Origin of the sequence: Tenacibaculum singaporense, from assembly GCF_003867015.1 — a bacterium.
In the GTDB taxonomy this organism is placed as follows: domain Bacteria; phylum Bacteroidota; class Bacteroidia; order Flavobacteriales; family Flavobacteriaceae; genus Polaribacter; species Polaribacter singaporensis.
The window spans coordinates 2,549,798-2,665,140 of record NZ_CP032548.1 but is presented as its reverse complement, the minus strand read 5'-3'; the positions used below and the strand labels follow the sequence as shown (position 1 = coordinate 2,665,140).

The following is a 115,343-nucleotide window of genomic DNA, read 5'->3' as shown; positions in this document are numbered from 1 at the left end:
TAAATATGTTAAATACTAAGTACTTTATTATTAGCGATGAACAATTTCAAGAGAATCCAGAAGCTAATGGGAATGCATGGTTTGTAAACTCATTAAAAAAAGTATCTTCAGCTAATGAAGAAATTATAGCATTAGATAGTTTGAATACTAAATCAGAAGCGGTTATAAACTCAAACGAGTTTAATCTAAAAGCCGATGTGTTTCAAAAAGATTCAATTGCTACAATTAATCTAGTAAAGAAAGATCTTACTGAATTGATATACGAAGCAAGCACAACTTCAGAACAATTTGCTGTATTTTCTGAAATCTATTACAAAGATGGATGGAACGCATATATTGATGGAGAAAGTGTGCCATATTATAGAGTAAACTATGTTTTAAGAGGATTAGAAGTTCCTGTAGGAAAACATAAAATAACTTTTAAATATGAGCCTGCAGTAATTAAAACAGGAAGTTCATTGTCTTTACTTTGTTATGCTTTTCTATTCATAATACCTATTGGTTGGTTTGTTATAAAAAAGAAGAAGAACTAGTTTTCAATATCTTTTAAGAAGGCAGAAGGGGTTATACCAATATGTTTTTTAAACGCTCTTGTAAAAGCAGATGCGTTGGTGTAACCTATTTCTTCAGCTATGGCTTGTATAGAATATTTTCTAAAGTTTTTATCTGTCTTTAGTTTTTCTACTACATAATTAATTTTAAGCTTAGTACAATACTGTTTAAAAGACTCTTCATGATGTTTGTTAAAAACAAATGAAATATAAGTAGTGTTGGTTTCTAATTTATCAGCAATATAGTTGATTGAAAACTCAGGTTTTAGAAAATCTGAGTTTTTAGTTACGTTTTTAAATTCGTCAAGAATTTTAGTTTCTAAAGCTTCATCAATATTATATTCTTTTTTTTCTATTTCAGCAGGCTTGTTTTTATTCATTATCAAAATAAGTTCTTTTTTCTTTTCTTTCTCTTTTCTTATGAGGTAAAAAGTAATAATGAAAAAAGTTAGTAGTAAGATGATAAAAGATATAATAAGATTACGTTGTTTTGTAGCTTCTCTTTCTTCTATTGTTTTATTGAGCTGTTGAGCTTGCTCAAAGTTGTTATTATAAAATAAATTAAATGTTTTATCCTTAGAGCTTTTTGCTAAATTATACTGGTCTAAAGTAAGTTTAGAGTATTTGTAAGCACTGTCTAATTTGTTTAAGTTGTTATATTCCTTAGAAAGTATGTCGTAAATAGTAATTAGTTTGCTTGTTTCACATTTCTCTTGATTTTTTAAAAACTTGTTTGAGTAGTAAATAGTAGAATCAGATTTTTTCAAGTTGTGAAAACAAATAGCTTTCTGAAAATATTCTCTATGAAAATAAGGGTAACCATTACTTATGTTTTTATAATTATTAATTAAATCAACTGCTTTAGAAAATTCTTTTCTGGCAATTAATACTTCAGTTTTTCTTAAATTATAAATAATCTCAGAATCTTCATGAGGAGGATTAAAAAGCTTAGTTATTTCAAAGGCCTTGTCATAATAATAAGAAGCTGAATCAAGATAAGATTTATTATGATTTTTATTTTGAATGTCAGTTCTATTAATTGATAAGTATGCATTTCCTAGAGAATTGAGAAGGTCAGCTTTTTGTTGTAAAAAACGATTATCTTTAAGGTTACTAAAAGCTTCAGAATTACTATCGCTGTATGCGCTTAATAAAATCTGCTTAGCTTCAAAATTCATGTTTAAAGCTTGATTTATAATTGCTTTTAATGTTTTGATAATTATTTTATATCTTAAGTATTTTACATCCTTTTTATTAGGATGTTGTTCATTAGAACTTTGCATTTGAATTAAATACTCATATGCTTTAGTATAATCTTCTTGATTTTTTTTAATCCAAAAGAGCCTGTTTAAACCAGATACTTTAGCTTCAAGAAAGGCTTGTTTTTCGTTTGTGGAATTGTTCAAGAAATAGTTGGTTTTTTCTACTAGTCTTAGCGCTGTTTCTTCGGCCTCTTTGTATTTCTTCAGCCTATGGTATGCATAGGCTTCTGCAGAAATACCTATTACTTTTGACAGTTTATTATTAGATTGCTGTAACTTTTTAGAGTAATAGAATAAACTATCATTATTTAAGTTTTTAAAATAATAAACTTTATTTCTATGAATAGAATCTAAATACTTTGTTTGTGAAACGATTTTCTTTGAAAAAGAAAGAGTAACAAATATGATAAGTAAATATCTGGTCATTTTATACAAAAGTCAAAAAAGGGAACATATGCTTTTTACAAAAAGCAATTTTCAGTAATCAAATATAACATTTTTGTTCGTGCTTTTTATAAAATACGACATATAATACTTTTTTAATGGGGAGAACAATGGTATGTTTGCTGTACGTAAAATGTACTAGTAATTGAGTACGAGTTGCTATGGAAAATTAGAAAGTTGAAAGCGAGGAAATAATTTCTTCGCTTTTTTTGTTTTAAAAAAAGGTCTATAAAAATGTATTTTTTTATTCCTGTTACTTCAAATAATAAAATAATAATACATTTGTTGAAAACAAGATTTTACTAATCTGCTGGAGTTATGATTTGACTTAAAATATTTTATACTTTTTGATTTATAATGTAGGAGGATTGTATTATAAATTTGAAAACACAGATTTAGTATTTATCAATAAATAATAAAAATTGCAATTAATTTTAGTAGTAGTTTTCAATTTATATAAAGTATAAGTTGAAAATGATTAAAAAACAAATAAGTAATAATAAAATTACTAATCAGAAGAAATTATGGAGATGATGATAGACGAAAAGAGTAAACAATTAATAATTGAATATATGTTGAGAAAACATAAATTGAAGTATTATATTAATTATACAAAAAAGAGAGGGAGATGAGGATAGGAATGATTTTAGATAAAAGATTCCCTCCAGATCCAAGAGTAGAAAATGAGGCAGTAGAATTAATAAAGTCAGGCCACGAGGTGTTTTTGTTTTGTTTAAGTTATGGTAATGAAAATCTTCAAGAAGTAATTAATGGAATAAAAATAAGAAGATATAAGTCTAACAGATTAGAGTATAAACTATCTGCATTAACTTATACAGTTCCTTTTTATTCTTTGTTAATGAGAAAAAAAATTAAGGATTTTGTATTCAAAAATTCTATTGAAGCTTTTCATATTCATGATATAAGAGTTGCAGAAGCAGTTTTCCTTGTGAATAAAAAATTTCGATTACCAGTTATTTTAGATTTACATGATAACATGCCCGAGGTAATGAAGTTTTACCCACATTTACAAAAAATTCCAGGAAAATATCTAATCTCCCCAAAAAAGTGGAAAAAAAAAGAAGAAGAGTTTATAGAAAAAGCTGATAAAATTATAACTGTATCACAAGAGTTTGTTGATGAAATAATTTTTAGAACTAAAGTAGCCAAAGATAAAGTTGTTCTGGTACCTAATACAATTAGAAAGTCGTTTTATAACTCAGAGGTTGTAAATAAGCAGATAATAGAAAAATATAAAAACAATTTTGTGTTGTTATATTTAGGAGATACACATATTAGAAGAGGTTTATTAACTGCAATTGAAGCTGTAAAACATTTAAAAAAACAAATTTCATCTATAAAACTTGTAATAGTAGGTACCAACACTACAGATACTACATTAAAAGAAAAGGTTAATAAATTAGGTATTCAAGAGTATGTTGATTTTGAAGGTTGGCAAAATGTTTCTTTATTTCCTTCTTATATTAATGCGAGCAGTATTTGCATTTCTCCTTTATACAGAAACATACAACATGATGTTGCTTATGCAAATAAACTCTTTCAGTATATGAGTTTAGGTAAACCTTTGTTAGTAAGTAATGCAACTGCTCAAAAAAAACTAATCACTAATATAAACTCAGGGTTGGTACATGAAGAAAAAAATGTAGAAGATTTTGCAAGAAAAGTAATAAGATTGTATCAAAATGATTCATTAAGGAATGAGTTAGGAGAACATGGAAAAGAATTTGTGCGAAACAAGTTTACATGGGATAAAACATCAAAAGAGTTGATAAACTTGTACAATAACTTATAATATAATTTGAAAGTATTAATAATTACATATTATTGGGTTCCAGCAGGTGGATCAGGAGTACAACGATGGTTAAAGTTTGTTAAATATTTAAGAGACTTTAAAATAGAGCCTGTAATTTTTACGGTAGATGAGGCAAAATACCCAATTACAGATGTATCATTAAAAAAAGATATTCCAAGCGGAATAGAGGTGATTAAAAATCCAATATGGGAGCCTAATAACTTATTGTCTGCTTTTAAGAAGAAAGAAACTAAAACAAGTGCTGGTTTTTTAGACCCGAATCCAAGCGTTATTGGTAGATTGATGCAGTATGTTCGAGCAAATTATTTTATTCCTGATGCACGTAAATTTTGGGTAACACCTTCTGTGAAAAAACTCAAAAAATATTTAAAAGAAAATGCTATTGATGCAATTATAACGACTGGACCGCCACACAGTATACATTTAATAGGATTACAACTAAAAAAAGAATTAGGGGTAAAATGGATAGCTGATTTCCGAGATCCATGGACAGATATAGATTACTTTCATCAATTACCACTCACGCAAAAATCAAAAGCAACACATCACCAATTGGAGCAGGAAGTGTTAAAATATGCAGATGCGACATTAGTGGTAGGTAAAACAATGAAAAGGAACTATGAAAAATTTTCTAATAATATTCACGTTATTACTAATGGTTTTGACACGGAAGGGAATAGAGAAACAAATGTAATGCTTGATAAAAAGTTTTCAATCACTCACATTGGTTTAATGAATGCTGATAGAAACCCAAAAATACTTTGGGAGGCTTTACTTGAGTTAAGTTTAGAAAACAAAGAGTTTGCTAAAGATTTAGAAATAAAACTTATCGGAAAAATAGCTGATGAAGTAACAAGAAGTTTAGCTAAATGTCAGTTTAAAAATATAACTAAGATTGAGTATGTTCCACATAACGAGGCACAACAATATCAAAGAGCATCGCAAGTTTTGTTGCTAGCAGTTAATAAAGTGCTAAGTGCTAAAGGAATTATAACAGGTAAAATTTTTGAATATTTACAAGCAAAACGCCCTATCTTAGCAGTGGGACCTGTTGATGGTGATTTAGCAGAAATACTAGCTAAAACTAACTCAGGAACAATTATTGACTTTGATGATAAAGCTAAAATGAAACAGACAATAAAACAATTGTATTATCAGTATAAAAAAGATGATTTACAAATAGCTTCTGATAATATAGCACAATATCATCGAAAACAATTGACAGAGAAATTATCTATGATACTTAAACAGGTTGTAAATTCTTGAAAAAAATAGTAACTATATTAGGAGCACGTCCTCAATTTGTAAAAGGAGCTGTGCTAAGCAGAGTAATTCAAAAACATACTGAAATAGAAGAAGTAATAGTACACACAGGGCAACATTTTGATGCGAACATGAGTGCTGTTTTTTTTGATGAAATGCAAATACCTAAACCCAAATACAATTTAAATATAAATGGTTTAAGTCATGGTGCTATGACTGGGCAGATGTTAGAAAAAATCGAAGAGATTTTACTAATTGAAAAACCAAATGCAGTAGTTGTTTATGGAGATACAAACTCAACATTAGCAGGAGCTTTAGCAGCTAAAAAACTACATATAAAAGTGGTACATATTGAAGCAGGCTTACGTTCATTTAATATGCAGATGCCTGAAGAGGTCAACCGTATTTTGACTGATAGAATAGGAAACCTTTTAAGTTGTCCGACAGAAATAGCAGTGTCAAATTTGAAGAATGAAGGATTTGATAATTTTGATATTTTTATAGAAAAGCATGGTGATATTATGAAAGATGCTGTAGAATTTTATAGTAAGTCATCAGAAGATAAATCAACTATTATTAAAGACTTAGGTTTAGAGAAAAATAAGTTTGTACTAGCTACAATACATCGTCAAGAAAATACTGATGATAAAGAGAAGTTAACTGGTATTTTTTCTGCTCTTGAAAAAATTAATGCATCTAAAAAAGTAGTACTGCCATTACATCCAAGAACAAAAAAAATGCTTGATCAGTATAAGTTAAAGCCTAATATTACTTTTATTAATCCAGTAGGTTACTTTTCAATGTTAGAACTGTTGAAAAACTGTAGCTTGGTTATTACTGATAGTGGCGGACTACAAAAAGAGGCTTTCTTTAATAAAAAGTTTTGCATCATAGCAAGAGAAGAAACTGAATGGAAAGAATTGGTAGATAATGGTTATGCAGCTATAACTGGAGCTAGTACAGAAAAAATAGAAAGTTATTTTCAACAGTTTTTAAGGACAACAAAAGATTTTAAAGAGCCGTTATATGGAGAGAATGTGGGAGAAAAAATATATCAATCAATACTAAAATTAATAAAAGAATAAATTGGGAATTGTATTTAAACAATCATTTAGAAATACCTTAATAATTTATTTAGGATTTTTAATAGGCGGTATTAATACCTTAGTATTATATACACGATTTTTAGGTGATGAGTATTACGGGTTAGCAACCTATGTGTTTTCTGCTTCAAATTTAATCATGCCCATAACAGCTTTCGGAGTTCATTTTACCATTATCAAGTTTTTTTCAGGGTATACTTCAAAGGTGGAAAAAGATAAGTTCTTAAGCTCTATAATTTTTTTACCATTATTCATAGCAATTCCAATAGGATATTTTTGGAATTTCTTTCATGATTGGATTATGAGCTATGTAGTAGAAAGTGGAGCGAATGAAAATTTAATAATTGAAGACTATACAATTTATATTTACATAATAGCTGTTGCATGTGCTTACTTTGAAGTGTTTTACTCTTGGGCAAGAGTACAAATGCAGTCAGTGTTTGGAAACCTTTTAAAAGAACTATACAATAGATTAGCAGTAATGGTTTTGCTTTTTGCTGTATACTTTAATTTTATAACCAAAGAAGAGTTTTTAATATACATGTCTGCGGCATATATATTTAGAGTGTTGTTAATGATGACTTATGCTTTTCGTTTATACACTCCAAAGTTTACATTCAGTTTACCAAACAACTTTAAAGAAGTTTTACGATATACTTTTTATATAATTTTAGCTGGTAGTGCAGGAGCTATTATATTAGATATAGATAAAGTAATGATACCAGGTAAAGAAGGTCTTGCTACAGCTGCATATTATACGGTAGCTGTGTTTATAGGGTCGTTCATAGAAGCACCAAGCAGAGCTATGGGACAAATTTTACAGCCTTTAACCTCTAAGGCACTTAATGAAAATAATCCTAAAGAAACAGAGAATTTATACAAAAAAAGTTCTATTAATTTATTGTTGATTGGCGGACTGTTTTTTGTCTTAGTAAATTGTAATGTGGAGGAGTTATTCAGGCTGATGCCGAATAAAAACTATGGAAAAGAAGGAGTACTAGTAGTATTATTGATTTCGTCTGCAAAGTTATTTTTAATGTCATTAGGTAGTAATGGTGCTATTATAAGTAATTCTAAATTTTATCGTATTACGTTACCTGTAGGTTTAGGAATGGCCTTTTCTGTATATTTTTTAAATATTTACTTTTTTAATGATTTAGAGATGGGAACAAAAGGATTGGCACTAGCAACACTTATTACAGTTTTAGTGTTTAATACTTTTAAACTATGGTTTGTAAAAGAAAAGTTTAATATGACTCCTTTTACTAATAAAACATTTTTAATGATTCTTATTGTCTTAATTATGTTTTTAGGCTTTAATTTTTGGAATTTCTCTATACCCGAGTTTTATCTTTTTGAGTTCCCAATTCACCCGATAATAAACATTATTTTAAAAAGTATATTAATTATTGTAGTTTATGTTTTTGTGGTAGTAAAATTATCTATTTCTGAACAAATAAATAATTTAGCAAAAAGGTATATAAAATAAAAAGACCTGCACACAAAGGGAACAAGTCTTTTCTTAATAATAAGGGGGAATGAAACATTAAAAGGGGGAAATGCTTCGGCGACAAATATATATAAAATAAACAAACAGCCTCTTAATTTGTGTTAAAAAATTATTGATTATTTAGTTTTTTTTTAATTCTGCTAAGTTGAACAGGAGAAATGTTTAGGTATGAAGCAATATGACGTTGTGTAATTAATTTGTCAATACCAGGTATTCTTTTTTTTAAAGCTATATATCTTTCTGTTGAAGTGAGTGTAGAAATATCCAAGAGTAATTCTTCTGCCTTTAAATAAGCGTTTTCAAGAGCTTTTATATAAAATAAACTAAACTCTTTATACTTTAATGTCAATTCAATAAGTTTATTAAAATCACCTTTGTAGCCTGTTACTTTAGTTAGCGCTTGATAGTTTACTTCGGAAGATTTTTTTTGCATCATCGCTGAGTTTGCTCCAGAAATATCACCAGAGATAAAAAAAGCTCTAGTTGTTTCTGTTCCTTTTTCATTTAATAAATAGGATCTCATGATACCCGTTTTAACTATGAAAAAATCATTGGAGTATTCGCCTTCTTTAGTAAATATTTCATTGGGTTTCAATTCTACATATGTAACTATACCTTCAAAGAGAGAAACTAAATAATCTGGTAAGTCAAAAAATAGATGAACAAATTTTTTTATATCATCATTCATAATTAACAAGTTATATGATAATAGTGAGGGTAAAAGACTAAGTTAACAAAAAACTTTTACTTATTTAAAATAAAAGTCAGACCTAACTTTAAGGGGAAATTAGGTCTGAAATATGTTAAGGGGTATGTAACTTGTTAATTACAGAGACAAATGTAAATTAGTTTTATAGTATAACCATTAACATATGTTAATAATTATAATTATTTCTAATTCTACTAAGTTGAACAGGAGTGATGTTAAGGTATGAAGCTATGTGATATTGATTAATAAGGTTGTCAATATTTGGATAGTTTTCCTGTAGTTTTTTATATCTCTGAGTAGCATCTAACATTTGTAGTTCTAAAATTTTTGATTCTTCTCTAATGTAAATATTTTGTAGTATTTTATAGTGAAAAATAGAAATCTCATGATGTTGTAAAGAAAGTTTGTAAAAATCGTGATAATCACATTCTATAACTTCACAGTCAGTTAAGCACTCGTAAATTAACTCAGAAGGCTCATTTTTAATCAAAGCACCTAGGTTACCAGATGTAATTACTGGTGTGTAAATAGTTTTGGTGTGTTCTTTTCCTTTGATATCAATATTATATGACCTTATAATACCTTCTTTTAAGATATATACGTTCGTGGGTTTCTGACCTAAAGAAACCAATTTATAATTTTTAGGAAACTTTTTAATAGACAGAATATTAAAAATCTTATTTAAAGCATCTTCAGATAAAGGGTAGAAATTCTGGGAAAATTCTCTAAAAAACTCCATAAGTAAATAATGAAAGGATGAAATAATCAGAGGGGACTATTTCAAATTTACATTAATTTTTTCTAAAAAGCTAATAGTGTTAGCTCCTTCCATAAACAAAAGATCCAAGATAGATAAATTAGGTATAAATCCGTATTTATCATCAAACATTTGAATATAAGTGTCCATTTCTATTTCAATTCCTTTTTTAGCAATAGCTAGAGCTCTAAAATCTGTGCTTTCAGGGTTCAGTTCGTACCTAGTAGTTTTGTTAAATTGCTGTTTAATTTGTAGAGCATCTGTCACAAATAAATGAGTGTCGATATTTAGATCTTGTAAAAAGGTATATTTTTTATTGAAAATAGCTAGTAAGTCATCTTCAAAAAACTCAAAAAAAGGAGAGGAGCGATAGGCGGATTGTAACGATTTAAAGTGTTGTTGTTGCCATGGGAAGTCGTTTTCTACTAAGGTATCTTTGGTCTTTTTTCTACCTTCTTTTGTTTTATGTTTAACAGGAATATTGAGAGCTAATTTACCATTTGCTCCATAAATATAACAACGATTTCGATAGGTTTGTTTTTGGTAATTATCTTCTACTTCAAAAGTAATAGTATCCGATTGATAGATTGCTGCATATTGTGAAATAGGAGCAAAGTATGTAGGGACAAAAAGTGACATTATGCTTTCTTCTTTTTACTTTTTCTAAAACTATACACAGTATAACCTCCAATTAATAATAAAACTAACCAAAGATAAGAAACTGGTTTACCACTACCACCAACAGTTGTAAACATTCTATCCCAACGAATAGAGTTTAATTTAGCAATAAAATTAGGTGCATTAGCATCCCAACTTAACCAAATCATAACAGGTTTACCAACTACGTGGTCAAAAGGCACATATCCCCAATTTCTAGCGTCTAATGAGCGTTGACGATTGTCTCCCATCATCCAGTAGTAATCTTGCTTAAAAGTATATTCTTTTGCTTTCTTACCATTGATATAAATGTCGTCTCCAAAAATGGTTAAATTATTATTCTCATATCTTCGGATAATTTGTTCATAAAAAGAAATTGTTTTAGAATTTAATTTAACAGTAACTCCCTTTTTAGGAATATATATTGGTCCAAAATTATCAGCAGACCAAGCATATTTTGGATCGTGAGGGAAAACAGATTTGTCATAGAACCCTTTAGGTGCTAAAAATTTTTCAACTTTTTTAACAAGAGAGTTTTTGGTAAGTGAAGCGGCTTCTTCATCAGTAAGGTTTAAGAGATACTTTCCATCTGTAGTCATTTTACCTTCTCTGTTTTTGTTATATTTTTGGATAACAGTTTGTGGTAGTTCTTTACCTTCAGTATCAACAAAGAAGTACCATTGTGGCTTTGCTCTATCAGGTAATACCGTTTTCTCTCCATTAATAAATACATAACCATCACGAACTTCTAAGCTATCACCAGGAATACCTACAGCACGTTTTACATAGTTAGTACGTTTATCAATAGGTTTATAGGTGAATTTCCCAGAATTATCTCCCCACATTGTTGCTAAGGAATCTGAAGGCCAGCTAAAAACAACTATATCGTTACGTTTAATTTTCTGAAAACCAGGAATACGCATATAAGGTAATGACAGCTTATTTAACAAACCATCTTTGTTTTTATCATCAGATAAAAATGATTTTATACCCAATCCAGGAATAGTATCGTGTGCCATTGGTGCAGCAACGGTAGTCATTGGTACACGAGCACCGTAATGAAACTTACTCACAAATAAGTAATCACCAACTAATAAGGTTTTTTCTAATGATGATGTAGGAATGGTATATGGCTGCATAAAGTAAGTATGCACTAAAGTAGCAGCTATAATAGCAAAAGCAATTGAGCTAACCCATTCACCTAAAGGAGATCTTGGTTTTAAACTTCTGTTTTCAATGTATTTTGCATCTGTAAAATAATTGATGTAATAGATATATAACCCTAAAGTTAGAATAGCTAAAATAGTGTCAGGTCTTTTGTTAAAACCAAAACTTCTACAAGTTTCAACCCAAATTATAGGAAACATTAATAAGTTTACAATAGGAATGAATAATAAAATTACCCACCATTTTGGACGGTTTATTATTTGCATCAATACGATGGCATTATAAACAGGTACAGCAGCTTCCCAAGCTTTTTTTCCAGCTTTAGTGTATAGTTTCCAAGTACCTAAAAAATGAACAACTTGTATGAATAAAAAGAATAAAAACCATTCAGTAAATGTCATAATCTATATATTTTGTAGTTCCTTGTAAGGAATAAAATTCAATTTTATTTGTGTGTTTTTTGAGTTGTTTGTTACGTTATTAACCTAAGTTTAACACATCTCGCATAGTAAAAACACCTGTTTTATTATTTAACCACTCAGCAGCAATTACAGCACCTAAAGCAAAACCTTGACGATTATGAGCTGTGTGTTTAATATCAATAGTATCTACCTCAGAATTGTAAGTCACGGTGTGAGTACCCGGAACATCCGGAGTTCTGATAGCTGTAATAGGAATATTTTCTTCTGATGTTTTTTCGTCTAATTCCCAAGCTTTTTGATTAGTATTTTCAATAATACCTTCTGCCAATGTAATTGCAGTACCGCTTGGAGCATCTAACTTTTTAGTATGATGAATTTCTTCAATAGAAACATTATATTGTTCTAAAGTACTCATCATTTTAGCAAGCTGTTTGTTTAGTTCAAAGAAAACATTAACCCCTAAACTAAAGTTAGAAGCATAAATAAATGCACCTTTTTTGTCATTACATAAATCAACAATATCGTTGTATTTATCTAACCAACCAGTAGTTCCAGAAATAACAGGTATATTATTGTTAATACAATTGCTGATATTGTCGTATGCTGAAGAAGGAATACTAAAGTCTATTGCTACATCAGCTTTTGTAATATCATACACTTCTTTTCCAGAAGTTTTTATAACAATTTTATGTCCTCTTTGTAAAGCAATTTTTTCAATTTCTTTACCCATTCTACCATAACCAAGTAAGGCTATTTTCATCTTAAAAAGAATATTTTAGTGTTAAACCAACTTTAGGAGCTTCGATAAATAAAGGATCTGGAGTGATTACTGGTTTTACAGATAAGCTATCATCTGTGTCAAATTGTAATAAGTGTGCATTAACACTGGCTTCAACAATTTGTAAAACATATAAAAGCACACCAGTTAATAATGATAAATCTCTATTTTTTCGTAAAGTTTTCTGTGCACTTTCTAAACCAGCAGTAGAAATAAGAACAGTTCCATCCTCTCTAGTAAATTCGTCTTTTAATCCTTGTTTACGAAGTTTAAAAGCTGTTCGGTATCGATCATACTGATCGCTATTATCAATATAAAAATAAGCACTAGCGCCTATTGCTGCCCATACTATTGGGGCTTTCCAATACTTTCCATTATAAATTTGTCCACCTCCAGGAAAAATAGCTGAGTAAAAGGCAGCTTTTGAAGGTGACAAAGGATTGTATTTGTCACTTGTTAACTGAAGTTGTTTTGCCCTAACGGCAATAGAATCTTTTTGAGCAAAGGTATTTTGAAACAAAAAAAGACTAAAAAAAGCGAATATGATTATACGTACGTTCAATTACTTTAGTAAGTTTTTAATACGGTTAAAATCTTCTTCAGAATGAAAAGGGATAGAAATTTTACCTTTTCCACGATTGTTCACTGTAACGTCAATTTTATGTCCAAAATAGTCGCTAATATCCTTAACGCTTTCAGAAATATAATTAGGTAAAGCTTTCTTTTTGGTTGTTTTAGCAACCTTACCAGCTTTTAAGTTTTTTACAAGTTCTTCAGTTTGACGCACTGATAGTTTATCACGAACAATTTTCTCATAAATGTTTAATTGATCAGAGTTACTATCAACATTAATCAATGCACGACCGTGTCCCATTGAAATAAAACCATCACGCATTCCTGTTTGAATAATAGGATCTAGCTTAAGTAAACGTAAATAGTTAGTAACTGTAGAACGTTTTTTTCCAACACGAGTACTTAGTTCTTCTTGAGTAAGTTGAATTTCATCAATTAAACGCTGGTAAGAAAGGGCAACTTCAATTGGATCTAAGTTTTTACGTTGAATATTTTCTACCAACGCCATTTCTAACATTTCCTGATCGTTGGCTAAACGAATGTAAGCAGGAACGGTTTTGTTTCCAATAAGTTTAGAGGCTCTAAAACGACGTTCCCCAGAAACTAATTGAAACTTATCGCTTGATAGTTTACGTACAGTAATAGGCTGAATAACTCCTAATTCTTTAATAGAACTAGCTAATTCACGCAACGCTTCTTCATCAAAATAAGTCCTAGGTTGGTAAGGGTTTACATCTATTGAGTTTATATCAATTTCAATAATATTTCCAACCAACTTATCTGCATTTTTGTCTTCTGCTGAATTTACTTCTGCAGTTTCCTTTAATAATGCTGATAAACCTCTACCTAAAGCTTGTTTTTTTGTTGCTTTTGCCATTTACAGTGATTATGCGTTTTTAGTTAAAATTTCGTTCGCCAAATTTAAGTAATTTACGGCACCTTTACTCGTTGCATCGTATGAAATTATACTTTCTCCATAACTTGGTGCTTCACTTAAACGAATATTTCTGTGTACTATTGTTTCAAAAACCATAGAACTGAAGTGTTTGCGTACTTCATCTACCACTTGGTTTGATAATCGTAAACGAGAATCGAACATAGTTAATAACAAACCTTCAATTTCTAATTCTTGATTATGTATTTTTTGAACACTCTTAATTGTGTTTAATAATTTTCCTAAACCTTCTAAAGCAAAGTATTCACATTGAATTGGAATAACAACAGAGTCAGCAGCTACTAGAGAGTTTAAAGTTATTAAACCTAAAGATGGAGCACAATCAATTAAAATAAAATCGTAATCATCTTTAATATCTTCTAACGCTTTTTTTAACATATACTCGCGTTGTTGCTTGTCTACCAATTCAATTTCAATAGCAACTAAATCAATATGAGCAGGGATTAAGTCAACGTTAGGAGAGTCTGTTTTTAAAACAGTATCCTTTGCAGGAATTGTATGTTCTAAAACCTGATATGTTCCAATTTCTACACTTTCAACGTCTAAACCTAAACCAGAAGTAGCATTTGCTTGGGGATCAGCATCAATTAACAATACTTTTTTTTCTAAAACACCTAAAGCCGCAGCTAAGTTTACAGATGTAGTAGTTTTACCTACACCACCTTTTTGATTTGCAATTGCAATAATTCTACCCATTATAATTTATAAAGTTTGAAAGAGGTAAATTTACAATTATTTATCATTTTTAAAAGAGAAAGACATTAAATAAAATTACAAAAGCCACAGAGTTTTGATTCTGTGGCTTTTGTAATTTTATGTGTAGAGGATTTTATTATCCGTTTAACATCACAGGCATAACAAGCATAGTTACTAATTCACCTTCTTCAGTTCCATCAATAGGAGTTAAAATTCCAGCTCTGTTTGGTAAACTCATTTCAATTAAAACGTCGTTAGAGTTTAAGTTATTTAACATTTCACTTAAAAAGCGAGAGTTAAATCCAATTTGCATATCGTCTCCTTGGTAATCACAGTTTAATCGTTCGTCGGCTTTATTAGAATAGTCTAAATCTTCTGCAGAAATATTTAACTCAGTACCCGCCATTTTCAAACGAATTTGATGTGTTGTTTTACTAGAAAAAATAGAAACACGACGTACAGAGTTTAAGAAAGAAGCTCTGTCAACAGTTAATTTATTTGGATTTTCTTTAGGTATAACAGCTTCGTAATTAGGGTATTTCCCGTCAATTAATCGACAGATTAATACTACATTATCAAAAGTAAATTTAGCATTGGTATCATTATACTCAATAGTAACGTTGTTTTCTGATCCCCCTAAAATTCCTTTTAATAAGTTTAAAGGTTTTTTAGGCATGATAAATTCAGCTGATTTATCAGCAGTAATATCGGTACGTGTATATTTTACTAATTTATGAGCGTCGGTAGCTACAAAAGTTAATTCTTTCGAATTGAACTGAAAAAATACACCACTCATTACTGGGCGTAAATCATCATTACCAGCAGCGAAAATAGTTTTTGAAATAGCTGTAGCTAAAATATGAGATGGAATTTCAGTGCTACTAGGAGAAGGTAATTCTACAGCTTTAGGGAACTCATCTCCGCTAAAGTAAGCCATGTCATACTTCCCTTGCTCAGAAATAATTTCAATGGTATTATCTCCTTCAACCTTAAAAGTAAGAGGTTGTTCAGGAAATGTCTTTAAAGTATCTAATAATAAACGAGCATTTATAGCAATCGCTCCAGTATCAGTACTTTCAACTTCAATAACTGATGACATGGTTGTCTCAAGGTCGGAAGCTGATATTTTTAATTCGTTTTCAGATAGTTCAAATAAAAAGTTATCTAAAATTGGTAACGTGTTATTGCTATTTATAACCCCACCTAAAACTTGTAGTTGTTTTAATAATTGTGAGCTAGATACGATAAATTTCATTTAGTAATTTTTCTATTTATTAGACTTACAAATATATCTTAATTTGATGATTTTAAAAATTATTTTTTTATAAGTGTACAATACCCCTAATTAAACTGATAATTTAATTGTATTGTACCATAAAAATTACCTTTTGGAACACGTGAGCTTTTGAGCTTTTTAGTGTGGTAATTTATGGTATACCCAAAATTAAAACGATTACTTGTAAAACGAATTCCAAACTCTGTAGTGAATTTAAAAGGTTCTACTTCAAATGTTACAGGATTTTTGTCGGTTAAAAAGCTTCCTTCAATAGTTGCGTCATAGGCAACATAATGGAGCATTGGTTTTAGGTATAAAAAAACTTCCGCCTTATTTTCGAAATTAGTATTTTGGTTATTTAAGTTTCCATGAAAAGCAATAGAGTTAATAATACTTTCTAAAGGTTTGAAACCAATACGAGTATATAAACCGGTTGATAAATCAGTATAAACAGTACCTAATCTAGCAGAATTTATCCAGTTAAGGTCAAAAACATTGTCTTTGCTTATTTTTTTTATATAATCAGCTTTTAAATTTAGGGCAAATGCATCTTTTATTTGATAATCCCATCCGGTAGCTTTTCTAAAGCCATACATTTTATGAATAATACCTTGAAGTTCTTCACTTAAAGAAGATGAGCCAATAACACCTAATTGTAAAGATGTTTTTAAAATAGACTCATTTGTATAAAATTTATTTATACCAAAGCTAGCAAACAAATAACCAGCAAAGGGACGATCGTGTTCTTCAATGGTTTCTACGATAGCTTTATATGGGGTATACATATGGTGCCCTAATTGAATTTCATATATTTTTTTAGCTATGTTTTTAACTTTATTCTTGCTTAAGAAGCGATACGTTAAAAAAGCTCCGTTAGTATAATATCGGTCTTGGTAAGTTGAAGTATATAAATCATTATCATTTATAAAACTAAACTCTTTGGCGTATTTACGTTGTGAGAATGTAGGAAGAGAAAGTAAGATAAATAAAAGTAGTATATTTTTTTTCATAGCTGTAAATATCGTATTATTTTAGCATATCCTTGGTTAAATTATTAACAAGAAAAATTAATAAACTTATGAAAGAAGAACCTGTATTAACAATTGAAGATTTTGAAAATGTTTCAACAAATAAAGAGTTGTTAACAATTATTAAAGAAAAGGGGGTTTCTATTACTAAGGTTCAGGTAAAATTAGATTATGAAGAAGAGCTAAGGAAGTTACAAATAGAGTTGGTGAAGCTTCAACAATGGATTGCTAAAAATAAAAAACGAGTAGCTGTAATTTTTGAAGGAAGAGACGCAGCAGGAAAGGGAGGAAGTATTCGACGTTTTATGGAGCATATGAATCCGCGTTCTACACGTTTGGTAGCTTTAAATAAACCAACAGAGGTAGAAAAAGGACAATGGTATTTTCAGCGATATATTAAAGAATTGCCAAACCCTGGAGAAATTGTTTTTTTTGATCGTAGTTGGTATAATAGAGCAGTAGTTGAGCCTGTAATGGGATTTTGTAATGACGATCAGTATCAGAATTTTTTGGTTCAAGTACCAGAGTTTGAACATATGTTATATGAAGATGGAGTAGTAGTTATAAAGTTTTGGCTTTCAATTTCAAAAGACGAACAGTTACGACGTTTCAATTCTAGAAATAACAATCCATTAAAACGTTGGAAGTTTAGCCCTGTAGATAAAAGAGGACAAGAGTTATGGGACAGATATAGTCACTATAAAAACGAAATGTTTAGTAAAACACATACAGCATATAGCCCTTGGATAGTAGTAAAAACGAATAATAAAAAAGAAGCAAGAGTTGAGTGTATGCGTCATGTACTATCTCAGTTTGATTACGACGGAAAGGAAGAAGCTCAAACGATTTTAACACCAGATCCAAATATTGTAATGCGTTATTATCGTTCAGTAAAACATTTAGATTAAAATGGGAAAGTTAACTCAAAGAGACGTAAATAAATTAAATACAACAAGAGGTTTAAAAGCTTTATTGTCGAAATCTTTTAATTTAGAAAGAGCAATTCGATATGTTGATTATGAAAGAAAATTAAAAAAATTACAAGTTGAAATAATTCGTTTACAAGCTTGGGCAATAAAAGAAAATGAACGAATAATTGTAATTTTTGAAGGAAGAGATGCTGCGGGTAAAGGTGGGGCAATACGTAGAATTACAGAACGTATCAATCCTCGTCATATGCGAATTGTAGCACTTCCAAAACCTAATGAAGATCAAAAAACTCAATGGTATTTTCAGCGATATGTAGAGCAGTTTCCTAAAGCAGGAGAAATTGTTTTTTTTGATAGAAGCTGGTATAATCGTGCAGTAGTTGAACCTGTAAATGGTTTTTGTACACAAGAAGAATATGAAATTTTTATGAATCAGGTAAATGATTTTGAACGTATGATTTTAGAATCAGGAATTCGTTTGGTGAAAATTTACATGTCTATTAATAAGAAAGAACAAGCTAAGCGATTTAATGATATAAAGAATAATCCATTAAAACAATGGAAGATGACACCTGTTGATGAAAAAGCCCAAGAGCTTTGGGATGATTATACAGAGTACAAAAGAGCTATGTTTTCAAAAACAAACACAGAAATATCTCCATGGAAAGTTATTCGAGCTAACAGGAAAACTGTGGCAAGAATAAATGTAATTAATTACATTTTAGAAAGAATACCTTATGATAAAAATATAGAGGTGTAACTAAGATAGTTTTTGATGAATTTCTTCAAAAATAAAAAAAAGCTCACCAGCAATTTGTTTACTAGTGTTTAGGTATGTTTCTTCAGTTAAGTCTGTATTGTCTGATGTTTTAGGGTCGTTATATGGTAAGTGAAAACGTTCGATAGCATCAGGAATGTATGGACAGTTTTGATCAGCATTGTCACAAGTAGTTATAGCTACAAAAGGATAGCTATTTTGAGGATGATCGTATAATTTTGAAAAACCTAAGATAGATTTTTTAGTTCCGTTAAAAGAAACTAAATATCTTGGGTTTTGATGAGAAAAATCAACAACACTAAAAATAAACCCAGTTTTTTGTAAGCATTTAACCGTGTTTCTATGAAAAGAAGTAGTTTCTGTTCCACCAGAATAGGTAAACATATTTTTTAAGTTGAAATACTCAATAGCAAAGAAGCTCCACACTTGTGCAAACTGACTTCTACTAGAATTATGAGTACAAATGAAATTTAAATTTATTTTCTCTCTGTCAAGATACTCTTCAAGAATAGTATCAGCTATTTCAAGTAATAAATCTTTTCGCTCTTCAGTAAGGATTAACTCTTTTCTTGCTTCCTCAAAGAAAACTTTTGTATTAATATTCTTAGTGTTTATCATTTATTTGCAGTTCTTTTGCAGAGTGTAATTATTTGCAAAAATACAAGCTAATACCCTTTTAGCTAATTAAATAAAGGTTAAGGATGTGTTTAGAAATCGGTAATAAAGTGGCAGTAATTGATGCTGATATTAGAGGATTTGTAACAAAAATTAATAATGAAGAGGTTTTTGTTAAAGATGAGGATGGAATGGAGTATTGTTTTCTTAGGAAAGAATTAGTAAAAGTTGAAGTGGATCAAAATGAGTTAAGTAAATATTCTGATATTAATAATCCAATGCTTAAAGCCAAGACTCAAAATAAAGAGAAAAAGAAAAAAACATCTTTTGTAAAAGATAAAAGAGAAGTAGTTATGGAGGTAGATTTACATGCTGAAAAGTTGGTAAAGTCTACAAGAGGAATGGATAATTACGATATTTTATCATTACAAATTAATACAGCAAAACATAAGTTAGAATACTGCATATCTAAAAGAATATCAAAACTAGTTTTAATACATGGAGTAGGGGATGGAGTTTTAAAAACGGAATTACAATATTTATTAAATAATTACCCTGTAAAGTATTATGACGCTTCTTATCAAAAGTATGGTCGAGGAGCTACAGAGGTGTATATTTTTCAGAATCAATAATTTTTTTGAAAACATAACTATCGTTAAGAAAACCTTATTTTTGCGCTATGAAATCTGTTTATTTAGACAATGCAGCAACAACACCTATGTTGCCCGAAGTTATTGAAGCTGTTCAACAATCAATGCAAACCAATTTTGGAAATCCTTCTTCTACACATCAATATGGTAGAAAGGCTAAAGCAGCGGTAGAAACAGCTAGGAAAAATATAGCGAAACACTTCAATATTTCTTCAAGCGAAATCATTTTTACTGCAGGAGGAACCGAAGCCGATAATCTAATTTTATTTAACGCTGTTTTAAATTTAGGAGTAGAAAGAATTATAACCTCCAAAATAGAACATCATGCTGTTTTAAATACTGTACAGTTTTTAGAAGAAAAACATAAAATAATAGTAGATTATGTTAGGGCAAATGAAGAAGGAGCTGTTTCAATGGAGAGTCTGGGGGGCTTATTAAATAAATCAAAGAAAAAAACTTTGGTGAGTTTAATGTATGTGAATAATGAAATAGGTAATTTACTACCAATAGAAGAGGTTGTAGTATTATGTAAAGAGCATGAAGCGTATTTTCATTCAGATACAGTACAAGCCATAGGGCATTATGATATAGACTTACAGAAAACACAAATAGATTTTATCACTGCAAGTGCACATAAGTTTCATGGACCTAAAGGAGTAGGTTTTGCTTATTTTAAAAAGGGAATAGGAATATTACCGATGTTACATGGAGGTGAACAGGAAAAAGGTGCAAGATCTAGTACTGAAAATGTACACTCAATAGTTGGAATGGAAAAAGCATTAACAATTGCTTGTGAAAATTTACATAAAGATGAGGAGTATATTATAGGGTTAAAAAAATATTTTGTAGAAAAAACAAAAGAATTATTCCCTAATATTAAGGTTAATGGAGAATCGATAGAAAAAACAAGCTATACAATAGTGAACTTAAGGTTTCCTATTGAAGATAAAATGTTGTTATTTAATTTAGATTTATCTGGAGTAGCTGTTTCTGGAGGTAGTGCTTGTCAAAGTGGAAGTAGTAAGGGATCTCACGTGTTACAGGAATTTTTAGATGAAAAAGAAGAAAAGAAAACATCAGTAAGATTTTCTTTTAGTAAATTAAATACATTCGATGAAATCGATTATGTCATAAGTCAGTTAAAAAAAGTACTAAAAAAATAATAAAGTCTTTTTTATTTGTTTTTAAGAAGTTTTTTTATTCCTTTGTTGTATATCCTACTCTGATTAGAAATTAAATCTTTTAAAGATGATTTAATAGGGTTGTTTTTTATAGGTTTTTCTTATAGATAGTTGATTTTATGTTTTTTTTATCTATAATGTGACCTAAATTGTTAATTTTACGTCTAATGTTTTAGTGAAAGTAAAAATAGTTTACTTTTGCAAACTAAAAATAATTAGAGGCCCCCCACAAAGAATAAGTTGTAAAAGAGCAACTTAGCATTTTTTTGTGTGGGGTTTTTTATATCCCACCGTATTGTTTATTAAAAATAAATAGCCTTGAAAAACTTGAGGCATAACATTGTATATAATAAAATGTATTAATATGGGGGAAAACTACGTTTCTAAAATCAGTACATATAAGAAGGTCTTCTTTTTAGTGTTAACGGTTTTTTTGTCAGCTAAATCTTTTGCGCAAGATACTTTTGCTGATAATTTCAACACACAATCTTACTCTATAAATAATGGGAGCCAAAACTGGTCTAGTAATTGGATAGAAACAGATCCTGATGGTAACGCTGGGCCTAATGGTAATTATGTAGGAATTACTGGAGGGAGGTTGTTTTTTCATTGGGCTTATCAAAATAATGAATCCATAAGAAGAAGCGCAAATCTATCAGCCTATTCTTCAGCAATACTATCCTTTGATTGGGAAACAGTTGGTTTGGATAATAATGAATCTTTACGTGTCCAAATTTCAAATAATGGAGGAGCTTCATATACTCAAATAGGTTCGTTAGAAGGAAATACTGCTGGGACTTTTAGTTTAGATATATCAGGATATATTTCATCTAATATTACTATTAGATTTATTAATACTCAGCAAAATTGGGAAAATGGCGAGTATGTTTATATAGACAATTTTTTAATAACAGCAACTTCATATTCTTTTGAATGTGATAAAGTGTATGCAACCTCTTCAACAACAGGAAGAACATCAATATACGAATTAGTAGGGGCTACTATGACACCCGTGTATACGGCTCCTCAAAGAATAGGTGGTTTGGCAATTAGTGCCGATGGTAATGCGTATTACGATGATGCTTCAGCATCATTTCCTTTGTATAGTTCAGATGGCTCAACTCAGGTGTCTGAAGGGGCTACGTTGCCAAATCAATTAGTTGGTCAAGGAGCGAATGCTGATGGAGATGTATACTATATTGATACTTCATATCATTTACGAGTAATAGAGAAAGGGTCGGGTACTGCTACCGATTTAGGAGCTCTAAACTTTGATACAGATACTATTGGAGCCACATTAGCAGCAGGAGATTTAGCTTTTGATGGTAATGGTCGCTTACATTGGTATGCTTCAGTAGGAGGTAGTGGAGCTTCTTATTTATTTATAATAAACACGAATACATTAGTAGCACAAAATCTAGGTAATGTAGGACCAAATGGAGCAACTGGGGTGGCTTTTGATAGTAGTGGAAACATGATTACTAGTACATCTAATGGAGATGGTACTAGTGAAATTTATTCTATAGACTTTTCGTCACCAACATTATCAGGAACTCTTATAGGTACAGCATCGCCAGGTGTATATGATATGGGGTCTTGCTCAACTCCAACCTATAACCCTATTTTATCAGCTACCAAATCTGTAAAAAACATAACAAAATCAGCAGATCCTGCTGTTATAGCTTTAAGCGGAGATGTGTTAGAATATACTATAGTGGTAAATAATACCGGTAATTTATCAGCATCTAATACTACGTTTACAGACGCAATACCAGCTTCAACGACTTATGTAGCAAATTCAACTCAGTTAAATGGGGTTTCGATATCCGATGTAGGTGGTAATATGCCGTACACTACAGCTACAGAAATACACTCGAGTACTCAGCCAGACGGAGTGGTTACTATTGGTGGTCCTGTTACTATCACGTTTAGAGTAACAGTAGATAATGGAGCGTTACCAGCTACTATTAATAATACAGGAACAGTAGAGTATCCTATTGTTACTGGTGGTGTTACAACTAATCAATCTGTTGATTCAAATACTGTAAGTACTCCTACAGGAGACATATGTACACTTGGTATAAATGATTCAGATGGTGATGGAATTGATGATATTTGTGATTTAGATGATGATAATGATGGTATTTTAGATACCGAAGAAGGAAGCTGTACTACTAATGATTTTACTATTTTCGGAGGTAATGGTGGAAGTACAACAAGCTTTTCTCAATCAGGAGTTTCTTCAGCTGTATTTAATTTTTATTATGTTGATAATTCTGTAGCAATAGAAATAAATGGGGGAGGTTTAAATGCAAATAATGTATTACAATTAGAGAATTTTATTAATTCTGGAGAGGTTATTATGGAATTTGTTTCAGACAATTCTTTAATGAGTACACCTTGGGTAGCAAATAATAATGGTTTACCAAGATTAAAGGTTGAAATTGATTTTTTAGGAAATGTTACAGTATACGGTTCTCGTTCAACAAGTTCTACATCTTTAGAGTTAATGCAACCCAGAGATGGTTCTTCTTTTAATACTATTTCTTTTTTAGCAGGAATCAATAACTTTAATGTTATAAATCAAGATGGTTCTGGTCCAGATGAAATAGGTGGAGTAGCTAGAATATATTCATCTTGTGTTGATACAGATAGTGACAATATCCCAGATTATTTAGATACTGATTCAGACGGAGATGGATGTTTTGATGCTATAGAGGGAGATGAGAATGTTTTTAGTTCTCACTTAAATCCTGACGGTAGTATCAACATCGCTGTTAATGGTGGAGTTGATACAAATGGTGTTCCTATTTTAGTAAATTCAGGAAGTGCAGATATAGGAGGAGATCAAGGACAAGGAGTAGGAACAAGTGCTACAGCAAATACAGATGCTGTACCTACCTTAATAATAACTAACCCAGAGGCGGTATGTAGTCCATCAACTGTAGATTTAACGGCTAGTACAGTAACAGACGGTGTCAATGGAAGTAGTTCTGCGGGCACATTAACCTATTGGACAGATTCAGCTGCGACTAATACCTTAGCGTCTCCTAACTCAATAGCTACTAGTGGAACTTATTATATAAAATTAACTTCAGTTAGTGGTTGTTATGAGATAGAACCAGTAACCATCATAGTAAACCCATTACCAACAGTAACAGCGAATGCAAGTGCAACGACGGTATGTGCAGGCGAAAGTGTAACCTTAACAGGAGGAGGAGCTGATAGTTATGTATGGGACAATGGAGTAAGCGATGGAGTATCTTTTGTACCAACTGCGACAACTACTTATACCGTAACGGGAACAGATGCGAACGGATGTGAGAATACCGCTCAGGTAACCATCACAGTAAACCCATTACCAACAGTAACAGCGAATGCAAGTGCAACGACGGTATGTGCAGGCGAAAGTGTAACCTTAACAGGAGGAGGAGCTGATAGTTATGTATGGGACAATGGAGTAAGCGATGGAGTATCTTTTGTACCAACTGCGACAACTACTTATACCGTAACGGGAACAGATGCGAACGGATGTGAGAATACCGCTCAGGTAACCATCACAGTAAACCCATTACCAACAGTAACAGCGAATGCAAGTGCAACGACGGTATGTGCAGGCGAAAGTGTAACCTTAACAGGAGGAGGAGCTGATAGTTATGTATGGGACAATGGAGTAAGCGATGGAGTATCTTTTGTACCAACTGCGACAACTACTTATACCGTAACGGGAACAGATGCGAACGGATGTGAGAATACCGCTCAGGTAACCATCACAGTAAACCCATTACCAACAGTAACAGCGAATGCAAGTGCAACGACGGTATGTGCAGGCGAAAGTGTAACCTTAACAGGAGGAGGAGCTGATAGTTATGTATGGGACAATGGAGTAAGCGATGGAGTATCTTTTGTACCAACTGCGACAACTACTTATACCGTAACGGGAACAGATGCGAACGGATGTGAGAATACCGCTCAGGTAACCATCACAGTAAACCCATTACCAACAGTAACAGCGAATGCAAGTGCAACGACGGTATGTGCAGGCGAAAGTGTAACCTTAACAGGAGGAGGAGCTGATAGTTATGTATGGGACAATGGAGTAAGCGATGGAGTATCTTTTGTACCAACTGCGACAACTACTTATACCGTAACGGGAACAGATGCGAACGGATGTGAGAATACCGCTCAGGTAACCATCACAGTAAACCCATTACCAACAGTAACAGCGAATGCAAGTGCAACGACGGTATGTGCAGGCGAAAGTGTAACCTTAACAGGAGGAGGAGCTGATAGTTATGTATGGGACAATGGAGTAAGCGATGGAGTATCTTTTGTACCAACTGCGACAACTACTTATACCGTAACGGGAACAGATGCGAACGGATGTGAGAATACCGCTCAGGTAACCATCACAGTAAACCCATTACCAACAGTAACAGCGAATGCAAGTGCAACGACGGTATGTGCAGGCGAAAGTGTAACCTTAACAGGAGGAGGAGCTGATAGTTATGTATGGGACAATGGAGTAAGCGATGGAGTATCTTTTGTACCAACTGCGACAACTACTTATACCGTAACGGGAACAGATGCGAACGGATGTGAGAATACCGCTCAGGTAACCATCACAGTAAACCCATTACCAACAGTAACAGCGAATGCAAGTGCAACGACGGTATGTGCAGGCGAAAGTGTAACCTTAACAGGAGGAGGAGCTGATAGTTATGTATGGGACAATGGAGTAAGCGATGGAGTATCTTTTGTACCAACTGCGACAACTACTTATACCGTAACGGGAACAGATGCGAACGGATGTGAGAATACCGCTCAGGTAACCATCACAGTAAACCCATTACCAACAGTAACAGCGAATGCAAGTGCAACGACGGTATGTGCAGGCGAAAGTGTAACCTTAACAGGAGGAGGAGCTGATAGTTATGTATGGGACAATGGAGTAAGCGATGGAGTATCTTTTGTACCAACTGCGACAACTACTTATACCGTAACGGGAACAGATGCGAACGGATGTGAGAATACCGCTCAGGTAACCATCACAGTAAACCCATTACCAACAGTAACAGCGAATGCAAGTGCAACGACGGTATGTGCAGGCGAAAGTGTAACCTTAACAGGAGGAGGAGCTGATAGTTATGTATGGGACAATGGAGTAAGCGATGGAGTATCTTTTGTACCAACTGCGACAACTACTTATACCGTAACGGGAACAGATGCGAACGGATGTGAGAATACCGCTCAGGTAACCATCACAGTAAACCCATTACCAACAGTAACAGCGAATGCAAGTGCAACGACGGTATGTGCAGGCGAAAGTGTAACCTTAACAGGAGGAGGAGCTGATAGTTATGTATGGGACAATGGAGTAAGCGATGGAGTATCTTTTGTACCAACTGCGACAACTACTTATACCGTAACGGGAACAGATGCGAACGGATGTGAGAATACCGCTCAGGTAACCATCACAGTAAACCCATTACCAACAGTAACAGCGAATGCAAGTGCAACGACGGTATGTGCAGGCGAAAGTGTAACCTTAACAGGAGGAGGAGCTGATAGTTATGTATGGGACAATGGAGTAAGCGATGGAGTATCTTTTGTACCAACTGCGACAACTACTTATACCGTAACGGGAACAGATGCGAACGGATGTGAGAATACCGCTCAGGTAACCATCACAGTAAACCCATTACCAACAGTAACAGCGAATGCAAGTGCAACGACGGTATGTGCAGGCGAAAGTGTAACCTTAACAGGAGGAGGAGCTGATAGTTATGTATGGGACAATGGAGTAAGCGATGGAGTATCTTTTGTACCAACTGCGACAACTACTTATACCGTAACGGGAACAGATGCGAACGGATGTGAGAATACCGCTCAGGTAACCATCACAGTAAACCCATTACCAACAGTAACAGCGAATGCAAGTGCAACGACGGTATGTGCAGGCGAAAGTGTAACCTTAACAGGAGGAGGAGCTGATAGTTATGTATGGGACAATGGAGTAAGCGATGGAGTATCTTTTGTACCAACTGCGACAACTACTTATACCGTAACGGGAACAGATGCGAACGGATGTGAGAATACCGCTCAGGTAACCATCACAGTAAACCCATTACCAACAGTAACAGCGAATGCAAGTGCAACGACGGTATGTGCAGGCGAAAGTGTAACCTTAACAGGAGGAGGAGCTGATAGTTATGTATGGGACAATGGAGTAAGCGATGGAGTATCTTTTGTACCAACTGCGACAACTACTTATACCGTAACGGGAACAGATGCGAACGGATGTGAGAATACCGCTCAGGTAACCATCACAGTAAACCCATTACCAACAGTAACAGCGAATGCAAGTGCAACGACGGTATGTGCAGGCGAAAGTGTAACCTTAACAGGAGGAGGAGCTGATAGTTATGTATGGGACAATGGAGTAAGCGATGGAGTATCTTTTGTACCAACTGCGACAACTACTTATACCGTAACGGGAACAGATGCGAACGGATGTGAGAATACCGCTCAGGTAACCATCACAGTAAACCCATTACCAACAGTAACAGCGAATGCAAGTGCAACGACGGTATGTGCAGGCGAAAGTGTAACCTTAACAGGAGGAGGAGCTGATAGTTATGTATGGGACAATGGAGTAAGCGATGGAGTATCTTTTGTACCAACTGCGACAACTACTTATACCGTAACGGGAACAGATGCGAACGGATGTGAGAATACCGCTCAGGTAACCATCACAGTAAACCCATTACCAACAGTAACAGCGAATGCAAGTGCAACGACGGTATGTGCAGGCGAAAGTGTAACCTTAACAGGAGGAGGAGCTGATAGTTATGTATGGGACAATGGAGTAAGCGATGGAGTATCTTTTGTACCAACTGCGACAACTACTTATACCGTAACGGGAACAGATGCGAACGGATGTGAGAATACCGCTCAGGTAACCATCACAGTAAACCCATTACCAACAGTAACAGCGAATGCAAGTGCAACGACGGTATGTGCAGGCGAAAGTGTAACCTTAACAGGAGGAGGAGCTGATAGTTATGTATGGGACAATGGAGTAAGCGATGGAGTATCTTTTGTACCAACTGCGACAACTACTTATACCGTAACGGGAACAGATGCGAACGGATGTGAGAATACCGCTCAGGTAACCATCACAGTAAACCCATTACCAACAGTAACAGCGAATGCAAGTGCAACGACGGTATGTGCAGGCGAAAGTGTAACCTTAACAGGAGGAGGAGCTGATAGTTATGTATGGGACAATGGAGTAAGCGATGGAGTATCTTTTGTACCAACTGCGACAACTACTTATACCGTAACGGGAACAGATGCGAACGGATGTGAGAATACCGCTCAGGTAACCATCACAGTAAACCCATTACCAACAGTAACAGCGAATGCAAGTGCAACGACGGTATGTGCAGGCGAAAGTGTAACCTTAACAGGAGGAGGAGCTGATAGTTATGTATGGGACAATGGAGTAAGCGATGGAGTATCTTTTGTACCAACTGCGACAACTACTTATACCGTAACGGGAACAGATGCGAACGGATGTGAGAATACCGCTCAGGTAACCATCACAGTAAACCCATTACCAACAGTAACAGCGAATGCAAGTGCAACGACGGTATGTGCAGGCGAAAGTGTAACCTTAACAGGAGGAGGAGCTGATAGTTATGTATGGGACAATGGAGTAAGCGATGGAGTATCTTTTGTACCAACTGCGACAACTACTTATACCGTAACGGGAACAGATGCGAACGGATGTGAGAATACCGCTCAGGTAACCATCACAGTAAACCCATTACCAACAGTAACAGCGAATGCAAGTGCAACGACGGTATGTGCAGGCGAAAGTGTAACCTTAACAGGAGGAGGAGCTGATAGTTATGTATGGGACAATGGAGTAAGCGATGGAGTATCTTTTGTACCAACTGCGACAACTACTTATACCGTAACGGGAACAGATGCGAACGGATGTGAGAATACCGCTCAGGTAACCATCACAGTAAACCCATTACCAACAGTAACAGCGAATGCAAGTGCAACGACGGTATGTGCAGGCGAAAGTGTAACCTTAACAGGAGGAGGAGCTGATAGTTATGTATGGGACAATGGAGTAAGCGATGGAGTATCTTTTGTACCAACTGCGACAACTACTTATACCGTAACGGGAACAGATGCGAACGGATGTGAGAATACCGCTCAGGTAACCATCACAGTAAACCCATTACCAACAGTAACAGCGAATGCAAGTGCAACGACGGTATGTGCAGGCGAAAGTGTAACCTTAACAGGAGGAGGAGCTGATAGTTATGTATGGGACAATGGAGTAAGCGATGGAGTATCTTTTGTACCAACTGCGACAACTACTTATACCGTAACGGGAACAGATGCGAACGGATGTGAGAATACCGCTCAGGTAACCATCACAGTAAACCCATTACCAACAGTAACAGCGAATGCAAGTGCAACGACGGTATGTGCAGGCGAAAGTGTAACCTTAACAGGAGGAGGAGCTGATAGTTATGTATGGGACAATGGAGTAAGCGATGGAGTATCTTTTGTACCAACTGCGACAACTACTTATACCGTAACGGGAACAGATGCGAACGGATGTGAGAATACCGCTCAGGTAACCATCACAGTAAACCCATTACCAACAGTAACAGCGAATGCAAGTGCAACGACGGTATGTGCAGGCGAAAGTGTAACCTTAACAGGAGGAGGAGCTGATAGTTATGTATGGGACAATGGAGTAAGCGATGGAGTATCTTTTGTACCAACTGCGACAACTACTTATACCGTAACGGGAACAGATGCGAACGGATGTGAGAATACCGCTCAGGTAACCATCACAGTAAACCCATTACCAACAGTAACAGCGAATGCAAGTGCAACGACGGTATGTGCAGGCGAAAGTGTAACCTTAACAGGAGGAGGAGCTGATAGTTATGTATGGGACAATGGAGTAAGCGATGGAGTATCTTTTGTACCAACTGCGACAACTACTTATACCGTAACGGGAACAGATGCGAACGGATGTGAGAATACCGCTCAGGTAACCATCACAGTAAACCCATTACCAACAGTAACAGCGAATGCAAGTGCAACGACGGTATGTGCAGGCGAAAGTGTAACCTTAACAGGAGGAGGAGCTGATAGTTATGTATGGGACAATGGAGTAAGCGATGGAGTATCTTTTGTACCAACTGCGACAACTACTTATACCGTAACGGGAACAGATGCGAACGGATGTGAGAATACCGCTCAGGTAACCATCACAGTAAACCCATTACCAACAGTAACAGCGAATGCAAGTGCAACGACGGTATGTGCAGGCGAAAGTGTAACCTTAACAGGAGGAGGAGCTGATAGTTATGTATGGGACAATGGAGTAAGCGATGGAGTATCTTTTGTACCAACTGCGACAACTACTTATACCGTAACGGGAACAGATGCGAACGGATGTGAGAATACCGCTCAGGTAACCATCACAGTAAACCCATTACCAACAGTAACAGCGAATGCAAGTGCAACGACGGTATGTGCAGGCGAAAGTGTAACCTTAACAGGAGGAGGAGCTGATAGTTATGTATGGGACAATGGAGTAAGCGATGGAGTATCTTTTGTACCAACTGCGACAACTACTTATACCGTAACGGGAACAGATGCGAACGGATGTGAGAATACCGCTCAGGTAACCATCACAGTAAACCCATTACCAACAGTAACAGCGAATGCAAGTGCAACGACGGTATGTGCAGGCGAAAGTGTAACCTTAACAGGAGGAGGAGCTGATAGTTATGTATGGGACAATGGAGTAAGCGATGGAGTATCTTTTGTACCAACTGCGACAACTACTTATACCGTAACGGGAACAGATGCGAACGGATGTGAGAATACCGCTCAGGTAACCATCACAGTAAACCCATTACCAACAGTAACAGCGAATGCAAGTGCAACGACGGTATGTGCAGGCGAAAGTGTAACCTTAACAGGAGGAGGAGCTGATAGTTATGTATGGGACAATGGAGTAAGCGATGGAGTATCTTTTGTACCAACTGCGACAACTACTTATACCGTAACGGGAACAGATGCGAACGGATGTGAGAATACCGCTCAGGTAACCATCACAGTAAACCCATTACCAACAGTAACAGCGAATGCAAGTGCAACGACGGTATGTGCAGGCGAAAGTGTAACCTTAACAGGAGGAGGAGCTGATAGTTATGTATGGGACAATGGAGTAAGCGATGGAGTATCTTTTGTACCAACTGCGACAACTACTTATACCGTAACGGGAACAGATGCGAACGGATGTGAGAATACCGCTCAGGTAACCATCACAGTAAACCCATTACCAACAGTAACAGCGAATGCAAGTGCAACGACGGTATGTGCAGGCGAAAGTGTAACCTTAACAGGAGGAGGAGCTGATAGTTATGTATGGGACAATGGAGTAAGCGATGGAGTATCTTTTGTACCAACTGCGACAACTACTTATACCGTAACGGGAACAGATGCGAACGGATGTGAGAATACCGCTCAGGTAACCATCACAGTAAACCCATTACCAACAGTAACAGCGAATGCAAGTGCAACGACGGTATGTGCAGGCGAAAGTGTAACCTTAACAGGAGGAGGAGCTGATAGTTATGTATGGGACAATGGAGTAAGCGATGGAGTATCTTTTGTACCAACTGCGACAACTACTTATACCGTAACGGGAACAGATGCGAACGGATGTGAGAATACCGCTCAGGTAACCATCACAGTAAACCCATTACCAACAGTAACAGCGAATGCAAGTGCAACGACGGTATGTGCAGGCGAAAGTGTAACCTTAACAGGAGGAGGAGCTGATAGTTATGTATGGGACAATGGAGTAAGCGATGGAGTATCTTTTGTACCAACTGCGACAACTACTTATACCGTAACGGGAACAGATGCGAACGGATGTGAGAATACCGCTCAGGTAACCATCACAGTAAACCCATTACCAACAGTAACAGCGAATGCAAGTGCAACGACGGTATGTGCAGGCGAAAGTGTAACCTTAACAGGAGGAGGAGCTGATAGTTATGTATGGGACAATGGAGTAAGCGATGGAGTATCTTTTGTACCAACTGCGACAACTACTTATACCGTAACGGGAACAGATGCGAACGGATGTGAGAATACCGCTCAGGTAACCATCACAGTAAACCCATTACCAACAGTAACAGCGAATGCAAGTGCAACGACGGTATGTGCAGGCGAAAGTGTAACCTTAACAGGAGGAGGAGCTGATAGTTATGTATGGGACAATGGAGTAAGCGATGGAGTATCTTTTGTACCAACTGCGACAACTACTTATACCGTAACGGGAACAGATGCGAACGGATGTGAGAATACCGCTCAGGTAACCATCACAGTAAACCCATTACCAACAGTAACAGCGAATGCAAGTGCAACGACGGTATGTGCAGGCGAAAGTGTAACCTTAACAGGAGGAGGAGCTGATAGTTATGTATGGGACAATGGAGTAAGCGATGGAGTATCTTTTGTACCAACTGCGACAACTACTTATACCGTAACGGGAACAGATGCGAACGGATGTGAGAATACCGCTCAGGTAACCATCACAGTAAACCCATTACCAACAGTAACAGCGAATGCAAGTGCAACGACGGTATGTGCAGGCGAAAGTGTAACCTTAACAGGAGGAGGAGCTGATAGTTATGTATGGGACAATGGAGTAAGCGATGGAGTATCTTTTGTACCAACTGCGACAACTACTTATACCGTAACGGGAACAGATGCGAACGGATGTGAGAATACCGCTCAGGTAACCATCACAGTAAACCCATTACCAACAGTAACAGCGAATGCAAGTGCAACGACGGTATGTGCAGGCGAAAGTGTAACCTTAACAGGAGGAGGAGCTGATAGTTATGTATGGGACAATGGAGTAAGCGATGGAGTATCTTTTGTACCAACTGCGACAACTACTTATACCGTAACGGGAACAGATGCGAACGGATGTGAGAATACCGCTCAGGTAACCATCACAGTAAACCCATTACCAACAGTAACAGCGAATGCAAGTGCAACGACGGTATGTGCAGGCGAAAGTGTAACCTTAACAGGAGGAGGAGCTGATAGTTATGTATGGGACAATGGAGTAAGCGATGGAGTATCTTTTGTACCAACTGCGACAACTACTTATACCGTAACGGGAACAGATGCGAACGGATGTGAGAATACCGCTCAGGTAACCATCACAGTAAACCCATTACCAACAGTAACAGCGAATGCAAGTGCAACGACGGTATGTGCAGGCGAAAGTGTAACCTTAACAGGAGGAGGAGCTGATAGTTATGTATGGGACAATGGAGTAAGCGATGGAGTATCTTTTGTACCAACTGCGACAACTACTTATACCGTAACGGGAACAGATGCGAACGGATGTGAGAATACCGCTCAGGTAACCATCACAGTAAACCCATTACCAACAGTAACAGCGAATGCAAGTGCAACGACGGTATGTGCAGGCGAAAGTGTAACCTTAACAGGAGGAGGAGCTGATAGTTATGTATGGGACAATGGAGTAAGCGATGGAGTATCTTTTGTACCAACTGCGACAACTACTTATACCGTAACGGGAACAGATGCGAACGGATGTGAGAATACCGCTCAGGTAACCATCACAGTAAACCCATTACCAACAGTAACAGCGAATGCAAGTGCAACGACGGTATGTGCAGGCGAAAGTGTAACCTTAACAGGAGGAGGAGCTGATAGTTATGTATGGGACAATGGAGTAAGCGATGGAGTATCTTTTGTACCAACTGCGACAACTACTTATACCGTAACGGGAACAGATGCGAACGGATGTGAGAATACCGCTCAGGTAACCATCACAGTAAACCCATTACCAACAGTAACAGCGAATGCAAGTGCAACGACGGTATGTGCAGGCGAAAGTGTAACCTTAACAGGAGGAGGAGCTGATAGTTATGTATGGGACAATGGAGTAAGCGATGGAGTATCTTTTGTACCAACTGCGACAACTACTTATACCGTAACGGGAACAGATGCGAACGGATGTGAGAATACCGCTCAGGTAACCATCACAGTAAACCCATTACCAACAGTAACAGCGAATGCAAGTGCAACGACGGTATGTGCAGGCGAAAGTGTAACCTTAACAGGAGGAGGAGCTGATAGTTATGTATGGGACAATGGAGTAAGCGATGGAGTATCTTTTGTACCAACTGCGACAACTACTTATACCGTAACGGGAACAGATGCGAACGGATGTGAGAATACCGCTCAGGTAACCATCACAGTAAACCCATTACCAACAGTAACAGCGAATGCAAGTGCAACGACGGTATGTGCAGGCGAAAGTGTAACCTTAACAGGAGGAGGAGCTGATAGTTATGTATGGGACAATGGAGTAAGCGATGGAGTATCTTTTGTACCAACTGCGACAACTACTTATACCGTAACGGGAACAGATGCGAACGGATGTGAGAATACCGCTCAGGTAACCATCACAGTAAACCCATTACCAACAGTAACAGCGAATGCAAGTGCAACGACGGTATGTGCAGGCGAAAGTGTAACCTTAACAGGAGGAGGAGCTGATAGTTATGTATGGGACAATGGAGTAAGCGATGGAGTATCTTTTGTACCAACTGCGACAACTACTTATACCGTAACGGGAACAGATGCGAACGGATGTGAGAATACCGCTCAGGTAACCATCACAGTAAACCCATTACCAACAGTAACAGCGAATGCAAGTGCAACGACGGTATGTGCAGGCGAAAGTGTAACCTTAACAGGAGGAGGAGCTGATAGTTATGTATGGGACAATGGAGTAAGCGATGGAGTATCTTTTGTACCAACTGCGACAACTACTTATACCGTAACGGGAACAGATGCGAACGGATGTGAGAATACCGCTCAGGTAACCATCACAGTAAACCCATTACCAACAGTAACAGCGAATGCAAGTGCAACGACGGTATGTGCAGGCGAAAGTGTAACCTTAACAGGAGGAGGAGCTGATAGTTATGTATGGGACAATGGAGTAAGCGATGGAGTATCTTTTGTACCAACTGCGACAACTACTTATACCGTAACGGGAACAGATGCGAACGGATGTGAGAATACCGCTCAGGTAACCATCACAGTAAACCCATTACCAACAGTAACAGCGAATGCAAGTGCAACGACGGTATGTGCAGGCGAAAGTGTAACCTTAACAGGAGGAGGAGCTGATAGTTATGTATGGGACAATGGAGTAAGCGATGGAGTATCTTTTGTACCAACTGCGACAACTACTTATACCGTAACGGGAACAGATGCGAACGGATGTGAGAATACCGCTCAGGTAACCATCACAGTAAACCCATTACCAACAGTAACAGCGAATGCAAGTGCAACGACGGTATGTGCAGGCGAAAGTGTAACCTTAACAGGAGGAGGAGCTGATAGTTATGTATGGGACAATGGAGTAAGCGATGGAGTATCTTTTGTACCAACTGCGACAACTACTTATACCGTAACGGGAACAGATGCGAACGGATGTGAGAATACCGCTCAGGTAACCATCACAGTAAACCCATTACCAACAGTAACAGCGAATGCAAGTGCAACGACGGTATGTGCAGGCGAAAGTGTAACCTTAACAGGAGGAGGAGCTGATAGTTATGTATGGGACAATGGAGTAAGCGATGGAGTATCTTTTGTACCAACTGCGACAACTACTTATACCGTAACGGGAACAGATGCGAACGGATGTGAGAATACCGCTCAGGTAACCATCACAGTAAACCCATTACCAACAGTAACAGCGAATGCAAGTGCAACGACGGTATGTGCAGGCGAAAGTGTAACCTTAACAGGAGGAGGAGCTGATAGTTATGTATGGGACAATGGAGTAAGCGATGGAGTATCTTTTGTACCAACTGCGACAACTACTTATACCGTAACGGGAACAGATGCGAACGGATGTGAGAATACCGCTCAGGTAACCATCACAGTAAACCCATTACCAACAGTAACAGCGAATGCAAGTGCAACGACGGTATGTGCAGGCGAAAGTGTAACCTTAACAGGAGGAGGAGCTGATAGTTATGTATGGGACAATGGAGTAAGCGATGGAGTATCTTTTGTACCAACTGCGACAACTACTTATACCGTAACGGGAACAGATGCGAACGGATGTGAGAATACCGCTCAGGTAACCATCACAGTAAACCCATTACCAACAGTAACAGCGAATGCAAGTGCAACGACGGTATGTGCAGGCGAAAGTGTAACCTTAACAGGAGGAGGAGCTGATAGTTATGTATGGGACAATGGAGTAAGCGATGGAGTATCTTTTGTACCAACTGCGACAACTACTTATACCGTAACGGGAACAGATGCGAACGGATGTGAGAATACCGCTCAGGTAACCATCACAGTAAACCCATTACCAACAGTAACAGCGAATGCAAGTGCAACGACGGTATGTGCAGGCGAAAGTGTAACCTTAACAGGAGGAGGAGCTGATAGTTATGTATGGGACAATGGAGTAAGCGATGGAGTATCTTTTGTACCAACTGCGACAACTACTTATACCGTAACGGGAACAGATGCGAACGGATGTGAGAATACCGCTCAGGTAACCATCACAGTAAACCCATTACCAAATGCAGGAACCAACGGAACGTTAACAATTTGTGAAGGAACAACAGTAACAGAGACACAGTTATTTGAAGCATTAGGGGGAACACCAGACACAGGAGGAAGCTGGTCACCAGTTTTAGCTGGAGGAGGAACTTATACCTATAGGGTACCAGCAACAGGCCAATGTACAACAGATGCAATATCAGAGGTAGTGGTAACAGAAGAGGCAACTCCTTCAGCACCAATTATATCAGTTGAAAGAGCTACATGTTCAACACCAGGTAGAGCTGTAATTAGTAATTATGATTCAAGTTTGACCTATATTTTCAACGACTCTACGTTAGATGTTGATGCAAACGGTGTTATTAGCGGATATGTTTTTGGAATTACTTATACAGTAAGTGCAAGTAGTAGTTGTGCAAGGGGGGCTTCTGAAGATTTTGTAGTGAATGGTAGATTGTCAGGAGAAAATTGTATAGATACAGATAATGATGGTATCCCAGATGCTGTAGACGTGGATGATGATAATGATGGTATCCCAGATGTAGAGGAAGGAGATGGTTCGGTAGATACAGATAATGATGGGGTTCCAGACTCTTTAGATTTAGATTCAGATAACGATGGTATTAATGATGTGATAGAAGGAGGAGATGGAGATTTAGATACCAACGGAGATGGTGTTATTGATTCTAATGATTCAGGGTATACAGATGCTAACGGAGATGGACAGGCTGATGATTCTGTAGATGATGATGAAGAGCCAGATACGGATGGTGATGGTACTCCAGATTATCAAGATTTGGATAGTGACAATGATGGTATTAATGATGTTATTGAGGGAGGAAATGAAAGTTCTGATACTAATGGAGATGGAGTTATAGACTCTAATGATACAGGAGGTTCAGATTCTGATGGTGATGGAATTTCTGATAGTGTTGATGGAGATGCGGGTAATTTTGGTGAAGGAGATAATGGAGATAATACCCCAGTAGACACAGACGAGGATGGTATTCCTGATTATCAAGATTTAGATAGTGATGATGATGGAATTAATGATGTAGTAGAAGGAGGAAATTCTGATGAAGATGGAGACGGTCAAGTAGATAATCCTTCTGAAGATACGGATGGAGATGGTATAGCTGATAGTGTGGATGGGTTAGATGGTCATGGAGATGCAAACTCTCCAGATAATGATACAGATCCAACTGACCCTAATAGTGGAGGAAATGGCGTAGTAGGTGATAGCGGAATAGATTCTGATGGAGATGGTATTGCAGATAGTGTAGATGGATTAGACGGCTTTGGTGATGCTATTGAAGAAGACACTTGTGTAAAGGTTAATAACCTTATGAGTCCAAATGGAGATTCAGCAAACAGTTATTTACATATCGATTGTATTGAGAATTTCCCAAGTAATACTATTGAAATTTTTAATAGATGGGGTAACACGGTATATAGAGCAAAAGGGTATAATAATAGTAGTATTGTTTTCAGAGGAATTTCTGAAGGAAGAGCAAATATAAATGTAGGTGATAAATTGCCAGTTGGAACATACTTCTATATTTTAGACCTTGGAAACGGAAGTAAAGTTAAAAAAGGCTGGATTTATATAAATAGATAATCTGGATTTATAAAAAAGACTGATGAATAAAAGTTTTAATCAAATGAAATTATATTTAAGTTTAATCTTAATATGTGCAATGAGTATCTGTATAACCACAAATATTCATGCACAACAAGATCCTCAGTATACTCAGTATATGTATAATACCATGAATGTGAATCCAGCTTATGCAGGATCAAGAGGGCATACAGTAATTACAGCTCTAGGTAGAATGCAATGGGTAGGTTTTGAAGGAGCTCCAAATACTCAAAATTTATCATATGATACTCCTTTAGGATACTCTGGGTTAGGATTAGGAGTTAACTTAATGAATGACCAAGTAGGACCATCTAGTGAAATATATTTAGATGCTAATGTTTCTTATAATATCCAAACCGGAGAAGAAGGAAATTTAGCTTTTGGTTTACGTTTAGGAGGTAGACTTTTAAATATAGACTGGTCAAAAGGAACGTATAAAGATGATGAAGTGGTTTTTCAAGATAATATCAATAAGTTCTTACCAACAGTTGGGGCAGGTATTTATTACCACCAACCACAATGGTATGTCGGATTATCAGTACCAAATATTTTAAGAATGGAGCATTACGATGCCGATACTCCAGGAGAAGTAGCTGTAGAAAGAATGCACTTTTTCTTAATAGCAGGGTATGTTTTTGATATAAATGAAGACTTAAAATTTAAACCAGCTGCTTTACTAAAAGGAGTTTCAGGAGCTCCATTATCATTAGATATCTCAGCAAATTTATTGTTTAATGAAAAATTTAGAGTTGGAGCTTCATGGAGGTGGGATGATTCTGTAAGTGCACTTTTAGGTTTTCAAGCAACAGACTCTTTGCTTATTGGATATTCATATGATTTAACAACATCAAACTATAATGTAACAAATTCGGGAACACACGAAATTATGTTACAGTATGAAATATTTAAAGATATTAGATATAGGTCCCCAAGATTCTTCTAAAAAAGGAAAAAATGAATTTTAAAAAATTACTAGCGTTAACAGCATTGTTAGTGTTAACTGTGAATGTTTTTGGTCAGAGTAGAAAGGTAGCAGATCGTTATTTTGAAGAGTTTTCTTATGTTCAATCAGCTAAATTATATAAAGATTTAGTATTAATCAAAGGGGATAGCTCTCAACATGTATTAAGCAGGTTAGCAGAATCTTATTATAATAATTCAGATACTAAAGAAGCAGAAGTTTGGTACCAAAAACTTATTTCTAATTTTAACGAAAAAGTTGAAGAAAAACATTTATTTAAGTACGCTCAAGCTTTAAGGAGTAATGGGAAATATAAAAAATCAGACTCAATATTTTTAACATTAGCTCAAGCTCGAAAGAGTAGTCTAAATGAAGAGCTTAAGAAGGATAGTTATTTATCAGATTACAACAATCAAGAAAAAAGGATAGGGGTAAGAAATTTAGCAATAAATACACCATATTCAGATTTTGGAGGGTTCTTATTGAATGGAAAATCATATTTTTCATCTTCTGTACCTAATGATTCAAAAAGACAAAAAATATATAAATGGAATAATCAACCATTCTTAAATATTTACAAGGCAGAAGAGGAAATACAAACATTGGAAGGTAGTAAACAAGATACTATCCTAGTTTTAGGAAACATTCAAAAGCTTGGAGAACCAATAGCTTCTGAACTTCATGAATCTACGCCTATTTTTACAAAAGATGGGAAAACAATTTACTTTACAAGAAACAACTCAGAAGGAAAAAGGGCTAGAAGAAGTAAGAAAAATACATCTAACTTAAAAATTTACAAGGCTAGTTATGTGAATGGTTATTGGGTTAATGTTAAAGAGTTACCATTTAATAATGATGAGTATTCCACAGGGCACCCAGCCTTAAGTCCAGATGAAAAAACATTATATTTTGTTTCTAATATGCCTGGAGGATATGGACAATCTGATATTTATAAGGTTGAAATAAAAGGTAAAGATGAGTACGGGGAACCTGTAAATTTGGGAAGTACTATAAATACACCTGAAAAAGAAGTTTTTCCTTATGTAGGGGATGATAATGTACTATATTTTTCATCAAATGGGCATTTAGGTTTAGGTCTTCTTGATATTTTTCAGGCAAAGATTAATGACAATGGTACATTATCTTCACCAGAAAATTTAGGATATCCATTTAATAGTAAAAAAGACGACTTTTCATTTTTTATAAGTAAAAATGGAAAAAGAGGTTTCTTCTCGTCAAATAGAGAAAAAGGAAAAGGTGATGATGATATCTATAGCTTCTTCATCTACACAGACCCACCAGTTTGTACACAAATTGTTAAAGGAGTAATAAAGAATAACAAAACAAATGCTCCAGTAGATGCAGCTGTGATAAAGTTAATTAATAAGGAAAAAGAAATTATAGCAGAAACAGTTTCTGATAGTTTAGGTAACTATACTTTTAAAGATGTGCCATGTAATAATACCTATACAGTTACAGCAACTAAATTAGATCATAGATCAGGTAGAAGCGTTGTATCAACTAATAGTAAAAGGAATAATGAAGTAACAGCAAACATAAAATTAACGCCGTTAATTATAGGAAACCAAATAGTAATAAAACCTATTTATTTTGATTATGATAAATCTGTTATTAGAGAGGATGCTGAATATGAATTAGAAAATATTGTAACAGTAATGACAAATCATCCTGAAATAGTGATTAAAATAGAATCACATACAGATAGTCGTGGTCGTAAAGATTATAATAGAATGTTGTCTGATAAAAGAGCAAAATCTACTAGAGATTATATTTTATCAAGAGGTATTGCAAGTAATAGAATTGAAAGCGCTATAGGTTACGGAGAAGATAAACCATTAAATGATTGTGTTGATGGAAAAAAATGTACTGAAGAAGAATACCAATTAAACAGACGTTCATATTTTTACATTATAAAAGGAAGTGAATCTATAGAAATACGACAAGAGCAAGAAAAGAGAAGAGTAAGGAAAAGAATAGCAACTAAAAAAAGTAATTTTTTAGAGTTTTTAAGTAAGAATTTAAAGAGGTCAGGACGAAGTTTAAGGCCTGAGAATAATAAGTGTTTTAAAGGAAAAGAAGAAGATTGTGATAAAATAGATAAAGAAGTAAAAGTGAATTACAGAAATTAAAATTTCTTTACTAATAACTGTGATATAATTAAGTTAAAAACTCCTTTTAAAAAAAGGAGTTTTTTATTTGTACTAGTATAATATTATGATAAAAATTAAGTTATAAGGTTACATTAACTTATTATCATTATTATTAATTATGAAAAAACTATTTATTCCTTTGGCGTTATTGGCTCTAACAATGACGTCTTGTGTGTCAAAAAAGAAGTATGTTGAGTTAGAACAGAAGTACAATGATACAAGAGGAAATTTACAAAAGACAACTCTAGAAAAGGAGCAACTTGAAGCTAAGTTTGCTAAAATTGAGAAGAGAGTTGATGACTACAATGAAAAGATTAATTCATTAAAAAGCGTAAATGAATCACTTCATGAAGAAAATAACGTTAAGTTAGACATGGTTGGTAAGTCAGCTGTAATTTCTAATTCTGTAAAAGAAAAAATGAGAGAAACGCTTAAAAACGTTGACCCAGCTGAGTTAGCTAATGCTAAAACGTTAAAAGATTCTATGAATGTAGCGATTGCTCATAACCTTAAAAAATCAATAAATACATCAGAGTTAGAAAACGATGAAGATGTAAATATTGATATTGACCAAACGGTTGTAATGATTTCTGTTTCAGATAAAATGTTATTCAATACAGCAAGTTACAGAGTTAAAAAAAATGCACATAAACTAATAAAAAAATTAGCTGATGTAATTAACTCTGAGCCAAGTATGGATGTTATGATTGAAGGACATACTGATTCAAGACCAATTCGCAATGAAGTTGTTGAAGATAACTGGGATTTAAGTGTAAAAAGAGCAACATCTATTGTTAGACTTTTAGAGAAAAAATATAAGGTTGATCCAAGTAGATTAATAGCTTCGGGAAGAGGTAGTTCAGTACCTCTTGTTGAAAATAGTTCAGCTGCTAATAGAGCTAGAAATAGAAGAACGAGAATTGTAATTTTACCAAATTTAGATAAGTTTTTCGGTTTATTAGCTGAGGAAGAAAATATAAAACCTTAATCATTTATAAAATAACAAAAAGCCAGCATTATGCTGGCTTTTTGCTTAAACAGCTAATTGTCTATAGTGACTTTATAGTAGTTTAAGTGTCTTAGTATATATTAACCTATTAATTAAATTATGAAAAAACTATTGATTTTAACATTCGGAATTCTTTTTATGGTTTCTTGTACAGATAAAAAGAAAGAACAAGAGGAAAAACAGAAAATAGAAGCAGCTATAAAAAAAATAGATTCTATAGAGAATGAAGTAAAAGCTGGTATAGACAAATTAAATGAAGCAACTAAGAAGTTTGAAGAACAGTTGCAAGAATTAGACAGTATTATATAATTAAAAACTTAAACATTATGAAAAATATAAAACTAATAGTATCAATCGTAATGCTTTTTGCCTTTATAGGAACTCAGCAAACTTTTGCACAAGGAAAGGGTAAAGGAAAAGAAAAAAGTGTAGAGGTTAAGCAAAAAGGAAAAGAGAAAGCAAAAGAAGTAAAAGAAGAACTTGAGCAAGAAGTTGATAAGGCAAAAGAAAAAGGGAAAGACAAAGCCCAAGAAATGAAGAAGGATAAACAGCTGAAAGAAAAAAAGCAGAAAAAATCTGAAGTAGATAAAGAGAATAAAGGAAAAGGTAATGCTTATGGTCGAGATAAGAATGGAATGAGTGGGAGAGAGTTTGGAAAAATTAGATCAAATGAAGCTAAACAAAGAATTGAAGAGCAAGAAAAAAACATCCGTGATAGTGAAGGAGTTTTAAATAGAGGAAGAGAAAAGGTTAAAAAAGCTCAAGAGAGAATAAAAGAAGCTAAAGAGAATAAGGAAATTTCAGAAGAAGAAGCTAAAGAAAAAGAAGAAGTAGTACGTAAAGCTAATGAAAGGCTTAGTGAACTTGATAAAAAGATTCAAGAGGAAAAAGAGAAAATTAGAAAAGACAAAGAAGCTTTAAAGAAAATATTATTTCCAGAAGAGAAGAAGTAATCATTAGATTAGAGTAACAAAAAAGAAAGAGGTAGTATTTAACTAAATACTACCTCTTTTCTGTTTGTTTTAAAAGAAATAGTGGAATAAGTAATTAAAGAGGTGTAGAAGTTTGTTTATTATACGTCATAAACAGGGTAAAATTATAAAGTATATACCATTTGCATATTAATCGAGGAGTGGAGTATGAATATAGTATTCTAATCTGTATTGGTTTTGAAGTTAATAGGTACTGTACTTTTGGAGAAAAGTATAGTAACTAATCAACTTAATCTATATAAAATAAAAAAGCTTCTAAATTTAATTAGAAGCTTTTTATATATAAACACTTTTAAGAGTTTTTATTCATGTAATTTAAAGTTAACAGGAATGTAGTATTCAACATTAGCAGCTTTACCATTATGCTCTCCAGGAACAAATTTAGGTAGTTTAGAAACCATTCTCTTAGCTTCCAGTTCTAATAATTGACCATTTTCAGGGCCTTTCATTTTAATATTAGTTACCTCTCCTTTTTTGTCAATTATAAAGCGTACCCAAACTCTACCTTCAATGTTTTGTTCAGCAGCTGCAGCTGGATAGTTAAAATTTCTTTGAATATGGCTAACCATTCTTTCATTAAAACATGTTAATTTTTGCATGTCAGGAACCTTAGTACAAGCTTTAAACTGAGGAATACTTTGTACCTCCACAAACTTTACAAAGTCAGTAATAACTTTTTCCTTTTTAACAACGTTAGAAGTTCTCTTAGCAACAACTTTTTTCGTAGTTCTTGATGAATTATTATTAGTTGCTCCAGGTGCTTTAAACGTAATAGGCACTCCGTATTTTACCTTAACAGTTCTACCGTTGTGCTTTCCTGGAATAAATTTAGGAAGATCATTAATGATTCTTTCCGCTTCTTTTTCTAAAGATTCACCACCTTTAGGTCCACGCATTAATATATCTTCAACATTTCCTTGTTCGTTTATAGTAAATTGAACTAAAACTCTTCCTTGTATCCCAGCATCAATAGCATCTTGAGGGTAGTTAAAGTTCTTAATAATGTGTTTAGTCATGTTAGTTTCAAAACACTTTGCCTGCTTAATTAAAGGAACGTTGTTACATTTACTAAACAAAGGAATTTCTTCTACTAAATTAAAAGGAACTTTTTCAATTGTAGCAGAATTATCTTCTAATTCAAGTTTACCAATTAATAAAGATTTCTTTTTTATGTCAGCTACCTTTTGTGAAGAATTAATACCTCCAATAGCAGAAACCGCTTCTTTATTCTTACGAACAACGCGTCTTCTGGTAGAGACTTCAATAGATAGTTGTTTTTTTGCACCATTATCGGTGTCTTCAATTGCACATTTTGTTATACTGTTAGGATCTGCGATTTGCTCATCTGGAGTAGTACATACTTCCTGTCCTACAGCCGCTAAAGAAAGTAGCATAGCAGCTACTACTGAGGGGAATTTTTTAATCATTGTGCTCTATTTTTAAGTGTTTGGTAAAGTTAATTAATCGTTAACTAACGCCGTAAATATAAATAAAAAATAGAATATAACAAACTTATTATGTCATTCAGTTTTCTAAAAAGCTATTTAACGGAAAAAATAAATAAAATTAATTTTTATGGAACCCTGAAAATTATAGGTAAAGCGTATTTTACGTTAACAAAATCTCCTTTATGACTGCCAGGAATAAATTTAGGAAGTGCATCAATTAATCTATGGGCTTCCTTTTTTAAAAGCTCACTATTTTCGGGTCCTTTTTTCTTTATGTCAACAACATTTCCTTTCTTATCAATAGTAAATTGCACTAGAATTTTACCTTCAATCTTTTTTCGTAAAGCTTCCTTTGGATAATCGAAATTTCTAACAATGTGTTTAATCATTTCTTTTTCAAAACACTTTGACTGTTGCAGAATAGGAGTTTTTTTACACTCCTTAAACAAAGGGATTTGTTCAACTAAATGAAAAGGAACTTTATCTAGAGAGGTTAAAATATCTTCTTTCAGATTTAGTTTTTCAACAAGAGAATTTTTATTTTTTATTTCCTCTACTTTATTTAATTTTGCTGAAATGGTATTCGTTTTTCTAAGTTTACGATGCCTTTTTCTTGTCGAAATTTCTTTAACTTTTTCAGTTTCCAGAGCTTCTTTTACATCTTCTATAGAGCATTTAGTAATACTAATAGTATTTAAATCTTGGATATTTTCATTTGGGGTTTCACATTTTTCTTGAGCATAAGATAATGATGTTAAAAATAAAAAAAAGGTAAAGATATGTTTCATTTGTGTGTTAAAGAGGAATTTTTAAGGAGCACGAAAATAAAATTATCTGAAAACCTAGATAAATATCTTATATTAATTTAAGATTAAATTTATAGGAAAAGAGTATGTAACATCAACAGGAATTCCTTTTTCCTTACCTGATTCTAATTGTGGAAGTTTATTGATAATTCGGTTAATCTCACTAGTAATTACTTTACTAGGTTTAGAGCTAACAACTTGAATATTTTTTGGATTACCATAAATATCTATAGTAAATTGAATTAAAATTCTACCATGTATACCTTCTTCTGAAAAGACTTCAGGAAAATAGTTTCTTGAGAAATGTTTTTGCATGCTGTCTTTAAAACATTTCTTAGCCTTTTCGTTAGAGCTATTTTTGCATTTAGGAAATAAAGGGACTTGTTCAACAACAGAAAATAGAACTTCTTTAGTTTGAGATTTTAAAGAATTTTTTATAGATAAATCGTTGTTTGTTGTGACAATAGAAACTTTGGAAGAAGCACTTAAGCTTGATTGACTTTTTTGCGGTGTTTTTCTTATTTTTTTTATTCTATTTCTGGCAATTAATGTTTTTGTAGTTCTTTCTCTTGGTTTTTGTTTTTCATTAACAACATTGCATTTGTTTGTGCTTATAACATTTAAATCAATAGCATTATCTTCTGGTGTAGTACACACTTCTTGAGCTTTTATTGTAATAGAAAAGAAAAGAAGAAATGTTAAAAAAAGTAAAGTTGTTTTCATAGGGTTTAAGAGCTTGTTTGGTGATGTAAAAATCACTCTTTTTTATTCTTTTGCTCTTAAGTAATTATGATAAATCTATTAAGTAATATGTTCTTTAATGTTATGAATATTAATTAAATATTAAGGGATGTTAGTGTATAAACAAAGCCTCCATAAACTATGAAGGCTTTATTGAAAATATAATATGGTGTAAATTATTATTTTACATTCATTAACTCAACATCAAAAATTAAAGTTGCGTTTGGAGGAATTACACCACCAGCACCTTGTGCACCATATGCTAAGTCAGATGGAATTACTAAACGAGCTTTATCACCTACTTTTAATAACTGAATACCTTCATCCCAACCAGGAATTACCTGACCAACGCCAATAGCAAAATCGATAGGCTGTTTACGTTTGTAAGAAGAATCAAATACAGTTCCATCTAATAACTGACCTTTGTAGTGTACAGAAACCATAGCTCCTTTAGTAGCTTGTTTCCCATCTCCGTTTTGTAAGATCTTATAACGTAAACCGCTTGGAGTCTCATCGTACCCAGCAGCTACTTGATCTAATAATTCTTTTTGTTTAGCTTTTGCTTCAGCTTCACGTTTTTCACGAGCTCCTTCAAAAGTTCTGAAAGCTTCTACTGCATTAAAAGCTTCAGCAGTATCACCAACACGAATAATTTCTACATCCATAGTATCGTCTTGCGCAATAGCATCAACAACGTTTTGTCCTTCAACAACACTACCAAAAACAGTATGTTTACCGTCTAACCAAGGGGTAGCAACATGTGTAATGAAAAATTGAGAACCGTTGGTTCCAGGACCTGCGTTTGCCATAGATAATTTTCCTGGAGCATCATGTTTTAATTCAGGGTGAATTTCGTCATCAAACTTGTAACCAGGGTTTCCTGTTCCTGTTCCTTGAGGGCAACCACCTTGAATCATAAAATCAGCAATTACACGGTGGAATTTTAATCCATTATAATAAGGAGTACCTTGTGGTTTTGCTGAGTTTTCTAAATTTCCTTCTGCTAAAGCAACAAAGTTACCTACAGTTCCAGGAGTTTTTTCATATTCCAAGTTTACTAAAATTTCACCTTTTGGAGTGGTGAACTTTGCATAAATTCCGTTATCCATTTTTCTCTTGTTTATTTATATATGTATGATTCTAGTGTCCAAAATTTAAGGGAAAAAAGAATCTTTTTATTAAAATAGCTAAATCATTGTTTTTGTTAGCAATGACAAAGTTAGTTTTTTACTGATAAAGTTGAAAGGTTAAAGCTTAAACCTATGTTAATATTGTTTGAGTTAACATTTCCAAAAGGTGAGTAATATCTACCTCCAGATGCAATTATAGAAACCTGATTTACTATATCATAACTCAATCCAAGTGTAGGACGAATAATGATTCCTTCGTCAGTATCTACACCAGCACCTCCGCCAGCTCCTGCCATAATTTCTATAAACCCACGCATTTTGTTATTAAAAAAATACGGACTATATATACCACCACCGACTAATCCGTGAGCATATCCACCTGAACGACCGTCATATGCAAAACCAGCTTCTCCAGCAATATATAGCGAATGATTTAAATCATAGTTAACTTTAAAACCAATTAATTGTAAATCAATTTCAGTAGCGTCGTAAATATCATCTGTTTTAGCAACATCAAAATAACTTTGATTTTGAACTTCAAAACGTAACCCTTTTGTACGATAAGTACTGTTCTCTTCGGAAGATGTTCCGCCATTTAATCCGAAGTATTTTAAACCAAACCCGAAAGTATAGGCTTCTAAATCACCTGCAATTGCACGATAATATCCACCATGACCACTAATGGCAATGTTTTTAAATAGTTTTAAATCGATTCCTGCAGAAGGGTAGATCATTAACCCACCTTCAGGAGCCACACGACCACCAGCAGCACCAATACCTAATTTTCCGAAGATATTAATGTATTTTGATTGATATGGATGATATCCAGCACCTACAAATAAATCCATAAAACCAGCACGTAGCCCCCTGTAAATTGCGTCGGTGTGAGCAAATAGAAAAGTGTTTTCGTTCAAATATTTCTGATATTCAAAACCTAGTACATATAGTAATTCATTTAGGTCGTCCCCATTATCTTTTTTCGAATTACCAATAGGTTTAAAGAAATCAAAACGAATTTGTTGTGCATTTTTAACAACTGGTTTATTCCAAAAACTATCTGGAGAAAGATTGTCTGCAACAAATTTTTGATGCGCTTTGTCATAATCAGTAAAACGTAAAATACTTGGTATTTCTACAAAGAAAGAAACGGAATTACTTTTAATTTCTCCTGATAAAAAGTTAACATGACTGTATTGTATTCCGAAGGAGTAATCATTCTTTTTGTACTGTAATCCGATATTCGGATTGATAAAACCGCCATCGTTTACCAAGTAACGATATCCGCCACCTCCTCCAAAATGGAAGTTAGCATCTACGTATAAGTTTTTATATAATTGTTTATTGATTCCCAATTCTGCACCTAAGGTAAATAATCCTCCTTGGTCTCCTGTTACCGCAAAATGAAATCCAGCTCCACCATATAACCAATCATTAATAGGAATTTGATAATGCAAGCCAGTCAAACCCATCGTTGGTTTTAAGTCAGGAAACTTATCCGAAGGCATTTCAACAGGAATAAAATTCAAACGAACTTTATTGTGTAATTCTTTTCCTTGTAAACTCGATAAACCCTCTTGACTATAAGTTATAAAAGAGAAAAGAGAGAATAGAAAAGAGAATATGTAGGGTTTGTTAAAACTCACTAGTGAAATGTAATTTTACCGTTGGATATTTGCTTTGTGTCATTTGAATTGTAAACGGAGAATCAGCTAAAAACACTAGTTGACCTTGTTTGTCTTTAGCTAAATAACGTTGTTTTACACGTTTAAACTCTTTGAATTCTTCATTTTTAGGGTCTTCAGGTTCTACCCAACAAGCTTTATGCACCGCAATATTTTCATACGAACATTTAGCACCATATTCATGCTCTAAACGATACTGAATTACCTCGTATTGTAGAGCTCCAACTGTACCAATAATTCTTCGACCGTTCATATCTAAGGTAAATAACTGAGCAACTCCTTCATCCATTAACTGGTCTAAACCTTTATAAAGTTGTTTAGCCTTCATTGGGTCAGCATTATTTACATAACGGAAATGTTCTGGAGAGAAACTAGGAATTCCTTTAAAGTTTAATTGTTCTCCTTCGGTTAACGTATCACCAATTTTAAAGTTTCCAGTATCGTGTAAACCAACAATATCACCAGGGAAAGACTCTTCAACAATTTCTTTCTTTTCAGCAAAAAAGGCATTCGGACTAGAGAATTTTACTTTTTTACCGTTACGAACGTGTAAGTAAGGGGTATTTCTTTTAAAAGTTCCTGATACAATCTTTACGAAAGCCAAACGATCACGGTGTTTAGGATCCATGTTTGCATGAATCTTAAAAACAAACCCTGTCAATTTTTCTTCTTTAGAATCAACCAAACGTTCTTCAGCTTGTTTTGGTTGAGGATTTGGAGCAATATCAATAAAACAATCTAATAATTCTTTTACACCAAAGTTATTTAAAGCTGAACCAAAAAATACAGGTTGTAAATCTCCGTTAACGTAAGCTTCTTGATCAAAATCTGGGTATACTTCATTTACTAATTCCAACTCCTCACGAAGTGTATTTGCAGAATTCTCTCCAACAATCTTATCTAATTCAGGATTATCTATATCATCAAACTCAACACCTTCTGAGATGGTTTGTTTGTTGTCTCCAGAAAAGATATTTAATTTCTTTTCCCAAATATTATAGATCCCCTTGAAATCGTATCCCATTCCGATAGGGAAACTAAGAGGAGTTACTTTTAACCCTAGTTTTTGCTCAACTTCATCCAATAAATCAAAAGCATCTTTACCTTCACGGTCTAACTTGTTGATAAAAACAATCATTGGGATTTTTCGCATGCGACAAACCTCTACTAGTTTTTCGGTTTGTTCCTCAACCCCTTTTGCAACATCAATAACTACAATAACACTATCAACAGCAGTTAAGGTTCTAAAGGTGTCTTCAGCAAAATCCTTGTGACCAGGAGTATCAAGAATATTGATTTTTTTGTCTTTATAAATGAAAGCTAATACAGAGGTAGCAACAGAGATACCACGTTGACGCTCAATTTCCATAAAATCGGAAGTAGCTCCTTTTTTAATTTTATTATTTTTAACCGCACCAGCTTCTTGAATCGCTCCACCAAAAAGTAATAACTTTTCAGTTAGGGTAGTTTTACCAGCATCGGGGTGTGATATAATTCCAAATGTACGTCTCTTCTGTATTTCTTCTAAAAAACTCATCTATAAATTTTAAGGTTGCAAAGTTAACTTTTTAAAAGAGGATGGACAATATAGATTTACGATAGTTCATTTTTTAAGTAGATGTTTTTGTTTTCTAGATATTTTTTAGTTTCATTTTTTAAATCCCTCACTTCACTTTTGTTATCTAAATCATAAGTATACAAACCTCTTGTAGCATAGGTTATAAAACCAATTAAATCAGAATTGGTTTCTTTTTTTATTTCTGACCAATGTTTAAACATAAATTCTAAAAAGAATGAATCTATTTCAAGATCAAAATCCCATATAGATTCATAATAATCATCTTTAGTAAAAGATGAATAATCAAGTTGCCATAAGTCTAAAATCTGAATTAATGATTTTTCAAATTCGTTACTATCATACTTCAAATGAAGTTCTAACCTTTTAATTTTATTATCAGGATAATAATCATAGTTAGGTTCTACAAATACATAGATTTCATCATCATAAAAATGGTAATACATACTAATTACTTTTAAAGATTTTTTTTCGTTCTTATCCGTATAAATAAACTCGTCTTTGTGTATTTTTTTTAAATATTCTTTGATTTGGGGTTCAAAACTTTTTAGGATAATAGATTTAAATAAATCATTTCTTAGTTCCCAAAAATAATTAAACTCATAAATATCAATACCTTTAGTAACTTTGATTTGCTGGTTAATCTTTTTTTTAGATAAGTATAGTTTGAATATTTCTAGTTTGCCTGATTTATTTAAAACTTTAAAGTCTAGGGCTATTGAATTTTTAATTTGGTTTCTATATCTAAGTTTAGAAAGTAGTTGTTTGAGTTTCATAGTAATTCATTTTTGTAATAAACACAATATTAATTCTTTTTTTATAACTGATGTAATATATAGTCTTAATAGTATTTTGTAAGTTTGCTTTTCGTAAATTTTCTAGATGAAAGAACAAGTAATTTTAGTTGATCAGCAAGACAATCCGATAGGATTAATGGAAAAAATTGAAGCACACGAAAAAGCTTTATTACACAGGGCATTTTCGGTATTTGTTTTTAATGATAAAAATGAATTGATGTTACAACAACGTGCTGCTGAAAAATATCACTCACCTTTATTGTGGACAAATACTTGTTGTTCGCATCAGAGAGACGGAGAGACCAATGTTGAAGCTGGGAAACGTAGATTACAGGAAGAAATGGGATTTTCATGTGAGTTAGAAGAGGTATTTTCTTTTATTTATAAAGCACCATTTGATAATGGCTTAACAGAACATGAATATGATCATGTAATGATTGGTCGATTTAACGACGAACCTATTGTAAACACTGATGAAGTAGCTTCGTATAAATGGATGCCTTTAGAGGAGGTAAAAAACGATATAGAAGAGCATCCAGAAAAATATACAGCTTGGTTTAAAATAATTTTTAAAGAATCGTACGATAAAATATCTAAGTATATTTAATTATGCCTAAAGTAACAGTTCATAGAAAAGCACATTTTAATGCTGCACACAGGTTATTTAACCCTAAATGGTCTAATGAGAAAAATTACGAAGTTTTTGGTAAGTGTAGTAACCCTAATTACCATGGTCATAATTATGAACTAATTGTTTCATTAACTGGTGAAATAGACCAAGAAACAGGTTATGTATATGATTTAGGTAAGCTGAAAGATTTAATTAAGCTGAAAGTAGAAGACACTTTAGATCATAAAAACTTAAATATTGAAGTAGAGGAGTTTAAGAATGTTAATCCTACAGTAGAAAATATATCAGTGGTAATTTATAACAAGTTACGTGTAAGTATTCCAGAAAAACTAGACCTAGAAGTTACACTATACGAAACACCAAGAAACTACGTAACATATAGAGGTGCATAATCTATGATAAACCAATTACTACGATTTACTCCAATTTTAAAACAAAAAATTTGGGGAGGAAAAAAGCTTAACCAACTACTTCATAAAAAATCAGATGGATCTAATATAGGAGAGAGTTGGGAAATTTCTGATGTTGATGGAGATGAATCAGTCGTTAGTAATGGTAATCTTAAAGGAAGAACATTAAGAAGTCTTTTAAAAGAGTATAAGCACGATTTAGTAGGTGACTATGTATATAAAACTTTTGGAAAACAATTTCCGTTATTAATAAAATTTATAGATGCAAAAAAGGTTTTAAGTATTCAAGTACACCCAGATGATGATTTAGCAGGGCTTCAAGAGTCTTTTGGGAAGACAGAGATGTGGTATGTAATGCAAGCTGATAATGAAGCTAACATTATTATAGGATTCAAAGAAAACTCTAATAAAGAAGAATATATACATCACCTGAATAACAAGACTCTCTTAAGTATTTTAAATGTAGATAAAGTATCCAAAGGAGATGTTTATTTTGTGCCACCAGGAAGAGTACACGCTATTGGTGCTGGTTTACTGATTGCAGAAATTCAACAAACCTCAGATATAACTTACCGTATTTATGATTGGGATAGGAAAGATATTGATGGTAATTACCGAGAATTGCATACAGAAAAAGCATTAGAAGCTATTGATTTCTCAGCGAAGAGTTCCTACAAAACAACTTATAAGAAACAAAAGAATGTAGCAAATCAAGTAGTTACATGTCCTTATTTTACAACTAATATACTCCTAGTAGAAGGAAAGAAAGAAATTGATTTATTTAAAAAAGATTGTTTTGTAATTTATATGTGTGTAGAAGGGGAGGTAACATTCTTTTATGAAAGTCAACAAGAAGTTGTAAGAAAAGGAGAAACAATCTTGATACCAGCATGTATTGATAAAGTGGAAATTTTATCAGAAAATTCTTCGGAGCTATTAGAAACGTATATAAAATAAGCTTAAGAGAAAAAAATCTCCTAAGCTTATAAACAAACCAAACTAACTTAACGATTGCTCAATTGATTTTAAAATCAATTTTTAGGAATAATTAAGACGCTTTTTTAATTGTATAGCCAAAAGTAGCTGTACATATAATATTTTGTTTCTTTTCTTCTTTTTTAGATACTGTTATATTGAAAATAATCTCAGTATCACTTAATTTTTTAATATTGTTTTTGATAACAAGCTTATCATTAAGGTATGCGTTGCCTAACAGATCAAACTCGATACTGTTAAAACTAAAACTAGAAGAGTCTGGATAAAAGCCTAAAGAAGTATTCGCGCTAGATTCAATTTTATCGTATAAAACTGAAGTTTTTAACACTTTGTTTTTGCTAACCTGCTTTTTGTTAACTATAAATTGATTTGGCTGACTGTTTGATGTGATATTTAATGTTTTCATGATAATTTTAAGGGTTAAGTATTAGTAATTCAGGATCTCTGTAAAATGGATTTTGTACTGAGTACATTACAGTTGAGGCTACATGTTTTCTAATTGAGTTTCGATACTTAAAAGTGTTCATAATGTTTAAAATTTAAAATATTAGTAAATAAAAAAGGTGTTTTTTTAAAAAAGCACCTTTGGTTAAATTTATATTAAATTGATTGTTTAAAATCGATGTTTAAATCTGTTTCTTTGGGTGCTTTTAGTTACATATACATATTGTTTGTGCATGCGGGCAGTACACATAATCGAGTTGATTGTGTTAAAAATAAACGTGTATGTGCCTAAAAGCGCCTTCATAATGATTCAAAAGTAGTAAAAGTTTTTAATAATTGAATAAAATCAAAAAGTATTTAATGTTAAAGTTTTATCAATGTGAGTATTATCAGTTTTTATGATGGCAGTTTAAATATGTATCTTTGATACGTAAACACTTATGATTATTTATGAAGATAATAGCAATGATACCTGCACGTTATAGTGCGTCACGTTTTCCGGGGAAATTGATGAAGGACTTAGGAGGAAAACCTGTAATTGTAAGAACCTATGAAGCAGCTGTAAAAGCAAACCTTTTTGATGAGGTATATGTGGTAACCGATTCCGAAGTAATTTATAACTCTATAGAAAAAGTAGGAGGTAAGGTTTTAATGAGTAAAAAGGAACATGAATGTGGTTCTGATAGAATAGCAGAAGCAGTTGAAAATTTAGATGTAGATATTGTGGTGAATGTACAAGGAGACGAACCTTTTATTGATACAGTTTCATTATCAAAACTAATTAGTGTTTTTAAATCTGATACTCAAAAAGAAATAGATTTAGCATCACTGAAAGTAAAAATGACGAATGAGGAAGATATTCAAAATCCAAATAACGTTAAGGTAATTACTGATGCAAATGATTTTGCTATTTACTTTTCAAGAAGTGTAATTCCATATCATCGAGATAAAGAAGTTGCTGTAAACTATTATAAGCACAAAGGAGTTTATGCATTCAGAAAAGAAGCGTTAATTGATTTTTATTATACACCAATGACACCAATAGAGGCTGCTGAAAAAATTGAATGTATTCGTTACTTAGAAGTAGGGAAAAAAATAAAAATGATAGAAACTTCAGTAGAAAGTATTGGTATTGATACTCCTGAAGACCTAGAAAAAGCCATAAAATTATTAGAAAATGAATAATATTAAAATAATATCCTTTGATGCTGATGATACTCTTTGGGTAAACGAGACCTACTTTCGTGATGCTGAAGATGATTTTGCTCGATTATTGTCCGATTATGAAACAGAGAATAAAATCCATCAAGAGTTATTTAAAAAAGAAATAGAAAATCTTAAAATATACGGGTACGGAGTAAAAGGTTTTATGCTGTCAATGGTTGAATGCGCTCTGGAAATTTCTAACTATAAAATCAGTCCTAAAAAAATGGAAGCAATTCTTGAAATAGGAAAAGACATGTTAGAAAAACCAATAGAGTTGCTAGATGGGGTAGAAGAGGTGTTACAAGAATTGCATGGAAAATATAAATTAATTGTAGCAACCAAAGGAGACTTATTAGATCAAGAACGTAAGTTGGCTAAATCAGGAATTTTGAAATATTTTCATCATACAGAAGTGATGAGTGAGAAGAAAAAAACTGATTATAAAAAATTAGTAAAACGCTTGGATATTAATCCTTCAGAGTTTTTAATGATTGGAAACTCATTAAAATCAGATGTGTTACCGTTAATTGAAATAGGAGCAACAGCAATTCATGTTCCGTTTCATACAACATGGGCACACGAAGAAGTTAAAGAAGAGCAAAAATCAGATGCTTACAAAACAGTATCTAGTATTACAGATGTATTAAAATTTTTATAAATGAAATACCTAGATATTGAAAGTTGGAATAGGAAAGAACTTTTTAGACATTTTAGAACTTTAGAAGATCCAACTTTTGGATTAGTTGCAGATGTAGATGTGTCTATAATCTATCAATTAGCAAAAGAAAAGAATCAGTCCTTTTTTGTCCGATACTTACATGCTTGTATGAAAGCTATAAATACAGTTGAGAATTTAAAATATAGATTAGAGGATGATATGGTTGTTGTTTATGAACGAATTAATGCTTCAGCAACTATTGCAAGACCTGATAATACTTTTGGATTCTCGTATATAGGTTATTCTGAAAGCTTTGAGGAATTCCAACTTAATTTTCAAAAGGAAAAAGAACGAATTTTAAATTCTAATGATTTGTTTCCGCCTAAGTACTCTTTAGGATGTATACATTGCTCAGCTATTCCTTGGGTTAGTTTTTCAGGGCATAAAGAGCCGTTTTCAGGAAATAAAAACGATAGCGTACCTCAATTGGCTTTTGGTAAAATAAAGGAGCAAAATAAAAAAATGTTAATGCCTGTAGCGATTAATGTAAACCATGCTTTGGTAGATGGATATCATGTAGGGCAGTTTTTTGGAAAATTTCAACAAGAATTAGATAAAATCGATTAATTTTGCATCAAAATTTATAATTATGGCAAGCATAAAAAATTTAAAGAAAGATATCAACTATACATTAGGAGACATTATTGATATTTGTCAAATAACAGTACAATTAAACCCTGAAGCTGATAAAGCGAAAGCAGATGCTATTGTTGATGAGGTTATTGTAACTTTTGATGATTTAATTGCAAAGGTGAATGCAAAAAATGTTGAAGATAAAAAGGCTCACTATAAAGCAGTAAGCGCTGAGTTAGAGTCAAGAGCAAACGCTTTAATAGAAAAAGTAAATAGTTTATAAGTACTATAAATTATATGTTTAAAAAAGCGAGACTTATTTAAGTCTCGCTTTTTTTTGATAAATTTTAACACTAACATTGGAATAAAATTTCGTAAATTACGTCCAGTATTTAATAACAGATAACCCCAATAAATATGGCAAGAGCTATGTATGAGTACACGAAAACTGTACTTCAAAAGGTTAGTTTTAACGCTGATTTATTTTGTAAAGAGCTTGAAAAAGCTTTAGGTAGATTACTACCCTATGAAATAGATGAACTAACTATTTGGCTAAAACAATTTACGGCTAATAAACCAGATTTATATGTTTGTTTAGCCTTAGTCGATAAGTAAAAAAAGGAAGCTTTTAAAGCTTCCTTTTTTTACTTATCGATGTTTCTTTTTTTCGCCCTTTAGCTTTTTTATAAGCTTTCGGTGAAATTCGTGTTCAGCCACCTCCAAGGTGAGGATTTTTTTATCTGATAAAAAGGTAGAAAGTTTGTTATAAAAATTATTTTTAGTTTCATATTGTTCTTTTGAAACAGACTTAATTTTATTAACAATTTCTTTAGATTCTTTATCGGTTAAGCTATCAATTCCTCCACAACTAAGTATTTTCTTTTTTATACTGTAACGTTCTGCTTTATGAAGTTCAATCATTTTTTTGTCATATACATTGTATAGTGGCCAAAACTTATTGGCTTCTTCTTCTGTTAAGTTTAACTTTTCAGAAAGAAAAGCAACCTTAAAAGCTTTAACCTTTTCATAATTTCCTTTTCTTGTTTGCGCTTGAACAGAAAAGAAGGATATGAAAGCTATAAATAATATAAGTAAATGTTTCTTCATCATTGTTCTATTTCGTTTATAAGTGTTGGTGTATCAACAGAATTTAAGTAATCTTCTAATGTTTCATCACTAATAGAGGCTAATATATCTTCGTCTAGTTCAGAAGTGTTTAATGTTGCCGCAAGCTCACTATTGTCAATATTACCATATCCATTTTCATACCAAGATTCTATATCAGTAATAGTTATATCTTCAAAAGTAATTTTTTGGGCGTTAAAATAATTAATACCGATGAAAAGTAAAACGGAAGCCGCAGCAGCTAGAGGAATGTACTGTAAAACTCTTTTACGTAATGAAATTACTTTCGTTTCTGTAGTTTGTTCTGTAGCTAATCTTGATAGAATTTGAGTTTCAAAGGTATCAAAATAATCACCAGGAGTATTGAATGTCTTCTTTTTAGGTAAACTATCTATAAAAACGGAAGTGTTAATCCTTTCTTCAACTTCTTCAAAATAGTTTTGAGGAACTGAAAAGCCACAATTTTTACCAGCTTTTTGGTTTATGAAATTTATAGTATGTTTTATTTTTTCATTCATTACCCTAGTAAGACTATTGTTTTTGTAAAAGGTTTAATTATAGTTCTTTATAAAATGCTCTATTTTTTTTGCTGCTATATGATACGAGGCTTTTAAAGCTCCGACTGAGGTGTCAAGAATCTCAGAGATTTCCTCATATTTCATTTCATCAAAGTACTTCATATTAAAGACTAATTGCTGCTTTTGAGGCAATGTAGCAATTGCTTTTTGTAAAATAAGTTGAATTTCATCACCTGAAAACCAATAATCACTATCTAGGGTAGAAGTGATTTGTAGTTGATAATCAGAAATATGAATGTTTTTTTCTTTAGCTTTTTTATTGATGAAAGTTATAGCTTCGTTAGTAGCTATTCTATACATCCAGGAAAATAGTTTACTATCTCTTTTAAACTGATTAATGTTTTTGTAAACCTTTATAAAGGTGTTTTGTAAAACATCATCAGCATCTTCATGAGAAATTACAATCTTTCGTATATGCCAATACAATCGCTCTTTATATTGCGATACAAGGCTTTTAAAAGCAACCTCTTTAGTAGTAGATTGCTGTAATTGATCTATAAGTGTAATTTCGTCAATCAACTAAAAACTATTTAGCTGTTAGACCTTAAAGATAGCGAAAGGTTTAAAAAGAGTAATAAAAAAGACTATCTAATTCTTTTTGTGCACCCAAATAAACGTTTTTCTTTAATGGTTTCAGATACTCCTTTAGGAAGCATTTCTTCCCATCCATCTTCTCCGTTTTTTATCTTCTTTAAAACTTTTCTAGAGAAAATGTGTAAAATATCAGGATTAAAATCTTTTATATCAATTAATCGACCATTGTTTTTAAAGAACTTGTAAAGTTCTTTCATTCTTGGATGTACTTTAAGGTTTTCACTAGTTATATACTCGCCTGTTTCCTCATTTTTATAAGGATACATGTATACCTTTAAGTCTCTGTAGAAAAGTTTACCAAAAGCTTCTAAAATACCTCCACTTAAATCACGGTAGTATTTTTCATCAAAAATCTGAATCAAGTTGTAAACACCCATAGCAAGTCCCATACGCTCTTTGGTATATTCACTAAAGTATTCCACTAACTTAAAATATTCTTGATAATTGGTAATCATAACGTTTTGACCAAGAGAACATAATAGTTCGGCTCTATCTAAGAAGTCACGTTCATTAATTTCCCCTTCAGCACGAAGATTACTTAAGGTAATTTCAAAAATGATTTTTGTTTTCTTAGGGTCTACCTTATTCTCATCAAAAAATAGTTGTTTAGCACGTTCAAACATATCCATGTTTACCTTAGTAACAGGTCTGTAGCTACCACGAAGTGCTAAAATATTCTTTTTGTAAAGTACTTGTGCAGGCAATAAGTTGTTTCCGTCAGGACCAAACATTACTGCGTTTGTCATTCCGTTTTTAACAAGTTGTAAACTCATTAAACGGTTGTCAACATACATAAAGCGAGGTCCAGAGAAATTAATCATGTCAATCTCTAAACGATCTTTATCAATGTTATCATAAAAAGACTTTAATAAATCTTTTGGATTGTCATTTAAATAGTAGGCTCCGTAAATTAAATTTACACCTAAAACTCCTAATGTTTCCTGTTGTTGACGAGCATCAGTTTCTTTAAAACGAAGGTGTAAAACAATTTCATTATAATCTTCTAATGGGTCTAATTGAAAACGAATACCAACCCAACCATGACCTTTGAATTTCTTCGTGAAGTTAATGGTTGCTACCGTGTTAGCATAACTAAAAAATAATTTATCAGGATGTTTTTGACGATCAAGACGCTCCTCAATTAAATCCATTTCATGCTTTAGCATCTTTTTTAATCGAGGTTCGGTAACATAACGATTGTCTTTCTCAACTCCATAAATGGCATCAGAAAAATCTTTATCATAAGCACTCATAGCTTTTGCTATTGTACCAGAAGCTCCACCAGCTCTAAAAAAATTACGAACAGTTTCTTGACCAGCTCCAATTTCTGCAAAAGTTCCATATATATGAGCGTTTAAGTTAATTTTTAACGCTTTCATCTTGGTAGTTGGTACAGTGTTTATCTTTTGATCTCCTTTTAACGTAATTGCCATTTTGTTGTTTTTTGTTACGTAGTACAAATGTACTGAAATTACAAACGAACAGACAATTTTTGTTGTATTTTTGTGGTGAAAATGAAGAAAAAAAATCAAGTAAAAATAACTTTTTTAGGAACGGGAACTTCTACTGGAGTTCCAATGATTACAAGTAAACACCCTGTAGCTTTATCTAAAAACCCGAAAGACAAAAGATTACGATCTTCGGTGCTAGTTTCATGGAATGATATTAATTATGTGATTGATTGTGGGCCTGATTTTCGCCAGCAAATGATGCGTGAAGAAGTGGCGTCAATCAACGGAATTTTATTTACCCATGAACATGCAGATCATATAGCTGGTTTAGATGAAATTCGTCCGTACTGCTTTCAAATAGGACCAGTACCTATATATTTAACAGAAAGAGTGCTAGGAGTTTTACAAAAGCGATACGATTATATATTTGCAACAGAAAATCGATACCCAAGTGCACCAAGTGTAGCTCCAACTATTATTTCACATAAAGAAAGTTTTGAGTTAGAGGGAGTAGAGGTCACTCCAATTGAAGTAATGCACGGTAATTTACCAATTCTCGGATACCGTTTTAATAATGTAGCATATATAACCGATATTAAAACTATTTCAGAAGAAGAGAAAGAAAAGCTAAAAAACCTTGATGTTTTGATTGTGACAGGTTTACGAAGAGAACCTCATAAAACACATTTTAACTTAGAAGAATCATTAAGTTTTATAGAAGAAATTAAACCTAAAAAAGCATATTTAACACATATTAGTGAATTGTTAGGATTACACGATGAGGTTGAAAAAGAGTTGCCTGAAAATGTGTTCTTAGCTTATGACGGATTACAAGTTTAGTATTAAAAAAATTAATACTACAATCAATTTAAATTACCTGAAGTAATTGATGATTTTAAAATAGCTTCTTATTTTTACTTTAAATTTTATAGCATGAAAATTATAATATCACCAGCAAAATCGTTAGACTTTGAAAGCAAAGTTACTACTGATGTATATACACAACCTAGGTTTTTAGAACAATCTGAAAAACTGAATAAGAAGTTAAAAACATTATCAAGAAAAAAATTAAGCGAGTTAATGAAGATTTCTGATGATTTAGCAAGTTTAAATTATGATAGAAATCAAGATTGGCAACCTCCTTTTTCTTTAGATAATGCAAAACAAGCAGTATTTGCGTTTACAGGTGAAGTGTACAGAGGTATTGATGCCAGTTCTATATCAGAAGATAAGATTCCAGTTTTACAAGAGAAATTAAGAATTTTATCAGGGTTATACGGTTTGTTAAAACCGTTGGATTTAATTCAACCTTATCGTTTAGAAATGGGAACTAAGTTAAAAGTAGGTAGAAGAGAAAACTTATATAAGTTTTGGGATACTACATTGGCTGAGTCGCTAAATGAAGAATTAGGAGATGGAGAGTTGTTAATTAATTTAGCAAGTACAGAATATTTTAAAGCACTTCCTAAAAAAGCATTAAAAGTACCTATGATAACTCCCGTTTTTAAAGATTTTAAAAATGGACAGTATAAAACTATTATGACCTTTGCTAAGAAAGCTCGTGGATTAATGGTGCGTTACATTATAGATAATAACGTGGAGACTTTAGAAGAGTTAAAAGGTTTTGATGTGGAAGGATACGGTTTTTCTGAAGAAATGTCTACCGAAACTGAATTAGTATTTACAAGATAGATGAAACGAAAAAAAGTTGCTATTCTTTTTCTTTTAAGTTGTTTACTAGTTATTACTTCTATTTATGTTTCAAACAAAGTAATAATTAATAATGCAGAAGGAAAATTATTTAATTCTACAGAAAATATATCTAAAAATAAAGTAGGGCTGTTATTAGGTACAGTAAAGTATTTGTCTGATGGGAGAATAAATCTGTATTATCAATTTCGTTTGAATGCTGCTGTGGAGTTATACAAAGCTGAAAAAATTGATTTTATTTTAGTAAGTGGCGATAATGGCTCCCAAGGATATGATGAACCAACAGATTTTAAAAATGATTTGATTGAAGCAGGAATTCCTGAGAGTAAAATTTATTTAGATTATGCTGGTTTTAGAACCTTAGATTCGATGGTAAGGGTTAAAGAGGTTTTTGGTCAAACCTCAGTAACAATAATATCTCAACAATTTCATAATGAAAGAGCATTGTATTTGGCAAACCATTTTGATATTGAAGCAATAGGGTATAACGCCAGAGGAGTTTCAGGAAAAAAAGCTATAAAAGTTCAATTAAGAGAATATTTAGCAAGGGTAAAAGTATTTGTAGATATTCTCTTAAATGTTAACCCTAAGTTTTTAGGAGAACCTGTTGAAATAAAATAATTCTTAACAATCAGCTAATCGTACAGTTACGGCTAAACCTCCTTCTGAAGTTTCTTTATAATTTCTATTCATATCTTTAGCTGTTTCCCACATGGTATCAACTACTTTGTCTAAAGGCACTTTAGATTCTTTTGGATTGGTTTCTAAAGCTAATTCAGCAGCGTTAATAGCTTTAATGGCTCCCATAGCATTACGTTCAATACAAGGCACTTGTACTAATCCGCCAATAGGATCACAAGTGAGCCCTAAATGATGTTCCATGGCAATTTCAGCAGCAACTAAGCATTGTGACGGAGTTCCGCCTAACAATTCTGTTAATGCAGCAGCGGCCATGGCAGAAGATACACCAATTTCAGCTTGACAACCACCCATAGCCGCAGAAATTGTAGCATTCTTCTTAAATATACTTCCTATTTCTCCAGCAACTAGCAAGAATTTTTTAACATGTTCAAAAGTAGCATCGTGGTTTTCTATTACTAAATAGTACATTATTACAGCAGGAATAACTCCGGCACTTCCATTGGTTGGAGCAGTAACAACTCTACCCAAAGAAGCATTCACTTCGTTAACAGATAAAGCTAAACAACTTACCCATTTTAAAATTTCACGGAATTTTACTTCTGTACTTCTAATAGCGGTAATCCATTCTTGTTGGTTAGTGTATTCAGCTTCTTTAATAAGCCTTTGATGTGTTTCAAATGCACGTCGTTTTACATTTAATCCGCCAGGTAAAATTCCTTGAGTGTGACAACCAATATACATACATTCTAACATAGTGTTCCATATGCGATGTAATTCTTTGTCGATGTCTTCAGCAGAATTAATTACAAGTTCATTTTGGTAAACAATATCAGAAATGTTTAACTTTTCTTTTTCACAATACGCTTCAAGCTCAGTAGCTCTGTTGATAGGGAAAGGAAAGTTTTGTTTATTAATTTCAATATCTTCAGCAAGATTATCGTCTTCTTGCACAATGAACCCTCCACCAATAGAATAGTATGTTTCTGTAGAAATTTCTACACCGTTAGCATATCCTCTAAAAGTCATTCCATTGGCATGAAATGGTAAAAATTCTTTGTTGAATTTTACTGAGCCATTGGCAAAAGCAATATTTCTTTCATTATTAAAAAATAAAAGCTCTTTGGTTTTAATGTCATTGATAATAACATCAATAGTTTCAATTGGAATATATTCAGGATCAGCTCCACTTAAACCTAATAAAACAGCTAAATCTGTCGCATGCCCTTTACCTGTTAATGAAAGAGAACCATATAAGTCCACTTTTATTTCTTCAATTAAAAGAAATTCATTTGTGTCTTTTAATTTTTGAATCCATTGTTGAGCCGCTCTCCAAGGGCCTAGGGTATGAGAACTAGAAGGTCCTACCCCAATTTTAAGCATGTCAAAAACACTAATAAATTGCGACATAAATATAAGTTGTTTGTTGGTGGCTAAAATAAAAAAATCCTGTATTTAAAACTTAAATACAGGATTTATATTTTCTTAAAAAGAGAGTTATTACATTCCGTAAACAGACTCTTTATCAAATTTCTTAACTAACATGTAGTATACAACTGCACGATACTTGTTTCTTTCAGACTTTCCAATTCTTTCCATCACTTCTCCAATAGCCTTATCTAATTCAGGTCCATCAGCTAAACCTAATTTTTTCATTAAGAAATTTTTCTTAACAGTTTCTAGTTCTTTAGGGTCACTTCCTGATACTGTTTCAGCATCATTTTTATAAATAGAAGGACCTAATCCTTTTGTAACAGCAGTTAATAAATCAGTATTAGAACGGATATCTCTATCGTCCATAAATTTTTTATAAAGCGCTACTTTTTCGTCAAATTTACTCATGATTTTTTGTTTAAAATTAGATGTTATTTTTTTGTTCTTTCAAATATAGAAAAATAATTAACTCTTTCAAATATCTAAGTGTTAATAAGAAAGAGAGCTCAGTATTGTTAATTAAATTGTTGAAAAGAAATAAACATATGAGTAAATAGGTATTGTTCTTGTAGTAACTTTATATAAATTCAAATCTGTAGCCTATGTCAATATCTAAATTTGAATCCATGTTGAAAACCAACGAGGTATATTTTTTCGATGCTGTAGAGTTTGAAACAATTATAGAGCATTATTTAAATATAGGTAAGCAATCGTTGGCAAAAAAAGCTGTACAGTTAGGTTTGGAGCAGCATCCATCTTCAATTCAATTAAAATTAATGAAAGTAGAAATTTTAATTTTTGAAGACGAATTGCACGAAGCAATTAAGATGCTATCTAATATCGAAGCTGTAGAACCTCATAATGATGAGGTATTTATCCAAAAAGCAATTATCTTATCTAAAAAGAAACAGCACACAGAAGCAATTGCTATTTTAAAAGAATCTTTGCAGTACATAGAAGATCCATCTGATGTTTGGTCTATGATAGGTATGGAATACTTATATCTTGATGATTTTGAAAATGCACGTTTAAATTTTGCTAAATGTATTGAGGTAGATTATGAAGATTATTCATCGTTGTACAATATAGTTTATTGTTTTGATATGGAGGATAGTCATGAGGATGCAATAAAATTTTTAAATTCATATTTAGATAAAAATCCATATTGCGAAGTAGCGTGGCATCAATTAGGGAGACAATATTTTGAGTTAGGAATGTTTAAAGAAGCATTAACAGCTTTTGATTATGCAGTATTGATTGATGATAGTTTTATAGGAGGTTATTTAGAGAAAGCAAAATCTTTAGAAGAGTTAAAGAGGTACGAAGAAGCTATAGAAAATTATTTAGTTACACTAGAGTTAGATGATCCAACGGCTTATGCCTATATAAGAATAGGAGAGTGTTATGAGAAACTTGAGAATACACAAACAGCAATACATTTTTATAAAAAGGCAGTACATGAAGACCCACTTTTAGATAGAGGTTGGATTTTATTAACAAATGCTTGTTATAACCAAGGAAATTATCAAAAGGCACTTTATTACATTAACAAAGCCATTCATATAGATGAGGCAAACGTTTTATATTGGAGACGTTATGGAGATATCAATTTAAAACTCAATTTTTACGAAGAATCCGTTAAAGCTTTCAGAACTTGCTTATCACTAGGAGATAGAGAAATTGAGATATATGTTGCATTGGCAGATATATTATTATTCTTAGGAGAGTTTAGTGAGGCTCTTAAGACATTAATTCAGGCGAAAAAAACATATAAAGAGTTTGCAGAAATTGAATATAGACTTTGTGGGTTATTTATGATTCTTGGTAAAGAGGAATATAGTGTAACACATTTGAATAATGCTTTAGCTATCGATTTTGAGTACCATACAATAGTAAAAGAGTTATATCCTTCAGTTTTTGAAAATAAAAGAATACAAAAAATTATATCTAGTTACGATAAAGCAGTTCAATAGTTATTTAAATATTGTTGTTGAAATTAATACCTCAATTCTTCTAACTTAAGAGTATAGACTAAAACTTTATTGCTAATATATTTTTCTTCCTAAATTTAATGTTTTTACAATGTGAATACGTTTAATTTCAGTGCTTTATAATGTCTGTTTTTTTAACTTGAAAGCTAAAATTAATATAAGGGTAAAGCTTTACAACAACATTGTATTTCAAAGAGATTGATTATCTATTTTGCTTTGTTACATCGCTTGTAAATAATCAAATAAAATCAAACGTTAAACTTCAATTAAAAAGCAAAATGAATTTGCTGTTTTTTTACTTAAAAATGACTAAAATTGAGTAAATTTGATATTCGTTTTATGAGAAAAATTAAAAAAATAGCAGTGATGACTTCTGGAGGGGATGCTCCAGGAATGAATGCCGCGATACGATCTGTTGTAAGGACTTGTGCTTATTACCGAACGGATTGTATGGGAATTTACAGAGGGTATCAAGGATTGATAGAAGGAGATTTAATTCCATTAACCGCTAGAAGTGTGAATAATATAATTCACAAGGGAGGTACCATTTTAAAATCGGCTCGTTCAAAAGATTTTAGAACTAAAGAAGGACGTCAAAAAGCCTATGAAAGTCTAAAAAAGAACAATGTAGACGCCTTGGTGGTAATTGGTGGAGATGGTTCTTTCACAGGAGGAGTGATTTTTAATAAAGAGTTCAATTTCCCTATAATAGGAATTCCTGGAACCATAGATAATGATATTTCAGGAACAAGTCATACACTTGGTTACGATACAGCTTTGAATACAGCTGTAGAAGCAATTGATAAAATTAGAGATACTGCATCTTCTCATAATCGACTTTTCTTTGTTGAGGTTATGGGGCGTGATGCAGGATTTATAGCACTAAACGCTGGTGTTGGAGCAGGAGCAGAAGAGATTTTAATTCCTGAAGAAGACTTAGGGCTGGAAAGAATGTTGGAATCTTTGAAGAAGAGTAGAAGATCAGGGAAATCGTCAAGTATCGTAGTAGTTTCAGAAGGAGATAAAACAGGTAAAAATGTATTTGAATTAGCTGATTATGTAGAAGAAAACTTACCTGAATATGAAGTGAGGGTTTCTGTGTTAGGACATATGCAGCGAGGAGGTTCTCCTTCATGTTTTGATAGAGTTTTAGCAAGTAGGTTAGGAGTAAGTGCTGTAGAACTTTTACTTGATGGAAAGACAAACTTGATGGTAGGATTAAAAGATAATAAAGTAATAGCTACCGATTTAGAAAAAGCAATCAAAGGTCAGCATAATATCGATACCGAATTATTACGCGTATCAGATATTATGACCACTTAAACAAGAATATAAAATTTTAAATAATGATAAAAATAGGAATTAACGGATTTGGAAGAATTGGTCGATTAGCATTCCGTTCTGCAATAAAAAGAGACAACATTCAAGTTGTGGCTATTAACGATTTGTTAGATGTAGATTATTTAGCCTATTTATTGAAGTATGACTCTGTTCATGGACGATTTGAAGGAGATATTGAAGTGAAAGACGGAAACTTAGTAGTAAATGGACAAACAATAAGGATTACTGCTGAAAGAAATCCTGAGAACCTTAAATGGAATGAAGCAGGAGCAGAATATGTAATCGAATCTACAGGTTTTTTTACCGATAAAGATAAAGCAGCGATGCATATTACTGGAGGAGCGAAGAAAGTAATTATATCAGCACCTTCTAAAGACGCTAATATGTATGTAATGGGAGTAAATCATGAAGATTTAACTGCCGATGAAACTATTTTTTCAAATGCTTCATGTACAACAAACTGTTTAGGGCCATTAACAAAAGTGATTCATGATAATTTTGGATTGAAAGAGGGGTTAATGACTACGGTTCATGCAGCAACATCAACACAAAACACCGTTGACGGACCTAATAAGAAATGGAGAAGAGGACGTTCGGTAGTAAATAATATTATTCCTACGTCAACAGGGGCGGCAAAAGCAGTAACGAAGGTTATTCCAGAGTTAGAAGGTAAATTAACAGGGATGGCAGTTAGAGTTCCTGTGGCAGATGTTTCTTTAGTGGATTTAACGTTTAGAACAGATAAATCGACTTCATTAAAAGAAATCTTAGCAACATTAAAAGAAGCTTCTGAAGGTGAATTTAAAGGAATTATTGGATATACAGAAGATGAGGTAGTATCACAAGATTTTGTTTCAGAAACAAGAACATCAGTAATTGATGCTGATGCTTGTCTAGAATTAAACGAAAACTTTTTCAAGGTAATTTCTTGGTACGATAATGAGTTTGGATATGCAACAAAAATTGTAGACTTGTTAGAGTATTCGGCTTCTTTATAAAAGCATAAAATATTTTGTAATATTGTATTCCCGCTTTTGGCGGGAATACTTTTTTAAACATTATTTATGGAAATAGCAATTATAGCACATGATGGAATGAAAGCTGAAATGGTTCAGTTTTTAAATGAACACAAAGATGTCTTACATCAAAAAAGTGTTCAGTTAATTTCAACAGGAACAACTGGAGAGAAAGCTGAAAAAGCAGGTTTTGAAGTAACAAAATTTTTATCAGGACCTATTGGAGGTGATGCGCAAATTGCTGGTAGAGTAGCAGAAGGGAAATGTCAAATGGTACTATTTTTTAGAGATCCTTTAGCAAAACATCCTCATGAACCAGATATTTCTATGTTAATGCGTTTGTGTGATGTACACGATGTTCCGCTAGCTACGAATCCATCAACTGCTGAATTATTAATAAAAGCGATATAAATAAAAAATCCACTTTTTAAAAGTGGATTTTTTATTTATTCATGTTTTGAGATTGTCTTACTTAACAGCAATCATACTAATTTCTACATTAACAAACTTAGGTAGGTTAGCAACTTCTACTGTTTCACGAGCAGGAGCTGTAGCGTCATCGAAATACTCACCGTAAACAGCATTAATTTTTGAAAAGTTATGCATATCTGAAATAAAAATAGAAGTTTTAATAACGTTTTCAAAAGTCATATCAGCAGCAGCTAATACTTCTTTCATGTTTTGCATTACTTGTTTTGTTTCTGCTTCAATAGAATCTAAAACTAACTCACCAGTTTCAGGGTTAATAGCTATTTGTCCAGAAGTGTATAAAGTATTTCCGCTAAGTACGGCTTGGTTATATGGACCAATTGGAGCCGGAGCTTTTTCAGTTGTTATTATTTTTTTCATTTTAGTTTGAGTTTATAAAGTTGCTTACTTTGTTAAAAGGAAAAAGTTAGATTTTTCTAACTTCTAAAATAAAACTCTATCTGGTGGTTTATTTTTATCCCATTTTAGGTCGCTTAACACAGAGGATTTAACTCCAATAAAGAAATTATAAGAAGAATTAACACCAAAAGGAGTCCAATTAAAATTAAATCGCCAACTATCTAAATCTCTAGAAAAGTTTAATCTAGTGTAGGTGAAAGCGTTGTCTTTAATATCGTAACCAGAAGAAAAACCAACTTTCCATTTAGGTGAAAGTTCAACATCGCCACTAAACATTAATGTATTATTACCAATTTTACTTTCTAAACCATTGTTTGTATAGCTCATACTATAAGCTAAATTAAGAGTCCAAGGGATTTTAGCTCTGTATAGTTCGGTTTCTTTAGTTTCGCTTTCTCCTTTTTTGTTACTTCTATTATTCGAAAAACCATTGGTAGGGCCTATATCTTCTCCAAAAACGTCTGGGGTGTCTTGAGCTCCATTTCCACTTTTATTATCAGAGTCATCTTTACCATCTTTATTTTTTTCAAAATCTTTACTAGAAATAGAGTAGTTTGCTGTTACTCCCAAATTAGTCATTCTAAGAAGACTACCATTAAATTTATTTATTCTTTGTCCTTTGCTGTTTACTTGGTAAGGATCGAAAGTAGCATTCATGTTTAAAGCGAGTTTATCTTTGAAAAGACGTGTACCAGCATTAGCTCTTACAGGAGACCAACGTAAACTATCAGCAGCAATGTTATAACTTGTACTGAAATTTAAATTGTTAAGAATAGTAATTTTTTTATCCTCTTCATCACTGTCAGGGTCTTTTGGAGCTACTTTGGCTTCTAAAACATTGTTTACAGAAATACCAATAGAGTTTGAAACTCCACTTCCAGGTGTTCCATAAATACCACCTTCAAAAGGAGAGTAGGTTAATAAGTCATTTGGATCAGAACTTTGACGAACTGTTAAATCATAATCATCAGCAAAATTTGGACGATATCCGTATGAAATAGAGGGTCTAATTGTATGACGAATCGCTTTTAAACGGCCTTTTTTAAAGTTAAATGTACCATATATATTGGTAGATAATGAAACTCCGAAATTATATTCATTATAACGTGTAAAACCACTGATAGTATCATTAACAGCAGCACCAAAATTACCGTCTTTGTTTACGGCGGTAGGGTCATATCGTTTTTTGATTTGATCAAAGTACCAAACATCCTTATAGTTTACACTAGGTGATAATGTAAAGTATTTAAAAGCTTTTAAACTTGTATTTGTACTTAAGTTATGTTGTATTCCCTTTTTTGCTGTTTTAAACATTTTAGAAGTGAAAAACTCGTCATCAGTAGTATTAATTTGATATTGACCTTGCATACTATAGTTAAGCCCCATGCGCTGAATAGCGTTCTTTTTAATTCCTCCTTTTCCTGCAAATGGATAAATACGATCCATATTAAGTTGTAAAGAAGGAAGTGTCATGGTAATGGACTCTGTATTGGTGTTTTGTGAGTGAGTAGCAGTTAGGCTAAGGTTAAAAGGAGTACCTACAAAATTTTTATAATATGAAATAGATGAACTCAACGTGTTATTTAAGAATTGAGAACTATTAAATTCGTTTAAAGATTGACGATAATACTTACTACTTCCTAGGTTAACAGAGGCTGAAAAACGTGAATTTGGACTAGCTTTAGCGTCTTGACTATGACTCCATCTAAGGTTAAAATTAGTAGACTTTTGATAATCACTTAAACCACGTATCCCTTGAATAAGATTCTCGAAACGAACACTAAAACTTCCATTAAATTTATAACGAACATAGTAGTTAGAAGAAGCATTTAATCCCCAGCTACCATTGGTATATAAGTCCCCTAATACAGTTAAGTCAAAGTAGTCACTTAATGCAAAGTAATAACCTCCATTTTGCATAAAAAAACCTTGATTATTGCTTTCTCCCCAAGAAGGAATAATAAAACCAGATGTTCTTTTATCTGTTAAAGGAAAATAAGCAAAAGGCAAATAAACGGGAGTTGGTACATCAGCTAATACTAAGTTACTACCACCAACAATAATTTTTTTACCTGGGACTAGTTTTGCTTTGTTTGTTTGAATATAGTAATCTGGAATCTTCTTTTTAGAAGTGGTAAAACGTAACCTTCGCATGTAAATGGTAGAGTCATTTACTCTTTTTGTTTTTTCTCCGTAAGTAATAATTCCTGCTTGGTCTGTTTTAACACCATAAACTAAAGCTTTCTTAGTTTTAAAGTTAAATAAAATAGAGTCTTGCTCAGATTCTTGTCCGCCTTGTTTAAATTGAGGTCGTTGGTGATAGCCAGTACTATCCTTAATACCTTTAGCATATACCATATTGTTTTTATAATCTAGAATAATAATTCCAGCTTTTAAATCAATATCAGTATATGTTACATGAGCTTTATTGTATAAAGTAATTGTCTTGTCTTTGGCATTTTGTATTGTATAATCTTCAGCATCATGAGTAATTATACCATCAATTACTTCTTTCGGTTTAATAGAATCGTTTGCAACGGTATCTCTTTTTTTGTTAACAAGAGCATTGTTTTTTAAACCTATTAAGGTATCTTTAGGACTAGTAAAAATTGAGTCTTTATTAGGTTTTTGATGAGTAATACCTTTCTTGCCAAATTCTTGCGCAGTACTTAGCTGAAAACAAAAAAGGTAGAAAGCTAAAAGTATGTAAGTTGGATTTGCTCGCAATATTATTAATACTATTTTTGTGTTATATTTAAAAACTTTGGCGTGCTATTTGAATGCCTATATTTTAAAAACCAAAAATAGTTAAATTTTATTGATGCGATTCTTAAATTTCCGTAAATATAATATCTCAAAATTAAGCTTAATCATTCTAACCTCTTTAACTGTTTTGTACGGAGGAATATTATCGGTTTCAGCCCAAAAAAAATATACAGTTGTTCTTGATGCAGGACATGGAGGAAAAGATCCAGGAAACTTAGGAAATGGTTTTAGAGAAAAAAATATCGCTTTAAGAGTAGCGCTGGATGTTGGTAAAGAGTTGCTGACTTCAAAAGATATTGAAGTAGTTTATACTCGTAAAAAAGATGTTTTTGTAGAGCTACATAATCGTGCTAAAATAGCGAATGATAAGAAGGCGGATTTATTTGTGTCTATCCACTGTGATGCTTTTAGAAGACCAGATCCACATGGAGCAAGTACTTTTGTATTAGGACTGAGTGGGAATAAAGAGAACTTAGAGATTGCTAAAAAAGAGAACTCGGTAATTTTATTAGAGGATAATTATAAGCAAAATTATGATTATGACCCAAATTCGCCAGAATCAGTTATTGGATTGTCAGTACTTCAAGAAGAAAACTTAGAAAATAGTTTAGGAATTGCAGGTTTAGTTCAAAATAACTTTGTAGCCATAAAAAGAAATAATAGAAAGGTAAAGCAAGCAAATTTTTTAGTGCTAAGAGAAACTGTTATGCCAAGTGTTTTAATAGAGTTAGGTTTTTTAACGAATAAAAATGAAGGTAAATTTCTAAATTCTAGAAAAGGTCAAATAAGAATGGCAAAGTCAATAGCTCAAGCAATAAGAAAGTATTTTGAGCGATTAAAACTAAACACAATTAGTGAAACTCTAACAGTTAATGCACCATTAGTAGAAAAAGAGGTTTCAAAACCAGCAACAATAAAAGAAACACCTAAGAAAATTGTTAAAAAAGAAACTACACCAAAGGAAAAAACTACAAAACCCAAAGAAGTATCTACAGGTGTTGTGTTTAGAGTACAAATAGCAGCATCTAGAAAAAAACTTTCAACAAGTAGTTTTAAAGGGTTAGAAAATGTAGAATCTTTATTCATAGATAATTACTACAAATATTACTACGGAAACTCACCGAGTTTATCTGGGATAAAAAAGGTGTTACCTAAGGTAAGAAGCAAAGGATATAAAGATGCTTGGGTGGTAGCTTTTAAAAACGGAAAACGAATTTCAATAAAAGAAGCACTGAAAAACCATTAATTTAGAGGTATTCTATATTTATACTCCCAAAATTATTATTATTTTCGCTCGTATAAATATATTCTATGTCTAAAGAACTAAAAACAGGAATTGTTGCTGTCGTTGTTATTGCGCTATTTATTTGGGGTTATAACTTCTTAAAAGGACAAGATTTGTTCAGCGCCAATGCAAGACACTTCTTTGTAGAGTACAATAATATTAATGGTTTGAATGAAGCTAGTTCTGTTACCATTAATGGTTTGAAAGTAGGAAAAGTAGATGAAATTAGATTCAATGAAAGTCCAAATAAAAAAGGGAACTTAATTGTGAAAATTTCATTAGATACCGACTTTAATTTTTCTAAAAATAGTATAGCTAAAATTTATTCAGCAAGCTTGATGGGAGGTCAGAATTTAGCAATTGTTCCTAAGTATGATGGTGAAATAGCTAAGTCAGGAGATTATTTAAAAGGAGAGGTTGAATCAGATATATTTTCATCAGTAGGTGAAAAACTAAACCCTATTCAAGCAAAATTAGAAAATGTTTTAGTAGGGGCAGACTCTTTATTAATTGGGTTTAACCAAGTATTAGATGAAAAATCTCGCCAGAGTTTAAACAGAAGTATTTTAGGTTTAGAAGGAACTATTTCTGATGTTCGTAAAACATTATCTTCTGTAAATACATTATTAGCCGATAATAAAGAAAACTTAAATACTACCTTAGCTAATACCAAAAAGATTACTGATAACTTTTCTAAAGTATCAGATGATTTAGTAAAAGCGAATTTAGGAGAGTCTGTAAAAAAACTGGAAGCAACTTTAGCAAATGTAAACGGTTTGTTAGCTAATATGAAATCAGGAAAAGGAACTTTAGGAAAGTTAATGACTGATGAAAAAATGTATACTAACCTTACCAATGCTTCTAAAGAATTAGAAGAATTGTTAAGAGAAATGAAACTAAATCCAAAACGGTTTGTACACTTCTCATTATTTGGGAAAAAAGCAAAGCCGTATAACGAAGAGAATAATACCAAAAATGTAAGTAACAAATAAGCTTACATTTTATAAATCTAACAAAACTTAATAATTAAAGAACGATGGAGAAATACGTACCAAACATCTTTTTTGCACTTATCTTAATTGCAGGTATCGGGTATTTTGTAATGAATGTTCGTAAGTTAATACGAAACATTAAATTAGGGAAGGATATTGATAGAACGGATAGAAAACCTGAGCGATGGAAAAACATGGCAAAAATAGCTTTAGGGCAATATAAAATGGTACGCCGTCCAGTTTCAGGTATTTTACATATTGTTGTGTACGTTGGATTCATTTTAATCAATATTGAATTGTTAGAAATCGTTATTGATGGACTGTTTGGTACACACCGCGTTTTTCAACCAATAATAGGAGATGCTTTATACGGATTCTTAATAGGTAACTTTGAAGTATTAGCTTTATTAGTTTTAGTAGCAGTAACAGTTTTTTGGTTCCGAAGAAATATTGAAAAGGTAAAGCGCTTTTGGAACAAAGAAATGGAAGGTTGGCCAAAGAATGATGGTAATATCATTTTATACTTTGAAATGGTGTTAATGACTTTGTTCTTAGTAATGAATGCAACAGATGTTGCTTTTCAAGAAGCAGGAATAGGGAATGTAGTTTCTCAATTTATAGCACCTTGGTTTGATGGTTTTTCTACAGAATCATTACATACTATTGAAAAAACAGCTTGGTGGTTACATATTGTAGGGATTTTAATTTTCTTAAACTATTTATACTACTCTAAGCACTTGCATATTTTATTAGCTTTTCCTAACACGTTTTTTGCAAACTTAAACCCTAAAGGACAGTTTAATAACTTAGAGGCGGTAACGAAGGAAGTGAAAATGATGATGGATCCAGATGCTGATCCGTATGCTATGCCTGAAGAGGGAGAGGATGAGGGTGAACCAGAAAAGTTCGGAGCATCTGATGTAACTGATTTAAATTGGGTACAGTTAATGAACGCATATACTTGTACCGAGTGTGGACGTTGTACTTCATCTTGTCCAGCAAACTTAACAGGTAAAGAATTATCACCACGTGCTATTATGATGAAAACACGTGACCGTTTAGAGGAAGTAGGAAAGAATATTGACGAAAATGGAGGTGAGTTTAAAGATGACGGAAAGCAATTATTAAACGACTATATTACTCCGGAAGAATTATGGGCATGTACAAGTTGTAATGCTTGTGTGCAAGAATGTCCTATTGGCATTGATCCTTTATCTATTATTATGGATATGCGTCGTTATTTAGTAATGGAAGAATCAGCAGCTCCACAAGAGTTAAATATGATGATGACTAATATTGAAAATAACGGAGCGCCTTGGCAGTATAGTCAAATGGATAGATTAAACTGGAAAGATGAAGAGTAGTTTTTACTATTCTATTCCGTAAAAATTAAAAAGTAACCTCGGTAATTTGAGGATGTAAACAAAAAAACAGTTCAACAATTAAACGATAAAGAATTATGAACGTACCAACAATGGCAGATATGATGGCTCAAGGAAAACAACCAGAAGTGTTGTTTTGGGTAGGAGCTGCAGGAAGTTATGATGATAGAGCAAAAAAAATAACAAGAGCTTTTGTAAAAATATTACAACAAGCTGGAGTTGATTTTGCAGTATTAGGTACCGAAGAAAGTTCAACAGGAGATGCAGCAAAGCGTGCTGGAAATGAGTTTTTATTTCAAATGCAAGCAGTTACTAATATTGAAGTATTAAATGCTTACGAAGTAAAAACGATTGTAACTTGTGATCCACATTCATTTAATACATTAAAAAATGAATATCCTGGATTAGGAGGAAAGTATAAAGTGTATCATCACACTCAATATATTAGTAAGTTAATTAAAGAAGGACGTTTAACTATTGAAGATGAAAACTTAAATGGAAAACGTTTAACATATCACGACCCATGTTATTTAGGACGTGCAAATGATGTATATGAAAGTCCACGTGAATTAATTCGTCGTTTAGGAGTAAAAATGACTGAGATGAAACGTCATAAGTCAACAGCCTTATGTTGTGGAGCAGGAGGAGCACAAATGTTTAAAGAACCTGAAAAAGGAGATAAGGATATTAATGTATTAAGAACAGAAGATGCTTTAGAAACAAACCCACAAATTATTGCTACCGGATGTCCTTACTGTAATACCATGATGACTGATGGTGTAAAGTTCAAAGAAAAAGAATCGCAAATACAAGTAAAAGACATAGCAGAGTTAATTGCGGAAGCAAATAACCTATAGTAAAGAAATATAAAGTTTTCTTAAAAGTGTGTTACGAGAGTAGCACACTTTTTTCTTTGTAGTAAGTTTGTTGAAAAATAATTCAAAAACAAAAAAGAATGAGATACCTTTTTACCTTTTTATGCCTAGTGTTATTAACATCGTGTGATGACACCGATTTTTCTCTTGAAGGAAATGGAGCTTTAACAACAGTAACGTTTAATATTACGAGTACAAGCAATGATAATAATGGGAGAATTAAAACCATTTTTTTAGAATCAGGTTTTTTTAAGTACGATAATACTACAACAACTAATGTTTTTCCCTATAAGAAATCGTATACAGATGAAATTAATTTTGCAGCTAATTTAGCTTTTGAATATGAAGATAAAGCCACAGATAATTTTAGTGTTTATACAATAACAATGGAAATTCTTAGAGATAATGTTTTGGTAGACAAAAGAGAATATTTTATAGATAAACCAGGAACAAAAGTAGGTTTTGATGCTGTAGTAAATAAATAAACTACTCATATACTTTAAGATAAAAGGAAAGCTTAGCTTTCCTTTTTTATGTCTAAAAAACTTATCTTTGAAAATCATACTATCTCAATGAAAAACTACATAAAAGCAGCACGTTTACGTACTCTACCATTATCCGTTTCAGGAATTATTGTTGGAGCAGCAATAGGAAATTATGATTATATAAATAATACTGAAAGTTTTTTTTGTTGCTTTGGTTGTCCGTTATTTTTCCAAACAGGAATTTTCTGGTTAGCTATCTTAACCACTATCGGTTTTCAAGTACTATCCAATTTTGCTAACGATTATGGTGATGGTGTAAAAGGAACCGATAATCAAAGAGAAGGAGAAGCACGTATGGTAGCTTCAGGAGTGATTACTCCAAAGCAAATGAAAAATGCAATGATTGTTACAGGAGTATTTACGACTATTATTGCACTACTACTAATTTATGTTTCCTTTGGAAAAGACAACTTTTTGTATTCAATAATTTTTTTCGGGTTAGGAATAGCTTCGATAGTAGCAGCCATAAAATATACCGTTGGGAAATCAGCTTATGGTTATAGCGGATTTGGAGATGTTTTTGTTTTTATCTTTTTTGGGTTGTTAGCAGTTGTTGGAACTTACTTCTTATACACCAAACAGTTAAACTTTATGATTTTCTTACCTGCAATTACAGTTGGTTTGTTAAGTACTGCGGTATTGAACTTAAACAACATGCGAGATAGAGAAAATGATGCAAAATCAGGAAAAAATACACTTGTGGTAAAAATGGGAGCAGAATCTGCAAAGTTTTATCATTATTTTTTAATTGTAGCATCTTTAATGTTTGCATTATTGTACACAGTAATTAAGTTTCAATCACCATACCAATTTTTATTTATCATAGCTTACCTTCCTTTGGTAAAACATTTAGTTTTTGTATATAAAAATAAAGAAGAAGCGTTGTTAGATGGAGAGCTTAAAAAAGTGGCCTTGAGCACCTTTTTATTTTCAATTCTTTTTGGACTAGGGCAAGTTTTGTAATTTGCAAGACAAGAATTATATTTTAATTTTATGAAAATCACTTTTTACGGTCACGCATGTTTTGGTATTGAAATTAACGGAACACACGTATTAGTTGACCCTTTTATAACAGGAAATCCACTAGCATCTAATATAGACGTAGATCAAGTAAAAGCAGATTATATATTACTTACACATGCTCATCAAGATCATGTATTAGATGTAGAGCGCATTGCAGAAAGAACAGAGGCTACAATTATCTCAAACTTTGAAATTGTAACATATTATGCTGCTAAAGGTTTGAAAGGACATCCAGTAAACCATGGAGGTACGTATAAAAATGATGTGTTTTCCGCAAAATATGTAAATGCTATTCATACCTCTTCATTTGCTGATGGAAGTTATGGAGGACAACCAGGTGGTTTTGTAATAAAAGCAGGAGAAAAGTCTTTGTATGTATCTGGAGATACAGCGGTAACAATGGATATGCAATTAATACCAATGTCTACAAGCTTAACAGCCTCTATATTTCCTATAGGAGATAACTTTACGATGGGAGTAGATGATGCTATCATAGCGAGTGACTTGGTAATTTGTGATAAGGTGATAGGATGTCATTTCAATACCTTTCCACCTATAAAAATAGATATCGAAGAAGCTAAAGAAAAGTTCTCACAAGCTAAAAAAGAATTAGTGATTTTAGAAATCGGACAAACAATAACTATTTAAGTAGCCCTTTTATGGGGACATTATATATGAAAAAAATCAAAATAATTTTAGGAGTAATAACAGTCTTAATTCTTGCATTTTTCTTAACAGGACTAGTAGTACAAGAAGTTGTTTATACCAATGAAGTAATAATTAATAAGCCAGTAAATGAAGTTTTTTCGGATTTTCAGGATGAAGAATTGATGAAAGAATGGATGCCAGAGGTGAAATCAATTGAAACTTTAGAAGAACAGCCAAATAAAATAGGTAGTAAATATAAAATAGTTGTTGAAAATCAAGGTAAATTGGTAACTATGACAGAAGAAGTATTAGCATATAAAGAAAATGAAAAGCTTACTCTTCACTTTGATGCAGAAAATATGCTAAAAACAGATGATTATGCATTTATTTCAGAAGGAAACTCAACTAAGATATTGCAAACTACTACCTGTACTAGTGAATCGTATATAATGAGTTGTTTATTTCCGTACTTTAAAGGAGCTCTTAAAAAAATGAGTCAACAATATTTAGAGAACTTTAAAAAAGCTTCTGAAGCTCATAACTAAAACACTTACAATTGATAAAAGCTACTTACCATAAATACTTACTGAATTTTAAACAAGCAAGTGGTACCTCTCGTGGAATTTTAAGAACTAAAGAAACTTGGTTTATAATTTTAGAAAAAGAAGGAAAGAAAGGTTTTGGAGAATGCGGTTTGTTCAGAGGTTTGAGTGCTGATGATACACTCAGTTATGAAGAGAAATTACAGTGGGTGTGTAATAATATTAATTCTGACTTAGAGAAATTGTTATCCGAACTCAATGAGTTCCCATCGATACAGTTTGGATTAGAACAAGCATTTTTATCCTTAGAAAGCAAAACACCGTTTGAATTATTTCCTTCTGACTTTACTAAAGGGCAACAACAAATTTCGATAAACGGATTAATTTGGATGGGAGATAAGGCCTTTATGCAACAACAAATAAAAGATAAGTTGCAGCAAGGTTTTACTACCATAAAAATGAAAATAGGAGCGATTGATTTTGATACAGAGATAGCCTTGTTACAATCAATACGAAAAGAGTTTTCGCCAAAAGAAATTGAACTTCGTGTAGACGCTAACGGAGCTTTTTTACCTAAAAATGCCTTAGAAAAATTACAAAGATTATCTGAGTTAGAATTACACTCTATAGAGCAGCCAATAAAACAAGGACAATGGCAAGAAATGGCAAGTTTATGTGAAAAAACACCATTACCAATTGCGCTAGATGAAGAATTGATAGGCGTGTTTTCTTTAGAAGAGAAAGAAAAATGTATAGCTACAATTCAACCCCAATACATTATTTTAAAACCAAGTTTGATAGGAGGATTTAAAGGAAGCAACGAATGGATTCAAATAGCATCCAACCATAATGCGGGGAATTGGATAACCAGTGCTTTGGAAAGCAATATAGGGCTAAATGCAATAGCACAATGGACGTATACCTTAAATAACCCGTTGCCACAAGGTTTAGGAACAGGTAGTTTGTTTACCAACAATTTTGAAAGTCCGTTGGAAGTTTCAAATGGAAGTTTGGGATACAATACGAATAAAAACTGGCATTTTAATATATAACAATGAATTTTATACAACAAGCATATAAAGGACAAAACCAGTGGTATTTATACTTACTAGTTATTTTTATAGTTTTATTAGGGTGGCAATTTATAGGTGTAATCCCTTTGGCTATTACAGCAATTTTACATTCTGAAAACACTAGTGAGTTTTTAAGAGCTGCGGATGATAGCTTTATGAGCTTAGGAATAAATAAAAACTTGTTTTTATTTATGATGGTGGTGATGTTTGCTTTTGGATTAGCTTCATTGTTTTTAGGAGTAAAATACATTCATAAAAGAGCTATAAAAACAGTTATAACAAGTAGAAATAAAATAGATTGGAATCGCTTTTGGTTTGGTTTCTTTGTATGGGGAATACTATCTGTACTAGTAGTATCTTCTGATATTCTTTTAGCTCCTGAAAATTATACATGGAACTTTAAACCTCTGCCTTTTTTCACTTTAGTAGCAGTGTCATTTTTGTTTTTGCCCATTCAAACGAGTTTTGAAGAATTACTTTTTAGAGGGTATTTTATGCAAGGACTTGGTACTTGGTTTAAAAACAGATGGGTTCCATTAATAGTAACTTCTGTAGCGTTTGGTTTACTCCACGGAGCAAACCCAGAAGTAGAGAAGCTAGGGTATATTTCAATGGTTTTTTATATAGGAACAGGTTTCTTTTTCGGAATAACTACACTAATGGATGAAGGAACAGAATTAGCATTAGGTTTGCATGCTATTAATAATATTGTAGCTGCATTCTTGGTAACTACAGATTGGACCGTTTTTCAAACGGATGCTTTATTTGTTGATACTTCAGATCCTTCGGTAGGGATAGAGATGTTTTTACCAGTATTTGTTTTATATCCTTTAATGTTGCTACTGTTCTCAAAAAAATATGGTTGGAAAAATTGGAAAGAAAAACTACTGGGTAACATAGAGAAACCAGTAATAACAACAAAATAGTACTCCAAACAAAGTGGACAATCTAAACTTTCATAATAGTTTTCAGTTAAACGGAAAGTCTTTTTCTAATGAAAATGAATTATTGATCTTTTCGAAGGCTATAAACGATTCTGTATATCAATTTTTATTAGATTGGTTTAGCACAGAAGATTTTGTAGTAGTGCAAACATCAGGTTCTACGGGAAAACCTAAACCAATTCGATTGAAAAAGGAGTTTATGATAAACTCAGCAAAAGCCACTGGAGCTTTTTTCGGTCTAAAAGAAAACACTACAGCTTTATTATGCTTATCAACTGATTATATTGCAGGAAAAATGATGTTAGTGCGTGCACTGACCTTAGGTTGGAGTATCGATGTAGTCGCTCCAACTTCTAAAGTTGAAATTACAAAAAATTATGATTTTTCCGCAATGGTACCTTTGCAGTTAAGAAGCTCTTTGTCTAGTATTCATAAAATAAAGAAACTTATTGTAGGAGGAGGTGTTGTAGCAAATGATTTAATTGAAGCTATTCAAAATAAATCAACTGAAATTTATGCCACTTACGGAATGACAGAAACAATTACACATATTGCTGTTAAAAAGTTAAACAATATCATTTCTAACGATAGTGAGAAATCTCACTATAAGGCACTTCCTAAAGTACAACTCTCTCAAGATAATCGAAATTGTTTAGTGATTGATGCGCCAAAAGTAGCTGAAGAGAAAATTATAACAAACGATGTAATTCGTTTGATTTCTGATACCGAATTTGAATGGTTGGGACGTTATGACAACGTGATTAACTCTGGAGGAGTAAAGCTACATCCAGAGAAAATAGAAGAAAAACTCTCTAAAATTATTTCAAATCGCTTTTTTGTTACAGGTATCAACGATAAAAAACTAGGAGAGAAGCTAGTTTTGATAGTTGAAGGAGAGAAAAATGACGTCATTTCGAATGAAGTGAGAAATCTATTTGGGCTTACCAAGTATGAAATTCCGAAAGCAGTTTATTTTGTGGATAAATTCATAGAAACTGAAACAAAAAAAATCCAACGCAAAAAAACACTTGCTAAAATTTTACCTCACTAAAAAGTATCGTTTACTTTTCTAATAAGCTTGTTTACTCATTTAAGGTTTTATAAAAATATAGCGTTAACTAGTTTTATGTAAACTTTAAAACGAAAAGCTATGTTTAAAAAACTATTTTATGTAATGCTATTGTTGAGTTCAATAGCACTTACAGCGCAACAAAGAACAATTACAGGTATAGTTTCAGATGAATCAGGTCCGTTACCAGGAGTTACTATTGTGGTAAAAGGAACTACTATTGGAACTGAAACTGATTTTGATGGTAAATACTCTATTTCAGCTACACAAGGAGATGTTTTAGTATTTTCTTTTGTAGGAATGAAAACAGAGATGAAAACAGTAGGAAAAAGTCCGGTAATAAATGTTGTAATGAAGGGAGACAATGTATTAGATGAAGTTGTAGTGACAAGTTACGGTACTTTAAAAGGTAAAAAGGCTTTTTCTACTGGAGCTATTAGCATTAGAGGACATAATCAAATTGAAAATAGAGATTCGTATGCAGGAAGAAGTGAAAATATTTTCAAAAGCCCTGTAAACTCTCCCTTGTCTACATTTTCTATTGATGTTGATAAAGCTTCTTACAGTAATATAAGAAGAATGATTAATAGCGGTCAAAAAATACCAAAGGAAGCAGTTAAGATTGAAGAAATGATTAATTACTTTGATTATAACTATCCGCAACCTAAAGGAGAACATCCTTTTTCAATCACTACAGAGATTGTTACGACTCCATGGAATAAAGATACTCAGCTGGTAAGAATTGGGTTAAAAGGAAAAGAGTATAAACAAGAAAATTTACCAGCTTCTAATTTGACTTTTTTAATAGATGTTTCGGGGTCTATGTCAGATCAAAATAAGCTACCGCTATTAAAATCAGCTTTTAAATTATTGGTAAATCAGTTAAGAGAAAAAGATAGAGTGACTATAGTTGTATATGCAGGAGCAGCAGGGGTAGTTTTAAAACCTACATCAGGAAATGAAAAAGAAACAATATTAGAGGCTTTGAATCAATTAGAAGCAGGAGGCTCAACAGCAGGAGGCGAAGGAATTGAGTTAGCTTACAAACTAGCAAATGAAAATTATATAAAAGATGGAAATAACCGAGTTATTTTAGCTACAGACGGTGATTTTAATGTAGGAGCTTCAACCAATGCTGAAATGGAAGAGTTAATAGAAGAAAAAAGAAAATCAGGAGTATTTCTATCAGTGTTAGGTTTTGGTTACGGAAACTACCAAGATGATAAATTAGAAATTTTAGCAGATAAGGGAAATGGAAACCATGCGTATATCGACACGATGCAAGAAGCGCAAAAGGTATTTGGTAAAGAATTTGGGGGTACTTTATATACCATTGCAAAGGATGTGAAAATTCAGGTAGAATTTAATCCAGAAAAAGTGCAAGCGTATCGTTTAATAGGATATGAAAATAGATTGTTGAATGATGAAGATTTTGTAGATGATACAAAAGATGCTGGTGAGTTAGGTAGTGGTCATACAGTAACAGCATTGTATGAAGTAATTCCTGTAGGAGTAAAAAGTAAATTTTTGAAGAAACTACCCAAATTGAAGTATACTCAAAATAAACAATTAGATAGTTTTAATGATGAATTATTAACCGTGAAGTTTAGGTACAAATTACCAAAAGGCAACAAGAGTATAGAGTTGGTAAAAATGGTTAAAAATGAAGTATTGGCACCAACGAATGATATGAATTTTATTTCAGCAGTAGCTTTATTTGGAATGCAATTAAGTAAATCAAAATTTAAAAATAATTCAAAAATTGAAGATGTACTTAGTTTGATAGAAGGAGAAATAGGGGAGGATAAGGATGGTTATAAAGCAGAGTTTGTTAGATTGGTGAAAACGTATAATTAAGAATAAAAAAAACAGGGCTAAATGCCCTGTTTTTTATCTATCAACATCTAAAAAATCTTTAGCGTCAAAAGCTTTTTTATAATCAATTAAACTCATTCCGAATCGTTCAGCATTGTAGTTTTCTTCTTTATCTATTTTATAAAGCTTACTTCTTCTGCTTATTTCCATAGAGTTGGCTACAAAGAAAATTGAATCGGTGGTAACATTTGTTACTTTTACGGTAGAGTAGGCTTTGTCGGATGATTTGTATTCAATAATATCGTTAACTTTAGGAGAGTTAATGTAGTTAATAACATTACTATCATGCTGTTGTGCTGAGTAGATTCCAAAGAGAATTATAGCTCCCATTAATAAAGAACCTATCCAATGTGTAAAAGGTGTTTTAGCATTTCGTTTTACGTTGTCGTGAGCTAGTTTTAATTGTTCACTCATGTTTTTACGTTTGTATGTGGCTTTACAATGATTACACTCAGAAACTCCTTTTTTACCTATAGGAAAAATGGGGATCCAATAAATGTAAAAATATTTACCAAAAATACTAATGGTGTGAGCGTTTTGTTGTTCACAGTGATTACATTTTACACCGCTAACTTTTTCGCTGTGTAAATGCGCTCCTTTGGTTCCATAGAAAATCATAATAGTGAGAAGTTTGGTTGAGATAAATATATAAAAAAATCCAACGATTTTTATCGTTGGATTTTGAAGTTTTATAAAGAAATAGAAAATTATTCTTCCATAGAGTGGTAGACATTGTTGACATCGTCATCTTCTTCCAATCTTTCTAAAAGTTTATTTACCTCTTCTTTTTGTTCGTCTGAAATCGCAGTAGTGGTTGTTGGAATACGTTCAAATTCCGAAGAAAGAATTTCAATATTATTTTCTTCTAAATATTTTTGAATAGCACCAAATTGTTCAAATGGAGCGTATAGCATTACTGAACTATCTTCTTCGTCGGCAAAAACTTCTTCAACTTCAAAGTCAATCATTTCCATTTCAAACTCTTCTAAATCCATACCTAATGAATCTTCTTTTACTTTAAAGTTAACCACGTGGTCAAACATAAAAGCAACAGAACCAGAGGTACCTAAGTTTCCATTACATTTATTAAAAGCAGCACGTACATTAGCCACTGTACGGTTATTGTTGTCAGTAGCAGTTTCTACTAAAACAGCAATTCCATGAGGCGCATATCCTTCAAATAATACTTCTTTATAGTTTTCAGTACTTTTATCAGATGCTTTTTTAATGGCACGTTCAACATTGTCTTTCGGCATGTTGGCAGCCTTCGCATTTTGAATTACTACACGCAAACGAGAGTTGGTTTCGGGGTTTGGACCACCTTCTTTAACTGCCATAACGATATCTTTACCAATACGAGTGAAGGTTTTAGCCATGGCTGACCAACGTTTCATTTTTCTTGCTTTCCTAAATTCGAATGCTCTTCCCATGTGTATTCTATTTTAATTTTGCTTGGCAAATGTAACTAATGCTATAAAATATTGCAATTAAAAATGTTTTTTGAAAATTACATCACCTGTTTGTTTATCATAAGCTTTCCAAGTTCCACTTTGCTTACCATTTTTATAATGCCCTTTAACTTTTACGTTTCCGTTTTCATAAAAGGACTTATAAGAACCATCTTTTAAGCCATCATCTAAATCAACTTCAAATTTTAGTTTTCCGTTTTTATAAAACTCTTTGTATGATTTAGCGCTTAAATCAGAAGGATGTATTGGTGGAAGCTTAAAAAATGTTGTTGAATTTTGAGTACTTGTAGAGTCTTTGTGTGGAGCTAACTCTAATAGTAGTTTTTCTCTTAATTCTTTGTCTTTTTGAGTATTTATTTCAATGTTTTTAGGATTTTCGAAAACAAGAGAAATATTGCTTTCAAATAATTCATCAGAAGCAATTAGCTGCATTCCAATTTGTGAAAAGCAAGTTATATAAGGTTTGTTTTTTTGAAGTTCACGTCGAGTTTTGTTGTCAACCAAACTTAAAAGGTCTTTGTAGGAATTTGGAGTATTTACATAAGCAAATACACTAGATTTTTTCTCAAAATGATAATTAAAATCATCGAATTTTTCAGAGCTTTCTAGTGTGTATCCTATTAAGTGGTTATTAATAATTTCTTTAATAGTATTTGGACTAGTACTAAAAACTACAAAATCATCAATAATGGTAAAGTAAGGCTTCTCCATTTTAGAAAACATGTTTCCTGCTAACATTTTAAAGAATCCTTTTAAATCGAAAAAGTTAATAGGATAACCTCTGTAATCGATTTGTTTGTATTTTAAAGGTGTGTTTTCTTTAATTTTAGAAAGAACAAGCTGAAGATTTTCTTTAGCGTCATCAATATCATCAGCTTTAATAATAGCAGCGATATCTTTTTTGTTTTTTGAAAGCTCAGTGTTAAAATGAATTAAAGCTATTTCACTACCAATCCAACTATAAATGTTTTCAGAAACATTAATGTCTAGCTTATCCTCAATCATCGTAAGTTGATCAGAATACATCTTAAAATCAGTAGGATTTTCTTGTTGAAGCTTTTCTAAATTGCTATTGAATGTTTTAAAATCATCAAAAGCAAAGCTAAGATATAAAGAGGTGTTCTTTGGAGCTATTTTAGCAACACTACGCTTACCAACCCCAGACTTTTGTAATACCTTTAAATAGGTCTGTGAATTAGTGTCAACGTTTGTATAACCAGTAGCTTGAACGATAACTCCTTCCACAATGGATATATCTAAACCAGAGTAGAAGAATGCTTCTTTATTTAAGAAATCTAAATTACTTGAACTGGTAAAACAATTTAAATAGTCTTTTAGATATTTATGTTGTAAATAGATATTAAAAAATCCATCAGTATCTGTTTTCTTTTTTATTTCTAAAAAGTTGAGATCACGACCAATAACAGGATTTAAGTATTGGTCAATTGATTGTTCAACCAAAAGGTGAGTATAAGAAGCTATAACTTGGTTTTTAATAAAAGAAAGATGTAAGGTTTCTCTAGTTTTCTTATTATAGAGTTCTATAATTTCGTGCTCTTTGTATACTCGTTTCGTTACCTTATAGTCTTCTCCAGCTAAGTTACTTATAGCTCTTTTTAGAAAAATGAGTTTAGAGAGCTTTTGTAAATCCGCAACGTATAATAACCCATATTTTCTGGGACTAAATACATGTACTGAAATAACTAGATTACGTTCCCCAATAAAGTCGAAAATTTCCTTTTTTGCTTTAAAGGTTTCATCTAAACTATGGAGACCTTCTGATAGCTTATTGATTTGTTGATTGGATTGAAGATGCATCCAAATTTCACTTGAGCTTATTTCATCCCAAGTGTCAATAGGTCTTTCAGTATCAACTATAAAAACAGCATCATCAGGAACTAAGTAAATAGACTTGATATTATCATTTTCAGATAAGGTGAAAATATACACTTGATAGATTACAAAGCCTATAACAAGGGCAATAATGCCCCAAAACACTTTCCTCTTCATGCTGTTTTCTGTGTTTTAAACTTGTAAAACTCCTAAGTTAAAAGGCTTTTCAATAGGAGCGTGGTCAGCAGCTTCTATTCCCATAGAAATCCATGTTCTGGTGTCTAGAGGGTTAATTACAGCATCGGTCCAAATTCTTGCAGCAGCATAGTAAGGAGATATTTGATTATCGTATCTCGATTTAATTTTATCGAATAATTCTGCTTCTTTTTCAGGAGTAATTTCTTCTCCTTTTTTCTTTAAAGCGGCAGTTTCTATTTGTAGTAATACTTTAGCGGCAGAGGCTCCACTCATCACAGCTAGTTCAGCACTTGGCCATGCAAAAATAAGACGAGGGTCATAGGCCTTACCACACATAGCGTAATTTCCTGCACCGTACGAATTACCAATGACTACCGTAAATTTTGGAACTACAGAATTACTAACAGCGTTTACCATTTTAGCACCATCTTTAATAATTCCGCTATGTTCAGATTTACTTCCTACCATAAATCCAGTAACATCTTGTAAGAAAACTAACGGGATTTTCTTCTGGTTACAGTTGGCAATAAATCGAGTAGCTTTATCAGCAGAATCGTTATAAATTACTCCACCAAATTGCATTTCGCTAGGTTTAGTTTTTGCTCCTTTCGATTTTACAATTTTACGTTGGTTAGCAATGATACCTACTGCCCATCCATCAATACGAGCATATCCAGTAATAATGGTTTGACCATAGCCTGCTTTGTATTCTTCAAATTCAGAGTTATCAACCAAACGCTTGATGATTTCCATCATGTCGTATTGCTCATTACGAGCTTTTGGTAAAATTCCGAAAATATCATCTTCATTTTCTTTTGGAGGAAACGCTTCTTTACGATTAAATCCAGTTTTGTCATAATCTCCAATTTTATCCATTAAGTTTTTAATGGTATCTAAAGCATCTTTATCATCTTTTGCTTTATAATCGGTAACCCCAGATACTTCACAATGTGTAGTTGCTCCACCCAATGTTTCATTGTCAATAGTTTCACCAATAGCAGCCTTAACTAAATAACTACCCGCTAAGAAAATACTTCCTGTTTTGTCTACAATAAGTGCTTCATCACTCATAATAGGTAAGTAAGCACCACCAGCAACACAACTTCCCATAACGGCAGCAATTTGTGTGATTCCCATGCTACTCATTACCGCATTGTTTCTAAAAATTCTTCCGAAGTGTTCTTTATCAGGAAAAATCTCATCCTGCATTGGTAAATAAACCCCAGCAGAATCTACCAAATAAATAATAGGTAGTTTATTTTCAATTGCTATTTCTTGAGCTCTTAAATTTTTCTTTCCTGTAATTGGGAACCAAGCACCCGCTTTTACGGTGGCATCGTTAGCAACAACAATACATTGTTTACCACTAACATATCCCATTTTTACAACCACACCACCTGAAGGACATCCACCATGTTCTTGATACATGTCTTCACCTGCAAAAGCAGCAATTTCGATAGACTTAGACTTATCGTCTAATAAATAATCAATACGTTCACGAGCTGTTAATTTTCCTTTCTCATGATGCTTGTCAATACGTTTTTGTCCACCGCCTAATTTAACTTTGGCTAAGCGTCTACGTAAATCTGATACTAAAAGTTTATTGTGGTCTTCGTTTTTGTTGAAGTTAAGATCCATGGTAAGTTATTTGTTTGCGTGTGCTAAAATAAGAAAAACAACGTACAAAACAAGGTGTTTAGGTATACGATTGAATGATGTTTTCAACAGTGTTTTCTATTTCTTTATTTCTAGATTGTTTTAGTAAAATATAAGGTTCTGCCACCCGTTCGTTACAGTTTTGTACTGCGCATGTTTCGCAGGTAACACCTACTGTTTTTTTTGTAAAAGTATCTTCATTAAAAAAATGAAGTTTGCGTTTTAAGTGTGGAGAAAGTAACATACCTATGCTTACACTGCGGTTAATTTTTTCTTTAAAAGGATCTGCGGTAGCTGCAGAAAGAACTAAATACTCCTTTTGAGAATTTTCGTACGAAGAAATTTGAATTCCGTAAGCCGATTTTTTTTCTTCTGATACTTCTAAGTCCTGAATTGTTTTAATGGCAATCCACCTTCTACAATAATGTTCGTTATTACGATTGGCGTGAGGAGACTGTTGTTGTGTAATATGTAACTCTTTTGAAAGTCTATGTACCGGAGAACCTTCTTTATGAGTAAAACGTAAAAAGAACAGGTTTTTAATATTAAAATGTCTTGGTAAGATGTTAGTTAAACGTTGATAAAACGTTTCGTCAGAACAATTATAGCTCCTAATAATTTTGTGCAATTGTAAAGGTTGCCAGGTTTCTAAAGAAAAAAGTTGTGTTAGTTTTTGAATTAAATCATCTTTCGGAATAATTAAAGCACCTGCAAAGTAAGAAGCGATAAAATTATTCAATACTTCGTCAAAACTGTCAAATTTTATCCATGGAAAAGTGTATAACCTATCTTTAATTTGTAAATAATTATAGGCTATCTCTTTAGCAAAAATGAATGTTTTTTGTGCTTCGTTTATATCGTTATATATAAGAAGTGTTTTGTTTTTTGGAATATAGATGTTTCTGAGTTCAGATAATTTTTGATGTTTGGATAGTTCTTCGCTATCAATAGTATAACCATATTCTTCGATTAAAATTTCTTCTAAATCTTTTGAAGTAATAGGTTTGTTTGGGTTGATTTGATAAGCCTTGATAAAATCTGTAACCTTTGTTTCAATATCCTCAAAATAGTTGTTGTGTGCTTCTTGGTACGAACGTAATGCAGCAAGAAAAAAGCTCTCTCTTGTTAAATTGTAGTTTTGAGAAATCTTAATAATGGTACTAATAAAGGCATTAACCTTTGCAGGAGCATTGGCAATGATGTCAATTAGATTATTTTCTTTTATACCAAATAGGTCAAGAGGAATTTCTTTTAAAATTTTCGATTGTAAAATTTCACCAATAGGTGCTAGGTTTTTATCTAACTTCAAAGAAACTAAATGGTCGTAAGGCACTTCTAGCTTCTCAGAAAGAATAACAATTTTATCAGTTTTTGGGTACTTTTTTCCTTTCTCAATTTCGTTTAAATATGATTTTGATAAACCTGTTAGTTTGGCTAAACCAAAGAGTGACAGGTTTTTATCTGTGCGTATTTGTTTCAATTTTAAACCAAAAACTAATCTGATATATTCTTCTTCCAAGATGTTTTTATTAAAAGATTCGTAATTCAAAGGTATAAAAATTAGCGAATTAATAAAAATTTGTAAATTTTATGTTTTTAGCGAACGTTCGCTTTTTTGTTTGGGTTCTTTTCTTTAATATTGAACTGTCAATCAATAAGTAAAAAATAAATAGATATGAATCAAGATGTTTTAGCAAAAGAAATTCAATGTGTAGGTTTTGATCAAACCGAGTATAAAAGTGTTTTGACCAATGAAGCCAAAGCATTTTTAATTCAACTTCAAGAAAAATTTAATCCTCAAAGGCTTCAATTATTAGCTGAAAGAGAAATCGAACAAGCTTATTTTGATGCAGGAAACTATCCTTCTTTTCCTTTAGAAACGAAAGAGATAAGAGAGAGTGATTGGGTATGTGCTCCGTTACCTGAAGATTTGTTAGATAGAAGAGTAGAAATTACAGGACCAGTAGAACGTAAAATGATTATCAATGCTTTAAATTCTGGAGCAAAAACATTTATGGCAGATTTTGAAGATAGTAATTCACCAACTATTCAAAATATTTTAGATGGTCAGGTAAACTTACGAGACGCAGTAAATAAAACAATTTCATTTTACAACGCTGCAAAAGATAAAAGCTACGAGTTAAATGAGAAAGTAGCTACCTTGTTAGTAAGACCAAGAGGATTGCATTTAAATGAAAAACATTTGTTGATTGATGGTGTAGAAATGTCAGGTTCTTTGGTAGATTTTGGTTTGTACTTTTTTCATAATATCAAAACCTTGCAAGAGCAGGGAAGTGCAACCTATTTTTATTTACCTAAACTAGAACATTACAAAGAAGCACGTTGGTGGAATGATGTTTTTGTATTTGCACAAGAGTATATGGGTGTGCCACAAAAGACAATTAAAGCAACAGTGCTAATTGAGACAATTACAGCAAGTTTTCAGTTAGATGAAATTATTTATGAGTTAAAAGATCATATGGCTGGCTTAAATTGTGGTCGTTGGGACTATATTTTTTCATACATTAAAAAGTTCAGAAATCATTCTGGTTTTATTGTGCCAAACCGTTCACAAGTAACCATGAGTAGCCCATTTATGAAGGCGTATTCGTTACGAGTTATTCAGTCGTGCCACAAACGAGGTGTACATGCTATGGGAGGAATGGCAGCACAAATTCCTGTGAAGAATAATGAAGAGTTGAATAAAGAAGCTTTTGCTAAGGTTAAGAAAGATAAGGAGCAAGAAGTTAGGAATGGTCATGACGGAACTTGGGTTGCGCATCCTGGTTTAGTAGCAATTGCAATGGATGTTTTTAATACAACAATGCCCAATGCGAATCAGATAGATAAAAAGCTAGAAGATCTAACAATTACAGAAAAAGATTTAGTTGAATTACCTGAAGGTACTATTACCGAGCAAGGAATACGAGAAAATATCAATGTTGGTATTCTTTATGTAGAGTCGTGGTTAATGGGACACGGAGCAGCTGCCTTGTATAATTTAATGGAAGATGCAGCAACAGCTGAAATATCACGAACACAAGTATGGCAATGGTTGCATAAAAGTGTAATGCTTGAAGATGGTAGAACATTTACAGAAGGAATGTATGAGCAATGTAAAAAAGAAGAATTAAAAAAAATAAAAAGCTACGTAGGTGAAGACAGATACAATAACGGAAAGTTTGAATTAGCTATTCAATTATTTGATGAGTTAATTTTAAACAAAGAATTTGTTGAGTTTTTAACCTTACCAGCATATAAATATTTATAGAATAAGCCATTTAGGTGTAAGCTTAGAAGATATTTGTAGAGAAAAGTAATTTAAATCTCGATTATCGAGAAAAAAAGCCCTCAAAAATGCGGCAACATTTAAGAGGGCAAGCTATCAATTAAAAATTAATAACCTTATCAATCACAAAATTATGAAAAATTTAGCACACGCTAATTATAGTTCTGCTTTACAAACAGTAAAAGAATTAAAGAAAAAGTTTGGAGCAACTTGGAACTCAGTTTCTCCTGAAAATGCCGCTAGAATGGTAGCGCAAAACCGTTTTAAAACAGGTTTAGATATCGCTAGATACACCGCTACAATCATGCGAGAAGATATGGAAGCTTACGATGCTGATTCGTCTAATTATACACAATCATTGGGGTGCTGGCACGGATTCGTAGCACAACAAAAAATGATTGCAGTTAAAAAGCATCACAAAACAACGAGTAAACGATATTTATATCTTTCAGGATGGATGGTAGCTGCATTGCGTTCAGAGTTTGGTCCATTACCAGATCAATCGATGCATGAAAAAACAGCAATTCCTGCGTTAATTGAGGAGATTTATGATTTTCTACGTCAAGCAGATGCTATTGAATTAAACGATTTATTTAGAAGATTAGAAAACGGAGAAGATGTACAGAGTGAAATTGATAATTTCGAAACACATATAGTTCCAATTATTGCTGATATTGATGCAGGTTTTGGAAATGAAGAAGCTACGTATTTGTTAGCTAAAAAAATGATTCAAGCTGGTGCTTGTGCTATCCAGATAGAAAATCAAGTTTCAGATGCTAAACAATGCGGGCATCAAGATGGAAAAGTAACTGTACCACACGAAGATTTTATAGCAAAATTAAATGCAATTCGATACGCCTTTTTAGAATTAGGAGTAGAGGATGGGGTTATTGTAGCAAGAACCGATTCGGAAGGAGCTGGGTTAACTCAAAAATTACCAGTAAGTCAAGAGCCAGGAGATTTAGCCTCTCAATATTTAGCATTTGTAGAAGCTCAAGAAATTACAATTGATGAAGCAAAAGAAGATGATGTACTGTTAAAACGTGATGGAAAATTAGTGCGCCCTGTACGTTTGGCGAATGGTTTGTATAAGTTTAGAGAAGGAACGAATATTGATAGAGTAGTACTAGATTGTATAACTAGTTTGCAAAATGGTGCCGATTTGTTATGGATTGAAACACCAACACCACACGTTGGCCAAATAGCCAATATGGTAAATAGGGTAAGAGCTGTAGTGCCAAATGCGAAATTGGTGTACAACAACTCGCCATCGTTTAATTGGACATTAAACTTCCGTAATCAAGTGTATGATGAAATGGTTGCAGAAGGAGAAAATATGACAGGATATGATAGAAATAATTTAATGAATGCAGCTTATGATGGTACAGAATTATGCTATAGAGCAGATGAGAAAATTCGTACTTTCCAGCTTGATGGTGCAAGGGAAGCAGGTATTTTTCATCATTTAATTACCTTACCAACATACCATACAACAGCGCTACATATGAATGATTTAACAGAAGGTTACTTCGGAGAAGATGGAATGTTAGCGTATGTAAGAGGAGTGCAACGACAAGAAATTAGAAAAGGAGTATCGTGTGTAAAGCACCAACGAATGGCAGGTTCTGATTTAGGAGACGATCACAAAACATTTTTCGCAGGAGATAAAGCGTTAAAAGCCGGTGGAGAAAAGAATACGTCTAATCAGTTTGAAGCAGGAGCAAAAGACAAAAGACTAGAAGAAGAAAGTGCCGTAGCAGTATAAAAATCTTAGTTGTTTGTAAACTTCCCGTTTATGTTTGGTTTGTTTCAATTGTTTGTTTACATAGCGGGAATTTTACTTCCGAGCTTACATATTATAAATTTATAATTAGCAGTTATAAATTTTATTTTGAAGTTGAACTCCACTTGTACAAGTGGAGTTTTTTTATAGAAATAATTAATTTCAAATACTACATACATTGTTTTTGATGCTATTATAAAGTACAATTGATCTGTTTTTATTACTAGAATTGCTGCTTTTGTGTTTAAAAATCAATTACTTATGGTTTTTTGTATAAGGTTAACAGATTGATTTTTTAAATTAGAGTAACCTGATAACATGGCCAATGATAGTTGTTTTATCAGAATTTTAGGGATGTCAAATATTTGTGACAAGGTATTTAATAACCTAATAATCAATTTTTATTTGCATGGGTGGTATCCGAAAAGCCTCTAATAAAAGAGTAGGAATTATTTAAAAACTAAACTAATTATGGAAACAACAACTATTGAAACTCATGAAGCAGTTGTTGAACAACTGAAAAGTATTTTAGACGGTAATCCAGCAATGGCAAAAAGTCTTGGAGAGTCATTAAAAAAAGCGGTTGAATTATCAAAAAATGGAAGTCCTGATAAAACTATACCACCTTTAAATAAAGATCTTTACAAAGCAATTGATAAAGAATTTAAAGGAAAAGGATGGCCAGAAACTGTAGCTGCATATTATGATTACTTAGATCTTTATGTGCAAATGATTCCAAATGAAAGCAGGGACCCAGAATATCCTAATGCTTGGACAAGTGATGGAACTAAAAATGGATATAATCAAAAAGTATACGATTTACTTTGTCAATCCTATTGGTTGATTGACCAAGCAGATTCAGAAGGAAATACGATGCAAAGTTATCCTGAGTTTGCTGATTGGTTAGTGAGTTTTGCAAATGCTTGGGGAACTTTCTTAGATACAGAAGCTTCTTTAACAAAGGAAACGTTGCAATCGTTTAAAGATGATAAAAATGCTCAAGGAGAAAGTGTTTATAATTTCCCTTTATATTCAAAAAATGAAAGTAAATGGAAAACGTTTAATCAATTTTTTTATAGAGAATTTAATAATGCAGATCCTAAAACGGGAATTTCTCCTTTACGTCCTATAGCAGCTCCAGATGATAATACTATTATTGTTTCTCCTGCAGATTGTACTTTTAAAGCATATTATCCAATTGATAAAAAAGGGAATGTAGATAAAATTACGCTAAAAGGAACACATACTATTGGTAGTGTAGATGAACTATTGCAATATAGTAAGTATGGAGAAAATTTTTATGGAGGTACATTTATTCATTATTTTTTAAGTCCTTTTGATTATCATCGTTTTCATACACCAGTTAGTGGAAAAATTTTAGAGATTCTTCCAGTACAAGGAAAAGTGTATTTAAATGTTGAAACAGCATCAGATGGACAGTTTGATGCACCAGATGGAGGAGAAAATGGATATGAGTTTTCGCAAGCTAGAGGATTAGTAATTATGGATGCAGGTACTGAAGTAGGAAAGGTTGCTATACTACCAATAGGAATGTGTCAGGTTTCAGGTGTAGATATGTACACAGAATTGCAAGGACAAACAGTAGTCAAAGGTCAAGAGTTTGGTAAATTTAGATTTGGAGGTTCAGATATTATTATGCTATTTGAAAAACTGCCTCATGAATTATATATGTTCCAAAACGATCCTTCGCATGTGCCTATTCATTTTCAATACGGACAAGCTTCGGTTTATTGGAATAAGTAATGCTTTTTTAAGGAAAGGCAGTTGTCTATAAGCAACTGCCTTTTTAATTGTTGTAATAAAAGATTAATATATGTTTTTTATGTTGATGCTTTAATATTTTTGATTATCAATAGATTTCGTAATAGGAGTTATTACATCACCAGTATGTTTGGTAGATTTTGTTTCAATAAGCATAATTAAACAATCTTCCGAAGAACTAACTCTGTGATTGATACCTTTAGGAACTACGTATAGATCCCCTGTTTTCATCGTAAAACTAGGTTGATTTTCTATTTCCATTAAAAGACTTCCATCGATAATATAAAAAAGCTCATCTTCATTTTCGTGATTATGCCACGGAATATCTTCCCCTTTAATTTTGGCGAGCTTAACATATTCATTGTTAACTTCAGAAATTATTTTAGGAGAAAAGTAATTTTTCAGTTTTTCAGCTTCCTGTAAGATGTTAATTGTTTGAGTTGTATTCATATCTTAAATAATCAAGACTTTGTTTTTAATTCCATTTTAATATTGCAACGTTCATAAGGACAACCTTTCTCAACAGGGATTTCTAAAAAGCCAAATTTTCTATAAATGTAAATAGCGTTTTCAAGTTTCGTGTTTGAGTATAAAACCAATTTATCAAACTGTCTATCTTTTGCAAAATCAATACAATGTTGCATGAGTTGTTGTCCTATTTTGTAACCCCTGTGTTTTGGTGAAACAGCCATTTTTGTTAATTCATAAACATTAGGTTCGCTCATAGGCATTAAAGCAACAGTACCTACAACTTCATTATTTAATTTAGCAAAGAAAATATGTCCTCCTTTGTCAATAATATATTTGTGAGGATTGCTTAAAACTTCCTCATCATAAGGTTCTACGTAGAAAAATGTTTGTAACCATTCAATATTCAGGTTATAAAAAGATGAGCTGTATTCTTCCTTAAACGTGGTAATTGCTATAGTATTTTGTGTTGTATTCATTTTTATGTGTTCTATAATAGCTTTGCTGAAAGACTTTTCATTAAACTTAGCCTCTAATTCATTTATAAGTTCAGTTAGTGATTCAGACTTTATATTAGTGTATTCTTTAATAATGTGTTCAATGCTATTCCATATAGGAGTTACATTTTCTATGAGTTGCTTTCCTTTGTTAGAAACAAAAACAACTTTTTTTCGCTTATCCAATTTGTCTTCTTTAAGGGAGATGAGTCCTTTTTTATGAAGCTTATTAATAGCTTGAGTAGTAGCAGGCTGCGATGTTTTTAAACTGTTGGTAATCTCAGTATTAGTAACACCATCTTTGTTTTTTATAATTTTAAAAGTAGGAAATAGGTAAGGGTCAAAATCAATATTAAACTCATCGTACACCAATTGTGTTTCGCGCATCATGTATTCGCTAGTCCTTTTTAATCTAGAACCTAATCCAATTTCTCCTAATCCTTTAAGTGCGTCCATTTTTAACAAATATAAGTACTTATATAAATACAAATATATATGTTTTTTTGATTTGAAGCACTTACATATTAATTTTAATAAATATCTAGGTGATATTTGCCATGGAAAGTAATAAAATATTTTTATATATTTGTAAATGAATTTTAACAACAAACAAAATGAAAAGAGATAAAATTATTTTTTATGTAGCTACAGGGTTATTAACATTATTAATGTTTTTTTCAGCTGGAATGTATTTTTTTAATCATGCAGAAGTGGCAAAAATGTTTACTGCCTTTGGGTATCCAACATACATTATTTACCCGTATGCAGTAGCTAAGCTATTAGGTTTAGTAGCGTTATGGTTTTTTAGAGGAAAGTTTTTAAATGAATGGGCGTATGCAGGTTTTTTCTTTGCATTTATTCTAGCTTTTTTTGCTCATTTTATGATTGGTGATGGAGAACAAACAGGAGCTGTAATGGCAATGGTACTATTAATAGTTTCGTATATTTATAGTAAAAAAATATAATGAGCAATAATCCAATAGCAACAGTTACTTTAACTGACCGAAATTACTTAGCAGAAGCAAAAATGAGAAATCATTTTGCTGTTACTGATGAGCCTTTAGATAAAGGAGGAGACGATAACGGACCAACTCCAGTAGAATATTTACTAACTGCAATTGGTGGGTGTGTGTCAATTACTTTGAGAATGTATGCAGAGAGGAAAGGATGGGACTTAGGAAAAGTTACAGTAAATGTCAGCCAAAAAGAACAATTAACTCCAGAAGGAATAAAAAAATCATTAGTAGAAGAAATTTCATTCGAAAAAGAAGTTACAGATGAACAACGTACCAAGTTATTAGAAATAGCAGGTAAATGTCCAGTAGCTAAAATGGTGAAAGGTGAAACAGAAATTGATTCAAAAATAACAACATAGATGAAAAAAATAATCGCTTTCGCGGGTAGTAATAGTAAAAAATCAATAAATAAACAATTAGTAATATATGCTTCTGGTTTATTAGAAGAAACAGAAGTTTCGGTGTTGGATTTAAACGATTATCCATTGCCTATTTATGGAGTTGATAAAGAAATGGAAGAGGGCATACCAGAAAATGCAGTAATATTTCTAGAAAAAATTAAAGAAGCAGATGGAATAGCTGTATCGTTAGCAGAACATAATGGTAATTTTACGGTAGCTTTTAAGAATATTATAGACTGGATGTCGCGTATAGAACAAAAAGTATGGCATAATAAACCAATGCTATTATTATCAACCTCTCCTGGAGGTAGAGGAGGAGCGTCGTCAATGGCAATAGCTAAAAATGGTTTTCCCCATATGGGAGCAAATGTTATAGCAGATTTTTCTTTACCGAAATTTTATGATAACTTTAATGACGGAAGGATTGTAAATGAGGAGTTTAATGAAAAAATAAAAGAAGCAGTTACAACTTTCCAAAAAGCAGTATAAACATAAAACTTAATATTATGTCAGAAGCAAAGGAAATTGTAAAAAAATATAGTAATGAAGATATTACTGTAGTTTGGAAGCCAAACAAGTGTATCCATTCAAAAAAATGTTGGAAAGGTTTGATACAGGTTTTTAATCCACAAAATAGACCTTGGATTAACATGGATGGAGCTACTACAGAAAGAATTAAAAAGCAAGTAGAGGAATGCCCATCAGGAGCTTTATCATACATTTCAAAAAGAGAAGGGAGTCAAGCAGCAGCTCATACAGAAACTAAGGTAGAAGCATTAGAAGATGGTCCTTTATTAATTTACGGAACTCTGCATGTAACTAATCCGGATGGTACAACAGAAAAGAAAAATAAAACAACTGCTTTTTGCAGGTGTGGGGCTTCTCATAACAAGCCATATTGTGATGGTACACATGTAAAAGTTGAGTTTAAAGGGTAATTATGAAAGTACAGCAAGAAGACAATGATAAAAAAGGGGAGTTCTATATTGAAGTTGAAGGGAATAGAGCTGCTTTAATGACGTATACTTGGGCAGGTAAGGATAAATTAATTATAGATCATACTGAAGTTGGTGATGCTTTAAGAGGAAAAGGAGCAGGATATAGGTTGGTAGCAGCCTCAGTAGAGTTTGCTAGAAGTAAAAATATCAAAATACTTCCATTATGCCCATTTGCTAAATCAGTTTTTGATAAAAAGCCTGAATACTCAGACGTTTTAGCTTAAATAAAGTTCCTTTTCAGTATTTGTAAAGAGTTTATATTCCTTGGTATATAAATGTGTATTTTGTATTTTTGTACTCAAAATAAGGAGGTTAAAAATGAAGATAGTTTTATACGGCAGAAAAGGACATGCACATACAGTTGCATATAAAAACTTTCTAAAATCTGCAGAAGTACCATTTGAATACAAAGATGTTTCTGTTGATGATGAAGCAAAAGAACACACTAAAGAATTGTATGAAGGTCAAGTTAAATATCCAACACTATTTGTTGATGATGAAGTGTATTTGACACCATCATCAGATACTTTCAACAAATTAATGCAAGACTTAAAGTTAAAAGGGTAATCTTATTTTAATAAAAAAGGCTAATAGCTAACAGCTAATAACCAAAACAATGGGAGATATTTCAAAAGACATCAATTCAAAGTTTCCAAATAATAAAATTAAAGCGTTTATCAATATTAAATACACTGCTAATTGGATAAACAGTCAAGAAAATGAGTTTTTTAAGCAGTACAGTATTTCATCTCAACAATTTAATATTCTTCGTATTTTAAGAGGAGCAAAAGAAGCGATAAAAGTTCAAACAATAAAAGATAGAATGATTGAACGAGCTCCAAATGCTACTAGGTTAATGGATAAATTATGTGAGAAGAATTTAATAGATCGTGAAAGATGTAAGCATGATAGAAGAGTAGTTTATATAAGTATTACGCAACAAGGAAAAAAGTTATTAAGAGCAATAGACGATAAGTTGCATTTAGATTTTATTGAAAACTTAACAGAAGAAGAAGCTACGCAACTTAGTGATTTACTCGATAAAATTAGACAGTAGATTTTGTGTTTATAGACAAATAAATAGGAAATCTAGTTTAAATATTGTATCTTTTAAGAAAGTGAAACTACAGAAATTATGTATACATATGATACACTTTCAGAAGCATTAAAAGATTTACATAAAAGAGGATTTACTCTTGATTTTAACTTAAAAGAAAATGAAATAGAGAGTAAAAATACTAAGGAATTTTTCTCACCAGATTTCTTTGAAGTAGTAGAGGTACATCGTTTTGAAGGAATGAGCAGTACTGGAGATAACTCTGTCGTCTATGCAATTCAGACAAAAACTGGTGTTAAAGGAGTTTTAGTTGATGCTTATGGGGTTTATGCAGACTCACTTTCTTCAGAAATGATTCAAAAATTAAAAATAGTGCGATAAATACATAACACAAAGAGAATGACTTCGAGTTTTATTTGAAGGAATAGAATATATAAAAAGAGTTAATTCACTTATAAAATTAAAGTTAGAATTATTATAACATATTTAAATAGTTTAGTAACTAAATAATTTAAAAGATCTTATACATAAAGTATGAGATCTTTTTTTATATGAAAAACATATTGTAAAAATATGTATCTTGCAATTTGTTATGCGCGCATAATATTTTATAAAAATACAACAATGAAATACAAACATATTTTTGAGCCATTAGATTTAGGTTTTACTACTTTAAAAAACCGAGTGTTAATGGGGTCTATGCATACTGGTTTAGAAGAAGAAAAAAATGGAATAGAGCGAATCGCTGCTTATTATGCAGAACGTGCGCGTGGAGGAGTAGGTTTGATTGTTACAGGAGGAATTGCTCCTAATATTCAAGGATGGACAGCGCCTTTTTCTGCTCGTATGAGCACAAAAAAACATGCCCGTGAACACAAAGTAATTACAGAAGCTGTTCATAAAGAAGGAGGTAAAATATGTATGCAAATTTTACATTCAGGGCGCTATGGATATCATCCATTTAACGTAGCGCCTTCAAAAATCAAATCACCAATAACACCTTTCAAACCATTTGCCCTAAAGCAATCAGGAATAAGAAGAACGGTAAAAGACTTTGTAAACTGTGCTAAATTATCACAAGAAGCAGGATATGATGGAGTAGAAATTATGGGGTCTGAAGGATATTTAATCAATCAGTTTATAGTAACGAGAACTAATAAAAGAACCGATGATTATGGAGGGAAGTATGAAAATAGAATTCGTTTAGCAGTAGAATTAGTTCGTAAAATTAGAGAAGCTGTTGGAGAGAGCTTTATTATTATCTATCGTTTATCGATGCTAGATTTGGTAGAACAAGGAAGTTCTTGGGAAGAAGTAGTACAGTTAGGAAAAGAAATAGAAAAAGCTGGAGCTACTATTATCAATACAGGTATTGGTTGGCATGAAGCACGAATTCCTACTATTGCAACCTCAGTACCTAGAGCTGCTTTTACTTGGGTAACCCAAAAAATGAAAGAAGAATTATCTATTCCATTAGTTACTTCTAACCGAATAAATATGCCAGATACTGCTGAAAAAGTTTTGGCAGAAGGGCATGCAGATATGATTTCAATGGCACGTCCATTTTTAGCGGATCCAGAATGGGTAAACAAAGCGAAAGAAGAAAGAGTAGATGAAATAAACACTTGTATAGCTTGTAACCAAGCTTGTTTAGATCATGCATTTCAGAAGAAAGTGGCAAGTTGCTTGGTAAACCCAAGAGCATGTCACGAAACAGAGCTTAACTACAATCCAACTTCAAAAAAGAAGAAAATAGCTGTTGTAGGAGCCGGACCAGCTGGTTTAGCAGCTTCAACTGTAGCAGCACAAAGAGGGCACGATGTAACCTTATTTGATGCAGATAAAGAAACAGGAGGGCAATTCAATATTGCAAAACAGATTCCAGGAAAAGAAGAGTTTTATGAAACCATTCGTTACTTTAATAAGCAATTAGAATTGCACAAGGTAAATGTAAAGTTAAACACAAGAGTTACCGCAGAAGATTTATACAATGGTAATTTTGATGAGGTTATTTTAGCGACAGGAATTACGCCTAGAACTCCTAGAATTGAAGGAATCGAACATGAAAAAGTATTGAGTTACATAGATGTTGTAAAATTAAAGAAACCTGTAGGTAATCGTGTTGCGGTTATTGGAGCGGGAGGAATTGGTTTTGACGTTTCAGAATATTTAGCTCACGAAGGAGAAAGTACTTCTTTAAATGTAGATGCTTGGTTAGAAGAGTGGGGAATAGATAAAACTTTGGGAGCACGTGCTGGAATAGAAGGAGTTGCTCCAAAAATTCATCCTTCACCTAGAGAAATATTTATGTTCAAACGTAGTTCCGGAAAGTTTGGAGGAAAATTAGGTAAAACTACCGGGTGGATTCATCGTTCAGTATTAAAAAGAAAAAAAGTACAATTCATAAATGAAGTACAATACACAAAAATAGATGATGAAGGGTTGCATTATGTTCAAAATGAAGAACAAAAAGTGTTACCAGTTGATAATGTAATTATTTGTGCAGGTCAAGTTCCATTTAAAGAATTGTTAGAGCCGTTAGAAGCTAAAGGAATGAAAGTACATGTAATTGGAGGTGCTGATGTTGCGGCAGAATTAGATGCAAAGAGAGCCATAAACCAAGGAAGTAGGTTAGCTGCTGAACTCTAGTATGTATATAAATTTAAAATCACTAAAAAGTCTTGCATTGGCAAGACTTTTTTTATGCACAAAACTACAGTGAATAAGTCTAAATAATTACCGATATTTGTAGCTCACATTTTATTGAAAAAAGTAAATTATGGCAATGAACAAAAACACTGTCCTAGGTTGGGCAACGCTTATAATGGTATTAATGGGGATTTTACTTATTGGATTAGCAGTATTTAAATATGATGAAATAGCAGGGTATGGATTTGGAGCTGTTGGTTTAGGTTTTTTTGCAAATGCATGGGTGTTTAATGCCCTAAAAGGAAGAGTTTAATTAAAGAAAATATAGAGAAATGAGCGACGATAAAAAAGTCATTTTTTCAATGAATAAGGTCTCTAAGACCTATCAAAGTACAGGGAAACAAGTTCTTAAAGATATCTATTTAAGTTTCTTTTATGGAGCTAAAATTGGTATTTTAGGTTTAAACGGTTCAGGTAAATCTACCTTATTAAAAATTATAGCAGGAGTAGAAAAAAACTACCAAGGAGATGTTACGTTCTCTCCAGGTTATAAAGTAGGGTATTTAGAACAAGAACCTCAGTTAGACGAAGGTAAAACCGTTTTAGAAGTTGTTAAAGAAGGAGTAGCGGAAACAGTTGCTATTTTAGATGAGTACAACAAAATAAACGATATGTTTGGCTTAGAAGAAGTGTATTCTGATGCAGACAAGATGCAAAAATTGATGGATCGTCAAGCTGAGTTGCAAGATAAAATTGATGCTTCTAACGCATGGGAACTTGATACCAAGCTAGAAATAGCTATGGATGCGTTACGTACGCCAGAAGGAGATAAGAAAATAGGAGTATTATCAGGAGGAGAGCGTCGTCGTGTTGCCTTATGTCGTTTATTATTACAAGAACCAGAAATTTTATTATTAGATGAGCCTACCAACCACTTAGATGCAGAATCTGTACATTGGTTAGAGCACCATTTAGCACAATATAAAGGAACGGTAATCGCAGTAACGCATGACCGTTATTTCTTAGATAACGTTGCAGGTTGGATTTTAGAATTGGATAGAGGTGAAGGTATTCCATGGAAAGGAAACTATTCATCTTGGTTAGACCAAAAATCTAAACGTTTAGCTCAAGAAAGTAAAACGGCTTCTAAGCGTCAAAAAACTTTAGAACGAGAGTTAGAATGGGTACGTCAAGGAGCAAAAGGTCGTCAAACAAAGCAAAAAGCACGTTTGAAGAACTACGAAAAGTTAATGAGCCAAGACCAAAAGCAAACGGAAGAAAAATTAGAAATATACATTCCTAATGGTCCTCGTTTAGGAACGAACGTAATTGAAGCTACGGGAGTTTCTAAAGCTTATGGAGATAAATTATTATATGAAAATTTAGAATTCAACCTACCACAAGCCGGAATTGTAGGAATTATTGGTCCGAATGGTGCAGGTAAAACCACTATTTTTAGAATGATAATGGGGGAAGAAACTCCAGATGCTGGAAGTTTTAAAGTAGGAGAAACTGCTAAAATTGCTTATGTAGATCAGTCACATTCAAATATAGATCCTGAAAAGTCTATTTGGGAGAACTTCTCTGAAGGTCAAGATTTAGTGATGATGGGAGGTAAGCAAGTAAATTCAAGAGCTTATTTAAGTCGTTTTAACTTCTCGGGAAGTGAGCAAAACAAAAAGGTAGCAACCTTATCAGGAGGGGAGCGTAACCGTTTGCATTTAGCAATGACGTTAAAGGAAGAAGGTAACGTATTGTTATTAGATGAGCCAACAAACGATTTAGATGTAAATACCTTACGAGCTTTAGAAGAAGGTTTAGAAAATTTTGCAGGATGTGCTGTAGTAATTAGTCACGACCGTTGGTTCTTAGATCGTATTTGTACACACATTTTAGCTTTTGAAGGAGATAGTCAAGTGTATTTCTTTGAAGGTTCTTTCTCTGATTATGAAGAGAATAAAAAGAAACGTTTAGGAGGGGATTTAATGCCTAAGCGAATTAAATATAAAAAGTTAATCAGATAAATTTATTATATAATATTTTATAAAATAAAACTCGAAGTTAGCAGCTTCGAGTTTTTTCTTTTTCTATAACAATTGTCCCCTCAATGCAAAACTGTTTTGTAGATAGTTTTTCATAGTATAGCGAATTGTGTTAAAGTTTTCTTAACTACAATTATTATGCCGTAAAACTAATAAAATAACATTTTTATTGAGTTTATGTTGGTTTTTGTTGCTAATCAGTAAATTATCTGGTGTTTTTAATATTGTATAAAAAAACCTCACCATTTATTGGTGAGGTTTATAAGTATTTATACTTCAGGGATTTAGTAACATTCTTCAAAATAGCCATCAACACAGCAATACGGAACATCAGTAATACAGTTTATAAGAGGAGGGTAATTTTCATCACAGGCTACACCTTGACTAGGGCAGATACCAGATCCTCCATTAATAGATTTTTGCTCAGATACATCTAATACTGAACCCATGTTTGAAATGTTTTTAATCATAATCATAAATTTTAAAGTTTCTATAAATTTATGTAATTGCTTTTTACTAGGTTTTAAAAAAAGCGTAATATAAGTAAGGAAATTACGTAGTTTTTTAAAAACAAACCTCACCAAAATATTGGTGAGGCTTACGAACTTTTATATGTTCTTATGATATTGCTTTTTGAAACTTTATATAAATTAATAGTCGTTTCTATTAACTACATATTTCATAAAAACCATTAACGCAACAAAAGTCAACAGCTGGAAGGCAGTCTGAAGGAAATTGAGATCCACTAGAACAACGATCTCCTAAAGAACATTCTTTCATGTTATTTCCTCCTTTTACTGATTTTTGCTCTTCTTTCTTTAAAACAGTTCCTACTTTTAAAATATTTCTTAACATAAGTGTAAATTTTTATTGTAAAACAAATTTATATCATAGAGGTTAAGGAACTTGATTAAAAACCGTAATAAGAGTAAGGGAATTACATATTTTTTTAATTATGAAAAGCGGCATTATGAGCTAAACTTCCACCGCAACTGTTACATTTTCCAGTAGTATCTGCCCCTCCGGCACAACCATTAGTACAAGTATAATGATATTGTCCAGCGGCATTAGGTCCAGAAGCAGTTTGCGTTGCAGGAGTTGATATTGGTGAGTTAGAATTCTTATTTTGGGTATTATGAAATCCTTGGTTATGAGCAAGAGGAGTTTTACAAACAGGGCAAGCGGTACCTTGAACACTTGAAGTTCCTCCATCACATTTTTTAGGACATATATAATGTGCGCCTCCAACAATATTAACAGAACTAGTGTTATTATTAGGAAGTTGAGGAGTTGGACGTTCGTTAAAAGGAACTGTTAGTGGATTTACAGGTGTTTTCTTTTCTTCTGTTTTACAAGAATAAAAACAACATAATAAAACGAATATTGAGAATAATTTTTTCATATTCAAATATAAAAAAACCTCGTCAAAAAAGACGAGGTTACAATTTTGTATAAAGTTTGTGAATCTTACAAGTGAATTACTTCATCATAAGCATCAGCTACAGCTTCCATAACTGCTTCACTCATGGTTGGGTGAGGGTGGATAGCTTTTAATACTTCGTGACCAGTAGTTTCTAATTTACGACCTAAAACAGCTTCAGCAATCATATCAGTTACACCAGCACCAATCATGTGGCATCCTAACCATTCACCATACTTAGCATCGAAAATAACTTTTACAAAACCGTCAGGAGTACCAGCGGCTTTTGCTTTACCAGATGCAGAGAATGGGAATTTACCAATCTTTAATTCGTAACCTTTTTCCTTTGCTTGTTCTTCTGTTAAACCAACAGAAGCAATTTCAGGAGTAGCATAGGTACAACCAGGAATGTTTCCGTAGTCGATGGCTTCAGTATGTAAACCTGCGATTTTCTCAACACAAGTAATTCCTTCTGCTGAAGCAACGTGTGCTAATGCAGGACCAGGAGTTACATCACCAATCGCATAGTATCCTGGAATGTTAGTTTGATACCAGTCGTTTACTAAGATTTTATCTCTATCAGTAATGATCCCAACATCTTCTATACCGATGTTTTCAATATTTGTTTTAATTCCAACAGCAGATAATACGATATCAGCTTCTAAAACTTCTTCTCCTTTTTTAGTTTTTACAGTCGCTTTTACTCCGTCACCAGAAGTGTCAACAGATTCTACAGAAGAACTAGTCATTACTTTAATTCCCGCTTTTTTGAAAGAACGCTCCATTTGTTTAGAAACATCTTTATCTTCTACAGGAACAATTGTTGGCATAAATTCAACAACAGTTACATCAGTTCCCATTGAGTTATAGAAGTGAGCAAACTCAACTCCAATGGCACCAGAACCTACAACAATCATCGATTTAGGTTGCGTTGGTAAACTCATAGCTTCACGGTAACCAATTACTTTTTTACCATCTTGAGGTAAGCTTGGTAATTCACGAGAACGAGCTCCAGTTGCAATGATAATATGATCTGCCGAATACTCAGTTACTTTACCATCTTTATCAGTAACATCTACTTTTTTTCCAGGTTTAACCTTTCCAAAACCGTCGATGATATCAATTTTATTTTTCTTCATTAAGAACTGAACACCTTTGCTCATTCCTTCAGCAACACCACGACTACGTTTAATAACAGCTTCGAAATCTTTATCGATAGCTTCTGCTTTTAAACCATACTCATCAACATGTTTTAAATAATCATATACTTGAGCAGATTTTAATAAAGCTTTGGTAGGAATACATCCCCAGTTTAAGCAAATTCCACCTAAGTTTTCTTTCTCTACTACAGCGGTTTTAAATCCTAATTGAGAGGCTCTAATAGCAGTTACATAACCTCCAGGACCACTTCCAATTATTAGTACGTCGTATTTCATGTTGTTTACTTTTTACTTGTTGTTTGTTAATTTATTACATTCTTTCAGGAACTTGAATTCCTAATAATTTGAATGCAGATTTTATAGTGTCAGCTACTTTTTTAGATAACTGAACTCTAAATACTTTTTTATCTTGATTTTCTTCTCCTAAAATGGATACGTTTTGATAGAATGAGTTGAACTCTTTTACCAAATCATATGTGTAATTGGCAATCACAGCAGGAGAATAGTTACTCGCTGCTTGTTGAATTACTTCAGGATATTGTTCTAATTGTTTGATTAATTCTTTTTCTTTCTCGTGTAATTCCACTTCGACTCCACTCAGTGAACCACTGTAGTCAAAATCAGCTTTACGTAAGATCGATTGAATTCTTGCATAGGTATATTGTACAAAAGGACCTGTATTCCCCTGAAAGTCTACCGAAGCTTGTGGGTCAAACAAAATTCTCTTTTTAGGATCTACTTTTAAAATGAAATATTTTAAAGCACCTAAACCAATTATTTTATATAATGCCTCTTTCTCTTCATCAGAATACCCTTCTAACTTTCCTAATTCTTGTGAAATTTCACGAGCAGTGTTGGTCATTTCATTCATTAAATCATCGGCATCAACTACAGTACCCTCACGAGATTTCATTTTTCCTGAAGGTAAATCAACCATTCCATAACTTAAATGGAACAATTGTTTCGCCCAAGAGTATCCTAGTTTCTGTAAGATTAAGAATAACACTTTAAAGTGGTAATCTTGTTCATTACCTACGGTATATACCATTCCGTTTACATCAGGAAAGTCTTTAGAGCGTTGAATAGCAGTACCGATATCTTGTGTCATATACACGGCAGTTCCATCAGAACGTAATACTAGCTTTTCGTCTAGTCCTTCGTCAGTTAAATCACACCAAACAGAACCGTCTTCTTTTTTGAAGAAAACTCCATTTTGTAAACCTTCCTCAATAATATCTTTTCCTAATAAATAGGTGTTACTTTCATAGTATAATTTATCAAAGTTAACTCCGATGTTTTCATAAGTAACGTCGAAACCTTTGTACACCCATCCATTCATCATTTCCCAAAGAGCAACAACTTCCTTATCACCAGCTTCCCACTTACGTAACATTTCTTGTGCTTCAACAAATAAAGGAGCTTGTTTTTTAGCATCGTCTTCAGGAACACCAGAAGCGACTAGGTTGCTAATTTCTTTTTTATATTCTTGATCGAATTTTACGTAGTAATTTCCAACCAGTTTATCGCCTTTTAATCCAGTAGATTCAGGAGTTTCTCCTTCTCCAAATTTTTTCCAAGCTAACATTGACTTACAAATATGGATACCACGATCGTTGATAATTTGTGTTTTGTAAACTTTATGTCCCGCAGCTTTTAAAATTTCAGCAACTGAATATCCTAACAATACATTACGAACATGCCCTAAGTGTAAAGGCTTGTTAGTGTTAGGAGAAGAATACTCCACCATACGTGCATCTGTTTCGTCTTCTTTTACGAAACCATAAGTTGAATCTGTAGCTATTTGATTAAAAAAGTTTACGTAGAAAGAATCATCAATAACTAAGTTTAAAAAACCTTTTACGACATTGTAGCTAGTAATTTTGTTGATGTTTTCAACTAGATACTTTCCTAAATCTTCACCAATTTGAACAGGATTTCCTTTTTTGTACCGTAGTAATGGGAAGACAACAACAGTAATGTCACCTTCGAAATCTTTACGGGTTGCTTGAAATTCTACACTAGGAATTTCTACATCATACAAGGCTAAAAATCCTTCTTTTACTTTCGTTTCTATTAACGATTGAATATTCATTGGTTCTTTTTAATTGTCGCACAAAATTAGTGTTTTTAATTTTTTCTTCCCACGATTTGCCTTATGATTTTTTAAGGCAGAATAATGTATGACTTCAAAGGTGCTTTCGTACCTTTGTACCATGGATAAAGACCTTGAAAACTTACCAAAATTAGCCAAAGACGCTTTACAAGAAAATAAGAAGTATTTTCAACGATTAAAAAAGCGTACCCCTAAACGTTTAGATTTATTGATGCAAGAGTTGCATGACGAAGAATTTGAACGTACCGACTGTTTAGAATGTGCAAATTGTTGTAAAACGACTTCACCAATCTTTACTGAAAAAGATATAGAGCGCATTGCAAAACACTTAAAAATGAAGGTGATTGATTTTACCAATCAATATTTACAGCGAGATGAAGATAATTTCATGGTCTTACAATCTGCTCCGTGTACTTTTCTAGATGAATCAGATAATACGTGTTTTATTTATGATGTACGTCCTAAAGCTTGCTCAGAATATCCACATACTAATCGTAAAAAGTTTATCCAATTAGCAGATTTAACTATTAAAAACACGGAGGTTTGTCCTGCAACTTACAGGATAGTAGAGGAGTTGAAAAGACGTTTGCCACAATCGGGGAGTTCAAAAAAATAAGTTGTTATGGATATTTTTTCTATTTTTAGGAAAAATATATCATAGTGGAAATCCTTATACATTATTTTGAAACGATTCCTTCTAGTCATAGAAGTATTATTTTAGTTGGCGGAATTACTTTCTTTTGGTTATTGGAAGGTGCTGTACCATTATTTAGTTTTAAATACAATAAATGGAAACACGCATGGCCTAATTTGTTTTTTACTGCTACCACGGTAATTATCAATTTTGTATTGGCATTTTTATTGTTAAAGACAGCCGATTGGGTACAAGCAAATGACTTTGGATTAATCAACTGGTTACCTGAAATGCCATTGTGGTTGTACGTATTGTTAGGTGTATTATTTTTAGACTTCTTCGGAGCTTATTTAGCACATTTGGTAGAACATAAAGTAAAACCTTTGTGGATGGTACATTTAGTACATCATTCAGATCATAAGGTAGATACCACAACAGCGAATAGGCATCATCCGATAGAAAGTGTCATTCGTTTTATATTTACGTTAATAGGAGTGTTTTTAGTAGGAACTCCAATAGCTATAGTAATGTTGTACCAATCAATGTCATTGGTGTTTACGCAGTTAACACATGCTAACATAAAAATGCCTAAAAAGTTAGATAAGGTATTGAGTTATGTGATTGTATCACCCGATATGCACAAAGTACATCATCATAACGTATTGCCATATACAGATTCTAACTACGGAAACATCTTTTCTATTTGGGATCGCTTATTAGGAACGTATATGGAGTTAGATAGAGAAAAAATTGTGTACGGAGTAGATACATTTCCTGACGAGAAAAAGAATTCTGATTTGTTAGAGTTGTTAAAACAGCCGTTTCAAGGCTATCGAAAACCCACGAATTTAAAGGAAATTAAATAAAAAAAGCAAGCTGTTAAGCTTGCTTTTCTAATTCTTACCTTATTATAAAGGATAACAAATGTAACCTCGATAGCTTAAATCGGTGTAAGAATAAAAAAAGGTAGGTGTATTACCATTACTAGTTTGATTATGACACCTCCATCTCCAATTTGGAGTTACTGGATCAGAAGGAAACCTGTCAGGATCCGTTGTCGTGTCCACTCCGTCTAAATACCCACCAAAAGAGCCTCCTCCTGAAATTTCTTTTTGAGTTAAACTGTTTAGTTTTTGAACACCACTTAACTTTAAAATGCTTTTTTTCATAATAATATAAATTTGATAGTTAATAATGATTCAAACCTAAAAAGTTTATGAAGAGGATACGAATTAACTTTGTAAAGGGTAGAAATTAATTTATAAAGAAGCGTTTTTAAAGTTTTTGTAGATTAAAAAGGGTTTTTCCTATGTTGTAAATAGTTGTTTAACTGGTGGTTGTGTTTTTGTGTTCATGTAAATTTGATTTCATAATTAACCCCGAAAACTATTATTTTATGAAACAACTACAAAACTTTGTACTTGTAGGAGTCGCTTTTATGATGCTACAAGCATGTCAAAAAGAAGACACTGCAAACGAACTGTTAAACAACAAAAACTTAGAGGTAAAACAAGCTCGAGCCTATTACGCACCATGGGTATATGTTATGGATTGGCGTTTTAGTAGAGGGACTTGTACTACAGGTCCTGGAGTGTGTTTTAAAAACGACTATGGAGACATACTTGTATATGGAAATGCAAGTTCAGGCTCATCAGATGAAGTAAAAGAAATTTTCTCGAAACTTATGGAAGGAAATAACGATGAAGATAATGGTGTGATAGCATTCAGAAATGAAGGTGAATCATTACGATTGATATTTTCTAGAAGTTTAGAAGAAGAAGATTTCATTATTTCAGAAGAAATATCTCTAAGAGATGATATAGTAAAGGAATTAGGTGAAACTAATATTACTTTGCAAGCAGGTAAATACGTTGTAGATTATTCTCGTTTTAAAAACGGAGAGGTTTTAATACCTCTAAAAAATTAAAAAACTAACTAATCAAACGAATAAATCCTTAGCAGATGCTAAGGATTTCAAAAAATAAGAAAAAATGAAAAAACAAAATTTTTTATGGATGGCTGTGATGTGTTTTACACTATTTTTTAGCTGTCAAAGTGAAGATGTAATTGAAAATGAATCAACAAACAAAGAAGAAGTACAATTAGCAAAACAAGGTACAGTAACTATTAATCATACGTATGATTATTACGGAAAACAATTTAAGGTATCTTATGTATATAATGAAGAAAGTGGAGAAGTATTGAAAACAGATGGAGATGTAGATCTTGCTCAAGAGATTTTTGGAGATGAAGAAAGAGCTCCAAAATCATTATTCTTTGATAATCAAAAAGAAGGAAGTACTGATATTCAAGTTAAAGTTTTTGATAATGGAGAAGACTTACAAGAATACGCTTCAAAAGTAGCAGAAGAGTTTCCAGGAGATCAAGTAGCGACAGAAGGTAGGTCTTCTAAGTGTGATAGTTATGATATATATGGTACAGGAGATTTTTACTTTTATAAACATGCTTACTATAATACTTACATGAGCGGAATGAGTAGAATGAACCGTTATTATTATAGAGATCATTGGGTAGGAAGTGGTTATAATGATCAATTATCTTCTTTAATTGTAAAAAAGCCATGGAATAGAAGAGCTTTGGTGTACTTATATCAACATTCTTGTTATGGAGGAAAAGTTATAGGATTTTATCAATCAACAGGTCCTTCAGGTTTTGGAATAGCTAACCTTAAATGGTACACTATGTCAGGTTGGTGGTTCTGGAGAAAATCTTGGAACGATCAGGTTTCATCTACTAAAGGATGGGCATGGTAATAAAATAAACTATAACTGTTTAGTTGCTTGTAAAATAATAAAGAACCTTAGAAGATTTTTCTTCTGAGGTTTTATAATTGTTTTTGGTTTTTATGTTTCTCAATCAACTCCAATATTTTCTTCCCTCTAGCTTTACAACCTTTACTTTCATGAATCACTTTAGTGCGAATTAGATGTTCTAACTCAGGATGAACCCAGTCTTTCTGTAAACCAAATAAATACAAAGTATTCATAGTATAGGCTTTCACTGCTATTTTTTGGTCGGTAATTAACCAATCGAATCCAGTTTCTATAATTAAGTCGATATCAGTTTTCGTTAATTGTTCTTTTATGTTATTTGCTGCTTTTGAAGCAAAAGCAATCGCTAAATGTTCACAAATTTTAGCACAAGGTCTTATAGCGCTATCAAAGTGCACTTTCGATATGTTTTTTGTAAAAACAGTTAAATAAGGAAGAATATATTCAATTCCATTATGTGTACAAATCCATTCTAGTATCCAAGCAGCCTTAATAGATAGTTTATTATCAACATCAAAAGTAATATTAACTAAATATTTTATCAATTCAGGTTGCGCTAATACAATATTTGCAGCATTATTTCTGTTTACTCTAGCAGGATTATCAACATTTTCTAACACAGAAATTAAAAAATCAACACTCATATTGGTATGGTTTATGTAAATTTGAAATGTAAAAGAAATTACAGCATGATAAATATAAAAAGGATATTTTCAACAGCACTTTTGTTATCGGTATTTTTTATAACAGCTACTCAAGCACAAAAAATAAACCAATTTGATGCTAATGGAAACAGACATGGAGTTTGGAAAAAGTATTATGACGATAATAAAAACAAAATAAGATATTCAGGCGAATTTAAAAATGGAAAAGAGGTAGGGATATTTAACTTTTACGATCCTAACTCTTATGGAGTACCATCTATGACTAAAGAATTTTCAGCAAAATCAGATAGTGCCTTTGTACAGTTTTTTACACCGAAAGGAAAAGTAAAAACAAAAGGATGGATGATAGGAAAAAAGCGAGTAGGAAAATGGACGTATTATTTTTCTGATGGAAAGCTCTTTTCAGAAGAAGAATATGCTGACGGTAAATTAGATGGAGTCTTAAAAAACTATTATAGAAATGGTAAGTTAACTGAAGAAAGTATTTATAAAGACGGTAAGAAAAATGGACTTTCTAAGATTTTTACTGAAGAAGGAGTGATGATTGAAGAAGTATATTATGTTGATGGAAAATTAGAAGGAGAAGGAAGATATTACGACTTAAAAGGTGATTTAAAAGAAAAAGGAATGTATAAAAATGGTAAAAGAGACGGTAAATGGCAATTTTACATGGATGGTGAAGTGGTTTCTGACAAGAGAAAAAGAGCTGTACATTCAATACCTAAAAATTAAACTCTAGATATAGAGAATTTAAATAAAATTCTAAGAGAAGGTGAGAAGCTAAGACATGTCACTGTCCATCAATTTTTACAATGGAGTCATCAATTATTTCCATAATAAAAAACGTTTATTATTTCGTAAATTTGCA

Annotated in this window: 103 protein-coding genes (1 of these 103 cut by a window edge); 61 read left to right on the top strand and 42 right to left on the bottom strand. The window is 33.0% G+C overall.

Annotated features, from left to right (window positions below; translation table 11 throughout):
- Positions 1–533, top strand: the end of a protein-coding gene (locus D6T69_RS11740; protein ID WP_125067912.1) for a YfhO family protein. It extends 1,861 nt beyond the left edge of the window; the window shows 533 of its 2,394 coding nt (coding positions 1,862–2,394); its start codon lies off the left edge, out of view; the stop codon is at positions 531–533.
- Here the strand turns inward: D6T69_RS11740 and D6T69_RS11735 are convergent.
- Positions 530–2,239, bottom strand: coding sequence for a helix-turn-helix domain-containing protein (locus tag D6T69_RS11735; protein WP_125067911.1), 1,710 nt, complete (start codon positions 2,237–2,239; stop codon positions 530–532). The two genes, D6T69_RS11740 and D6T69_RS11735, sit on opposite strands and share 4 nt — an antisense overlap.
- A 646-nt stretch (positions 2,240–2,885) precedes the next feature.
- Between D6T69_RS11735 and D6T69_RS11730 the strand changes: the two genes are divergently transcribed.
- Genes D6T69_RS11730 through D6T69_RS11715 form a run of 4 tightly spaced genes read left to right on the top strand, consistent with a single transcriptional unit; the run spans position 2,886 to position 7,946 of the window.
- Positions 2,886–4,070, top strand: a complete 1,185-nt coding sequence (locus tag D6T69_RS11730) for a glycosyltransferase family 4 protein (RefSeq protein WP_125067910.1) — start codon at positions 2,886–2,888, stop codon at positions 4,068–4,070.
- Positions 4,071–4,076: 6 nt separating this feature from the next.
- Positions 4,077–5,357, top strand: a complete 1,281-nt coding sequence (locus D6T69_RS11725; protein WP_125067909.1) for a glycosyltransferase — start codon at positions 4,077–4,079, stop codon at positions 5,355–5,357.
- On the top strand, positions 5,354–6,439 hold the full coding sequence (wecB, locus tag D6T69_RS11720) for a non-hydrolyzing UDP-N-acetylglucosamine 2-epimerase (protein WP_125067908.1): 1,086 nt from the start codon (positions 5,354–5,356) through the stop codon (positions 6,437–6,439). Before D6T69_RS11725 ends, wecB begins: the two co-directional genes overlap by 4 nt.
- 1 nt (position 6,440) lies before the next feature.
- Entirely contained in the window at positions 6,441–7,946 is a 1,506-nt protein-coding gene (locus tag D6T69_RS11715) for a lipopolysaccharide biosynthesis protein (protein ID WP_125067907.1), read from the top strand.
- A 130-nt stretch (positions 7,947–8,076) separates the two neighbouring features.
- On the opposite strand, the gene D6T69_RS11710 is transcribed toward D6T69_RS11715, so the two are convergent.
- The 10 genes from D6T69_RS11710 to D6T69_RS11665 form a co-directional block, all read right to left on the bottom strand.
- Positions 8,077–8,655, bottom strand: a complete 579-nt coding sequence (locus tag D6T69_RS11710; protein ID WP_125067906.1) for a Crp/Fnr family transcriptional regulator — start codon at positions 8,653–8,655, stop codon at positions 8,077–8,079.
- 187 nt (positions 8,656–8,842) lie between these two features.
- Positions 8,843–9,415: a Crp/Fnr family transcriptional regulator gene (locus D6T69_RS11705; RefSeq protein ID WP_125067905.1), complete on the bottom strand. Its 573-nt coding sequence runs from the start codon at positions 9,413–9,415 to the stop codon at positions 8,843–8,845.
- A 36-nt stretch (positions 9,416–9,451) separates the two neighbouring features.
- Entirely contained in the window at positions 9,452–10,072 is a 621-nt protein-coding gene (locus D6T69_RS11700; protein WP_125067904.1) for a WbqC family protein, read from the bottom strand.
- Positions 10,072–11,658, bottom strand: a complete 1,587-nt coding sequence (gene lepB, locus D6T69_RS11695; RefSeq protein WP_125067903.1) for a signal peptidase I — start codon at positions 11,656–11,658, stop codon at positions 10,072–10,074. Before lepB ends, D6T69_RS11700 begins: the two co-directional genes overlap by 1 nt.
- 79 nt (positions 11,659–11,737) lie before the next feature.
- Positions 11,738–12,439: a 4-hydroxy-tetrahydrodipicolinate reductase gene (dapB, locus tag D6T69_RS11690; protein WP_125067902.1), complete on the bottom strand. Its 702-nt coding sequence runs from the start codon at positions 12,437–12,439 to the stop codon at positions 11,738–11,740.
- A 1-nt stretch (position 12,440) separates the two neighbouring features.
- Positions 12,441–13,019, bottom strand: a complete 579-nt coding sequence (locus D6T69_RS11685; protein WP_047789666.1) for a DUF5683 domain-containing protein — start codon at positions 13,017–13,019, stop codon at positions 12,441–12,443.
- Positions 13,020–13,907: a ParB/RepB/Spo0J family partition protein gene (locus D6T69_RS11680; protein WP_125067901.1), complete on the bottom strand. Its 888-nt coding sequence runs from the start codon at positions 13,905–13,907 to the stop codon at positions 13,020–13,022.
- Positions 13,908–13,916: 9 nt separating this feature from the next.
- Positions 13,917–14,681, bottom strand: a complete 765-nt coding sequence (locus D6T69_RS11675; RefSeq protein ID WP_125067900.1) for a ParA family protein — start codon at positions 14,679–14,681, stop codon at positions 13,917–13,919.
- A gap of 136 nt (positions 14,682–14,817) precedes the next feature.
- Positions 14,818–15,936 carry a DNA polymerase III subunit beta gene (gene dnaN / locus D6T69_RS11670; protein WP_125067899.1) on the bottom strand — a complete coding sequence of 373 codons (1,119 nt, stop codon included), beginning with the start codon at positions 15,934–15,936 and terminating at the stop codon, positions 14,818–14,820.
- An 86-nt stretch (positions 15,937–16,022) separates the two neighbouring features.
- A complete protein-coding gene (locus tag D6T69_RS11665; RefSeq protein WP_125067898.1) occupies positions 16,023–16,967 on the bottom strand; it encodes a lipid A deacylase LpxR family protein in 945 nt (314 codons plus the stop codon).
- A gap of 68 nt (positions 16,968–17,035) precedes the next feature.
- Between D6T69_RS11665 and ppk2 (D6T69_RS11660) the strand changes: the two genes are divergently transcribed.
- Positions 17,036–17,893, top strand: coding sequence for a polyphosphate kinase 2 (gene ppk2, locus D6T69_RS11660; protein WP_125067897.1), 858 nt, complete (start codon positions 17,036–17,038; stop codon positions 17,891–17,893).
- A 1-nt stretch (position 17,894) separates the two neighbouring features.
- Positions 17,895–18,674, top strand: a complete 780-nt coding sequence (gene ppk2, locus D6T69_RS11655) for a polyphosphate kinase 2 (RefSeq protein WP_125067896.1) — start codon at positions 17,895–17,897, stop codon at positions 18,672–18,674.
- Here ppk2 (D6T69_RS11655) and D6T69_RS11650 read toward each other — a convergent pair whose 3' ends face one another.
- Positions 18,675–19,310 carry a low molecular weight phosphatase family protein gene (locus D6T69_RS11650; RefSeq protein ID WP_125067895.1) on the bottom strand — a complete coding sequence of 212 codons (636 nt, stop codon included), beginning with the start codon at positions 19,308–19,310 and terminating at the stop codon, positions 18,675–18,677.
- Positions 19,311–19,393: 83 nt separating this feature from the next.
- On the opposite strand from D6T69_RS11650, the gene D6T69_RS11645 reads away from it, so the two are divergent.
- The 8 genes from D6T69_RS11645 (at position 19,394) to D6T69_RS11610 (ending at position 43,570) form a co-directional block, all read left to right on the top strand.
- Complete coding sequence (locus D6T69_RS11645; protein ID WP_125067894.1) at positions 19,394–19,939, top strand: Smr/MutS family protein; 546 nt, start codon at positions 19,394–19,396, stop codon at positions 19,937–19,939.
- A gap of 47 nt (positions 19,940–19,986) precedes the next feature.
- A complete protein-coding gene (locus tag D6T69_RS11640; protein ID WP_125067893.1) occupies positions 19,987–21,120 on the top strand; it encodes a cysteine desulfurase family protein in 1,134 nt (377 codons plus the stop codon).
- A gap of 382 nt (positions 21,121–21,502) precedes the next feature.
- A complete protein-coding gene (locus tag D6T69_RS11635) occupies positions 21,503–38,455 on the top strand; it encodes a T9SS type B sorting domain-containing protein (protein ID WP_125067892.1) in 16,953 nt (5,650 codons plus the stop codon).
- A 43-nt stretch (positions 38,456–38,498) separates the two neighbouring features.
- Positions 38,499–39,419, top strand: coding sequence for a PorP/SprF family type IX secretion system membrane protein (locus D6T69_RS11630; RefSeq protein ID WP_125067891.1), 921 nt, complete (start codon positions 38,499–38,501; stop codon positions 39,417–39,419).
- Positions 39,420–39,430: 11 nt separating this feature from the next.
- Positions 39,431–41,587: an OmpA family protein gene (locus tag D6T69_RS11625; RefSeq protein WP_125067890.1), complete on the top strand. Its 2,157-nt coding sequence runs from the start codon at positions 39,431–39,433 to the stop codon at positions 41,585–41,587.
- A 139-nt stretch (positions 41,588–41,726) separates the two neighbouring features.
- Positions 41,727–42,596, top strand: a complete 870-nt coding sequence (locus D6T69_RS11620; RefSeq protein WP_125067889.1) for an OmpA family protein — start codon at positions 41,727–41,729, stop codon at positions 42,594–42,596.
- A gap of 120 nt (positions 42,597–42,716) precedes the next feature.
- Positions 42,717–42,926, top strand: a complete 210-nt coding sequence (locus tag D6T69_RS11615; RefSeq protein WP_125067888.1) for a hypothetical protein — start codon at positions 42,717–42,719, stop codon at positions 42,924–42,926.
- A 17-nt stretch (positions 42,927–42,943) separates the two neighbouring features.
- The gene (locus D6T69_RS11610) at positions 42,944–43,570 is read left to right on the top strand and encodes a hypothetical protein (RefSeq protein WP_125067887.1); all 627 of its coding nucleotides are present in this window, start codon (positions 42,944–42,946) and stop codon (positions 43,568–43,570) included.
- 341 nt (positions 43,571–43,911) lie between these two features.
- Here D6T69_RS11610 and D6T69_RS11605 read toward each other — a convergent pair whose 3' ends face one another.
- From D6T69_RS11605 to D6T69_RS11575, 7 genes are all read right to left on the bottom strand, one after another.
- Positions 43,912–45,036: an energy transducer TonB gene (locus D6T69_RS11605; RefSeq protein WP_125067886.1), complete on the bottom strand. Its 1,125-nt coding sequence runs from the start codon at positions 45,034–45,036 to the stop codon at positions 43,912–43,914.
- 146 nt (positions 45,037–45,182) lie between these two features.
- Complete coding sequence (locus tag D6T69_RS11600; protein WP_125067885.1) at positions 45,183–45,845, bottom strand: energy transducer TonB; 663 nt, start codon at positions 45,843–45,845, stop codon at positions 45,183–45,185.
- A 72-nt stretch (positions 45,846–45,917) separates the two neighbouring features.
- On the bottom strand, positions 45,918–46,586 hold the full coding sequence (locus D6T69_RS11595; RefSeq protein WP_125067884.1) for an energy transducer TonB: 669 nt from the start codon (positions 46,584–46,586) through the stop codon (positions 45,918–45,920).
- A 197-nt stretch (positions 46,587–46,783) separates the two neighbouring features.
- On the bottom strand, positions 46,784–47,713 hold the full coding sequence (locus D6T69_RS11590; protein ID WP_125067883.1) for a peptidylprolyl isomerase: 930 nt from the start codon (positions 47,711–47,713) through the stop codon (positions 46,784–46,786).
- A gap of 110 nt (positions 47,714–47,823) precedes the next feature.
- The gene (locus D6T69_RS11585; RefSeq protein ID WP_240628305.1) at positions 47,824–49,377 is read right to left on the bottom strand and encodes a hypothetical protein; all 1,554 of its coding nucleotides are present in this window, start codon (positions 49,375–49,377) and stop codon (positions 47,824–47,826) included.
- Positions 49,367–50,953, bottom strand: a complete 1,587-nt coding sequence (locus tag D6T69_RS11580; RefSeq protein ID WP_125067882.1) for a peptide chain release factor 3 — start codon at positions 50,951–50,953, stop codon at positions 49,367–49,369. The genes D6T69_RS11585 and D6T69_RS11580 overlap by 11 nt, the downstream gene beginning before the upstream one ends.
- A gap of 56 nt (positions 50,954–51,009) precedes the next feature.
- On the bottom strand, positions 51,010–51,768 hold the full coding sequence (locus D6T69_RS11575; protein WP_125067881.1) for a hypothetical protein: 759 nt from the start codon (positions 51,766–51,768) through the stop codon (positions 51,010–51,012).
- Positions 51,769–51,874: 106 nt separating this feature from the next.
- Between D6T69_RS11575 and idi the strand changes: the two genes are divergently transcribed.
- Genes idi through D6T69_RS11560 form a run of 3 tightly spaced genes read left to right on the top strand, consistent with a single transcriptional unit; the run spans position 51,875 to position 53,787 of the window.
- Positions 51,875–52,396: an isopentenyl-diphosphate Delta-isomerase gene (idi, locus tag D6T69_RS11570; RefSeq protein WP_125067880.1), complete on the top strand. Its 522-nt coding sequence runs from the start codon at positions 51,875–51,877 to the stop codon at positions 52,394–52,396.
- A gap of 2 nt (positions 52,397–52,398) precedes the next feature.
- Positions 52,399–52,812, top strand: a complete 414-nt coding sequence (locus D6T69_RS11565) for a 6-pyruvoyl trahydropterin synthase family protein (protein ID WP_125067879.1) — start codon at positions 52,399–52,401, stop codon at positions 52,810–52,812.
- Positions 52,813–52,815: 3 nt separating this feature from the next.
- Entirely contained in the window at positions 52,816–53,787 is a 972-nt protein-coding gene (locus D6T69_RS11560) for a type I phosphomannose isomerase catalytic subunit (RefSeq protein WP_125067878.1), read from the top strand.
- Between the two features lie 91 nt (positions 53,788–53,878).
- Here D6T69_RS11560 and D6T69_RS11555 read toward each other — a convergent pair whose 3' ends face one another.
- Positions 53,879–54,232 (bottom strand): hypothetical protein, encoded by a 354-nt coding sequence (locus D6T69_RS11555; RefSeq protein WP_125067877.1) that lies wholly within the window; start codon positions 54,230–54,232, stop codon positions 53,879–53,881.
- Between the two features lie 488 nt (positions 54,233–54,720).
- Between D6T69_RS11555 and kdsB the strand changes: the two genes are divergently transcribed.
- From kdsB to D6T69_RS11530, 5 genes are all read left to right on the top strand, one after another.
- Positions 54,721–55,455 (top strand): 3-deoxy-manno-octulosonate cytidylyltransferase, encoded by a 735-nt coding sequence (gene kdsB / locus D6T69_RS11550; protein ID WP_125067876.1) that lies wholly within the window; start codon positions 54,721–54,723, stop codon positions 55,453–55,455.
- A complete protein-coding gene (locus D6T69_RS11545) occupies positions 55,448–56,134 on the top strand; it encodes an HAD family hydrolase (RefSeq protein ID WP_125067875.1) in 687 nt (228 codons plus the stop codon). The genes kdsB and D6T69_RS11545 overlap by 8 nt, the downstream gene beginning before the upstream one ends.
- The gene (locus tag D6T69_RS11540) at positions 56,135–56,761 is read left to right on the top strand and encodes a CatA-like O-acetyltransferase (RefSeq protein ID WP_125067874.1); all 627 of its coding nucleotides are present in this window, start codon (positions 56,135–56,137) and stop codon (positions 56,759–56,761) included.
- A gap of 22 nt (positions 56,762–56,783) precedes the next feature.
- Complete coding sequence (locus tag D6T69_RS11535; protein ID WP_125067873.1) at positions 56,784–57,050, top strand: hypothetical protein; 267 nt, start codon at positions 56,784–56,786, stop codon at positions 57,048–57,050.
- Between the two features lie 134 nt (positions 57,051–57,184).
- Complete coding sequence (locus tag D6T69_RS11530) at positions 57,185–57,382, top strand: hypothetical protein (protein WP_047789135.1); 198 nt, start codon at positions 57,185–57,187, stop codon at positions 57,380–57,382.
- Positions 57,383–57,415: 33 nt separating this feature from the next.
- On the opposite strand, the gene D6T69_RS11525 is transcribed toward D6T69_RS11530, so the two are convergent.
- The 4 genes from D6T69_RS11525 to D6T69_RS11510 form a co-directional block, all read right to left on the bottom strand.
- Complete coding sequence (locus D6T69_RS11525) at positions 57,416–57,877, bottom strand: hypothetical protein (RefSeq protein ID WP_125067872.1); 462 nt, start codon at positions 57,875–57,877, stop codon at positions 57,416–57,418.
- Positions 57,874–58,410, bottom strand: a complete 537-nt coding sequence (locus tag D6T69_RS11520; RefSeq protein WP_125067871.1) for a hypothetical protein — start codon at positions 58,408–58,410, stop codon at positions 57,874–57,876. Before D6T69_RS11520 ends, D6T69_RS11525 begins: the two co-directional genes overlap by 4 nt.
- Before the next feature lie 33 nt (positions 58,411–58,443).
- Positions 58,444–58,989 (bottom strand): RNA polymerase sigma factor, encoded by a 546-nt coding sequence (locus tag D6T69_RS11515; RefSeq protein ID WP_125067870.1) that lies wholly within the window; start codon positions 58,987–58,989, stop codon positions 58,444–58,446.
- 65 nt (positions 58,990–59,054) lie between these two features.
- Positions 59,055–60,497 (bottom strand): TonB-dependent receptor, encoded by a 1,443-nt coding sequence (locus tag D6T69_RS11510; RefSeq protein WP_125067869.1) that lies wholly within the window; start codon positions 60,495–60,497, stop codon positions 59,055–59,057.
- Between the two features lie 81 nt (positions 60,498–60,578).
- Between D6T69_RS11510 and D6T69_RS11505 the strand changes: the two genes are divergently transcribed.
- The 3 genes from D6T69_RS11505 to D6T69_RS11495 all read left to right on the top strand — a co-directional run bounded on the left by D6T69_RS11505 (position 60,579) and on the right by D6T69_RS11495 (position 62,846).
- The gene (locus tag D6T69_RS11505) at positions 60,579–61,355 is read left to right on the top strand and encodes an MBL fold metallo-hydrolase (protein ID WP_206197812.1); all 777 of its coding nucleotides are present in this window, start codon (positions 60,579–60,581) and stop codon (positions 61,353–61,355) included.
- Positions 61,356–61,448: 93 nt separating this feature from the next.
- Positions 61,449–62,207 carry a peroxide stress protein YaaA gene (yaaA, locus tag D6T69_RS11500; protein WP_125067867.1) on the top strand — a complete coding sequence of 253 codons (759 nt, stop codon included), beginning with the start codon at positions 61,449–61,451 and terminating at the stop codon, positions 62,205–62,207.
- Complete coding sequence (locus tag D6T69_RS11495; protein WP_125067866.1) at positions 62,208–62,846, top strand: SanA/YdcF family protein; 639 nt, start codon at positions 62,208–62,210, stop codon at positions 62,844–62,846.
- Positions 62,847–62,849: 3 nt separating this feature from the next.
- Here the strand turns inward: D6T69_RS11495 and D6T69_RS11490 are convergent, their stop codons facing one another.
- Complete coding sequence (locus tag D6T69_RS11490) at positions 62,850–64,274, bottom strand: L-serine ammonia-lyase (RefSeq protein ID WP_125067865.1); 1,425 nt, start codon at positions 64,272–64,274, stop codon at positions 62,850–62,852.
- 90 nt (positions 64,275–64,364) lie between these two features.
- Complete coding sequence (locus D6T69_RS11485; RefSeq protein WP_099216255.1) at positions 64,365–64,706, bottom strand: DUF2853 family protein; 342 nt, start codon at positions 64,704–64,706, stop codon at positions 64,365–64,367.
- Positions 64,707–64,900: 194 nt separating this feature from the next.
- On the opposite strand from D6T69_RS11485, the gene D6T69_RS11480 reads away from it, so the two are divergent.
- The 4 genes from D6T69_RS11480 to D6T69_RS11465 all read left to right on the top strand — a co-directional run bounded on the left by D6T69_RS11480 (position 64,901) and on the right by D6T69_RS11465 (position 69,057).
- Entirely contained in the window at positions 64,901–66,271 is a 1,371-nt protein-coding gene (locus D6T69_RS11480) for a tetratricopeptide repeat protein (RefSeq protein ID WP_125067864.1), read from the top strand.
- A 357-nt stretch (positions 66,272–66,628) separates the two neighbouring features.
- Entirely contained in the window at positions 66,629–67,612 is a 984-nt protein-coding gene (gene pfkA, locus D6T69_RS11475; protein ID WP_125067863.1) for a 6-phosphofructokinase, read from the top strand.
- A 23-nt stretch (positions 67,613–67,635) separates the two neighbouring features.
- Entirely contained in the window at positions 67,636–68,628 is a 993-nt protein-coding gene (gap, locus tag D6T69_RS11470; protein WP_125067862.1) for a type I glyceraldehyde-3-phosphate dehydrogenase, read from the top strand.
- Between the two features lie 66 nt (positions 68,629–68,694).
- Positions 68,695–69,057 (top strand): methylglyoxal synthase, encoded by a 363-nt coding sequence (locus D6T69_RS11465; RefSeq protein ID WP_125067861.1) that lies wholly within the window; start codon positions 68,695–68,697, stop codon positions 69,055–69,057.
- Between the two features lie 57 nt (positions 69,058–69,114).
- Here D6T69_RS11465 and D6T69_RS11460 read toward each other — a convergent pair whose 3' ends face one another.
- Positions 69,115–69,495 (bottom strand): Rid family detoxifying hydrolase, encoded by a 381-nt coding sequence (locus D6T69_RS11460; protein ID WP_125067860.1) that lies wholly within the window; start codon positions 69,493–69,495, stop codon positions 69,115–69,117.
- 63 nt (positions 69,496–69,558) lie between these two features.
- The gene (locus D6T69_RS11455; protein WP_206197811.1) at positions 69,559–72,261 is read right to left on the bottom strand and encodes a putative LPS assembly protein LptD; all 2,703 of its coding nucleotides are present in this window, start codon (positions 72,259–72,261) and stop codon (positions 69,559–69,561) included.
- 94 nt (positions 72,262–72,355) lie between these two features.
- Here D6T69_RS11455 and D6T69_RS11450 point away from each other — a divergent pair, with 94 nt between their 5' ends.
- The 12 genes from D6T69_RS11450 (at position 72,356) to D6T69_RS11395 (ending at position 84,535) form a co-directional block, all read left to right on the top strand.
- On the top strand, positions 72,356–73,546 hold the full coding sequence (locus D6T69_RS11450) for an N-acetylmuramoyl-L-alanine amidase family protein (protein ID WP_125067859.1): 1,191 nt from the start codon (positions 72,356–72,358) through the stop codon (positions 73,544–73,546).
- A gap of 65 nt (positions 73,547–73,611) precedes the next feature.
- Complete coding sequence (locus D6T69_RS11445; protein WP_125067858.1) at positions 73,612–74,577, top strand: MlaD family protein; 966 nt, start codon at positions 73,612–73,614, stop codon at positions 74,575–74,577.
- Positions 74,578–74,621: 44 nt separating this feature from the next.
- Positions 74,622–75,941, top strand: coding sequence for a 4Fe-4S dicluster domain-containing protein (locus tag D6T69_RS11440; RefSeq protein ID WP_240628304.1), 1,320 nt, complete (start codon positions 74,622–74,624; stop codon positions 75,939–75,941).
- Positions 75,942–76,036: 95 nt separating this feature from the next.
- Positions 76,037–76,816, top strand: a complete 780-nt coding sequence (locus D6T69_RS11435) for a (Fe-S)-binding protein (protein WP_099216248.1) — start codon at positions 76,037–76,039, stop codon at positions 76,814–76,816.
- A 98-nt stretch (positions 76,817–76,914) separates the two neighbouring features.
- Positions 76,915–77,319, top strand: coding sequence for a hypothetical protein (locus tag D6T69_RS11430; protein WP_125067857.1), 405 nt, complete (start codon positions 76,915–76,917; stop codon positions 77,317–77,319).
- Between the two features lie 87 nt (positions 77,320–77,406).
- Positions 77,407–78,342, top strand: a complete 936-nt coding sequence (menA, locus tag D6T69_RS11425; RefSeq protein WP_164506720.1) for a 1,4-dihydroxy-2-naphthoate octaprenyltransferase — start codon at positions 77,407–77,409, stop codon at positions 78,340–78,342.
- A 30-nt stretch (positions 78,343–78,372) separates the two neighbouring features.
- Entirely contained in the window at positions 78,373–79,050 is a 678-nt protein-coding gene (locus D6T69_RS11420) for a metal-dependent hydrolase (protein WP_125067856.1), read from the top strand.
- Positions 79,051–79,076: 26 nt separating this feature from the next.
- Complete coding sequence (locus D6T69_RS11415; RefSeq protein ID WP_125067855.1) at positions 79,077–79,595, top strand: SRPBCC family protein; 519 nt, start codon at positions 79,077–79,079, stop codon at positions 79,593–79,595.
- An 11-nt stretch (positions 79,596–79,606) separates the two neighbouring features.
- Positions 79,607–80,644: an o-succinylbenzoate synthase gene (locus tag D6T69_RS11410; RefSeq protein ID WP_125067854.1), complete on the top strand. Its 1,038-nt coding sequence runs from the start codon at positions 79,607–79,609 to the stop codon at positions 80,642–80,644.
- Positions 80,645–80,646: 2 nt separating this feature from the next.
- Positions 80,647–81,591 (top strand): CPBP family intramembrane glutamic endopeptidase, encoded by a 945-nt coding sequence (locus D6T69_RS11405; protein WP_125067853.1) that lies wholly within the window; start codon positions 80,647–80,649, stop codon positions 81,589–81,591.
- 13 nt (positions 81,592–81,604) lie between these two features.
- Positions 81,605–82,660: an AMP-binding protein gene (locus tag D6T69_RS11400; protein WP_125067852.1), complete on the top strand. Its 1,056-nt coding sequence runs from the start codon at positions 81,605–81,607 to the stop codon at positions 82,658–82,660.
- Between the two features lie 99 nt (positions 82,661–82,759).
- Positions 82,760–84,535: a vWA domain-containing protein gene (locus tag D6T69_RS11395; RefSeq protein ID WP_125067851.1), complete on the top strand. Its 1,776-nt coding sequence runs from the start codon at positions 82,760–82,762 to the stop codon at positions 84,533–84,535.
- 33 nt (positions 84,536–84,568) lie between these two features.
- Here D6T69_RS11395 and D6T69_RS11390 read toward each other — a convergent pair whose 3' ends face one another.
- From D6T69_RS11390 to D6T69_RS11370, 5 genes are all read right to left on the bottom strand, one after another.
- A complete protein-coding gene (locus D6T69_RS11390) occupies positions 84,569–85,171 on the bottom strand; it encodes a zinc-ribbon domain-containing protein (RefSeq protein ID WP_125067850.1) in 603 nt (200 codons plus the stop codon).
- 89 nt (positions 85,172–85,260) lie between these two features.
- Positions 85,261–85,983 carry a YebC/PmpR family DNA-binding transcriptional regulator gene (locus D6T69_RS11385; protein ID WP_099216239.1) on the bottom strand — a complete coding sequence of 241 codons (723 nt, stop codon included), beginning with the start codon at positions 85,981–85,983 and terminating at the stop codon, positions 85,261–85,263.
- Between the two features lie 57 nt (positions 85,984–86,040).
- Positions 86,041–88,032 (bottom strand): DUF3352 domain-containing protein, encoded by a 1,992-nt coding sequence (locus D6T69_RS11380; protein WP_125067849.1) that lies wholly within the window; start codon positions 88,030–88,032, stop codon positions 86,041–86,043.
- A 15-nt stretch (positions 88,033–88,047) separates the two neighbouring features.
- Complete coding sequence (locus D6T69_RS11375; RefSeq protein ID WP_125067848.1) at positions 88,048–89,691, bottom strand: acyl-CoA carboxylase subunit beta; 1,644 nt, start codon at positions 89,689–89,691, stop codon at positions 88,048–88,050.
- A gap of 58 nt (positions 89,692–89,749) precedes the next feature.
- Positions 89,750–91,228 (bottom strand): helix-turn-helix domain-containing protein, encoded by a 1,479-nt coding sequence (locus D6T69_RS11370; protein ID WP_125069272.1) that lies wholly within the window; start codon positions 91,226–91,228, stop codon positions 89,750–89,752.
- A 156-nt stretch (positions 91,229–91,384) separates the two neighbouring features.
- Here D6T69_RS11370 and aceB point away from each other — a divergent pair, with 156 nt between their 5' ends.
- From aceB to D6T69_RS11355, 3 genes are all read left to right on the top strand, one after another.
- A complete protein-coding gene (gene aceB, locus D6T69_RS11365; protein WP_125067847.1) occupies positions 91,385–92,980 on the top strand; it encodes a malate synthase A in 1,596 nt (531 codons plus the stop codon).
- 151 nt (positions 92,981–93,131) lie between these two features.
- Positions 93,132–94,763: an isocitrate lyase gene (locus D6T69_RS11360; RefSeq protein ID WP_125067846.1), complete on the top strand. Its 1,632-nt coding sequence runs from the start codon at positions 93,132–93,134 to the stop codon at positions 94,761–94,763.
- A 489-nt stretch (positions 94,764–95,252) separates the two neighbouring features.
- Positions 95,253–96,545, top strand: a complete 1,293-nt coding sequence (locus D6T69_RS11355) for a phosphatidylserine decarboxylase (protein ID WP_125067845.1) — start codon at positions 95,253–95,255, stop codon at positions 96,543–96,545.
- 90 nt (positions 96,546–96,635) lie between these two features.
- Here D6T69_RS11355 and D6T69_RS11350 read toward each other — a convergent pair whose 3' ends face one another.
- Complete coding sequence (locus D6T69_RS11350) at positions 96,636–97,013, bottom strand: cupin domain-containing protein (RefSeq protein WP_125067844.1); 378 nt, start codon at positions 97,011–97,013, stop codon at positions 96,636–96,638.
- 11 nt (positions 97,014–97,024) lie between these two features.
- Positions 97,025–97,984 carry a bifunctional helix-turn-helix transcriptional regulator/GNAT family N-acetyltransferase gene (locus D6T69_RS16205; protein ID WP_125067843.1) on the bottom strand — a complete coding sequence of 320 codons (960 nt, stop codon included), beginning with the start codon at positions 97,982–97,984 and terminating at the stop codon, positions 97,025–97,027.
- A 158-nt stretch (positions 97,985–98,142) separates the two neighbouring features.
- Between D6T69_RS16205 and D6T69_RS11340 the strand changes: the two genes are divergently transcribed.
- From D6T69_RS11340 to ettA, 11 genes are all read left to right on the top strand, one after another.
- Entirely contained in the window at positions 98,143–98,493 is a 351-nt protein-coding gene (locus tag D6T69_RS11340) for a DoxX family protein (RefSeq protein ID WP_125067842.1), read from the top strand.
- The gene (locus D6T69_RS11335) at positions 98,493–98,903 is read left to right on the top strand and encodes an OsmC family protein (RefSeq protein WP_125067841.1); all 411 of its coding nucleotides are present in this window, start codon (positions 98,493–98,495) and stop codon (positions 98,901–98,903) included. Before D6T69_RS11340 ends, D6T69_RS11335 begins: the two co-directional genes overlap by 1 nt.
- Complete coding sequence (locus D6T69_RS11330) at positions 98,904–99,434, top strand: NADPH-dependent FMN reductase (RefSeq protein ID WP_125067840.1); 531 nt, start codon at positions 98,904–98,906, stop codon at positions 99,432–99,434. It abuts the gene before it with no gap.
- A 17-nt stretch (positions 99,435–99,451) separates the two neighbouring features.
- On the top strand, positions 99,452–99,883 hold the full coding sequence (locus D6T69_RS11325; RefSeq protein WP_125067839.1) for a (4Fe-4S)-binding protein: 432 nt from the start codon (positions 99,452–99,454) through the stop codon (positions 99,881–99,883).
- Between the two features lie 2 nt (positions 99,884–99,885).
- Positions 99,886–100,167: a GNAT family N-acetyltransferase gene (locus D6T69_RS11320; protein ID WP_125067838.1), complete on the top strand. Its 282-nt coding sequence runs from the start codon at positions 99,886–99,888 to the stop codon at positions 100,165–100,167.
- A gap of 94 nt (positions 100,168–100,261) precedes the next feature.
- On the top strand, positions 100,262–100,510 hold the full coding sequence (locus D6T69_RS11315; protein WP_047789098.1) for a glutaredoxin family protein: 249 nt from the start codon (positions 100,262–100,264) through the stop codon (positions 100,508–100,510).
- Between the two features lie 49 nt (positions 100,511–100,559).
- Positions 100,560–101,000: a MarR family winged helix-turn-helix transcriptional regulator gene (locus D6T69_RS11310; protein ID WP_125067837.1), complete on the top strand. Its 441-nt coding sequence runs from the start codon at positions 100,560–100,562 to the stop codon at positions 100,998–101,000.
- A gap of 78 nt (positions 101,001–101,078) precedes the next feature.
- A complete protein-coding gene (locus D6T69_RS11305; protein WP_125067836.1) occupies positions 101,079–101,381 on the top strand; it encodes a phosphoribosylpyrophosphate synthetase in 303 nt (100 codons plus the stop codon).
- A 243-nt stretch (positions 101,382–101,624) separates the two neighbouring features.
- Positions 101,625–103,649: an oxidoreductase gene (locus D6T69_RS11300; protein WP_125067835.1), complete on the top strand. Its 2,025-nt coding sequence runs from the start codon at positions 101,625–101,627 to the stop codon at positions 103,647–103,649.
- 136 nt (positions 103,650–103,785) lie between these two features.
- Entirely contained in the window at positions 103,786–103,962 is a 177-nt protein-coding gene (locus tag D6T69_RS11295) for a CAL67264 family membrane protein (RefSeq protein ID WP_231128403.1), read from the top strand.
- Between the two features lie 19 nt (positions 103,963–103,981).
- The gene (gene ettA / locus D6T69_RS11290; RefSeq protein ID WP_125067833.1) at positions 103,982–105,673 is read left to right on the top strand and encodes an energy-dependent translational throttle protein EttA; all 1,692 of its coding nucleotides are present in this window, start codon (positions 103,982–103,984) and stop codon (positions 105,671–105,673) included.
- A 302-nt stretch (positions 105,674–105,975) separates the two neighbouring features.
- Here the strand turns inward: ettA and D6T69_RS11285 are convergent, their stop codons facing one another.
- The 5 genes from D6T69_RS11285 to argS form a co-directional block, all read right to left on the bottom strand.
- On the bottom strand, positions 105,976–106,161 hold the full coding sequence (locus tag D6T69_RS11285; protein WP_125067832.1) for a hypothetical protein: 186 nt from the start codon (positions 106,159–106,161) through the stop codon (positions 105,976–105,978).
- A 196-nt stretch (positions 106,162–106,357) separates the two neighbouring features.
- Positions 106,358–106,546 carry a hypothetical protein gene (locus tag D6T69_RS11280; protein WP_125067831.1) on the bottom strand — a complete coding sequence of 63 codons (189 nt, stop codon included), beginning with the start codon at positions 106,544–106,546 and terminating at the stop codon, positions 106,358–106,360.
- Between the two features lie 94 nt (positions 106,547–106,640).
- Entirely contained in the window at positions 106,641–107,093 is a 453-nt protein-coding gene (locus tag D6T69_RS11275; RefSeq protein ID WP_125067830.1) for a hypothetical protein, read from the bottom strand.
- Positions 107,094–107,158: 65 nt separating this feature from the next.
- Positions 107,159–108,547: a dihydrolipoyl dehydrogenase gene (lpdA, locus tag D6T69_RS11270; protein ID WP_125067829.1), complete on the bottom strand. Its 1,389-nt coding sequence runs from the start codon at positions 108,545–108,547 to the stop codon at positions 107,159–107,161.
- Between the two features lie 34 nt (positions 108,548–108,581).
- Positions 108,582–110,363: an arginine--tRNA ligase gene (gene argS / locus D6T69_RS11265; RefSeq protein ID WP_125067828.1), complete on the bottom strand. Its 1,782-nt coding sequence runs from the start codon at positions 110,361–110,363 to the stop codon at positions 108,582–108,584.
- Positions 110,364–110,484: 121 nt separating this feature from the next.
- Here argS and D6T69_RS11260 point away from each other — a divergent pair, with 121 nt between their 5' ends.
- Together D6T69_RS11260 and D6T69_RS11255 are read left to right on the top strand one after the other, a co-directional pair.
- The gene (locus tag D6T69_RS11260) at positions 110,485–111,000 is read left to right on the top strand and encodes a YkgJ family cysteine cluster protein (RefSeq protein ID WP_125067827.1); all 516 of its coding nucleotides are present in this window, start codon (positions 110,485–110,487) and stop codon (positions 110,998–111,000) included.
- Between the two features lie 44 nt (positions 111,001–111,044).
- Positions 111,045–111,884 (top strand): sterol desaturase family protein, encoded by an 840-nt coding sequence (locus tag D6T69_RS11255; RefSeq protein ID WP_125067826.1) that lies wholly within the window; start codon positions 111,045–111,047, stop codon positions 111,882–111,884.
- Positions 111,885–111,926: 42 nt separating this feature from the next.
- Here D6T69_RS11255 and D6T69_RS11250 read toward each other — a convergent pair whose 3' ends face one another.
- Positions 111,927–112,187: a hypothetical protein gene (locus D6T69_RS11250; protein ID WP_125067825.1), complete on the bottom strand. Its 261-nt coding sequence runs from the start codon at positions 112,185–112,187 to the stop codon at positions 111,927–111,929.
- A gap of 227 nt (positions 112,188–112,414) precedes the next feature.
- Between D6T69_RS11250 and D6T69_RS11245 the strand changes: the two genes are divergently transcribed.
- Positions 112,415–112,945 carry a hypothetical protein gene (locus D6T69_RS11245; protein WP_125067824.1) on the top strand — a complete coding sequence of 177 codons (531 nt, stop codon included), beginning with the start codon at positions 112,415–112,417 and terminating at the stop codon, positions 112,943–112,945.
- Positions 112,946–113,009: 64 nt separating this feature from the next.
- Positions 113,010–113,792, top strand: a complete 783-nt coding sequence (locus D6T69_RS11240; RefSeq protein WP_125067823.1) for a hypothetical protein — start codon at positions 113,010–113,012, stop codon at positions 113,790–113,792.
- 71 nt (positions 113,793–113,863) lie between these two features.
- Here D6T69_RS11240 and D6T69_RS11235 read toward each other — a convergent pair whose 3' ends face one another.
- Positions 113,864–114,454, bottom strand: a complete 591-nt coding sequence (locus D6T69_RS11235; protein ID WP_125067822.1) for an adenylosuccinate lyase — start codon at positions 114,452–114,454, stop codon at positions 113,864–113,866.
- Positions 114,455–114,499: 45 nt separating this feature from the next.
- Between D6T69_RS11235 and D6T69_RS11230 the strand changes: the two genes are divergently transcribed.
- A complete protein-coding gene (locus tag D6T69_RS11230) occupies positions 114,500–115,207 on the top strand; it encodes a toxin-antitoxin system YwqK family antitoxin (protein WP_125067821.1) in 708 nt (235 codons plus the stop codon).
- The last annotated feature ends 136 nt before the right edge of the window (positions 115,208–115,343 follow it).

Excerpts from the sequence above, each read along its gene's own strand:
- D6T69_RS11535 (WP_125067873.1), top strand. The coding sequence starts at position 56,784 with ATGGCAAGCATAAAAAATTTAAAGAAAGATATCAACTATACATTAGGA.
- D6T69_RS11545 (WP_125067875.1), top strand. The coding sequence starts at position 55,448 with ATGAATAATATTAAAATAATATCCTTTGATGCTGATGATACTCTTTGG.
- argS (WP_125067828.1), bottom strand. The coding sequence starts at position 110,363 with ATGAATATTCAATCGTTAATAGAAACGAAAGTAAAAGAAGGATTTTTA.
- D6T69_RS11310 (WP_125067837.1), top strand. The coding sequence starts at position 100,560 with ATGGGAGATATTTCAAAAGACATCAATTCAAAGTTTCCAAATAATAAA.
- D6T69_RS11460 (WP_125067860.1), bottom strand. The coding sequence starts at position 69,495 with ATGAAAAAAATAATAACAACTGAAAAAGCTCCGGCTCCAATTGGTCCA.
- D6T69_RS11355 (WP_125067845.1), top strand. The coding sequence starts at position 95,253 with ATGGAAACAACAACTATTGAAACTCATGAAGCAGTTGTTGAACAACTG.
- D6T69_RS11275 (WP_125067830.1), bottom strand. The coding sequence starts at position 107,093 with ATGAAAAAATTATTCTCAATATTCGTTTTATTATGTTGTTTTTATTCT.
- D6T69_RS11245 (WP_125067824.1), top strand. The coding sequence starts at position 112,415 with ATGAAACAACTACAAAACTTTGTACTTGTAGGAGTCGCTTTTATGATG.
- D6T69_RS11730 (WP_125067910.1), top strand. The coding sequence starts at position 2,886 with ATGAGGATAGGAATGATTTTAGATAAAAGATTCCCTCCAGATCCAAGA.
- D6T69_RS11530 (WP_047789135.1), top strand. The coding sequence starts at position 57,185 with ATGGCAAGAGCTATGTATGAGTACACGAAAACTGTACTTCAAAAGGTT.
- menA (WP_164506720.1), top strand. The coding sequence starts at position 77,407 with ATGAAAAACTACATAAAAGCAGCACGTTTACGTACTCTACCATTATCC.
- D6T69_RS11380 (WP_125067849.1), bottom strand. The coding sequence starts at position 88,032 with ATGAAGAGGAAAGTGTTTTGGGGCATTATTGCCCTTGTTATAGGCTTT.
- D6T69_RS11415 (WP_125067855.1), top strand. The coding sequence starts at position 79,077 with ATGAAAAAAATCAAAATAATTTTAGGAGTAATAACAGTCTTAATTCTT.
- D6T69_RS11645 (WP_125067894.1), top strand. The coding sequence starts at position 19,394 with ATGTGTTTAGAAATCGGTAATAAAGTGGCAGTAATTGATGCTGATATT.
- D6T69_RS11680 (WP_125067901.1), bottom strand. The coding sequence starts at position 13,907 with ATGGCAAAAGCAACAAAAAAACAAGCTTTAGGTAGAGGTTTATCAGCA.
- D6T69_RS11420 (WP_125067856.1), top strand. The coding sequence starts at position 78,373 with ATGAAAATCACTTTTTACGGTCACGCATGTTTTGGTATTGAAATTAAC.
- D6T69_RS11710 (WP_125067906.1), bottom strand. The coding sequence starts at position 8,655 with ATGAATGATGATATAAAAAAATTTGTTCATCTATTTTTTGACTTACCA.
- D6T69_RS11250 (WP_125067825.1), bottom strand. The coding sequence starts at position 112,187 with ATGAAAAAAAGCATTTTAAAGTTAAGTGGTGTTCAAAAACTAAACAGT.
- D6T69_RS11280 (WP_125067831.1), bottom strand. The coding sequence starts at position 106,546 with ATGTTAAGAAATATTTTAAAAGTAGGAACTGTTTTAAAGAAAGAAGAG.
- D6T69_RS11450 (WP_125067859.1), top strand. The coding sequence starts at position 72,356 with ATGCGATTCTTAAATTTCCGTAAATATAATATCTCAAAATTAAGCTTA.
- idi (WP_125067880.1), top strand. The coding sequence starts at position 51,875 with ATGAAAGAACAAGTAATTTTAGTTGATCAGCAAGACAATCCGATAGGA.
- D6T69_RS11385 (WP_099216239.1), bottom strand. The coding sequence starts at position 85,983 with ATGGGAAGAGCATTCGAATTTAGGAAAGCAAGAAAAATGAAACGTTGG.
- dapB (WP_125067902.1), bottom strand. The coding sequence starts at position 12,439 with ATGAAAATAGCCTTACTTGGTTATGGTAGAATGGGTAAAGAAATTGAA.
- gap (WP_125067862.1), top strand. The coding sequence starts at position 67,636 with ATGATAAAAATAGGAATTAACGGATTTGGAAGAATTGGTCGATTAGCA.
- D6T69_RS11525 (WP_125067872.1), bottom strand. The coding sequence starts at position 57,877 with ATGATGAAGAAACATTTACTTATATTATTTATAGCTTTCATATCCTTC.
- D6T69_RS11675 (WP_125067900.1), bottom strand. The coding sequence starts at position 14,681 with ATGGGTAGAATTATTGCAATTGCAAATCAAAAAGGTGGTGTAGGTAAA.
- D6T69_RS11430 (WP_125067857.1), top strand. The coding sequence starts at position 76,915 with ATGAGATACCTTTTTACCTTTTTATGCCTAGTGTTATTAACATCGTGT.
- D6T69_RS11595 (WP_125067884.1), bottom strand. The coding sequence starts at position 46,586 with ATGAAAACAACTTTACTTTTTTTAACATTTCTTCTTTTCTTTTCTATT.
- D6T69_RS11605 (WP_125067886.1), bottom strand. The coding sequence starts at position 45,036 with ATGATTAAAAAATTCCCCTCAGTAGTAGCTGCTATGCTACTTTCTTTA.
- D6T69_RS11445 (WP_125067858.1), top strand. The coding sequence starts at position 73,612 with ATGTCTAAAGAACTAAAAACAGGAATTGTTGCTGTCGTTGTTATTGCG.
- D6T69_RS11575 (WP_125067881.1), bottom strand. The coding sequence starts at position 51,768 with ATGAAACTCAAACAACTACTTTCTAAACTTAGATATAGAAACCAAATT.
- ppk2 (WP_125067897.1), top strand. The coding sequence starts at position 17,036 with ATGAAAGAAGAACCTGTATTAACAATTGAAGATTTTGAAAATGTTTCA.
- D6T69_RS11480 (WP_125067864.1), top strand. The coding sequence starts at position 64,901 with ATGTCAATATCTAAATTTGAATCCATGTTGAAAACCAACGAGGTATAT.
- D6T69_RS11610 (WP_125067887.1), top strand. The coding sequence starts at position 42,944 with ATGAAAAATATAAAACTAATAGTATCAATCGTAATGCTTTTTGCCTTT.
- D6T69_RS16205 (WP_125067843.1), bottom strand. The coding sequence starts at position 97,984 with ATGGACGCACTTAAAGGATTAGGAGAAATTGGATTAGGTTCTAGATTA.
- D6T69_RS11335 (WP_125067841.1), top strand. The coding sequence starts at position 98,493 with ATGAGCAATAATCCAATAGCAACAGTTACTTTAACTGACCGAAATTAC.
- D6T69_RS11555 (WP_125067877.1), bottom strand. The coding sequence starts at position 54,232 with ATGAAAACATTAAATATCACATCAAACAGTCAGCCAAATCAATTTATA.
- D6T69_RS11240 (WP_125067823.1), top strand. The coding sequence starts at position 113,010 with ATGAAAAAACAAAATTTTTTATGGATGGCTGTGATGTGTTTTACACTA.
- D6T69_RS11635 (WP_125067892.1), top strand. The coding sequence starts at position 21,503 with ATGGGGGAAAACTACGTTTCTAAAATCAGTACATATAAGAAGGTCTTC.
- D6T69_RS11375 (WP_125067848.1), bottom strand. The coding sequence starts at position 89,691 with ATGGATCTTAACTTCAACAAAAACGAAGACCACAATAAACTTTTAGTA.
- D6T69_RS11315 (WP_047789098.1), top strand. The coding sequence starts at position 100,262 with ATGAAGATAGTTTTATACGGCAGAAAAGGACATGCACATACAGTTGCA.
- D6T69_RS11705 (WP_125067905.1), bottom strand. The coding sequence starts at position 9,415 with ATGGAGTTTTTTAGAGAATTTTCCCAGAATTTCTACCCTTTATCTGAA.
- lpdA (WP_125067829.1), bottom strand. The coding sequence starts at position 108,547 with ATGAAATACGACGTACTAATAATTGGAAGTGGTCCTGGAGGTTATGTA.
- D6T69_RS11520 (WP_125067871.1), bottom strand. The coding sequence starts at position 58,410 with ATGAATGAAAAAATAAAACATACTATAAATTTCATAAACCAAAAAGCT.
- D6T69_RS11295 (WP_231128403.1), top strand. The coding sequence starts at position 103,786 with ATGAACAAAAACACTGTCCTAGGTTGGGCAACGCTTATAATGGTATTA.
- D6T69_RS11330 (WP_125067840.1), top strand. The coding sequence starts at position 98,904 with ATGAAAAAAATAATCGCTTTCGCGGGTAGTAATAGTAAAAAATCAATA.
- D6T69_RS11300 (WP_125067835.1), top strand. The coding sequence starts at position 101,625 with ATGAAATACAAACATATTTTTGAGCCATTAGATTTAGGTTTTACTACT.
- D6T69_RS11625 (WP_125067890.1), top strand. The coding sequence starts at position 39,431 with ATGAATTTTAAAAAATTACTAGCGTTAACAGCATTGTTAGTGTTAACT.
- D6T69_RS11235 (WP_125067822.1), bottom strand. The coding sequence starts at position 114,454 with ATGAGTGTTGATTTTTTAATTTCTGTGTTAGAAAATGTTGATAATCCT.
- D6T69_RS11580 (WP_125067882.1), bottom strand. The coding sequence starts at position 50,953 with ATGAGTTTTTTAGAAGAAATACAGAAGAGACGTACATTTGGAATTATA.
- D6T69_RS11490 (WP_125067865.1), bottom strand. The coding sequence starts at position 64,274 with ATGTCGCAATTTATTAGTGTTTTTGACATGCTTAAAATTGGGGTAGGA.
- D6T69_RS11320 (WP_125067838.1), top strand. The coding sequence starts at position 99,886 with ATGAAAGTACAGCAAGAAGACAATGATAAAAAAGGGGAGTTCTATATT.
- D6T69_RS11390 (WP_125067850.1), bottom strand. The coding sequence starts at position 85,171 with ATGATTTTCTATGGAACCAAAGGAGCGCATTTACACAGCGAAAAAGTT.
- D6T69_RS11230 (WP_125067821.1), top strand. The coding sequence starts at position 114,500 with ATGATAAATATAAAAAGGATATTTTCAACAGCACTTTTGTTATCGGTA.
- lepB (WP_125067903.1), bottom strand. The coding sequence starts at position 11,658 with ATGACATTTACTGAATGGTTTTTATTCTTTTTATTCATACAAGTTGTT.
- D6T69_RS11395 (WP_125067851.1), top strand. The coding sequence starts at position 82,760 with ATGTTTAAAAAACTATTTTATGTAATGCTATTGTTGAGTTCAATAGCA.
- D6T69_RS11600 (WP_125067885.1), bottom strand. The coding sequence starts at position 45,845 with ATGAAACATATCTTTACCTTTTTTTTATTTTTAACATCATTATCTTAT.
- D6T69_RS11435 (WP_099216248.1), top strand. The coding sequence starts at position 76,037 with ATGAACGTACCAACAATGGCAGATATGATGGCTCAAGGAAAACAACCA.
- yaaA (WP_125067867.1), top strand. The coding sequence starts at position 61,449 with ATGAAAATTATAATATCACCAGCAAAATCGTTAGACTTTGAAAGCAAA.
- D6T69_RS11485 (WP_099216255.1), bottom strand. The coding sequence starts at position 64,706 with ATGAGTAAATTTGACGAAAAAGTAGCGCTTTATAAAAAATTTATGGAC.
- D6T69_RS11285 (WP_125067832.1), bottom strand. The coding sequence starts at position 106,161 with ATGATTAAAAACATTTCAAACATGGGTTCAGTATTAGATGTATCTGAG.
- dnaN (WP_125067899.1), bottom strand. The coding sequence starts at position 15,936 with ATGAAATTTATCGTATCTAGCTCACAATTATTAAAACAACTACAAGTT.
- D6T69_RS11590 (WP_125067883.1), bottom strand. The coding sequence starts at position 47,713 with ATGGATAACGGAATTTATGCAAAGTTCACCACTCCAAAAGGTGAAATT.
- ppk2 (WP_125067896.1), top strand. The coding sequence starts at position 17,895 with ATGGGAAAGTTAACTCAAAGAGACGTAAATAAATTAAATACAACAAGA.
- D6T69_RS11440 (WP_240628304.1), top strand. The coding sequence starts at position 74,622 with ATGGAGAAATACGTACCAAACATCTTTTTTGCACTTATCTTAATTGCA.
- D6T69_RS11620 (WP_125067889.1), top strand. The coding sequence starts at position 41,727 with ATGAAAAAACTATTTATTCCTTTGGCGTTATTGGCTCTAACAATGACG.
- D6T69_RS11565 (WP_125067879.1), top strand. The coding sequence starts at position 52,399 with ATGCCTAAAGTAACAGTTCATAGAAAAGCACATTTTAATGCTGCACAC.
- D6T69_RS11495 (WP_125067866.1), top strand. The coding sequence starts at position 62,208 with ATGAAACGAAAAAAAGTTGCTATTCTTTTTCTTTTAAGTTGTTTACTA.
- ettA (WP_125067833.1), top strand. The coding sequence starts at position 103,982 with ATGAGCGACGATAAAAAAGTCATTTTTTCAATGAATAAGGTCTCTAAG.
- aceB (WP_125067847.1), top strand. The coding sequence starts at position 91,385 with ATGAATCAAGATGTTTTAGCAAAAGAAATTCAATGTGTAGGTTTTGAT.
- D6T69_RS11640 (WP_125067893.1), top strand. The coding sequence starts at position 19,987 with ATGAAATCTGTTTATTTAGACAATGCAGCAACAACACCTATGTTGCCC.
- D6T69_RS11700 (WP_125067904.1), bottom strand. The coding sequence starts at position 10,072 with ATGTCACTTTTTGTCCCTACATACTTTGCTCCTATTTCACAATATGCA.
- D6T69_RS11615 (WP_125067888.1), top strand. The coding sequence starts at position 42,717 with ATGAAAAAACTATTGATTTTAACATTCGGAATTCTTTTTATGGTTTCT.
- kdsB (WP_125067876.1), top strand. The coding sequence starts at position 54,721 with ATGAAGATAATAGCAATGATACCTGCACGTTATAGTGCGTCACGTTTT.
- D6T69_RS11505 (WP_206197812.1), top strand. The coding sequence starts at position 60,579 with ATGAAGAAAAAAAATCAAGTAAAAATAACTTTTTTAGGAACGGGAACT.
- D6T69_RS11560 (WP_125067878.1), top strand. The coding sequence starts at position 52,816 with ATGATAAACCAATTACTACGATTTACTCCAATTTTAAAACAAAAAATT.
- D6T69_RS11340 (WP_125067842.1), top strand. The coding sequence starts at position 98,143 with ATGAAAAGAGATAAAATTATTTTTTATGTAGCTACAGGGTTATTAACA.
- D6T69_RS11305 (WP_125067836.1), top strand. The coding sequence starts at position 101,079 with ATGTATACATATGATACACTTTCAGAAGCATTAAAAGATTTACATAAA.
- D6T69_RS11630 (WP_125067891.1), top strand. The coding sequence starts at position 38,499 with ATGAAATTATATTTAAGTTTAATCTTAATATGTGCAATGAGTATCTGT.
- D6T69_RS11405 (WP_125067853.1), top strand. The coding sequence starts at position 80,647 with ATGAATTTTATACAACAAGCATATAAAGGACAAAACCAGTGGTATTTA.
- D6T69_RS11735 (WP_125067911.1), bottom strand. The coding sequence starts at position 2,239 with ATGACCAGATATTTACTTATCATATTTGTTACTCTTTCTTTTTCAAAG.
- pfkA (WP_125067863.1), top strand. The coding sequence starts at position 66,629 with ATGAGAAAAATTAAAAAAATAGCAGTGATGACTTCTGGAGGGGATGCT.
- D6T69_RS11260 (WP_125067827.1), top strand. The coding sequence starts at position 110,485 with ATGGATAAAGACCTTGAAAACTTACCAAAATTAGCCAAAGACGCTTTA.
- D6T69_RS11510 (WP_125067869.1), bottom strand. The coding sequence starts at position 60,497 with ATGGCAATTACGTTAAAAGGAGATCAAAAGATAAACACTGTACCAACT.
- D6T69_RS11350 (WP_125067844.1), bottom strand. The coding sequence starts at position 97,013 with ATGAATACAACTCAAACAATTAACATCTTACAGGAAGCTGAAAAACTG.
- D6T69_RS11665 (WP_125067898.1), bottom strand. The coding sequence starts at position 16,967 with ATGAAAAAAAATATACTACTTTTATTTATCTTACTTTCTCTTCCTACA.
- D6T69_RS11465 (WP_125067861.1), top strand. The coding sequence starts at position 68,695 with ATGGAAATAGCAATTATAGCACATGATGGAATGAAAGCTGAAATGGTT.
- D6T69_RS11325 (WP_125067839.1), top strand. The coding sequence starts at position 99,452 with ATGTCAGAAGCAAAGGAAATTGTAAAAAAATATAGTAATGAAGATATT.
- D6T69_RS11540 (WP_125067874.1), top strand. The coding sequence starts at position 56,135 with ATGAAATACCTAGATATTGAAAGTTGGAATAGGAAAGAACTTTTTAGA.
- D6T69_RS11360 (WP_125067846.1), top strand. The coding sequence starts at position 93,132 with ATGAAAAATTTAGCACACGCTAATTATAGTTCTGCTTTACAAACAGTA.
- D6T69_RS11650 (WP_125067895.1), bottom strand. The coding sequence starts at position 19,310 with ATGATAAACACTAAGAATATTAATACAAAAGTTTTCTTTGAGGAAGCA.